Source organism: Orrella sp. JC864 (assembly GCF_037026685.1).
GTDB lineage: Bacteria > Pseudomonadota > Gammaproteobacteria > Burkholderiales > Burkholderiaceae_B > Orrella.
The window spans coordinates 1-107,228 of the sequence record NZ_JBANET010000010.1 but is presented as its reverse complement, the minus strand read 5'-3'; the positions used below and the strand labels follow the sequence as shown (position 1 = coordinate 107,228).

Below are 107,228 nucleotides of genomic sequence, written 5' to 3'. Positions count from 1 at the left end.
GGAGCGGCGTCATCCAGCAGGTCGTCGGGCAAGGCAGCCTCCTGCAAGGCTGGGGAACTGGTGAACTCCCACCATTGCGTGGCCTCGCTGTAGCTCTGACGCATGTACCCAGCCAGTTGCTGCAAGTCCGCCGGCATCACTTCATCGGGGTCAGGCGCTGGCAGTGGCATCCGGACCTTCCAGAGCTGACCACCCTGCAGCAGCGCGAAGCATTGGCCTTTGGGCAGGCCGACGACGTGGGATGGCTCGATCATCGGCACGCTCGACATGCTGATGCGGTCTTGCGTGTTGCTGGTGAAGTCCGTCGTCCCGCGGATGTCCGAGGCATCGGTCGCGCCGGAGACGATGGTGGTGGTATAGACCTCCACCTTGGGCAATTGACGGGTCAACAATTCCGCGGTGGCGGTTTCCCGAACCCGCAGCATGAACAGGTTGTTGAAGTTGCCGATCACCTGGCCGGCCTTCGCGCGGTTGCCGATGCGGGCCTCGATGTCCGAGATCGTCTGCGTATACGCGGTCACCTGCAGCCCGGCACCGCCGCCCTTGTTGATAAGGGGGATGAACTCGTCGCCCATCAGTTCGTTGAACTCGTCGGCATGGACGTTGATGGGAATGCGCGTGCCAGCCGAGGCACCCGGCAGGCCGTCGTCGATCCCGTGCTTGTAGATGTGCCCGGCTACCGACACCAGGTCGGAGAACATGGAGTTGCCGACCGCCGCGGCGACTTCAGCATCCGACAGCGCATCCAGGCCGACATAGACCACGGCGCGCTTCCTGATGACTTGCATCCAGTCGAAGATCGGGCGCGCGTCAGACAGGTCGGAGTAATTCGGCGCCAGGAGTTGGGCGATCTTGCCGCTGGTGAGCTTTTCCAGCAGCGGCAGCAGCGATGCAACGATCTTGTCGAAGTAGGTCTTGTCGTAGCGCACCGCCGAGCGCAGGCCATCGAGCACAGGGTCGTAGTTGCGCGCCTGGGAGAGGTATTGCTCCAGCGCCACCACACGCTTCTCGCGCCCGATCATGTTCCTTGGGATGTTCTTCTCGTTGAGCTTGGCCTCGATCTGGACGATCACCTCCCAGGTCTTGGGCTCGGTCTTGGCGAAGTAGTGTTGGGCGTACTCCATGAACAGCGCGTCGATGTTGATTACGTGCCGCTGGATCAGCATGTAGTCCGGGCGCTGCCCCAGTTCCACCAATGCGCGCGCAATGATGTTGACGAAGCGCCATGCGAACTCGCGGAACGCTGCACTGTTGCCCTCGCCGGAGAGTTGCCCGGCAATGCGCGTGGCGACTTCACTGATGCGTCCGAAGCGCCCCACCGCGTTGTAGCGTGCAGAGAACTCGGGCCAGCCGAGGTGAAAGACGTAGAACTCGCCCTCGCGACCCGCTCGCTTGGCTTCGACGTACATGCGTTTCAAGAGATCCGCGTCGCCCTTGGGGTCGATGACGATCACGACCTCATGCTCACCGTCTGCATTCGTGCGACGGATGTCCTGGGTGACGAACAACTCGGCCAGCCGCGTCTTCCCCACGCGCGTGGTGCCCAGCACCAGCGAATGGCCGACGCGCTCACCCAGTGGCAGGCTGACGTCGACCTCGTCGGGTTCGATGCCGTGCAATCGCGGCAGGCCGCCTACCGGTGGCAGTGGCCGCACGGGGTTGAATGACACATCCCAGCCCGTGAGCCGTACGAGGCGAGACAGTGGAAACGGTGCGAACTCCAGCCGCTCCTCCAGGCGTCGCGCCAGCCGGTATGCCGGTGTTGGCTCGACGTAGCGGCGAAATTCCGGCCGGTACGTCTGCATCAGCCTGTGGGTGTGCTTCTGTTCCCACAGGAAACCGCGCCCCACGAACAGGCGCTGCTGGCTGACCGGCACGTCCCTGCTCGTCATCACGTAGCGCGGCAGGCGCCGGATGTTGCGGCGGTAGCGCAGGATCACCCGCGCATCGCGGTAGCGGATCGCGCCATAGGCGCCGAACGCCAGTGCGGCACCGACGCCCATGGCTGGGCTCAGCGCGAGCGACCACGGGGCCACCAGGGACAGAAACGCGGCGCCCGCACATGCCGCGACGGTGTATAGCTCCACCGCTGGGCGCAACAGGACTTCGACGGGCTGTTTCCCCGACATGGCCTCATTGCTCGATGCCGGTCGCCGTGATCAGCGCCGGGTAGTGCCGCAGGCCCAGGCGTTCGGCCAGATCATCGCCGGCCACGGGGGCCATCGGCACGCCAGGCGCCAGTGCGCGCAACCGCGCCAAAGCCTGCGCGGTCTCGACATTGACCACCAGGCCGACCGCGCCGCGGTCGTGCAGCGACGCCGCGTGACGGCGCAGCCAGGCTTGCGAGGTCTCATCGTCGCCGATGACCACGAAAGGCCGCAGGCCCGGTGCCTCGATCACGCGCCGCGCGACGAAGCCGGGCATCAGCTTCGCGCTGCGTACCGGCAGCATCGCTGCCTCGTCAGCGGGGGTGGCGGGAATCTGCGGCGTCGGAATGGGAGGCCGCAACGCGCTGTTGGCGCGTGGCTGCAGGTTAAGCGCTTCGTAGTACGGCAGCGCCGACGCGCCGCCGCGGTCCTCGACCACGATCAGCGGTTCGGCGGCATGCGCGACCAACGGCAGCGCCGCCAGCAGCGCGAGCAGGCCCCGCAGGGTCCAGAGCGGTTTCGTCATGGGGTCGACTCCTGACGCACGGCTCGCGCCGTGGCGATTGAGTGCGTGCCCTGCACGCGGGCGAGGTGTCGGGATACGCTGCGTCGATAGCGGGCGGCAGGCTCACCGCCCGCGGGCCGGTGGTAGCGGCCCATGGCCAGCAGCCAGTCTTCACCGGGGGTGTACTGCTCCTTGAGGATCTCGGCGGCGCTGGCGAGATTGCGGTACGGGTCCAACAAGTCGCAGGCATGGGTGTAGCGGTGCGGGTGGTAGCCCAGGTTGATCTGGCCCAGGCCCGCGTCGATGCGCGTGGGTGGCGTAGATCGCATCGCCTGCTGCAAACCGGCGCAGGCATCGGCACGGGTGGCGAAGCGCCGCGACTGGCCGGCGACATTCAGGGTCCACGGCCATGGGACGATGCGTCCATTGCGTCGCATGCCGCTCTCCTGCAAGGCCACGGCGTAGAGCACCGTCGAGGGAATGCCCGCGCGCTGTGCGGCAAGCTGGTAGGCCGGTGGCGGAACCTCCTGGGCATGGGCGGCGCAGGCGAACAGGCCCGCAGTGAGCGCCAGTGCGCGCAGCAGCGCCGTTACGGCTGGCGTTGCCATTGGCCGTTCACTTCGCGCACAACCGCAGGCAAATCGCCGGGCAGGCTCAGCGACAGCCAGCGGCCGCCGTCGTGGTTGAGCGTGATGCCGCCGCTGCGCACCCGGGCCGGGTCGATCTGGGCGCGCTTGGCCCAGTCGCGGATGCGCGCATCGTCCTGGCGGCTGCCGACCATGTAAAGGTCGAACTCGGCACCCGAGGATTGCAGGCGTTGGACGAGTTGCCCGCAAGCCGCGCAGCCGTCCTTGATGAACACTGCCGTGCGACCGCTGCCCCGCGCAGCGGCGGCGCCTGGCCTCTCGTCAGACAGGTTCACCCGCTGCATGCCGGGGTTCAGGCGCTGCCAGGCCTCGTCGTAGGCGCGCTGGTACGCGAGCAGCTTCTCCACGCGGCGCGCTTCGACTTGCACCTGCAGCTCTGCGTAGCGCCGCCGTTCTTCGTCGGTGCGCGCCTCGATGCCCAGGGCGGACAGCGGGTCCAGATTTGGCGAGTAGATGCCCAGCGGCCCATCCATCAAGTCGCGATAGCGCGCCCATTCCTGCGGTTGCAGGCCCCATTCGCCTGCCACCCGGTCGTCCAGGATGCGGGCGGCCAGCGGGCGCTCCTGGCTCTGCGCATTGCGGGCGGGGGTCGTGGCGGGCTGCTGCGCCCAGGCGGGCAACTGCATGGAGCCCAGCAGGAACGCGTACAGGATGATCGACGGCTTCATGTGGTGGGCTCCGGTCAAGGAATCGCCACGCGACGGGTCTGGTCGTCGGCCTGGAACACCGCGGCATTGCCCTCGATCGCCTGCAGGCGCCACGGACCCAGCGCATCACCCGGCAGCAGCACCTGGAGCTGATCGGGCGTGAAATCTCCGGCACTCGGGGCGACGGACACGCTGCGCTGACCCGCGCGCAGCTCAGCGCCGACGACACGAAATGGCAGCGGCGGCGGTTCGGACTTGGCGGTGGCCGGTTGGCTCGGGGTGCGCCGCTGGGTAGGCGCCGCTGCACGCGCAGTCGCTTGGCGCACCTTGATCTGCTCGACTTCGGTACGCAGCGCCTGAACGTCCTCGGCGGTGGCATAGCCACCCAGCGCCTGTTCGGCTTGAACGATGCGCGCCTCCATTGCCTGCCGAGCGTCTTGCAGGCCTGCGGCGGTGGCGGCTGCGGGCTGCTGCTGCAAGGCCCGCGTGGTCTCGGCCAGCCCGGTCACCTGGGCTTCGAGGCGCTGCAACCGGACATCGAGCTGCTGCTGGTCGGCCTGATCGGTCATCGTCTGGTGGCCCAGGATCGCGAAGACACTGAGACCCAGCAGCCAAAGCCAGAGCAGGCTTTGCAACACCACGGCGGCGGTCGGGCGCCGGAGCGGCTGTGCCGCGTTCATGGCTGGCCTCCCGCAAAGGGGAACGTCTGCACGGCCTCGGCAGCAGGCGGCTCGGACACCGGCTCGGCACCGGTGTCGCGACCAGGCCGCTCGAAGCAGACCTGCCGCGTCCGGTCATCGGCGTGCAGTTCCCAAGCCGGACCGGCCAGGGTGAGCAGTGCATCGCGCAAGGTCATGGGGCCGAGATGCAAGTGCGCCGCCGGCAGCGGCAGCGCGTACAGCTCGATCACCGCATGCGGGGTCTCGCAAAGCTGGTAGCCGCTGCGTTTGAGCACATGCCGCAGCCCGTCGCCGACCGTGGCGCGGACCTCCTCGGGCATGGACACGTCGATGGTCTGCACCAGCAGATCGCGCTGCGCCGCCATCGGCGCCAGCTCCACCAGGGTGTAGCGGCCATAGCGCACGACGGGAATGAACTCGGGCGGTGCAGCCTCGGGCGCGGGTGGGACGTCCTCGACGGTGCTGGCGGCCAGCGGCGGTGGCGTGGTCGCGCAGCCGCTGGCCAAGGCTGCGGCCAGGAGGCTGGTACCGACCAGACACCGGGATACATGGATTGCAGGCATGGCATCGGCTCTTCTGTTGCGATGCCGATACCTTGGCTGCGCGCGGCTGCGCGGTCAGTCAGAAATGCGAACTGGGGGGTGCCCGCTTTTGCAGTCCAACACATAGCGCAACCCGCAAATCCAACTGTGGTTTGCACATTAATTCTATAAATGTTGTATTATCGAATCATGAAAGAGGATCAAGCCATTTCCGCCTTAAACGCCCTGGCTCACACCCAGCGCCTGCGCGTGTTCCGCGCCTTGGTCGTTGCTGGCCCGGGCGGACTGACGCCGAGCACGCTAGCTGACCAGCTCGACGTGGCCCGCAACACCTTGTCCTTCCACTTGAAGGAACTGGCCCATGCTGGCCTCGTCAGCATCGAGCAGCAGGGCCGCAACCTGATTTATCGCGCCGAGTACGGCCGCATGGACGGTCTGATCGGTTACCTGACCGAGCATTGCTGCCAAGGTGGCGTATGCGAGGTTTCTCCATCCAAGACCTGCTGCTGACCATGACCGATACCACTTACAACGCCTTGTTCATCTGTACGGGCAATTCGGCCCGCTCCATCCTCGCCGAAGGCATCCTCAACGACATGGGCCAAGGGCGGTTTCACGCCTGGTCGGCAGGTAGCCATCCGAAAGGCGAAGTTCACCCGCTGGCACTCGCCACGCTGGAGCGGCTGCACCTTCCGACAACGGGCTACCGCAGCAAGAGCTGGGACGAGTTCGTGAAGCCCGATGCGCCGGTGTTCGATTTCATCTTCACCGTCTGCGACAACGCAGCCGGCGAGGCGTGTCCGCTGTGGCCGGGCAAGCCGGTGTCGGCGCATTGGGGCGTGCCTGACCCGGCAGCCGTGGAAGGCACCCTGGAACGACAAAGCAAGGCGTTCTTCGATACCGCCATGACGCTGCGCCGACGTATCGAGTTGTTCCTGTCGCTTCCGATCAAGAGTCTCGATGCCATGTCGTTGCAGCGTGAACTGCGCGACATCGGCCGCCAGTGAGGCCCGCCCGATGAGCGCAACCGATACTGCCGGCCCCGCGCCAGCAAACTCCGCCATGAGCGGCTTTGAGCGTTACCTGACGCTATGGGTGGCGGTGTGCATCATCGCGGGGATCGCTCTGGGCCAGTTCGCGCCCGCCGCATTCCAGGCCATCGGCCGCATGGAGATTGCCAAGGTCAACCTGCCGGTCGGCCTGCTGATCTGGGTAATGATCATCCCCATGCTGCTGAAGGTGGACTTCGCCGCGCTTGGCCAGGTGCGCCAGCATTGGCGGGGCATGGGGGTCACGCTGTTCATCAATTGGGCCGTCAAGCCGTTCTCAATGGCGTTGCTGGCGTGGATCTTCATCCGCCACGTCTTTGCCGACTGGCTGCCCGCCGATCAGCTCGACAGCTATATCGCCGGCCTGATCCTGCTGGCTGCTGCACCGTGTACCGCAATGGTTTTCGTTTGGAGTCGGCTGACTGGCGGTGATCCGGTATTTACGCTGTCGCAAGTGGCCTTGAACGACACCATCATGGTGTTCGCCTTCGCACCCATCGTCGGCCTGCTGCTGGGCCTGTCGTCGATCACGGTGCCGTGGGACACCTTGCTGGTGTCGGTGGGTTTGTACATCGTCATTCCGGTCATCCTGGCCCAGCTCTGGCGCCGGGCGCTGCTGCGCAAGGGGCAGGCCGTGTTCGACAGGGCACTGGAACGCATCGGCCCATTGTCCATCGCCGCGCTGTTGCTGACGCTGGTGCTGCTGTTCGCCTTCCAGGGCGAGGCCATCATCCGGCAGCCGCTGGTGATCGCCATGCTGGCGGTGCCGATCCTGATCCAGGTGTTCTTCAATTCCGGTCTGGCGTACTGGCTCAACCGCCAGGTGGGCGAAAAGCACTGCGTCGCTGGGCCATCCGCGTTGATTGGTGCCAGCAACTTCTTCGAGCTGGCCGTGGCCGCCGCCATCAGCCTGTTCGGCTTCCATTCCGGCGCAGCACTCGCAACAGTGGTCGGCGTGCTCATCGAGGTGCCGGTCATGCTGCTGGTGGTGCGCGTGGTCAATCGCTCACGCGGCTGGTACGAACGCCGCGCGACCACTTCGTAACCTCCAAGAGGCATCCATGAGCACCATCACGATCTACCACAACCCAGCCTGCGGCACCTCGCGCAACGTGCTGGGCCTGATCCGCAACAGCGGCGAGGAACCGACCATCATCGAGTACCTGAAAACGCCGCCCGACCGCGACACGCTCCAGGCGCTGATCGCGGCGATGGGCGTGCCGGTGCGAGACGTGCTGCGCGAGAAAGGCACGCCCTATGCCGACCTCGACCTGGGCAACCCGAAGTGGAGCGACGACGACCTGATCGGCTTCATGCTCCAGCATCCCATCCTCATCAACCGGCCTATCGTGGTCACGCCGCTAGGCACGCGCCTGTGCCGGCCTTCGGAAGCCGTGCTCGACCTGCTGCCGCAGCCGCAGCGCGGCGCGTTCAACAAGGAAGACGGCGAGCCGGTGGTCGATCAGGACGGCCGCCGTGTCTGAATCTCGTCTCGACCTGCCGAACATCGACACGGCGCTGTTCCAGCAACCGGACACCGAACATCTGTTCGCGCCGGCACGGGCCACGCACGCGCCGCGCTTCCTGCTGCTCTATGGTTCGCTGCGCGAACGCTCGTTCAGCCGCCTCGCAGCCGAAGAAGCCGCACGCATCTTGCGGGCGCTGGGCGGCGAGACCCGATTGTTCAATCCGTCCGGGCTGCCTCTGGTGGACGATGCGCCGGCCGATCACCCGAAGGTCAAGGAACTGCACGAACTGGTGCAATGGGCCGAGGGCATGGTGTGGAGTTCGCCGGAGCGCCACGGCGCGATGACCGGCCTGATGAAGACCCAAATCGACTGGATTCCGCTGTCGGTCGGCGCGGTGCGCCCGACCCAGGGCAAGACGCTGGCGGTGATGCAGGTATCGGGCGGCTCGCAGTCGTTCAACGCCGTCAACCAGATGCGCGTGCTGGGCCGCTGGATGCGGATGCTGACCATCCCGAACCAGTCCTCGGTCGCCAAGGCGTACCAGGAGTTCGACGAGGCCGGACGCATGAAGCCCTCGGCCTACTACGACCGCGTGGTGGACGTGATGGAAGAACTGATGAAGTTCACGCTGCTCACGCGCGACGTGGCGCCGTATCTGGTGGATCGTTACAGCGAGCGCAAGGAAAGCGCTGAATCACTGTCCAGGCGTGTACGGCAAGGTGCAATTTGACGCTGCGAGGCGCTGAAAAAAGAGCCGACGACCTCTCGGTCGTCGGCATTGCGTGAAGTTCAGGCGGCGACCAGTTGCCGGGCCAGTGCGACCTCGACGGAATCACCATCCTGGTTCAGGACATCCAGCCCCGATTCGGGCACGTCGCCCGAGGTGGACTGCGAGACCATGATCTTCTTGGCCATCAGTTCCAGGCAGGTCATCTGCGAAGAACCGGCGTAGCCGAGGTAGATCACGCGCACCGGCAACTTCTGCCCGATGCGCCAGGAGCGGCGTGCCGCCTGCTGGAGCGAGTACACGTTGTAGCCCGACTGCATGAACACGATCGTCGGAAACTCCAGCAAGTCCAATCCCGTCTTGACCAGCTCGGGATTGGTGATGAGCACGTCGATGCCACGATCCAGTTGCTCAGCGATCCAGTCTTCGCGGCGGCTGGCATCCACGCTTGCGCGCAGCACCGCCACCTTGAAGCCTTCTTGCTCCAGCAGCACCTTCAGGCGCGACGTGGTGTCCCGCGTGCCGGTATAGACCGTGTAGGCCAGAACCTTGCGGCCCTGCGCCTTCTCCGCTTTGCAGATGTCGATCAGCTCACGCTCCTTGGGGCTGATCTCGAACTCGTTGAACTGAGCCGGGACAAACGCCAAGGTGTTGCGCGTGCGCGGATGCACCACGGTCTCCGACCGGAAGCAGCAATCCGGCCAGGCCAGCAGCACGTTGAGGACCACACCCAGCAAGGTCGTATCGCGTCGCGCCAGAGCCTGTTTCAGCTCCGCGGTCAGCCGACCCGCCAGATCGCGGTAGGCCGCGGCTTGCGCCGTGTCCATCGCGACTTCACGGAACTCCTCGTCATACGGCGGCAGGACGTTGCCACCGATGTCCTTGAGCTTGAGAAAGATCGTGAACGGCAGGATGCAGCGCAGCACGCCCTTGGGGCCAAACCCCGGGGCCTTGACCGTGCGCACCGATACCTTGGTGCCCTTGGCCGTCTTGTGCGCCGTGCCGGTGCTCTCGGAGTAGATGTCCTTCAACACCCCGTGATCGCGCATGAACGCCATCGCAGCCGAGGTCATGCTGCCGCTCGTGGTCGGGCGGTAGCCGTCTTCGATCATCCGCCCCGGAAGGGCTCGGAACAGCAGGTGGAACAGGTCGTCCCCGTAGCCGCCCATCAACGTGCCGGTCAGCAGCAAGGTCTTGCGAGCCTTCGCCGCCAGCACGCCCATGGCCTGGCCCTGGGCACTGCCCCCGTTCTTGTACTCATGTGCCTCATCGGCGATGAGCAGGTCGAACGTGCCTTGCGGCAGGTAGCGTTTGATGAACTCGGACGGCTGATAGCCGCCCTCGCCAAAGCCGAACTCCATGTTGGCCATCGCACGTTCCATGCGCGTGGCCTGACGGTCGGAAAACACCAGCTCGCCGTTGCCATCCATGAGGTTGATGAACTCATGGATGTTGTCGCCGAGCATCGACGCCAGGAACCCGTCACCGAACTTTTGCATCAGCTTCTGCGCGGTGACCTCTCCGATGGTCGGTATGCGCTTTAAGGCTTTGAGCACGGCCGAGGACTGGTCGCTGCCGGACAGACTGCGCGGGCGGATCAGTGTCCACAGGGGCGCGGCGCAGTGGCCGCACTTCCTGCGGCACTCCTCGGCTTGGAGCGCGATCGGGTTGACCGGCTCGCCGTCGAGGTCGGTGATGACCGTGCCGCAGTCCGGGCAGGCCGCCACGTCGCCGTGGCGGGTGCGCCGCGTGGTGAAGACAGGCTTCCAGTGAAAGCCCATCCGCATCCTGACGCGCCCCAGGACGAAGAACTCCTGGCCCGTGGGCTGCACGCCCAACTGCTCGCGCAGCTTGATGAGCTTGACGAGCGTATCCGGCCCGTTGAGTACCCACACCTTGGCACCGGCCACCGTCTCCTGGATCTCGCGCCGCCACTTGTAAACCAGGTGGGGCGGCGACAGCACCAGAGTGCGGCGATAGCCTTCGGCGTTGAGCACGGCGGCCGTGGCAATGCCGACGGTCGTCTTGCCGCAGCCCATCTCGCCATTGACGATCGCAGCACGTTCGCCACGGTCGATCAGCAGCTCGGCGGCGGCGTGGACGACTTCGGCCTGGGCTGGGAACAGCTTGCGCTTGAGGCTGGCGACCACCAGTTGCCGGTGCGCCTGCGGTTGGCCGGTATAGACCGGCGGATTAGCGCTGTTGAGGGCGTCGAGTAGTTCGTCGCCGAACTCGCCGACAAAATCCTGAAGGCTCAGGGTCAGAGGGGAAGATTCCGCGTCGAGCAGTTCGCCCTGTACGGGCGCGGATTCAGCGGCAGTGGTTTCGAGATCGAGGGACATGGTGATGCTCCAAAGAAAAATGGGGCATGCACCACCCCCAGCGGGGCAATGGCATGCCCCGTGGTGGGAAGAGAATCGACGCGTGGCTGAGGGTGGTTGAAGGTGCTGGCCTGGGCGGCCCGCAGGTGAACCGTGCTCAGTCTTCGGACGGAAGCACGATGACGGTTGCGCAGCGCTGCGAATCGGTGACGATGCGAATGGCGAGCCCCGGATGGATCACGTAGTGCGATTCCAGCGACGCGCCCGATTGAAGCGCGCTGCTGTTCGTCTGCCATTGCTGGATGTTGACGTCGCCCCAGTCGCCACGGGTGTGGCGCCTGAAGTACGGGATCGGGTCCAGGCGACCCGCGCGGACCAGGCGGTCTACACCTCTGCTGAAGATGAGCGCCCCGATGGGGAACGCCAGCCGCTGGCAGTAGGTTTCGATGCGATGCGATGCCATGGGCTCCTCCTTGATGAGTCATTGAGCCACGACACCCCTGCCGGAGTGAAGTGGCTCCGTCAGGTGGATGAGGATGACGATGTGGGGCCTCAGATCAGGTCCCGCTCTTCGGGAAGCTGGACCACCGTGGTCTGGTGGTCCTCGCTGGTCTTGACGATCAGCGCCAGGTCCGGCGTGATCCTGAACTGCGAGATCATTAGGTTGTCCTGTTGGATCGCCACGTCGTTGGCTTGGCGTGTGGCCTCATCGATCTCGCCCCAGTCCCCGCGCACATGGCGCTGGACATAGGCCAAGGGGTCGATCAGGCCTCGCCGGGCCAGCCAATGCACCTTCTCGCTCAACTTCAACGTACTCGGTGCGAACAACGGTTGCTTGTGCGGCGCAGGCCGCTTGAACGGATTGGGGATCATGGTGTTTCTCCTTCGAGTTGGTACAGCAGGACGGCAGCGCGTCCGGTGGATCAGCGAATGGTCAACACCTCGCCCCGTGTCGCGGAGCCAGGTGTCATGTCCCACGCGCGGATGACGGGAACGAACTTGTCGGTGAGGATGCGGGTCTCGGCGATGGAGCCGTCTTCGCGTTCGGTGAACTCCCGCTGGAGCGTCTTGTCCTTGTGGGTGTCACCTTTGACGACGAGCACGCGCCCGGTCTTGGAGCGCACAACCCCCGAGATCGCACCCGCGGCCAGAGCCAGGGCGAGATGCCAGCGGGACAAGGCCCGCGCCGGTGGACGCAGCGATTGCTGCGCAGCCCCCAGGTGCGTGTCCTGCGATGGCCACAAGCCTTGCAGCCTGCCAACCTCATCGGCGAACTGCTCGGGCTCCATCGTCACGCGGAAGAAATGCTCTGGCTCGGCCGGGCTGGCGGGGACGATGTACGGCAGGAACGGCCACTCGCTCGGCAGTTCCTCGGCTTCGACTTCGCCTTGCCCTACCTGCAACAGCAGATTGCGCACGGCCTTGACGCCATCGGGCACCTGCTCGCGCTGGCGCACCCGGCGTCCGAAGATCACCACCTGCTTGAACTGCGTCTCCACCGCTCGGTAGATGCGCAGGTCCGTGTAGTGGCGCGTCAGCCAGCCGACCAACTCCGCGTCGAGCACGTAGCCGGGGACGATGAAAACCAGCACGCCGCCGTATTGCAGCAGCGAGAGCGTGCGCTGGTAGAACAGCTTTTCAAGGCGGGCACGGCCCTGGCCCTGATAGCCGATGTTGCCGTTGACGTCCTTGGACAGGTCCCCATACGGCGGGTTGAGCCAGAGCAGCCCGAAGGACTGCTTGGAGACCATCGTGTCCATCAGGTCCGCGTGCAGGCAGTGATCGACCAGGCCGCGGGCATGGCGCGCCCGCTCCGCGTCGAACTCGACGGCGAACGCCTTTGCCTGCTCGCGCCCGAGGGCATGGGCGGCTTCGGCGATCGCCACGCCTTCGCCGGCGCAGGGATCGAGGATGCACATCGGCCCGTCGCTGGGCATCAGTGCGTTGAGCGCTCTTTCGAGCGTGGGTTCGTCGGTCGGGAAATATCCGTTCTTGACGAAATTGCGGGCGAGCCGCGGGAACATGAGGGCCATGGAAGTCTCCTGGTTGGCGGGGATGAAACACGGAAGTACGCCAAGGCGTGCCTCCGAGGGTGGGTCAAGCCGCTACCGCTTCCGGCGTCCAAATCTTGGCCGGATACGGATAGGCGGTGAGCGCGTCGCTGCGGATCAGGGAGCCGAGCGCCAGGGTCAGCGCCGGCACGTCGATGGCGAGCCGATGGCCTTCCAGCGGCCCGAGGGCGAACGGAAGGCGGGCCAGCATCTCGCGGGTTTGCAGCAGTTCCAGCACGGTCTCGCGCCAGTGATCGAGCAGCGGCAACGGGCAGGTGTCCCGCACCAGCATCCACAGGCGGTCAAGCCTGTGGGCGCTGTCGCGTGGCAGCAGTGCCAATGCGCTGGCGTTGGCCTTGTCGGGCTTGACGCAGCGCCGGTCGAACAGCCACACGTTGGACAGCGAGCCGAACAGCGTCCGCCGGTACGCGCGCGTGATGCGCTTTTCCAGGCGATCGACGTTGCCGATGAATACCGGGACGCTGCCGCCCTGGTCGGTGATGACGTGGAACTGGTCCAGTCCCTGCTCGTCGCGCCCGAGGGTCAGGCGAGCGAGGAACTGCTGGACGGCGGTGTCCCGCGCCCAGATGGACAGGAAGATCAGGTTGCCCTGGTCATCGCCGACGCAGGCGTCGGCCATCACGTCCGGGCATTCGTCGATGCGGTACAGCGTGGAAGAAGTGTTTGCGGGCATGGTGGTGTCCTCGGATGAACGGGAACAGCACCGCCCGCTGGGGCAAGTACTGCCCCAGGGGGTGGAAGAAAACCGCTCAGTCCGGCTCGAACTGCCGGGTGTGCGGGTTGAAGTGAAGCGGCTCGTCCGCCGAAGTGATCGGCGTGAAGCCTTCCAGGTAGATGTTGTTGAGGTACTGGTCGCGGTAGGTCAGTGCCTGCCGTGCCTGGTCCTCGGTGAGGCCGTTGTCGATGAAGTACGCCAGCATTTCCTCGTCGGAGGACACTTCGTCGTTGGACAAACTCCCTTCAACGAGTGCCAGCAACGAGGGCGGAAGCGTTGCCAGGATCGGGTCCATGTCGGTTCCTCCTGGCTCAGGCCATCGACGCCGCGGCGGATGCCGCGGATGCCGTGGGTGTGCGCCGCCGGGCGTGGTAGGCGCGAACGCCTGCACGCCAGTCGGCGGACTGCTCCGGTGCGAGGTCCAGATAGGACAGCGGGCACGTGTAGTAGTACGGGTGCATGGACTCGTCCAAGGACTTGTAGCCCCACTGGCCGCCGCTTCGTTCAAGCAGATCGCAGCGGATGTAGCGCAGGGACTGGCCCGGTGCGAGATCACGATGCACGCCTTCGACCTTGGCGGTCACTTCGGCGACGGACCACAGCACGTTGCCGCGCAGGGTGTGAGCGATGACCTTGACGCTGGCGCGCTCGGTCTCTTGCGGTGCGATCAGTTCCGCGATCAGTTCGGACCGCGATTGGTTTGAGAAATACCAGCCCATGAGAGGCCTCCTCGAAAAGTTGAGCTGAAGGCCTCCCCGTGGGGAAGAACCCCCAGCGGGTGATGGAATGCCGCATCTGCGGCGAAGGAACCTATGCGTCGCCCTCAATCCCAGTCGTCATCGTCTCGATCACAACCGGCCGGGCAGTAGCCGAACTCGATCCCGTGCGAGCAATAGCCATGCTCCGCATTCCAGTCCTGGGTTTCCTGCCGTTCGGCAGGTGTTGCGTAGTCCCATTCCTGGGCCGCGATTTCGAGAGCCTGAGCACGTTGCTCATCCGGCAAACGATTGGCCTGTGCGTCGATCGCCGAACTGAAGAGCGTCACGTAGTGGTCGTAGGACAAGCCGCAACCGCGCTGGGCGTGTGCGGCGGCCGCTTTGCAAAGGTCCCGCCACGCGGGTTCATCCAGCGTTGAACGCGGGGTATCGCAAGCGATGGTGGACATGATGGAGACCTCCAGAAAATGGCCAGGGCCTCCCCCGCATGGGAAAGGAACCCCGGCGGGTGGATGAAGAACACCGCGCATGCGGCGTCTGCGATCACGCAGGTTTTGGTTCGGCCTGGCGGCTCCACTCCTGCGTCTTGAAGTCCAGCGCGTAGCCCAGCTCGCCCAGGCGGGCGATCTGCGCGCGCAGGGTGCGGCGGTCGATGGTCGAATCCAGTTTCACGGACTCGCCCAGCGGCCACAGCAGGCCGAAGAGCGCGGCGTCACCGTCTTCGGTGCTGCCGGGGGCAGCGGCCGTAGCAGGCGGTGGCGCATCCACGCCGAAGGGCGTGGTATCGACCAGCGGGTCCGCGGACGCCTGCACGGGTGCGGGCTTGGCGGGCCTGGACGCTTTGGTGGGCTTGGCCGGCGTTGCCGCAGGCTGCGCCCCTTGCTCTTCATCGAGCGGATCGACGTCCTGGGTGGCGAAGCTGCGGGCTTCGTCGCGGCTGAGTTTGTCGATGCCGTTGAGCGTCATGCCGTCGAGGCTGGCACGGATCTCGAACCGCATGCCGCCGCCGACCGGATAGGACTTCGGGAAGATGTACCTGATGATGAATTCCCCGTCGTACTTGCCTTCGGGGTACTGCTCCAGCTCCGGGTCTTTGACCTCGAAAGTACCGAGGTGCGTCGCGAGGCGGCCAACCGTGAACGGGCCGTTCTTGCCGCGGATGGTACGCAGCGTGAGCTGGCCGGGGACGACGATGGGCGCAACAGATTTCTCGGAAGCCGATGGGGTTGCCATGATGGTTCTCCTGATGATGAATGACGGGCCGCCGACGGCACCCGGTGGATGAGAGGAAATGGCCTCGCCCGAGGTGGGCGAGGTCCGCGTGGCATCACGCCTTGAGCTGGCGCATGCCTTCGGCCAGCAGCCACAACGCCCGGTTCAGGCGCAGGTTCTGGTCGATGCCTTGCACCGGACGGGTGCGCTGATTGCGGCCGTTGGCCGTGCGTCCGTTCAGGCCCCCTTTGACTAGGTTCTCCTGGACGCGGTTGAAGACGGCCCACAGGTCGTTCTTGCGGTCGTCCCATCGCCGAGGGGCCAGCAGTTGGCTCTCGGTGACAGGCGTGGACTTGGCCGGATCGTCGTACTTGAGTGCGAGCGCAGAGTTCGCAAAGACCTCCGCTTCGCCCTCATCGAGGGTGATGGTGCGCATCGCATCGCGCGCGTTCTGCACGCGCTCGAAACCTTCGAGGACTCCGTAGGCACCTTCGATCACCTGGCTGGCCACGTCGCCCTTGTGGGGAACGCGGATGTCTGCGGTGGTGTCACCGCAAACCAGGCCGTTGTGGCAGACGAACCGGAACATGCCGGCGAGCATCTGATAGCTGCTCGTGCCGTCATGGCTGTTGAGCAGGATGATCTCGTTCGCCTCGTCGCCGTTGATCTGGCTTGCATGGCGAAGTCGGATGAGGTGCTTCGTGTACTCGCGCCGGTCTTCGTTGCGCACGCGCGTCTGACACACCATGAAGGGCTCGAAGCCCTCCTGGCGCAGCTTGGTCAGCACGGTCGAGGTCGGTATGTAGGCATACCGATCGGACCGGCTCCCATGTGGAGCGTCGGCGAAGATCGACGGAACGACGGCACGAATGCGGTCGTCCGAGAGTGGGCGATCAGAGCGCAGGATCGGGGATTGCGGAGCAAAGCGGGATACCAGAGACATGGCTGATCTCCTTTGAGAAATTCGACAACCGCGTGGCCGTGAGACCACGCGGAACTCGGGGGATGAAATGCGCAAGCACGCGTCCTGGGGACGCGGCGTACGTGGGGAGGAAAAGCGACAAGGCCCCGTGAGAGGCCGTGCCGGATCAGAACGAAGCAGCCAATGCCGGCTCCTGCTCCTGGACTTGCGCCTCGGGCTCGCGCTCGGCGGGCTCGGTGGCCGTGTCGATGGCATCGTCGGCTTCGGACGCGGATGCGTCTTCGGCCGGCGGCGCCTCGGCTTGCGCCTGGCTCGTCGGATAGACCTGGGTGCCGTCGATCTTGATGAGACCGATGTGGACCAGCGTCGATTCCAGGCTGGCGGCCGGTTCCCCGGCGTGCTCACCCTTGGTGCGGATGTACGGATCGATCTTCATGTCGTTCAGACGGAAGGCGATCAGCACCTTGCGGTCACCCTCGACGGCCTGAACGCACCGGCGAACCAGGTGCTCGGCTTCCGGGGTGGCGACGATGGTGTCGAAGTACCGATACTCCGGTTCATCGACAGGCCCGGCCAGTGCCGCGACGGTGCAAGAGAGGAACGAGTCGCCAGCTTTTGGGGTGACGTCCTTCACACGATTGAGATAGCCGATGCCGCGGGTGATCAACTCGTGCTGCTCGATCGAAGCCAGTTCGGCCCGGTCGATCAGTTCGGCCTTGAGCAGTCGCGCCTTGAGGGACGCGGCGGCCTGACCCTTCTGCTCACCCTTGTCGCGGATGTACACATCGCCCCACAGGTCACCGAGGCGAAAGCGCACCAGCGGGCGCTGCTTGGGATCGTCAACGCCGATGTAGCGCTGAACGAGCTTCTTGGCCTCGGCACCCGAGACCTTGACGTCGAAGTAGCGGTAGCTGGGGTCCCGGGCGGGGCCGACCAGCGCGGCGATGGTGCATGCCAGGAAAGGCTGCGCACGGCGGCCGCCCCGGACGGGCACTTCACGGACACGCTGGATGTAGCCGATGCCCGAGGTGTGGAGGTCGAAATACGATTTCTCGTTGGACGTGGTGTTCATGGTGAATCTCCATTGGGATGAAGCGGAGACACACCGGCCCACGCATGCGGGGAAGGTGCGTGACCCCGCGGTGGGTTGATAAGGCGAAAGCATCCGCCACCAGAGGCTGGTGGCCGCTCGCGGAAGGATGCGGTGCGAGCTGGCTCGGTCACGCAGTGGGAACTGCGCCGCAACCTCGAAGACCGATGGTTGCCTGGCATGTCGCTGACGACGTCAGCAGGCATGGGGCCAGCATGGCGGGGCCTCGCGCGCGCGGCAGCAATCAATCGGCACCCGGGCGCTTCCCTTTGTCCGCGCCACCCGGCGCCTGTCACAGGCACTTGGCGCCGCGCAGGTGCTCGGGGGTATCGGCGCGCGGACGGCCGGGACGGCTCCAGGCGCCGCCACCGCGCGCGCCGATCAGCCGCCAGCCGGCGGCGCGCAGGCTGGCGCCACCTTCGTCGGGCATGGTGTAGGTGAGCAGGCGTATGTAGCCCAGCGCCCTTGCCGCCTGCCAGGCCGCGCCGTAGAGCTTGCTGCAGGCGCTGGGTGTGCCGTCGGTGCACAGCCGCGTGACTTCCAGCGTCCAGGTGCCGCGCGACCGGGCGGCCGACAATGGCCACGCCGTGGATCAGGTCGCTGTCGCTCAGCGTGACGGCCAGGGCGAACTTCGCGCCCTGGACCGGGCGGTGGTGGCGATGGTGCGACAGAACGAATGCATTGGCCGTGCGCAGCGACACCGGTAGGAGGTGCAGCCTCGGCGAGGTCGATGGCGTGTTCATGCGGTTGTCTCCGGTGGCATGCCGGCGTTGTGGCCGGCGGGGCGTGCCTCGGCGGCTGGAGACAAACGCGCACGCGCGGCGATGGCGGCGGTGCGAACAAAAGAAGGCCCCCGATGCGGGGGCTGCGAGGCGGTTGCCGCGTCAGGCGGGAGGCACCACTGCTAAGGACAGGTGCGTGGCGGTGGCGGAAAGCACGAGATCGTCCGCCGAGTGCTGGAGGCGCGTGAACAGGCCGTCCTTCGGGTCGAAATACTCCGCGAAGTCATCGCCGCCCAGCTCGCGGCCGGCGAGGTGCCACCAGTCATCGAACGGGTCGGTGTCCGGGTTGCATCCGACGGCGTAGGCGAGCAGTGCCTGGCGCCCATCCGGGCGACGCTCCCCACGCTCGGCGAGGAAGTACACGCCCTGATCCTTGACCAGGACAATGCGGCACTGATTGGGGACGTCTCAGAAAACGGAAAAAATCGTACGCTAAGCCGGTTGCAGCGGTCGTAGCGGCCTGAACTTGCCCGCGCCGATCTTGGCGCTGCTGCGCCAGAGGTAATCGCCGGTCAGGTTGATGTGCTCCCAGCCCAGCGGCGACAGGTACTGCAACAGGGCGTCATCGACAGTCTGGCCGTGACCGCGTAAGGCGTTTGAGGCCCGTTCCAGATAGACCGTGTTCCACAACACTATGGCCGCCGTCACCAGGTTGAGGCCGCTGGCCCGGTAGCGCTGCTGCTCGAAACTGCGGTCGCGGATTTCGCCCAGCCGGTTGAAGAACACGGCGCGGGCTAGCGCGTTGCGGGCTTCGCCCTTGTTCAGTCCGGCATGCACGCGGCGGCGCAGCTCGACGCTTTGCAGCCAGTCCAGGATGAACAGCGTTCGCTCGATGCGGCCCAGCTCGCGCAGCGCCACGGCCAGGCCGTTCTGGCGCGGGTAGCTGCCGAGTTTCCTGAGCATCAGCGAGGCCGTCACCGTGCCCTGCTTGATCGAGGTGGCCAGCCGCACCTTGGCGTTGATCGCCTTGCCGGACGCCTGGAACTGCTGCTGATGCTTGTGCTTGGCAGCGTTGAACAGCTTGCCCAGGATGCGGTCGTGCAGGTCGATGATTTCGTCGGTGACGGTGGCCATGCCCTCGATGGCGAGCGCACCAGGGTCGCGTAGCGGCGCTGTGCCTCGAACTTGGCCAGATCGGCGGGCGTCATCTGGCCGCCTTCGCGGGCGATCTTGAGCAGGCGGTTCTGGTGCACCGACCGCTCGATGCCGGAAGGCAGGTCGAGCGCCTGCCAGGCTTTGAGGCGCTCGATGTGTTCGAGTATGTGGCGCGAGTTCGGCTTGACGGGCGACTGGCGCAGCCAGGCCAGCCAGGTCGTCTTGCCGTTGTCGTGGCGCTTGAGCAGATCGTCGAGGCGGTGCCGGTGGGTGGCCGACAGGGGATCGGACAAGGCCGCGTAGATGCGGCGGTTGGCGCGGCTGTAGGCGTTCATCGAACACCTCCCTTTTCCTCATCCGGCGCAACAGGACAGTTGCTTCACGTCCTTGTTGAAGGTCTGCGCCGCGAGCTTCAGTCCCTCGACCATGGTCAGGTAGGGGAACAACTGGTCGGCCAGCTCCTGCACGGTCATCCGGTGGCGGATCGCCAGCGCGGCCGTCTGGATCAGTTCGCCCGCTTCCGGCGCGACCGCCTGTACGCCGATCAGCCGCCCTGAGCCAGCTTCCGCCACCAGCTTGATGAAGCCGCGCGTGTCGAAGTTGGCGAGCGCCCTCGGCACGTTGTCGAGCGTCAGCAGCCGGCTGTCGGTCTCGATGCCGTCGTGGTGCGCTTCCGCCTCGCTGTAGCCCACGGTCGCCACCTGCGGATCGGTGAACACCACCGCCGGCATCGCCGTCAGGTCCAGCGCCGCGTCGCCGCCGGTCATGTTGATCGCGGCGCGCGTGCCGGCCGCCGCCGCCACATAGACGAACTGCGGCTGGTCGGTGCAGTCGCCGGCAGCAAAGATGTGCGGTGCGCTCGTGCGCATGGCGCGGTCGATGACGATGGCTCCCTGCGCATTGACTTCGACGCCTGCCGCTTCAAGGTTCAGGCTGCGCGTGTTCGGCGCGCGACCGGTGGCGACCAGCAGCTTGTCGGCGCGCACTTCCCCCTGCCCGGTGGTGAGCACGAATTCCCCGCCCGCATAGGCAACGTGGCTCGCCTGGGTGTGGTCCAGCACCTCGATGCCCTCGGCGCGGAAGGCGTCTGTTACGGCTTCCCCGATGGCCGGGTCTTCTCGGAAGAACAGCGTGCTGCGCGCCAGGATCGTGACCTGGCTGCCCAGCCGGGCGAAGGCTTGCGCCAACTCGACCGCCACCACGGAGGAACCAATCACGGCCAGCCGCTCGGGGAGCGAGCTGCTTTCCAGCGCCTCGGTGGAGGTCCAGTGGGGTGTGTCCGCAAGGCCCGGGATTGGCGGAAGCGCCGGGCTCGCGCCGGTGGCAATCAGGCAGCGGTCGAAGTTCACCTCGTGCGTGCCGCCGTCAGCGGTCGCCACGGTCAGCGTGCGCGTGTCCCTGAACCGGGCCTCGCCGCGCAGCACGGTGATGGCCGGAGTGCTTGCCAGGATGCCTTCGTACTTGGCATGGCGCAGCTCCTCGACGCGGCCTTGTTGCTGGGCCAGCAGCCGCTCGCGCAGTACAGCGGGCGCTGCGGCCGGCAGGCCAGCATCGAACGGGCTTTCGCGGCGCAGGTGGACGATGTGCGCGGCGCGGATCATGATCTTGGACGGCACGCAGCCGACATTGACGCAGGTGCCGCCGATGGTGCCGCGCTCGATCAGCGTGACGCGGGCGCCTTGCTCCACGGCCTTCAAGGCAGCCGCCATCGCCGCGCCGCCGCTGCCTATCACAGCCACGTGCAGCGCTTGTTCACCGCCAACATGCTTCGTTTCGCCACCGAGCCAGCCCAGCGCCTTGTCTAGCAGGCCGGCAGGCTTGTTCGGCGTGTCGGTAAGCCGTGCGCGATAGCCGAGCGTGGCCACTGCGGCAACCAGCGGGGCCACGCTCACGCCTGCATCCGCCTCGATTTCGGCCTGCCGCTGCGGATAGGACACCGAGGCCGCGCGCACGCCGGGCACGTTCGTCAAAGCCTGCTGGACGTGCTCGGCGCACGACGTGCAGGTCATGCCTTCGATGTGGAGGGTGATCGCCTCGGCCATGATTACGCCCTCACTGCTTGACGCTGGACGGGTAACCCGCGTTTGCGGTGGCCTTGGTCAAGGCGTCGGCATTGGTCTTGGCCTCGTCGAAGGTGACGACGGCCTCCCGCTTCTCGAAGCTGACTTCGGCCTTCTCGACGCCGGCGACCTTGGACAGAGCCGTCTTGACCGTGATCGGGCACGCGGCGCAGGTCATGCCGGGCACCGACAGGGTGACGGTCTTGGTGGCAGCCCAGGCGGGCGCGCTTAGAGCGGCGGCCAGGGCGATGAGGGTGGTGAGGGTGGTGAGTTTCTTCATGGTGATCTCCTTTCAGTAGAACAGCGGCAGGACGTAGGGAAACGCGAGGGCAACCAGAACCAGGGCGGCCACGATCCAGAAGATCACCTTGTAGGCAGTCCGCACTTGGGGCACGGCGCAAACGTCGCCGGGCTTGCAGGCATGGGCTGGTCGGAAGATGCTGCGCCAGGCGAAGAACAGCGCGATGAGCGCTGCGCCGATGAAGATCGGCCGATACGGCTCCAGCACGGTCAGGTTGCCGATCCACGCGCCAGAGAAGCCGAGCGCGACCAGGACAAGGGGGCCGAGGCAGCAGGCCGAGGCGAGGACGGCCGCGACGCCGCCGGTCGCCAGTGCGCCGCAGCCGTTCTTGGGTTCCGACATAAGGTTCTCCTTCCGGGACTTCGCTTGATGCTGTAACGTTACTTCCGTAGTCAACTACGGAGTCAAGCGCCATGGAGAACGCTCAAGAGAATCTGACCATCGGGGCCTTCGCCAAGGCAGCCCGGGTCAACGTGGAGACGATCCGCTTCTATCAGCTCAAGGGCTTGCTACCCCAGCCGGAGCGGCCCTACGGTCGCATCCGCCGCTACGGGCAGGCGGACGTGGCGCGGGTGAAGTTCGTGAAGTCAGCCCAGCGCCTGGGATTCAGCCTGGATGAAGTCGGCCAGCTCCTGAAACTGGAGGACGGCACCCATTGCAGCGAGGCGGCCGAACTGGCTGCTCACCGGCTGGCCGATGTGCGCGCACGCATGGCGGACCTCACGCGGATGGAAGAGGCCCTGTCGACGCTAGTGAGAGAGTGCAACGCGCACCATGGCAATGTTTCCTGCCCGTTGATCGCAGCTTTGCATTGCTGCTAAAGGGCCCACTTCGGCTCTTAGCGTACGATTTTTTTCCGTTTTCTGAGACGACCCCTGATTGGCGATGGCTTCGGTCAGCACGGGGCGCAGGTCAGCGCCTTTGAATCGCAGTGACATGGATGAAATCTCCTGTGTGGAAGAATGAGAAAGGCCTCCATCCGATGGGATGAAGGGCCTGTAGTGCACGCGGCCGGAACGGCTGGAACGCCGTGGCGGATGCCTCGGGTCAGCCGCAGGACCGCCCGGTTTCGCTGCGGGGCGTCATGCCGGGACGGCCTGGCGCTTGCGGGCCGCTTTCGCGTCGAGGATGCTCACGTCGATCTGGCGCCAGCGCCCGTCGTCGATGAGCCTCTCCAGCACTTCGCCGAGCATGTCGAAATACACCTCGTCGTGCCGATCGACCAGTTCGACCGATTCACCGTTCTGACGGTGCAGTTCCACCACGTAGGTGTCTCCGCCGCGGTCGTAGAGGATCGTCACCCGGCCCTCGAACTTCGCGGTCGAGACCGTGAAGCTGATCGCCGGCGGGGTCTCGATGATCTTGGAGGGCGTGGGATCGACCCAGGTGAAGTCGCGGGCACCGGCATCCACCAGCATGTGGGTGATGCGCCGGAAGCGATCGGGGGCCGGCATCTCCTCCAACTGCTCGATGAGCTGGCCCAACTCCATGCACTGCGGCGTGGGAATGGGCAGCTTGGCCGGCGCCGAGCCGAGGATGTGCCTCGTGATGGTGTACGGCGTGCCGTCCGAAGTCTCCTCGGTGATGACCTCCGGCGTGTCCGCGCGCAGTCCGTCGAAGCGACGACGGGCATAGGGTTGGACATGCACCTTGGCGCCTTCGGCAGGAACCGTGGTCACCAGGCTGGGATCGAGCACCGCGAACTCGGAAGGCTTGAGCTTGACGACGATGGCATCGTCGGTCGCGGCGACCACCTTGCCGTCGAAGGGTTGGGGGTCGATGGCGAAGCCCAGCGTTGAGGACAGCGGCTGATCATCGAACACGCGGTACTTGAACGACCGCACGTTGCGGGGCACATGGCCTGCGACCAGCGAAGGCATCATGGATTTGATGAGGGAACGATCCATGGGGAAACTCCTTGAGGAAAAACAAGGGATTCCCCGCCCGCAAGGGAGAGGTCCCTTGTGGGTGGCGTGGATGGACGCGGTAGGTCCGTAGGAAGAAACGACCAGCACGGTTTCCCGCGCTTGCAGCCTCGAAGGTCTCGACTGCCTGGGCATGTGCCGGCAACGCCGACGAACATGGGGCAAGCATGGCCCTGGGGCGGTCTGCCTGCCCGCAGGAAACGGCACCGCACCACAACCGTTTTCCTGTGCTGCGGGCAAGAAAAAGCCCCTCGAAAGGGGCTGGAGGAATCAGGCTTGGTACACGAAGTAGTGCTCGCGCTGACGCGGAAAGAACACGTGTTTCCACGTGTCGCCGCTTGTGTTGCCACCGTCGAAGACGACCATTTCGTAGTCGTCCACGTCGGTGTCCACCAGGTCGGCGCTGGCGATATGGCGCATGTGCAGCGTGCCGCTCATGCGCTCGAATACCAGGATCTGGCCGATGGCATCTTCCTGGCTCATGGCGTTGACGCAGGCTCCGAGTTGGTGCTCGAAGTCGGATGCGGGTGTGATGAGGTCGGGGAACATGGGATCGCTCCTGTGAAAGTGCGCCGGCCCGGCTCTCTGGCGGGAGACCGGGCCGGCATGCGGTGAGGACAAGGAAGGCCGGGGATGTGTGTGGCAGCTATTCGCCGGCCAGCGATAGGCCCGGCAACACGGGTGCGTCGGCATCGAGGATGAGGATGCGCACGTCGGCCTGGCCGGCCAGTTCAAGGATCTGTGCCAGCTCGTCCGGCATGCCCTTGCTGCGGTGCTCCTGCCGAAGCTGCTCGGCGGCGATCCCCTCGACGTCCTGCAGGTGCTGGTCCGTCCAGGGCGTGGAGATCAGCTTGACGCCGATCGCCGGGCTGTAGGGAATCCGGAACGCGATGAACAAAAAGGCCTCCGGCGTCGCGAGGTCAGCCAGGTTGGCCAGGTACTGGCCGGTTTCGCGGCTGATGTGCGCGCTGCTGATTTCCCAGCACCGGCTGTAGTAGCCGGTCTCGAAGCTCAACCGCTGCACGACTTCCCGTGCGGCCTCGGCCGAATAGGTGTCGCCAATGTGGACGGGGCGGCCGTCGAAGTCGTCGCCGTGGATCGCGTACACCACGGCACCCACCATGCCTTCGCCGCTGCCCCCTTCAGCCGCGTCGCATTCGGCGATCAGTGCGGCGCCGACAGGTTCGGTGCCAGTCCTGACCACCGCGAAGTCGCTGGTGATGATGCAAGGAGAAGAAACCAGCGCCGCGTCGCAGAGGTGCTGCTGGCTCGGGTGGATGTTTCGCCAAACATGCGGGCTTCCGTCCTCGTAGCTGATGGACAGCGTGCGGACGATTTTCAGATTCCAGTAGCCGCGTAGAAAGGGATTGGGATTCTGGGACATGGGATTTCTCCAACAGAATAATGATGGAGCAAATCCCCGCCACCGGGAATTGACCCCGGTGGGTGGAAAGAAAGGAAACAGCGTCAGGTGACGCTGATCGTTGGCGTTTGGGCCAATCGCTCGGCGACGCGCCGGCGCAAATTCATGCGGAATGGCTCGTCGCTGACGCCCGCCAGCAGATTGATGGTCTCCAGCGCGATCAGGGCCGAAGCCTCTTCGATGTCGGCGGCCACAATGGTCTTGCGCAATTGGTCGCCGAGCTGGAGGGCCTGGGAGGAGGAGCTGATGAAGCGGACCTCGCGGCTCAGGTAGCAGCCGTTGCCGCCGAACTCGAACAGCCGCGGCTTGCTGCAGTACCAGCAGCCCTCGAACTGGATGGCGGTCAGGTGGTGCCCGTCATCGAACCGGGTGGCGATCAGAAACAATGCGTCGAGATCGGCGGTGTCCTCGAACGAATGACGGTCGATCAAGTTCCCCAGCTCTTCGTCCTCATCGGCACGGAAGTGCACGGCGAGCAGTTCGAGCAGCGGCGGGATCGACAGCCCTTCGTCGTCCGGCATCGGAATACCGAGTTGCGTGGCCAGGTCTTCCAGGCCATCGAGCACGTCCGGCCATTGCGGATTGGTGGTCTCGGCGATCTGGGCGATGTAGGCCTGCCCGTTGCCGGGGTGGCTCTCGTCCAGCGCGAAGGCGCCGAACAGCGCCTGGATGACGGGCGTCACACGGTCGAGCACGAGAACGCCGGTGGCTTCGTAGTAGTTGTTGGCCATGAAGGCTCCTTTCGATGAATGAACGGAGCCAGCCCTTGCGGACGATGGCATCCGCAGGGGAAACCGCCTGATGCCGGATGGCGCTGGGCGGGGAGAAAACGCGAGGGACATGGCCTCGAACGAGGCGCATGTCCCTCATGGGGTCCCGTGAACGCAGTGATGAAGGTGTGCCAGGGACCGGCTCACCAACCGCTGTAGTTCAGCAGCAGGTCGGCGATCACCTGGCGACGTGGCAGATCGAGGCCGTCGAAGTCCGACAACCCGTTGAAGTGGCAGCGCTTGAGCATGGCACCGCCCTCGCGCGCGTTGTAGAAGCTGAACATGGCGGACAGGAACATGCGTTCCCCGCTGCTCAGGACGCCGAGTGCGTCGTTGGCACGCAGCATGTCGGGACGCAGATCCCACTTGCTCTTTGCCTGGTTCAGGCCTTCGCGCGTGCCGTCGCCAAACCATTGCGGGCCTGCGATCTCGACGCCGCGCTTCCAGACCTCGAAGAAGGCTTGGGGCGCGGCGGCGAAATGCTGCTCTTCCCGCATGATCTGATCGACGACTTCCTGGGGCAAAAGCTGGTTCATGACGTGGTTCCTCCAGTTGGATCAGGGTGTGGCGAGCTGGGACCCGCCGCCTCTTTCGAGGGCACGTTGAGCCGCGGCATAGCTGCGGAAGTACTGGCAGGATTCCCGCGAAACGGGACCTTCTGTATCGCGCGTGCCGATGTAGTGGCCGGCGGCGCTATGCAGGATTTCGAGCGGCAGGAACTTGCCGCAATGGATCAAGGCCAACTGGCCGAAAGAGGCTTGCTGGGACATGGACGGGCTCCTTGGAAAAAGCGGGGCCTCGTCCCTCACGGGATGGCAGCTCCCGCACGCGGTTGAGAAAAAAGCATCGGCGTCACGGGTGACGCGCGTCCGCAGACTCGATGCGATGGCGGACTGGCGGGTAGCGCGGAAAGAATCCGCGGCAGCCTGGAAACTCTGGCTGCTGGCATGGTGCTGACGAATCAGCGACACATGCGGGCAGCTTCATGCGCGAGGCGAGCCGCGTCAGCCGGAAATCGGCATTTGCAACAGCCCCGATTGGCGAACGCGGAAAAAAGAAAGCCCCGCAATAAGTGCGGGGCTGTCAGGAGGATGAGGCGAAACTGGGTCAGCGAGGCCTGTCGCCCAGTACATGCTGCTTCCACAGGGCGAATGCCTCGTCCGGTCCCAGCTCTGCGAGGATGACGATGGGCTGGCCCCGACGGGCACGCAGCGATGCGAAATACGCTGGCCGGTCGGCGATGGCGTTGAGCTTGATGCCCTTTAGGAACAGCAACTGGCGGGGGCGAACTTTGGTGGTAACGCAGGCATGATTGCGCTTGTTTGGGGCAAAAGGGCCAGCGAAGCGGGCGGACACGGCCAGAAAACCGCGACGAACTACTTGTACTTGCCAGGCGAGGCGAACGGGTGACATCAGCATATCGCTATGCGGTAAAGAAGACCGTCCTAAAGCTTGCAGGATCCCGGCATAGCTTCATCATCACCTCTCCGTGACGGCTCATTGGAACGAAAAAGGCCAGCATCGCCGTGATGGACTTTCATAATTGCCAGGTCAACTGGCTTGCGTGCTGTTTATTCACAGCAAGGCATTGCGACGTCGTTGCAGCAATCGCCGCCATCGCAACAGGGCGTTGCAGCAAAAGCGGCGGTGGGCGCTAGCATGAGGGCCAAGCCGCGGCCGCTCATGCTGGGGGCCGTTCTCTTCAGATTGGTGTCCTGCACCGTGTGCATTGCGAATTTCCGGATCGTCCCAATGTCACTGGGACTCCTTTGTGGCGGCCGGGTTCTCCACGCTCATGAACGACTGGGCCACCAGCGCGATCGCCCCGCCCACGATGGCCATGTCAGCGATGTTGAAGGCGGGCCAGTGCCAGCCGTGCAGGTGAAAGTCGATGTAGTCGATAACGTGCCCGCGCGTGGCGCGGTCGAACGCGTTGCCCAATGCGCCGCCCAGAATGAGGCTGTACGAAAGGCCTTCCGTTTTGCGCAGCGGCCGGGAGAGCAGCCATGCGAGCCATGCCGATATTGCGAACGCGATCGCCAGAAAAAACCACCGCTGCCAGCCGCCCGCGCCAGCAAGGAAGCTGAACGCCGCGCCGGGATTGAGAGCGTGAACTAGGTTGAAGAATGACGCCACCTCGTGCGACCAACCCAAGGGAGTTGTCGCGTCAATGTAGCTCTTAGCTGCCTGATCGCCGGCGAATATAACGATCGCGAGTGAGTACCACTGCGTCTTGCGAAGAGATGGTTCATCCATTGTTCATGCCGCCTTGAACTTCAGGAGGCGCAGCCCATTGACGACAACCAAAAGACTTGCCCCCATGTCAGCGAACACAGCCATCCACATGGTGGCATGCCCTGTGAACGTCAACGCAAGGAACACCGCCTTGATGCCAAGGGCCAGAACGATGTTCTGCGTGAGGATCGCCGCAGTGCTACGCGACAGCCGGATGAAGGCGGGGATCTTGCGCAGGTCGTCGTCCATCAGGGCGACGTCGGCTGTTTCGATCGCGGTGTCGGTGCCGGCCGCGCCCATGGCGAAGCCGATGTCGGCACGGGCGAGCGCGGGCGAATCGTTGATGCCGTCGCCCACCATGCCCACCTGGCCCTCGCCGCCGACCAGGCTTTCGATGGTCTTGAGCTTGTCTTCGGGCAGTTGGTCACCACGGGCTTCAGAGATTCCGACCTGGGCAGCGATGGCCGCGGCCGTGTGCTGGTTGTCCCCCGTCAGCATCAGCGTGCGCACACCCAGCGCCTGCAGGTCGGCCACCGCCTCACGGCTGGTTTCCTTCACGGTGTCGGCCACTGCAAAAATGCCGAGCACGGTCGCATCGTCCATCAGCAGGATCGCTGTCTTGCCTTGGCGCTCCAGGGTCTCCAGCCGAGCCTGGAGCGTCGCTTCGCTCAGGCCCAGCTCCTGGGCGAGCCTGTGGTTGCCCATGTGCAACATGCGCCCGGCGACGCGGCCGCGCACGCCGCGGCCAGGCAGCGCCGCGAAGTCGTCGACCTCGTGCAGCGCGATGCCGTCACGGTTCGCCTTGCGGGCGATGGCCTGAGACACAGGATGGTCCGAGCGTGCCGCGAGGCTTGCGGCCCAGGCGGCAACTTCCTGCGCCTCGCCGATCAGCGGCACGAAGTCGGTCTGCTCGGGCTTGCCATGTGTGAGTGTGCCGGTCTTGTCCAGGGCCAACGCCTTGAGCTTGCGCCCGCCCTCCAGGTAGACGCCACCCTTGATCAGGATGCCGCGTCGGGCGGCAGCGGCCAAGCCGCTGACGATGGTGACCGGCGTGGAGATGACCAGAGCGCAGGGGCAGGCGATCACCAGCAGTACCAGGGCCTTGTAGACCCAGTCAAACCATGCGCCGCCGAAGGCGAGCGGCGGCACGACGGCAACCAGCACGGACACCGCGAACACCGCCGGCGTGTAGACGCGGGCGAACTGGTCGACGAAGCGCTGCGTGGGCGCACGGCTGCCCTGCGCGGACTCCACGGCATGGATGATGCGCGCGAGCGTCGAGTCGCTGGCGCCTGCGGTCACCTTGTATTCGAAAGAGCCGGTCTCATTGATGGTTCCGGCGAAGACCTGGTCACCTTCGGCCTTCTCGACGGGCAGGCTCTCGCCGGTGATGGGCGCCTGGTTGATGGCCGATCGACCCGAGGTGATCAGGCCGTCCAGTGCGATGCGCTCGCCAGGACGCACGCGGACCACCGCGCCCTTTGCGACCTCCTTGGCCGGCAGCTCTGTCCATGAGCCATCGGCCTGCCGCACGGTCGCGGTCTCGGGCGCCAAGTCCATCAGCCCCCGAATGGCGTTGCGGGCGCGGTCCAGCGACTTCGCCTCGATCACTTCCGCCAACGCGAACAGGAACATGACCATGGCGGCCTCCGGCCAGTGGCCGATCGCCATGCCGCCGGTGACCGCGATGGCCATCAGGGCGTTCATGTTCAGGTTGAGGTGGGCTTGCCCCGTCTCGCCGGACAGGTTGGTTAACCTAACAAGTTGCCGCCTCGAACTGCATGGGGCTGACGTATCCCAGCGTTGAGTGCTGGCGTCGTGCGTTGTAGAACCGCTCGATGTAGTCGAACACGTCGGCGCGGCACTCATCTCGGGATCGGTGAATGCGTCGGTTCAGCCGTTCGGTTTTCAGCGTGGAGAAGAAGCTCTCCATGGCGGCATTATCCCAGCAGTCCCCGCGCTTGCTCATGCTGCACACGATCCCGGCGTCGGCCAGCAGCATCTGGAACGGCTCGCTGGTGTACTGGCTACCCTGGTCGGAGTGATGCAGGACTTCGCGCGGCCGGCCTCGCCGGTGCAACGCCATCATCAGGGCGTCGGTCACCAACTGCGACGTCATGCTGGTCTGCATGGACCAACCGACGATACGACGCGAGTACAGGTCCATGACGGCCGCCACGTAAAGCCAGCCCTCCGCAGTCCAGACATAGGTGAAGTCAGCCACCCATTTTTGGTTGGGCGCGCGAGCCGTAAAGTCTCGATTCAGCACGTTGGCGGCGATCGCATGAGCCGATCTTGGCCCTGTATCTGACGGATGGCGACGGCGCCTGGTTCGTGCCACGAGGTTTGCCAGGCGCATCAGACGTGCCACTCGATGCCTACCGCAGCGCTCGCCCCACGCGCGCAAATCCCGCCATACCCGAGGGCTGCCGTATGTCCGGTCACTGGCCTGGAAGCTCTCTCGGATACGGCCCGTCAACCGCTCGTTGGCCTGCACCCGAGCGCTGGGCGAGCGGCCATGCCACTCGTAAAAGCCGCTGCGCGACACACCCAAGGTTCGGCATAACTCGCTGACCGACCAGACGACCCGATGTCGGGCAATGAACGGATACTTCATGTCTGGTCCTTGGCAAAGTATCCGACCGCTTTTTTTAATATGTCCCGTTCGGTCTTGACCTTGGCCAACTCTCGGCGCAGTTGCTCGATCTCCTGCTGCTGGGCGCTCTTGAGCGGCTTGCCTGCCATCGGCTCCCAGGTGCCGCCGCGCATCTGCCCGACCCAGCGCCTCAGAACGCTGGGGTCCAAGCCCAGGTCCTGCGCCACGCGCGATATGTTGCTGTCAGGCTGCTCGGCCAGCCGCACCGCCTCGCGCTTGAACTCGTCCGTGAAATGTCTTCTGTTTCGTGCCATTGATTCCCTCTCCAGGCATGATCATGCCATCTGATCCGTCCGGAGAGGTGGGGCAAGCCCAGAGGTTCTTCAGCGCGATCCAGCCCTTCTTGTAGGTGCTGAGGCCGCCGGTGAAGATCGAAACCAGTGCCAGCACGATCACGGCCCAATGATTGCCGTCGTTGACCCAGTACACGCCTTCGGCGGCCACCGCCGCAACGCCCGAAACCGCCATCGGCCACCAATTGGTCTTGTGCGCGGCCACCGGGGCATCGCGCGGCTCATCAGTCCTCTGGACCTCGGCTTCCATGCCCAGCGATTCGATGGCTTCGACTGCCGGCTTGATCGCGTCGGGTGTGTGCCGAACCGTGAGCGTGCGCTGCATCAGGTTGAAATCCATTCCCTGCACGCCCGGCATGCCTTGCAGCTTGCCGCGGATCAGACTTTCCTCGGTCGGACAGTCCATCTTCGCGATGCGAAGTACCGTGGTGGCTGTCTGCATGTCCTGCCGCGCAGCCTGCATTCCAATGGAAGCAAGCGCCTTCTCGATCGGCGCTGAGGTCGCCAGCGTGTGCTGGACTCCCAGCACACGCTGCATCAGATTGAAGTCGAGCGCGGTCACACCCGGCAGCTTGCCCAGCCGGTCGCGGATCAGCGCTTCTTCCGTCGGGCAATCCATGTTCTCGATCCGGTACGTCACCCGCTCGCCGATCGGCGGCGCGGAAACGGCAGCGGTTGGTTGCTGCTGCAGGGCCGAGGATGGGATCACAGCCGCGGCTTCGATCGGCCCCGTGTGGCCGAAGGTCTGCTCCTTGGCGCGCATGCCGATCGAGGCCAGGACCTGCTCCATCTGCGCGCGTGCCTGAGCGAGGTGTTTCACCGACAGGGTGCGCTCAGCGAGGTCGAAGTCGAGGTCCTGAATTCCCTCGACTGCCCCGAGGTGCGAGCGGATGAGTTTCTCCTCGCTCGGGCAGTCCATGTTCTCGATGCGGTAGGTGGTCGACACGGCGGCGTCTCGGACAGCCTGAGCCTTCATGCCCACCGAATTCAGCGCTTGCTCCAAGGCATCGGCCGAGACTTCGCGGTGCGAAATGGTCAACAAACGCTGCGGAAGATCGAACAGGAGCCGCTCGACACCGGGCATGCCCTCCAGCGTTCGCCGCACCAGTGCTTCCTCATTGCGGCAATCCATGTTGCTCACGTGGAAAACGGTGGTTTCAGTGCTGGCCTGCTCACTGGCGCACGCCGTCTGTTGGCCATTGCCGCCGGAGCAGGCGCATGGGCTGGAAGGTTCTTTGTTCATAGATCGCTCTTCATTGACAAGGTTTTCCCCGGATGCCATCATTAGAAAACCTCTAGTAGATATAGAGTCAAGTTTTTTATAGGAAGCAACCATGATGCGGATCGGTGAACTGGGCAAGAAGGCAGATTGCTTGGTGCAGACCGTGCGCTTTTACGAGTCAGAAGGCTTGCTGCCCGAGCCTGCACGTAGCGAGGGCAACTTCAGGCTCTATGACGAAGTCCATTTGCAGCGCTTGCTGTTCATCCGCCGCTGCCGGGCGAAGGACATGACGCTGGATGAGATCCGTCAACTGCTGAACTTACGGGATCGGCCAGAGTTGGGCTGCGGCGAGGTGAACGCGCTGGTCGACGCTCATATCGCGCAAGTGCGGACCAAGATGAAGGAATTGCGCGCCTTGGAGCGCGAGTTAATGGATCTGCGACGCTCCTGCGATAGCGCCCGAACCTCGCGCGAGTGCGGCATTCTCAACAGCTTGGCCGAGCCCGCCTGAAGCTCGAGCGTGTCATCGGTGCTGGAAGTGATCGGGTCCAGTTCTGAGAGCCACGTGCCGCGCTCCATCATGCGAAAGCGCGCGGTTCTGACGTTTTGAGACGGCGTGCGACCGAGGGCGTGGCCCACAGGAGCCAGCGCGAGCCGGACGACCTGCGCGCCGCAATCTCCGCCACCTTACGGGTTCTCCAGGCCAGACCGAGCATCGCGGCGTGGCTGCGCAGGTGCAGGTGCAGGCCAAGGTAGCAGTGCGCCACGACGCGGCCCGACTCATGGGCACGCCACGCAACTCGCGATCGCTTCGCAAGAAGCCGCAAGGCCCGACTCGCGCAAGAATGCGACGTGGGCAAGATCGTATAGCCAGCAGCGCAAGCGTTTGCCGCTGCTGGCCGGCTCCGGAAGGGATAGACAAGCTGCGGGCCGTAGTCCATTGGAAAGTCCATCTTTCTTGAGTGTCACTCTTTGGCGCCCAGCGTGTGCTTTTGCGACCGGAAAGCGCTGAACAAGTGGCCCCCGGGCATCCAGAAATCGCCGTAGTTGACTTGGGCGTCTTCGTGCTCACGCTTGTGATGCCAGCGATGGGCTTCAGCCACCCCGATCAACAATCCCAACGGCCCGACCCGGTATCCCAGATTGGAGTGCTGGAAGGCCAGATGCACGACCAAGAAGCCGAGCCATGCGCCGACGGCCAACCACAGCTTGGAACGCCGCTACTGGCTCAACGGGGAGTGGAAAGGCCGCCCGCCCTCTAGCAAGGCGGCACAAGCGAGCGCGACGATCACTGTGAGTAGCTCCGTCGGAAAAGACGGCCGGCCGGTCGCGAGCTCGCCGAAGAGCACAACCGCAGTGGCGCCACGGATCAGTGGATAGCAGCCATACCGGATGACAGTCGCAATGAAGGGGGCGCATTGGTGCTCATCTGTTCTGTCCTAAAGCTCTGACTGGATTGGAAAACCTTCTAGCTACGGTAGAGTCAAGGGCGTCCGGGAAGACCCTGTGGCAAGTTCGTTGCATCTGCGCCTTGACTCTCCAGCCGCTACAGGCTTCAGCATCCATCGATTTGGAAGGAACAATGCATGGCTGAAAACCACAGAAATCACGAAAACGACGAGTTGGGCCGCCTAGATGCGAGCGATGCGAAGGACCGAAAGATTCTTCTGACTGTGTTGCTGATCAACCTGACGCAGTCCGCCGCCGGCATTGCCCTTGGCATCTGGGCTGGCTCTACGGCGCTGATGGGCGCCGGGTTGGACAACCTCGCCGATGCGTCGGTCTATGCGGTTAGCCTGTATGCCGTCGGTCGTGCGGCAACGGTCAAGGTGGGCGCGGCCCGCTTGTCGGGTTTCTTGCTAATCGGCCTGGCCGCGCTGCTGCTGTTGGAAGTCCTACGCCGCTTCGCTGGAGGGGAAGAGCCTGTCGGCCCAGCCATGATGGCCATGGCCGCGCTGAACGCGGCTTTGAACCTAGTGTGCCTCAGACTACTGCGCCGCCATCGCGGGGAAGATGTGAACTTCAAGGCGTCAGCGATCTTTACCAGCAACGACTCCATCGTCAATGGTGCGATTGTGCTGTCCGGGGTGCTGGTGATGGGGTTCGGGTCGAACATCCCGGATCTGGTGCTGGGCGTCATCGTGGCCGCAATCGCAGCGAATGGGGGGCGGGAAATCCTGCGCGAAGCATCGGAAACAGCTCGCCGTAAGGCGGGCACATAAGGCATGTTTTCGCCCAGTTCATCCCGAGGTTTACCTCTGCAAAAGAGGTAGTCCAGCCTTTGGGCTACGGCCTCGGCTGCAGCCGAGCGTACCATTGGCGATGGCCGCGCGATAGGCGGGCATGCCGTTCTCGACCTCCGTCTGCCGTACAGCAGCGGTGCGCAAGGTTGAGGGTGCATGTCGTCTCTCCTGTTCGTGTGGCCCAGGCCAATGGCCGGGCCGGGACGTTGATGGGCAGGAGAATGGCGCCGAAGGCCCAACGGCCTTCGGCTCGGGAGGAAAGAAGAACCACCCGTGGGCTGATTGGCAGGCCCGGTCGTCGCTAGAACCGTCTGCTCATCAAGCAATCACACCCGGCCCATGTCGTGGCTGGGGCCGGCATCGTCTGGCGCACATCCGCGCACAAAGGGAGCCCGTTTTTGCGCCGGCGGGCACCGGCACCGAATACCGCTGACCGCGAAGGGTCTCCGGATGGCTCGCACAGGCAAGCCATCGGGGGACCCTTCGCAGCGGCGGAAGGAATGCAGACGAGGAGAACGCGCGGGGTGCGGTTCGCGGAGAAGCCACCTTCAGGTCCCGCGGCCGGGGACGGCCGGACGGGACGCGCACACGGAGCAAGAAGGCGTTGCGCGCTGGGGCGTCCCGCAGGGCATGCGGGACACGGGCCACGCCGCCGATGGCGGGCATGGCTCACGGGGAACGGGGGCGGTCAGGCGCCTTTGCAGCCACCGCCACTGGTACGGCGTGGACGCGAGGCACCACGCCTGGACGTGCCGGTTGCCACCGGCAGCGTGCCTTTGCAGGCGGGGTAGCGACTGCACGACCAGAACGGGCCGCTCTTGCCGGTGCGCTGGCGCGTGGGTGCGCCGCACTGCGGACAAGCCGGTCCTTGGGGAACCTTGATGGACAGGGACGTGCTGCCGTACTGCGCGATCAACTGCGAAATCCATGCAGCCTGCTTGCCGATGAACACATCCAGGGTGAGTTGTCCGGCCTCGATCATGTCCAGCGCCTGTTCCCAGACGGCGGTGGTGCCGGGGTCGGCAATCGCCGCGGGCACGGCGTCTATCAGCGTGAGCGCCGCATCCGATGCGCGGATGGAGCGTCCCTTCTTCACGATGTAGCCGCGGGCGATCAGCCCGCTGATGATGTTGGCCCGCGTCGCCTCGGTGCCGATGCCCGTCGTGTCCTTGAGCTTCTGCTTCAGGCGCGGGTCGGTCACGAAACGCGCAACGCCCTTCATCGCCTTGACCAGTTCGCCCTGGGTATAGGGCTTGGGCGGCATCGTCTTGAGGGCCTTGATGTCGGCCCCGGCGACCTGACATGCCATCCCGTCGCGCAATGCGGGCAGCACCTGGCTGCGCGGGGCATCGCCGTCCTCGTCGGCGCTGCCTTCACGTTCTGGCTCGGCCAGCACCAGGCGCCAGCCCTTGACGACGACCTGCTTGCCCGTGGCCACCAGCTTCTGCTGGCCGCAGGAGAGGTCCGCCACGGTGCGGTCGAACTCGTGGTGCGGGAGGAACTGGGCCAGGTAATGCGCCCGGATCAGCCGGTACACCGCCTGCTCCTTCTCGCTCATGGCGGAGAGGTTCGCGGGTTCGAGCGTCGGGATGATGCCGTGGTGCGCCGTCACCTTGCTGTCGTTCCAGGCGCGCGAGCGCTGGGTGCGGTCGAGCTGGCCCATGATCGGGGCCAGCGTGGGATCGGTCTTTAGCAGGCTGTCCAGGACCGTGGGCACCTCGGCGAACATGCTTTCGGGGAGGTAGCCCGAATCCGAGCGCGGGTACGTCGTGGCCTTGTGCGTCTCGTACAGGGCCTGGGCAATTTCCAGTGTCTCCTGCACGTCCAGCCCAAGCTGCTTGGAACAGACTTCCTGCAAGGTGCCCAGGTCGAACAGCAGCGGCGGGCCTTCGCGCACGCGCTCGGTTTCGACCGACACCACCTGGGCACTGCCCGCGGCGCGGATCTGCTGCGCGGCCTGCTGTGCGATGGGCTGCTGCAGGCAGCGGCCGGCGTCGTCGGCGCTGGCATCGGGTGCCACCCACTGCGCGGTGAACGTCTGACCGCCTGCGGACAAGGACACGTCGATGGCCCAGTACGGCACGGACACGAAGGCCGCGATCTCTCGGTCACGGTCCACCACGAGTTTGAGCGTCGGGGTCTGTACACGCCCGACCGACAGCACGCCGTCGTAGCCGGCTTGCCGCCCGAGCACGGTGAACAGCCGGCTGAGGTTCATGCCCACAAGCCAGTCGGCGCGCGAGCGCGCCAGCGCCGAGTAATACATCGGCAGTGTCTCGGCCGAGGGCCGCAGCTTGGCGAGCGCGGTGCGGATGGACGCATCGTTGAGCGCCGACAGCCACAGGCGTTCGATGGGACCGCGGTAGCCGCACAGGTCGATGATCTCGCGGGCGATCAGCTCGCCCTCGCGGTCGGCGTCGGTGGCAATGACAAGGTGGGTCGCCTTCGCCAGAAGCGCCTTGACGACCTTGAACTGCGTGGCGGTCTTCGGCTTGACCTCGACCCGCCACTGCTGGGGAATGATGGGCAACTGCTCCAGCGACCAGCGCTTGAGCGCCGCGTCATAGACCTCGGGTGCTGCTGCTTCGACGAGATGGCCGATGCACCAGGTGACCGTGACGCCGGAGCCATTGAGGCAGCCTTCACCGCGCTGGGTGGCGCCGAGAATCCGGCCGATGTCTTTGCCCTGGGAGGGCTTCTCGCACAGAAACAGCCGCATGTCCGTCCATCCGCTTCCCGTTGTTCATGGAGTTGCCGGGATCGAGGATGCCGAGCGCCTGCGGAAGCAGCAGCAAACAAGCCGCATGCGGTGGCGACCGCTTTCACGAGATGGGATGGCTGCGGCGGGGATGGCGTGCAGCCGGTGGTGTGCTGGCCGGGAGCCGCGATGTTCGGGAGCGCGTGGAAGCCGGTGGACGTCGGTGGAGCTATCCCCAGGGGATAGCTCGCGAGGACATGGGGGGCGGCGAAGAGCCGCGGCCGCCCCCATGCTGGGTCACTTCCTGCTCTTGGTCTCCTTCGGCGCAGCCGGTTCCTGGGCGGGCTGGGGCTTGGGCTGCGCGTCCTGCGCGGTCTCCTGCGGTTTGGGGCTGAGGACGACGGACTCGATGCGGAACGGCAGGATGCCGACGCTGCGCGCGTTGATCTGCCAGGTCTCGCGCGGCTGCTCCTCGTTGTCGGTCCAGGGTTCGCGCTCCATGCGGCCGACGACCAGCACGCGCATGCCCTTCTGGTAGAGGTCCTTCCAATGCGCGGCGTCGCGGTGCCAGATTTCCACCGGCGCCCAGAAGCCGCCGCGATCCTCATAGTCGCCGCCCTTGGTGGGAACGGGGTTGTCGAAATAGACGTTCAGCCGCAGCAAGCGCCGCGGTTCGTCGTTGCCGTTGGGGAACTCCCGGTACTCGGGGGGCGAGCCGATGTTGCCTTCGCCGGAAAAATGCGTGCTCATGGTGTGATCTCCGTGGTGGTTGAAATACCCGCGCCTCACTGCCGCCGGGCGCGTGCTGGGGTGCCCGACGCGATCACCGATCGCGCACTGCGGGGGGTATGGACGCGAGCCGGCGCAGGTAGGCGTCTTCCGCCTCGGCGGCCTTGCTGGCGCACTCCTGGGCCTGCCTGCCCAGGGTGTGCAACAGGCTGATCTGCATGTTCAGCGTGATGCGCTGCAGCTCGATCGCGTGCAGGTCGGCCAGCAGGTTGACCGGCGTGCTGGTGCTCGCCATCAGCTCCTGCCACAGGGCCACGCCCATGGCCGAGCGGTCGTGCCTGCGCCAGCGCAGGAACGTCGTTCCCGCGCCAGTGGTCTGCTGGGCCAGTTCCACGGGCAGCAGGTGGAAGGGATGCCCACTGGCCTGTTGCAGCACTTGTCGCTGCGCCAGGCCGATCAACTCGTCGCGCATGGCGAAGCACTGGCTGGCCCAGGCCTCCAAGTCCCCTTTACCTTTAAAAGGCTTTAAAAGGCCTTTTAGAGAGGCCGCGTGCTCCAGGCGCATGAAGGCTCCCTGTTGCAGGCCCCGGAAGTAGCGGGTCGGCTGGTACAGATCGCTCATGCGGATTCGTCCTCGCCGGCAGTGGCTGCGCCTTCGGACGGGTCGGCAGCAGCGGCCGCATCACCATCGGCGCTGGTAGCGGCTGCGGCAGGACTCTCACCGCGCTGTTGTAGACCACGGCGCACGATGGGTGGCGCAAACTTCGAGCGGTGCGTGCCTTCGAGGACGTCCTGCGGCAACTCGCCGAACTTCTCCAGCGCGGCCCGCGCTGCGGCATTCTTCGCCGCGAAGTCGTCGCGCGTGCAGCCCGAGTAGCGGTACTGCTGGGCCAGCGAGAACAGGCTGCGCAGCGCGTGCGCGCCCTCGTTGAGCCAGCGCTCCAAAGTGCTGCGGTCGATCAGCGCGGTGTGGTGGGCGAGGATCAGCTTGCGCGCGATGTCGTCGTAGTCGGCCAGGAGATAGACGGCGGCAAAGCCCAACTGCGCATTGACGAACAGCGGCAGCTTGACGGGCTGCACGTTGAGATTCTCGCCCAGGGTCAACGCGGCGGGCACGCCGGCCAGGGCCTGGTCCACCTGTTCACGCAGCGTCTGCAGCGTGGTCTTGGTCTGGTCGAGCTTGTCTTCAATGCGCAGCATCCACCAGTCGCTGTACGGGTCGTCCTGCTCCGAGCCGCGCTTCATCTTGTTCATGACGGCGATGTAGCCGTTCAGGCCGACGATGCCAGGTCGCCCCTCAGCGGCGGCGCGGCCATGCCAGATGCGCGAGGCGTGGTGGGTGTGCAGCGTCAGCGACATCGCGCTGCGCAGGGAGCCGAGGTTGAGTTGCAATGGTTCGTTGCTGGTTGCCATGGTGATCGCTCGCTGGTGGACAGGGAGCCGCCAGCATCCGCATGCGGCGGAAGGCAGTCAGTCAACAAACCGAAATGAGCCGGCCCCGGTTCTGTGCGCGCTGGCGGTGCAGCGCGCAACGGTCCCCTGGGGACCGCTCCGCAGATAGGCACTCACGTCGGCGTTCCCGTCCTCGGTTGTTGACGGTATGCGTGCTGCACCGCACGTCGCGCTGCCGTTCGACACGATCCTTCGCCGCGCAGCCGTCCCCAGGGGACCGTTCCGTTGAGCGCCATGGAGGTCTGCTTCATGGCCTTGCCAAGGCGCTTTGCCCAGGTTTCGCGCAGCGGGTCGCGCCGTCGCCCGGCGCTTCACCGCACAGCCGTCCCCTGGGGACCGTTCTGTTGACCGCCATAGACGTCTACTTCACGGCTTTGCCAAGCCCTGCGCTCAGGTCTTGCGCAGCAGGTCGCGCAGGCGCTCGATGTGCTGCCGGGCCACCTCGGGCGGCACGACGTTGCGCGGCGGCTCGGATGGTGGCGCTCGCGTCGCCGATGGTGTTGGCGGTGCCGGGCCGGTCTGCTTGGCCCAGGCATTGAACTCGCCGCGCATGGCGCGCTGGATGATGCCGAACAGATATCCGGCGGGGTTGCGGATGCCATGCTTGCCGCACCGTGCGGCCCATTCGTCCAGCACGGCCTGCCGCAGGGCAGCGTCCACTTGCTGCAACGCCATCCTGACGCCGGCCTGCTGTTCCGCTTTCAGATCCGTGAAGCGTTTGGGCCATTGCAGGTCGCCCAGCGCGCGCGCCTGCGCGGTAGTACGTACTTCATCAATACGACTACTACGTACTGTACGGTCCTGCTTCGGATTCCGAAGAGCGCCGTCTGGCGCGGGTTTCGGCCCTGCTTCGGATTCCGAAGAGGGGCGTTCGCCATTCCGAAGAAGGCTTGTGAGCCCTTCTTCGGAATCGTGGATCGCATCCTCCTGTGGATAACTTTCGGAGGCGGTGATGCCCTGGTCGGCCAGGCGCTCGGCGAGCACTTGCAGCCGCGACGGCAAGGTGCGTCCGGACAACATCGGGTCGTCCGCGATCTCCTGGAGGGTATTGAGTCCCACCACCTGAACGGCCTTGGCCGAATGCCCCAGCGACTGGCTGACCAGGGCCAGGTAGTCGGCGTCGAGTTGCATGGCCTCGAACGGTGTCAGGGGTTCGTCGTGCAGGACGTAGAGGTTGCCGAGGATGCGGCCGGTCTTGGGGTCGCGCCGTCGCCGCACGAGGCTCAGCCAGCGCGTCAGGCGCAGCAGCGTCAGCGCCCGCGCGACGGTCTCGTGGGAGGCTTGTCCCGCGCAGGGCATGGACGCCAGCCAGGGGCGCAACTGCTCATAGGTCGGGAACGCCGTGACGCCGTCGTCGTTGAGCATCAGCCGGAACACCTGCCAGGCGTTGCGCTCCAGCGGTGTCAGGCGGCGGTCGAGGAACAGCCGCCGCGGCACGCTCTCATGCCGATTGCCACTGAACAGGAAGGCGTCGCCGGACGCCGCAGGCGTGGGCACTGCCATGGGCGCTGGCGCGCTGGGATTTGGCTTGGGCGTGAGGTCCTTCAGCGCAGCGTCGAACAGGTCGGCGAGGGCGATGGGGCCAGGGCGCTGGGCTCGTGGGGCGGTGTCGTCCACGGCCATGGCCTAGCCCAATCCCTGATCGACCCAGTTCCTGATCGCGGCCCAGACCACCGAGAGCGGCAGTGACATGCCCTCGGCCAGGTCCATGGCCGCATCGAGAACTGAGGTCTCGTCCTCCAGATCGACGTTCCTGCTGCTGGTCATGGCTTTCCATTGCCGCCACAGTTCGGTGTCCTGAGTCTCGTCCAGGACGGGGTGGCGCCCCTTGCGCTTGGGCAGGCCGAGGATCTCCCGCCTCAAGGCGACTTCCTGATGGGTCAGGCCATAGAAGCGGCTGACCATCTCCGTGCTGCCCCCCAACCGCAGCATGCGATCGACCGTGGCGATTTCCTTCTCCACGTCCTGTGCCTGGTTGAGCAGGCGCTGCAGCACTTCGCGGTTGACCGTGACCGAGCACCACGAGACGCTGGCGTTGGCCAGCACGCTGATCAGCGCGGGATGCTTGAGCGCATCCAGCTCGGCCTCGCCGAAGCCCATGGCCTTGCAGCGGCGCAGCTGGCCGTTGCGAAGGTCATACAGCGCCTGGGCAATCACGGCCTGGTTGAGCGGATGCGATGTGGACATGCGGCCTCCCTCGCTCACGTCCCGGGCGCCGAGGAGCCGGCTTCCAGGTCCAGCAGACGCCGCGCCAGACGGAGCAGCCGAAATAGCTTGACCAAAGCCGTGTCGCTCAAGCGGCTTGCGCCGCTGCCATGGCCTTGGCTCTGGCCATGCAACAGGGTCGGCAGGTCGGTGGCAAGCTGCGCGCCGTCCACGCCCGCTTCGGCGACGGGCTGACCCGTCAGGGAAGCGAGCAGCGTCAGCACCGCGCGGCCGAGCGGCGACGGGGCTTGGCCGTGGGCGCGGCACGCAAACCCGATGCCGTCGGCGCGGTCCTCGATGCACTCGTCCAGGCCAGCCTCGCCGGCAATTTCACGCGCGAACTGCGCGATGTGGATGCGCAGCCGATCGGGCGTGTCCAGGCCGGCGTCGATGTACCAGACGTCGGAGATCGGATAGAGCCCGCCGGCTTGCACCGGGATGGACTGCAGCACGCTCGCCGAGAAGTCGGGCGGCAGCGCATCGCCCAACTGGTCGGCGACCATGCGCTGGATCGACTGCAGCCGCTCGGTCGTCGGTGCCGGCGAGACGATGTGCTCGCGAAGCAGATCGCCCGGTGCGGCCGCCTGGCTTCCCGTGGCCGCTGCGCCAGCCGCCGTGTCGTCGTGGCGCAAAGTGGGCTCGGACACCGCTGGGCTGGCGGGTGATGGACTGGCCGCTGGTGCAGGCGTGGCAATGGACGATGCTGCGCCCGGGGGAGTCGGCGTGCTGGCGGTGGGCGAAGGCAACGCCGGCGGCGCCGCAGGTGGCGTCGGATCGCTGACCAGCGCCCGGTGGCGGCTTTCCGATTCGGTCAGATCCAGCGCCAACACGTCGTAGCCGACGCCCAGCAGCTCGGACATCTGGCCGATCAGCTCGTCCTGCACGCGCTGCGGCGCGAACTCGTCGCCCTGCGTGTCGAACTGCGCCAGCACCTCCTGAAAGAAGCTGTCAAAGTCCAGCGGCAGCGTGCGGTCCTTGGCATAGTGCTCCCAGGTGCGCTTGCAGGCCGTGCGCATGACCGACAGCCGCTCGACCTGGTGGCGCCCCAGGCCGCCATAGAGCACAGTGGGAATGGCGGGCAGCAGGTAGCGCACCGCGTCGGCCATGCGGGTGATGTGTGACCGCTGGACGGGAAACCCATCGGCCGCCAGGCGGCGGGCCAGCTCTGACTGGCTCAGGGCGGCGCCGCTCTCCTGCTCGTAGAACTCGCGTGCTTTCTCGACGCCGAGCGCGCGCTCGATGAATGTGAGGCCGCCGCGCAGTTCGTTCTCGGCAAGATGCCCGGTCAGCGCGACGATTTCACCGCGCTCCGGCCATGGCCGGAACAGACACGATATGCGGAAGAAGCGTTCTTCCTTGGTCTCCGACCAGAGTTCGCGCAGGATCGCCAGCCGCGTGTTGCCGCCGTTGCGGATGATGTAGTGGTCCTCGCCGGGCCGGCGCGTGATGGTCGGCGCCGCGTCCAGGCCGCGCTCGCGGATGGACGCCTTGATTTCCTCGTAGGCGGGGTTGCGCTTCATGCGCGGGTCATGGTCGTAGGGCCGCAACTGGTCCAGCGTCACGACCATGGGTGTGTCGGCGATCGGATCGGTCAAGGCCGTAGCCGCTGGGCCACTGCGCTCGAAGCCGGCCGCGAGCAGCTTGCCGGCCATGTCCTGCGAGGTCATGTCAGCCATGGCCGTACCCCTCGCAGTCCCCGCGACCGCCGACCGGCGCCAAGCGGGCTTCTCGCTCGGCGCGGCGGATCTGGGCACGGGCGTTCAATTCGGCCCGGTGGTCGCTCGCGGTCGAGCTGGTGTAGATTGCCGCGCAGCCGGCCTTGGTGAACTTGAGGTGCCCGCCCGGCGTGCGCTTGACGTGCCAGCCTTCACCGACCGCGAACTCGATCAGGGCGCGCAGCCGCTTATGCCCGCGGGCCAGCTCATGTGCGTTCGCCATGGGGCCTCCCAGGATCAAGAGGTCGCTGCGGGCGGCCGGATACTTGAGCCAGTCGGTCCTGCCATTGTGGGAGCAACTCGCTCGCGAGTGCGCGCATCGTATCGAGCGCGGCCGGGGCGACTCTGCCGGCCGGCTGGCGGTTTTCGACCCGATGCACCGGCAGGCCGCGCGTTGCGGCGCGCGGATAGGCTTCGATGGCCGGTACGTCCGTGGTCAGCACGCGGATGCCGGCATGGTTTTGAAAGAGGTCGCGCAGAGCCTGCTGGATCAGCCGTGCATTGGCGGACACCGGATGGACGCGGTTGATGAGCAGATGCAGCGGCGGCGGCTCGATGCCCAGGTGCCGGTACGGCGCAATGTCTTCGAGCAACTGCATGGTGCCGCGCCGCAGCTCGCGGGCCGCGAGGATTTCCGGCGTGACGGGCGACAGCGCAAGGTTGGAAGCGAGCACCGCCATTTCCAGCAACACCGAGCGCGCGCCCTGGGTGTCGATCAGCACCAGGTCGTAGAGGGGAACAAGCACCGGCAACAGATGCCGCAGCCGCAGGCGCCCGTCCGGCGCGTGCAGCAGCAAGGTGTTCAGCTCGCCCCGATGGTCGTTGGACAGCACCAGGTCCAGGCCCGCGACGACCGTGCGGGACACGAGCTGGCCGAGGTCGCGCTCGTTGAAGGCCAACAGCTCATAGATGCCGCCGGGTGCGCGATGCGCCAACTCGTAATAGGAGGACAAGGTGGGTTGCACGTCGAGATCGAGCAGCAGCACGCGCAGGCCCGCGTCCGCGGCGAGCCCGCCCAGGTTGGCGGCCGTCGTGGTCTTGCCGACGCCGCCCTTCGTTGAAATGATGGATACGACCTGCATGGCGCTCTCCGGCTGGGAATGGGAAGTCCGCGGGAGAGCGGGTCAGGTCCGGTGGTTGAGGCGCTCGGCGATCCACTGGTCGATTTCGATCGAATCCCAGCCGACAGCGCGCACGCCCAGGCGCAGCGCCTGGGGGAACTCGCGCTTCTTCATCAGGTTGTAGATGTGGGCACGTTTGAAGCCGGACTTGGCTTCGACTTCATCGAGCCGCAGGATGCGGCGCTCGATCGGCGGGAGTACAGGGGTCTGCGACATGGCGGTCACTCCTGAACGCTCGGTGGCGTTTGTTGGCGTGACCTCTATTCAATAGACCTGGCTGCGGAAAGACATTGCAAATGCAATCTCCGCGATTGCACATACAAGCTGGATAACCTCATGCGCTTGCGCTACGGACGTACCTCTTAGCGTTGGCGAACTTTCCGTTTAAGGTGCGCTCAGTGATGCCCATGGTGCCGCCGTAGTGGGCGACCAATGCAGAGACAAGGGCCTCCTGCGTTTTGAAGCTGGAATAGGGCACGCCTGAAGGCGACTGGCTCAGCATCAGCGTCAACATCCCACCAATGATGTTGAGATAGGTCGTTTCCGCCCGTTCGCTGATCTCGCATTGCTTGGATGCCAACAGCACCGAGGATTGCTTGAGTAGCGTGTCGTGCTGCTCCTGCAGTTCTCGCATCTCACGTCGGGCTTGTTCAAGCGCGGCCTGAAGGGCCAGCCGCTCCACGAGGATCGCCTGTCCTGTTTCCATGGTGATGAAAGGATGCGCCATGCGTTCGCCACGGCTGAACAGAAATCCTGGCCGGTGCTCGGGGTAGTGGGTGCGCATCCAGCGTTTCAGATCGACATGGCGAACAGTCAGATCTAGAGAATTGAGCAGCTTCGGATCATTGAGCGTGATCCCGTTCTTGCCGTAGGGCAGCTCTCCGTTGAGGATGCCGTCATAGATACGTTCCGAGTGCAGCCGGCACTCATTCCATCGAGGGCAGTTCAGCGACCGAGGCAGGACACGCGGTGACGCGATCGTGGCCAGGATCATCGGCAGATACCGCAGCAACCCAGCCCATCGGATGGCCGCCTCGATGGGACGATAGAACACCTTTGATGTTGAAATGTCCTTGTGCATGTCTTCGTCTCCTTTCGGGTGCGCTACATCACCGGCTCCTTTCTTGCCCAAGGGCTGTTGTGTCGTTATGGCCTGCGACGGACGCTTGAGGCGATGCCCTAAGCGAAGGCGGAGGAGGCCATTGGCGTCCGCCGCAGGTGGCCTTGTCTTGCTTGATATGCAAGAATCGATCAGTTGCCGGCCCATCGAGCGATGAGGACGCAAGCTCGATATTGGCGCTCACGGTACCAGCGTCATAGGTGGCGCAAAGCCCATCAAGACCGATTTGGTATGGTCTGATATCCAGACGGTTCAAGACCCGCGAGTTGAAGCGTTCGACGCCCCTACGTCCAGTTGGGGACTGGAAATCAGCGGTTAGTGATGCATCGCTCCACATGCTGATATATCGACAAAGTATCTGCCGCAGTACCAGTGACCCTGCCAGGTTGCCCCAGCAAATAGGAGACGGAGATGGCTGAACATTCCCATGAACATCAACATCACACATCCGGTCAGATGGGTAAGCACGGCCGACCATACGCCAAGTTCTGGGTGAACATGGTGTTGGGACTCGTCGTCATGTACTTCGTAATGTTCAGCATGATCGACGGCGCTAGGGACTTCAGAAACAATCTCAACATGCTCTACATGGCGGTCACTATGTGGGCGCCAATGGGCATCTTCATGCTAGCGACAATGCACGGCATGTTTCCAAACCGGCGGCTCAATCTCGTGCTGTACGGCTTGTTTGCCGTTCTCACACTCGGTTCTTTTGCCGCTACCCGTGCTCAAACCGGAATCGGCGATCGACAGTTCATCGCGTCTATGGTCCCGCACCATTCGGGAGCTATCCTCATGTGCCGCGAGGCGCAGCTCTCAGATCCGGAACTCGTCAACCTATGCCAAGCGATTTCCGATGGCCAGCGCGCGGAGATCGAGCAGATGAACCGGATTGCTGCACGCCTTCGTTGAGGCTGGCTGCCACTACACTGGCGCCGCGTTGCGCTCCGGCGAAGTTAGCCGCAGCGATGTAAAGATGAGTACTTGCGGTGTTCCGATGCCGGCGGTCGTGTCCTACAGCCGTCCAGGTGCCAGGCAGTCCACGCGACACCACCCCGCGCTGCCTGCGGAGCGAGCGCAAGTCATGATCGTCGCAAGTTGGAGTTCGATAGCGAACCTGAACCGCCCCGGGTTTCCCGGAGACTCCTTGGGTTGAGTCACGCCGACATGACGGACTCGTTGGGTTGCGAATAGTAGTTGGCTTCGGCTTCGGCCGGCGGGATATTACCGATCGGTTCAAGCAATCGGCGGTTGTTGAACCAGTCGACCCAATGGAGCGTGGCCCACTCGACTTCGTCGCGCGTGCGCCAGGATGACTTCCGATGGATCACCTCGGCCTTGTAGAGGCCGTTGATGGTCTCGGCCAGTGCGTTGTCGAACGAGTCGCCCACGCTGCCCACAGAGGGCTCCAGGCCCGCCTCGGCCAGCCGCTCGGTGTATCGGATCGACACGTACTGGACGCCTCGGTCGCTGTGGTGGATCAGGCGATCCGGGCCGACCGGCTTCCTCGCGTACAACGCCTGCTCGAGCGCGTCGAGCACGAAGTCCGTCTGCATCGAGCAGGAGGCCTTCCAGCCCACGATGCGACGGGCGAACACGTCGATGACGAAAGCGACGTAGACCCATCCTTGCCAAGTCGAGACGTACGTGAAGTCGCTGACCCACAGCGCGTTCGGCCGATCGGCCTTGAATTGCCGCTTCACGTGATCGAGCGGGCACGGCGCCTTCGGATCGCTCACCGTCGTGCGCACGGCCTTGCCTCGAACAACGCCCCTCAGCCCAAGCCGCTTCATCAGCCGCTGCACGGTACAGCGCGCAACGTCGACTCGCTCGCGCCGCAGCTGCCGCCAGACCTTGCGTACCCCGTAGACCTGGTAGTTGTCGTCCCACACGCGCTGCACCTCGGGTATCAGTATCTCGTCGGTCTTCACCCGCTGCGATCGCAGCTCCGGATCGGCCTGCCTGGCCGCATGCGCGTAGTACGTCGACGGGGCGATCTGCAGCACCTTGCAGATCGGCTCGACCCCGTGAACGTCTCGCTGCTCATCGACGAATCGCTTCATCGTTTGAAGGGGCGGTCGAGCTCCGCCTGGGCAAAATACGCCGACGCCTTGCGTAGGATCTCGTTGGCCTGGCGCAGCTCGCGCACCTCGCGTTCGAGCGCCCTGATGCGCTCCTTCTCGGCCGTCGTTACGCCGTCACGCTTGCCCGTGTCGCGCTCGTGCTGGCGAAGCCAGCCTCGCAGCGTCTCGGCCGTGCAGCCAACCTTGGCCGCCACCGACACGATCGCCGCCCACTGCGACTCGTACTCGTCTTGGTGCTCCAGCACCATCTTCACCGACCGTTCCCGGACTTCCGGGGAGAACTTGCTTGCTCTGCTCATAGCTCCATCTTCTCAAGGAATGGAGCCTCCAGATTTTCCGGGGCGGTTCAAACCCGCTGAGCAGCTCGACGCATCAGGCGTAACGACGGGTGGATGGACCATCCTTGGACGCTGGTGGAAGTGGTTGGATGAACTTTGTTGCCGAGGGCGAAAAACAAGGCTATAATTGAGTTCTTCACTAATCACCACAGTGGAGAAAGTGATTGGGAAACAGAGACTTAGCGCTCTAATGCATGACTCGTTTCCCGCTCCAGATTCTGGTCCATGAACACCCACCTAGGTTCATGGGCGATTAAAAAAAGGCCGGACACCGCGTGTTTCGGCCTTTTTTTTCGTCCAGCGACGCCTGCTGGCGTGCGGCTTTGCCTACACCTTGCCGATATCCACCCACTGCGCGTTGACCAGCTGCGCCAGCTGGTCCGGAGAAAGCCGTACCGCGCTATTGGGCGAGCCGGCCGCCGGGTAGATCTCTTCATGGGCCTGCAGGGAGACATCGCAGTAGATTTTCACCTCATCGCCCACGGCGAACGGGCAGACGCCGCCAACAGGGTGGCCGGTCAATGCCAGGGTCTGATCGGGCGGCAGCATCCGGGGCTTGGCGCCGAATGCCGCCTTGAATTTCTGGTTATCCAGCCGGACGTTTCCGGCCAGCACGAACAACGCGAGGCCATCGGCAAGACCGAGCGCCAGCGTCTTGGCGATCTGCGCCTGGGCCACTCCCAATACCGCAGCGGCCTGCGCGACCGTGGCCGTGCTCTGCTGGTGTTCGATAACCTGGATGCCGGGCGCTTTCTCCTCGAAGAATCTTCGTACCGCTTCAATCGACACGCTGCGTCTTCCTCATGGTTACCTCAAGAAAGCAGGAAAGATGGAGACGATGAACCGCCGCGGCGGCACAACGCCTCCTATCTTAGCTGTGGGCTGAACGCACCGTAAATCTTCGCGCGGCCGGGCTCAAGCCGACAGCTCGCCGGCCAGTGCGCCAACCAGTTGCGCCGCCGGCATTTCCCGCGCCAGCGGGGCGCCCTGGCCTGCCCACTGGGCGGCGAACTCGTCGTTTCCAAGCTTGGCCGCCGCCGCGTTCAGCTGCTTGGCCAGGTCGTACGCGACGGGGTAGTCCGCCGGCGGCGGGCTGCCGGGGGACTGCGCGAACGTGATAAAGCGGTTGACCATGCCCCGTGCCGGCCGGCCGGACAGCACGCGCGTCACCCGGGTTGCCCAGGCCCGCTCGCTCTTGAGATTGGCGCGATAGCCCTCGTTGGCGGCGGATTCCGGGCACAGCACGAAAGCCGTTCCCAGCTGGGCGGCGGCCGCGCCCAGGTCCAGCGCGGCCTTGATGCCGCGGCCGTCCATGATGCCGCCGGCTGCGATGATAGGCAGCGAAGTGCGCTGCACGAGCAGGCGCACCAGCACCGACGTGCTCAGGCATTCGTCGCCGGCGTCGGGGTCGAAGACGCCTCGGTGCCCGCCCGCCTCGATGCCCTGGGCCACGATGGCGTCGACACCGGCCTGCTCGATGCGCCGGGCCTCCTGCAGGCTGGTCGCCGTGGCGAGCGTATAGATGCCGGCCTGGCGCAGCGCCAGGATCCGATCGGCCGGCGGCAGCCCGAAATGAAAGCTCACCACGGCCGGCCTGTGCTCGAGCAACAGCGCGAACGCCGCGTCGTCGCCGAGGAAGGTCTTGTATATCTCGCCAAGGCTCTCCGGGGGCGTCGCGCCGACTTCGGCAAACAGCGGGGCGTGGTGGGCGATCCATGCCGCCTCGCGCGCGCCATCGCGGCGGGCCGGGGCATGGCAAAACACGTTGACGTTGAAAGACTTCGAGGTCAGCGAGCGGGTTTGCTCGATGGCCTGTCGAGCCTGGGCGAGCGTGCTTGCGCCGATGCCCAGCGAACCCAGCGCACCGGCATTGGAGACGGCCGCCGCCAGGCTGGGCGTGGAGACACCGGCCATCGGAGCCTGGATGATGGGATGCTGGAGGCCGAGCCGGCCCAGAAACTCGCGGCTTGCGTTCATATCGTTTCCTTTGGAGCGCGTGATCACCGGCAGATATTCCCATAATAAGAATAAAATAATCAAATCATTTCAATCTAGAGAACAACATGGACTCGGAATCGCTCAGGATCTTCCGCTCGGTCGCATCCGAACTGAGCATCACCCATGCGGCGGCCCGACTGGGACGGGCCGCGTCCAACGTCACGACACGCATCCAGCAACTGGAAGCGGAACTGGGCTGCCAGTTGTTCGTGCGCACCGGCAAGCGCATGGCGCTGTCCACGGCCGGCGAGCGCTTCCTGGACTACGCGGCGCGCCTGCTGGCATTGGAAGACGAAGCCCGGCACGTCGTAAGCGGGGGACGCCAGGGCGGCGCGCTGCGCATCGGCAGCATGGAAAGCACCGCGGCCAGCCGGCTGCCCGCCTTGTTGACGACCTACCACGCGCGCCATCCGTCCACGCGCCTGGAGCTGGCCACGGGCCCGTCGCGGCCCCTGATCGAACAGGTCCGCACAGGCCGGCTGGACTGTGCATTCGTCGCCCTGCCACCCTCGTTCCAGGACGCTTCCGTCTTGGCCGATATGGGGCTGGCCTCGGTGCGGGCGTGGCGCGAGGACCTGAAGCTGCTGTTGCCCGCCAGCCAGGCCGGCGTGCGCCGGGCCGCCGACCTGCGCACGCGCGCGCTGGCCGCGTTTCCCCAGGGATGCAGCTACCGCAGCATCGCCGAGGACCTGCTGGGTGTGGCCGGCTCCACGGAATGGACGGTGCTGGAAATGGCTTCCTACCACGCCATGATCGCCTGCGTGGCGGCAGGCGCTTGCGTGGCCTTGCTGCCTGCAAGCGTCCTCAGGATGAACGATGTCCCCGCGGCCATGAAGACCTTGCCGGTCGGTTCCGTCGACACGCTGCTGGTCTGGCGCCAGGGATACGACGTGCCCGCGTTCCGCAACCTGATCGAGGCGCTGGGCGGCAACGGGAAATAAGGGCTGGGCGGCCGCGCGCCCGGCCCGGAAAGCTGCTGGCCATTGTTTACACTAGGCCCCCCAGGAATCCAACCGGTTTTCACGCAAGCCCAGGCCCCGGCCCGGGCCTTTGTTTTTGTGCCGCCCGCAAGGCGGGATGCTTAAGAGGACGCGCAGCAGTGGATATCGCCTTACTTCTGTTGATGCTTATCGTGGCCTGGCAGGCGCTGCGGGTGCGCTACCAGCGCATGCGCATCGCCTTGCTGGGACGCCATCTGGCCACGCTGCAGCTCGAACGCCATATGGAAACGCTCACGCAAGGCTACACCCGCGCCATCCACGAGCAGTCGGAATCACGCCAGCTGCAGGTGCTGGAGACCTTTGCGCAGACCGAACGCGCGGCGGCCGCGCAGGTTCGATCGCTGGCCAACGCCATGCAGAAGGAAGACGCGCAAGCCACGCTCATGGGCACTTTCCCGTTCTGCGTGCCTTATGCCGAGCGCTTCCTTCCCGCGGCGGCGCTGCGGGATTTCCGCGCGCTGCTGCAAATCCATGCGGCCGGCCTGCGCCATGCCGTGGACAACGAAGCCCAGTGGGATGCCAAGACGCGCGCCTACCATCTTTCGGCCGAGCTGTACCTGTTCCAGCACAGCTGCCACTGGTTCTGCAAATCGCGCGCGGTGGCCGATGCGCGCCTGATGCTGCGCCACCAGGTCGATCACCGGAAAGTGCTGGAATCGGTGTCCGACACGACCCGCTCGGCTTATCAGAGGTGGCTGCAAGGCAATTGAGCCGGGGATGGCAAGGCGGCGGGCCGGTGGCGGGCGCACGGCAAAACTGCTGTAATCGGGTTCCCCCGTCGTCGTCTTTCCTGCCATGAAACGTGCGTTTTCCCTTCTGCTTGCCGCCCTGATGACGCTGTCGCTCTCGGGTTGCGGCTACAACGCCATCCAGTCGGCCGACGAGCAGGTCACGGCGGCCTGGTCCGAGGTGCTCAACCAGTACCAGCGGCGCGCCGACCTGATCCCCAACCTGGTGGCCTCCGTCAAGGGCTATGCCAGCCACGAGCAGCAGGTGCTGACCGACGTCACCAACGCCCGGGCCCGGGTAGGCTCGATCAACCTCACCGCCGACCAGCTCGACGATCCCCAGCAGGTGCAGCGCTTCCAGCAAGCCCAGGGCGAACTGGGCTCGGCCCTCTCGCGCCTGCTGGCGGTCAGCGAAAACTATCCGCAGCTCAAGGCCGACGCCCTGTTCCGCGACCTGCTGGCGCAGCTCGAAGGCACCGAGAACCGCATCGCCGTGGCGCGCAACCGCTATGTGCAGTCGGTGCAGCAGTACAACGTGCTGGTGCGCCAGTTTCCCGGCGTGATCACGGCCAAGCTGTTCGGCTATTCGCCCAAGGCGAATTTCTCGGTCGAAAACGAAGCCGAGGTGTCCCGCCCGCCCGCCGTGGACTTTGGCACCAGCGCCCCCGCGCCCGCCCCGGCCCGATGACCGGCTTGCGCCAGACCCGTCCGGGCCGCCGCCCCGCGTGGCGGTCAGCGGGACAGGCTTTGCTGCTGGCCCTGGTCCTGGCCGTGGCCGGCCTGCCCGGGCAGGCCGCCGCCGCGCCCGCCGCGCCCACCCCGCCCGCGGCAACACCCGAGCAGGCTTCCCCGCCGTCCCAGGCCGCCAGCCCGGCGCCGGCCGCTGCCCAGGCGGCGCCGGTCCCCGTGCTGGCCGGGCGCGTCACCGACCTGACCGGCACCCTGGACGCCGCGTTCAAGCAAACGCTGGAAAGCCGGCTTGCCGCCCTGGAATCGGAAAAAGGCGCGCAGATCGCCGTGCTGATGGTGCCCACCACCGGCACCGACAGCATCGAGCAATATGCCGTGCGCGTGTTCGAGCAATGGCGGCTCGGCCGCAAGGGCGTGGACGACGGCATCCTGCTGGTGCTGGCCAGCCAGGACCGCACGCTGCGCATCGAAGTGGGATACGGCCTGGAAGGCGCGGTCACCGACGTGCAGGCCAGCCGCATCATCCGCGAGCGCATCGTGCCGCATCTGCAGCAGGGCGATTTCCCCGGCGGCATCGCGGCGGGCGTGGACGCGCTGGAGGCGCTGGTGCGCGGCGAAGCCCTGCCCGCGCCAGCCCGCGCCGCACGGCAGGATGCGGCGCGCGCCGCGCGCGAACTGCCTGGCGATCTCTACATGCTCGGCGCCTTTCTGCTGCTGGCGATGCCCCCCTGGCTGGCCGCGCTGGGGGCGGCGCTGCTGGCGTACCTGTTCAGCGGCTCGCTCCTGCTGGCGCTGGCGGGGGCCGGCGCGGGATTCATGCTGGCGCTGCTGGCGGCGCAGCACCGCAAGAAGGAAAACAGCCGCGCGCGTGCCTCGCGCCGCGGCCACATGGGCGGGGCCTGGCCCAGCACCGGCGGCTGGTCCTCCCGAAGAGGCGGTGGATTCGGCGGCGGCTTTGGCGGGGGCTTTGGCGGCGGCGGCGGACGTAGCGGAGGCGGCGGTGCATCCGGTCGTTGGTAGGGCCATCGCCGCCAGCGGCTGGACGGCCTGCCGGGGCGCCTGGCTGCGGCGGCGCCACTTCGGCCCGGCGGCCATGGCGCGGCTGGCCGAGGCCATCCGTGCGGCGGAAACCGGCCATGAGGGCGAACTGCTGCTGGTGGTCGAGACCTGCCTGCCCCACACGCCGGAAGACGGCCGCGTCCGCGCCCTGGAAGTCTTCGGCCGCGAAGGCGTCTGGGACACCGAGCGCGGCACCGGCGTGCTGCTCTATCTTGCCCTGGGCGATCACTGCATCGAACTGATCCCGGACCGCGGCGTGCCGGTGCCGGCCCAAAGATGGCAGGCGATCTGCCAGGCGCTGCAGCAGGACATGGCCCGACACCGCTACGAAGCCGGCCTGCTCAAGGCCATCTCGGCCATCGAACAGGCGCTGCGCGAGAGCCTGCCGGCCGAAGCGGCCGACGCACGCAACCGGCTGCCGGATACGCCGGTGCTGCGCTGAAACGGAAAGCAGAAATAGCCAGGCCGCCCGGGAACGGGCCGGCCGCTGCACTACGCGCCTGGCATCGGGCGCGCGTGCGCACCGGCCAGATAGCGGGCATAGGGACGAGGGTCCGCGAGCGGGCGCACCCGCATGCGGCCAGCCTGCGCCGATGCGCGCAAGGCGCTCGGCGACAGGCCGTACTCGCGCCGGAAAGCGCGGCCGAAATCCGAAAGGCTGCTAAAGCCGCAGCCATAGGCCACTTGCGCGATGGAAGCGTTGGGCTGTTGCACGAGCTCGGTCCGGGCGGCGGCAAGACGGCGGCGCCGTATCAACGTGGCCGGCCCTTCTTTGCAGGGCTCGAAGGCCGCGTAGAGCTGGCGCCGCGACAGGCCGAACCGCTCGCGCAGGGTTTCGGGCGTGATGTCGGGATCGTCCCAGTGGCTGTCGACAAAGGCCAGCAACTGTCCCAGCAGCCCGTGATGCGCGGCGCCCGGGGCCGGGCCGCTGCTTGCGGGGCTGCCGGCATAGCACTCGGAGAGCAGCGGCAGCAAGGCGACCAGCGCCCTATGCGCTTCGGCTGCCGTAAGCCGCGGCAGCTCGCGCAGGTACTGGCCCATCCACGCCGTGGCAAGCGCGGCCATGCCCTGGCCGCCACGCAATACGCGGGCATGGATCTGCGCGCCGACCAGCAACGGGGCCATCAGGGCCCTGGGAACGAACAGCGCCAAGGCCTCGTAGGCGGGCCGCTCCATCTCGATGGGCTCATCGAAATCGATCGCCAGGATGTCGCCGCGGCGAACGATCGTATCCTGCCCGTATGCGCGCACCATGCCCGGCTTGCCGGACAGGATGAACTGAAAGACATAATCGCGGTGCCCGTCGCGCGAGATGCGCGCCAGCGACCGCTTCAGCCGCATGGCTTCGCTGCGGCAGAGCGACAGCGTGATCTCGCCCACCGCATGCAGCTCCAGGCGCCCTTGGTAAGGCCGCACGGGCATGCGGCGCGCCGGCAGGACATCGATCATGTCGTCCATCCATTCCTGCCATTGCGAAAACCGCAAATCCGGGCGCACTTCGTCCAGGTTCAGGACACGGTGCCGGACGGCAGGGCAGCTGGGAGCAACGATGAGCGGCATGATGGGCAGAACGCGATAGCTGGCGAATCTTAGCAGGCCGCCCTGTTCCTGGCCGGCTTTGTGGACGCAGAACGACGGACCGGCTCGTTCCGGAACACGATGTGGAAAGCGCGAAACGCTTTGTGGATGTCCCGTATCGGAGGGCACCTACACTCCGGCTGCTCCCTCTTCCCACGGCAGATCCATCATGGTCTCTTCTCTTGCTTTCTCCCCGCGCTTCGGTGCGCGGCAGTTCCGGCGCGCACGCGCATTCCTGGCGCTTGCCTGCATTTCAGGCGCACTGACAGCGTGCGGCAGCAGCGACGGCGACGCGGGCGAAGACGCGTTCTTCCAGCGCGTGGGCGCCACGCTCGACAATATCATGGTCGAAGCGCCGGTCTCGCAGCGCGCGGCCGGGCAGGTCTACCTGGACGCGCCCGTGGCAGGCGCCACGGTGGAACTGCGCTTGCCCAGCGGGGACCTGCTCGCGCAGGCGCGCTCGGACGACAGCGGCTTTTTCGTCCTCCCGCTGCCTGGCGCATTGCCGCGGGATTTCTTCGTGGTGGCGACCGGCGGCATGGCGTCCGGCCAGCCCGTCGAAGGCCCGCTGCTGATGGTGCAGGACGATTTCGACCGCCTGGACGGGGTCCTGCACGTCACCGTGCTGACGACGCTGGCGGCCCATGTCCTGGATGCCGGGCTGCGGCAGCGCCCCGGCTACACGCCCGCCGACGCGGCGGCGGACGTCCGCCGCTACCTGGGGCTGCTGGACAGCCACGACTTGCGGGACAACGACGTCCGGGAGTTCGACGTCGAAGCGTTCTTGCGGGCTCAGGGCGGCGTCCCGCTCGACATCGCCCTGCCTCGCCTGGCCGAGGATATCCTCGCCGACCCGTCGCTGACCCAGCCTTATCGCGGCATCCTGCTTGGCGCCTCGTTCGAGGAAGAAATGGCGATCAGCATCGGCGCCAGCCTGGCGCGCCGCGGCTTGAACTACCTGGCCCGGTTCGACCATCCGGTGACCGAACGGATCAGCGGCTGGGGCCTTGCCGCGCTGAACTGGGCCAAGCCGGACTATGCGGGCCGCCTGGACCAGATCGACGGAAAGCTCAGGGAGATATCCGGGGACCTGACCATCATCCAGAACCAGGTGCGTGCGCTGGACCGCAAGATGGAGACCGGTTTCCAGCAGGTGCAGCAGGCCATCCAGGCGCTGAGCGACCAGCAATACGTGCAAGGCCTGTACAACAGCTACGCGAATATGCAAACCGCAACGTCCCAGTCGCGCGCGACGGTCACGTCCCTGCATCGGCGCTACATGATGCTCCTGGCCGCTGGCGGCTCGCCGGAGCTTCCCGCCCTGCTTGCCGACCTGTCGACCGACATCATCAGGCAAGCGTCCGAGGCCATCGTGCACCTGCGGCTCATACAGGAGGGTTCCGGCACCCCCCTGGACTCGGCGGCGGCGGTCTGGTATCGGCTGCAAGCCATTACCAACCCCGACTATCCGCTGACCGTGAACAGCGACTTCTTCGACGTCGTGAACCAGCAGCAGGACCAGGTGGCCGGCCTGCAACTGTTAGCGCTCAACCTGCTGCTGGAGGCGTACAACTACGAAGCGACCAAGCATAGCGAAGCCGCAACCATGGAGGAGCTGCGCACAGACGCCTCGCCCCTGGCCCGCGCGGTCTTCGCGAACCACTCCGAGGATATCGAAGCCACCCAGAAGCTCGTGGCCTACCCCCGGATCGATCCGGGCCTGCTGGCAAACCTGTACACCGGCCGGCTGCACGTACGCTATGGGGCGGCGATGAGGCTGGAAAACGGCTGCGCGCGGCTGCACCTGTCGTGGCGCGAGCTAGGCACGGAAAACGCCCGGGATTTTCACTCGCCCGGCAACGACTGCGATTTCAACTTCTTGCACGCCACCCCCGCCTTCAATGCCATGAAGCCGTTCGGGTTCGACGACTGGGCCATATCGGAAATGCCGACATTCCGCTGGCAGCGTGGCAATACCAATCTGGCCGTGGCGCAGGACCTGGGCTACGACTTTTCCGCCATCCTGAGCTACGGACCCATGGCGACTTCGGGCCACGTCATCGGCGTGCACGGCGATCTGGCCGCCACCCGCTTTGGCTTGACGACGGTGGGCATCTTCAGCTATTTCAATCCGCCGCTTAGCACCCTGCAACAGCTGCAGCAGGCCCATAGCTCGCCGTACCAAACGGTATTCTTTTCCCGTCCGATCGATCCCGATCCGCTGGCGCTACGGTGCAGCGGCCCGGATGGCTGGACGATACGCTGCCGCTTCGATTGACCGCAACCGGCGCCGGGGCGCCGGTTGCGGCGAGCCCCGCCGCCCCGTTTCAGAACCCCACCGCGGCCCCGTCCCTGCGCGCATCGCTGGCCGCCACGTAGCCGCGTTCGTTGTCCTGCTCGTGCAGGCGCCAGATGAACTGGCCGGCGCCGAAGTCCATGTAGGGATCGTCGATGGACTGCAGGACGTGGCCCCGCTGGGCCAGCGCCTGCACCAGCCGGGGATCCATGCTGGCCTCGACATCCAGCGTGAAGTCGCGGTTGACCTTCCAGCGCGGCGCGCAGCACGCGGCCTGGGGCTGCTGGCGGTAGTCCAGCATGCGGATGAGCGTTTGCAGGTGGCCTTGCGGCTGCATGTCGCCGCCCATGACGCCAAAGCTCATCACCGGCTTGCCCTCGCGGGTCAGAAAGCCAGGGATGATGGTATGGAAAGGCCGCTTGCCCGGCTCGACCACGTTGGCCGACTTGGGATCGAGCGAAAAGCCCATGCCGCGGTTCTGCAGGCTGATGCCGGTGCCCGGCACCACGACGCCCGAGCCAAAGCCCATGTAGTTGGACTGGATGAAGGAGATCATCATCCCGCTTTCGTCGGCGGCGGTCAGGTAGATGGTGCCCCCGGCGTGGGGCCGGCCCGCGGCCGGGCGGGCCGCGCGGTCCAGGTCGATGAGCCGGGCGCGCTCGTCCAGGTAGGCGTCGTCCAGCATCTGCTCGGGCGTGACCTCCATGGCACGCGGATCGGCGACATAGCGGTAGACGTCGGCGAAGGCCAGCTTCATCGCCTCGATCTGGATATGCTGCGAGATCGGGCTGTCCACCTCGTGGGCGGCCAGGTCGAAACGCTCGCAGATGCCCAGGGCGATGAGCGCGGCGATGCCCTGGCCGTTGGGCGGGATCTCGTGCAGCGCGTAGCCGCGATACGAGCGCGACAGGGGCTGCACCCATTCGGGCGCGTAGCGGCGCAGGTCGTCCAGCTGCAGGGCGCCGCCGCATTCCTTGCTGAAGGCCGCCATGCGCTCGGCCAGCTCGCCTTCGTAGAAGTCGCGCCCGCAGGTTTCGGCGATGCGGCGCAGCGAGCGGGCCGCCTCGGGCAAGCGGAAATGCTCGCCCGTGGCCGGCGCGCGCCCCTGGGGCAGGAAGGCCTGGGCAAAACCGGGCTGCTCGCGCAGTTCGTCCTGCGCGGCCGCCCATTTGTGGGCGGTGATGGGCGGCACGCCGTAGCCGCGTTCGGCCAGCTCGATGGCCGGCTCGAACAGCTGCTCGAAGGGCAGCTTGCCGAAACGCTCGGACAGGCTGGCCCAGCCGGCCACCGCGCCCGGCACGGTGACGGTGTCCCAGCCGCGCTGGGGCCGCGCGGCCAGGCCGTCGGGGCCGGTGCCGTACTTGCGGGCGAAGTAGTCCACGCTCCAGGCGGCCGGGGCCGTGCCCGAGGCGTTGAGCCCATGCAGGCCCTTGCCGTCCCACAGGATGGCGAAACAATCGCTGCCCAGCCCGTTGGAGACCGGCTCGACGATGGTCATGGCCGCCGCGCAGGCGATGGCCGCATCGACCGCATTGCCTCCCTTGAGCAGCATGCGCACGCCGGCCTGCGAGGCCAGCGGATTGGAAGTCGAGACGACGTTGCGGGCAAACAGCGGGATGCGGACGGACGGATAGGGGTTGGACCAGTTGAATGCGTGCACGATGGGCCTATCGGGTGGCGGACGGAAAGGCCCAAGGGTACGGCGCAAGACCTGACAGATCAACCGGCATCGCATGCCCCCGGGCGCGCCGGCGGGAGGCGGCCGGCCGGCGGGGCCGGCGACATGGCCCAGTCGCAAACACCTTTCTTGGCCCTGGGCCGGCGGTCAAGGCAAGGCCAGAATGCGGGCTGGGACATCGATCCGGCGCTGCCGGACATGCCCGCCGCCTTTCGATCTGGAGCAAGACCCGCCATGAGCCCCCGCCTGGACTACTTCAAGGCCTCGCCCGAGGCCGCCAAGCAATACATCGCCTTTAACCAGCTGCTGCACAAAAAGCCCTGGCTGGCCGAGATCGGCCACCTGGTCACCCTGCGCGCCTCGCAACTGAACGGCTGCGCCTTTTGCGTGGACATGCACGTGAAAGAAGCCAAGCTGCGCGGCGAGCGCGAACTGCGCCTGCACCACGTGGCCGTCTGGCGCGAATCGCCGCTGTTCTCGCCGCGCGAGCGCGCCGCCCTGGAATGGACCGAGGCGCTGACCCGCCTGTCCCCGCAAGGCGTGCCCGACGAGGTATTCGCCGGCGTGCGCGAGCAATTGTCGGAGGAAGACCTGGCCGACCTGTCCTTCCTGGTCGTCGCCATCAACGGCTGGAACCGCCTGAGCGTGGCCTTTCTGCCCGTGCCGGGCTCGGCCGACAAGCTGTACGGGCTGGACAAGGCGCCCCTGGGCTAGCGCCCTGCCCCGCGGCCTTGCCCGCGCGCGGCGCGTCTTCGCCCCGGGGCGGGCAGCCCCGGCAGCGCGGGCCGCCCGGCTACAGCCATTGCGCGAGCAGCCGCCCCAGCCGCTCGGCCGGCGCCGGATCGGCGCAATGCGTGAAGCTGAGCATCAGGCCCGGGTCGCGCCGCCCGGATGCCCACCAGGGCGACAAGGGCTGCACCGCCATGCCATGCTCGAGCAGCCGCGCCGCCAATGCCTGGTCGTCGCTGCCCTCGGGCAGGCGCAGCACCAGGTGCATGCCGCCGGGCTGGGGCTCGACCTGCAGCCGCCCGTCCAGGCCCTGCTCGAGCGCGGCCGCCGTGGCGGCGCGGCGCGCGGCGTAAAGCCGGCGCATGCGCTGGATATGCCGGGTGAAGTGTCCTTCGGCCATGAAATCGGCCAGTATGGCCTGGGTCATGGCCGGCGCGCCGGATGCGCACAGCAAGCGGCCGACCCGTTCGAAAGCCGCCACCTGCGCCTCGGGCACGACCAGGTAGCCCAGCCGTATGCCCGGAAACAGCACCTTGCTGAACGAACCGGCATACAGCACGCGGCCCTGGCGGTCCAGGCTGGCCAGCGCCGGCAGCGGCCGGCTGGCATAGCGGTACTCGCCGTCATAATCGTCCTCGACGATCCAGGCCTGGCTGGCCTGGGCCCAGTCCAGCAGCGCCTGGCGGCGCGGCAGCGAGAGCGTCATGGCCAGCGGGCTCTGGTGGGCGGGCGTGACGGCGGCCAGCCGGGCATCGGCGGCCAGCGCGATGCCCCGGGCCACGTCCAGGCCCTCGCCGTCCACCGGCACCGCCACGGTCGCCACGCCCAGATGCCGCAGCAGCTGCCGCGTGGGCGGATAGCCCGGATCCTCCACCCAGGCGCGCTGGCCTGCGCGCAGCACGGCATGGACCACCCATTGCAGGCTGGCGCGCCAGCCCGGCGTCAGGAACACCTGCTGCGCGGCGCACTCGATGCCGCGGGCCACGCGCAGGTACGAGGCGATGGCGCTGCGCAGGGACGGCAAGCCATAGGGCGGCGGATAGTCCAGGTCGGCGGCCTGCAGGCCTCGCAGATGGCGCGCGCCCAGCCGCGCCCATATCTTGCGCGGAAAGGCATCGACGGCCGGCACGCCCATCTGGAAAGCCATCAACTGGGCCGGCCGGCGCAGCACATCGTGCGGATCGGGCGCCGGCGGCCCGGCGGGCGGCTCGGGCGCCGAAGGCGCACGCGCCGCCTGGGCACGCAAGCCGGGATGGACCACGGTGCCGGCCGGCCCGCGCGCCAGCAGAAAGCCTTCGGTGGACAGCAAGGCATACGCCAGCTCGATGGTGCCGCGCGCCACGCCCAGCTCCTTGGACAGCGCGCGCACGGAAGGCACCCGGTCGCCCGGCCGGAGCACGCCGGCGGCGATGGCCCCGCGCACCCGGTCGTAGACCTGCCGGTAGATCGGCCCGGCCTGCCGGTGGCCCGGGGACACTGCAGGATCCGCGATGGAAGGTGTCATGGCCGGCTCGCAATGGCGTTTCAGGGATCGGACGGGGCGCTACGCGCAGGAGGCAATCATACCGGCGGCGCAGGCGCCCATGCCGGCCGGTGTACAAGCCGACGGGCAAGGGCTAGAATCCCCGGCCATGAACCCTTGCCAGACCTGCCTGCGCGCATCCCCGCGCGCCCTGCCCGCCTCCCGGCGGGCCGTCTGGCCTGGCGCCGGCCCGGCCGCGGCTCTCGCCGCACATGACTGAGCCCGGCGACCGCCCCGATACTTTTCTGCGCAATTCCTAGGTCGTCGGGCACACCTGCCGCGCGACCGGGCGGCCTTCGCGTCAACGCAAAGGCCGCCTGCCACGCCTGGGAGCGCCAGCCCCGGGCGGCAAGGAACACGCATGGACATCACCAAGGCATTCATCAAGGCCAAGCAGCCTTGCGCGGACGGCTTTCGCTGGTATGTGCGCAACGCCCGCCAGGACAGCAGCTACCAGGAGCTGCTGGACGCGCTGGTGGCGGCCGGGCGCGTGCAGGACGCCTGCTGGCTGCTGGATCAGTTCGGCCCCACTGACGCCGTGCTCGAGCTCGATACGCTCGATTGCGGCGATCTCGTCTTTGCCGGCACGCTGCGGGTGCGCCACGGCATAGACGTGGACGGCACGCTGCGCACGGGCCGCGGCATCCAGGCCGGCGCCGGCATCCGGGCGGGGACGGCGCTGGCCGCCGGCGGCGACGTGGCCTGCGAGGCCGCGCTGGCCTGCGACGGGCCGGTCAGCGTTCGCGGCCTGCTGCGGGCCGGCTGGAACATCCAGGTCCGCGACACGCTGGAGTGCGAGGAACTGAAGGCCGGCTGGGACCTGGACTGCACCGGCCCGGTACGCGTGCGCGGGCAGGCCCGGGTCGGCCAGCACCTGCACGCGGGCGCAGGCATGCACTGCGACAAGGGCCTGCGCGCCGGCGGCGACATCCTGTGCGAGGCGGACCTGAGCACGCGGCACGGCGTGGAATGCGGCGCGCTGCTGCGCTGCGCCGGCCACGTGACGGCGGGCTGGGGCATCCGCGCCCGCGCCGGGCTGCACGCCGCCGGAGCCATCCGGGCCGGCGAAAGCCTGTGGACCGAAGGCCGGATCGTGGCCGGGGAAGGCTACGGCATTTTTGCCGGGCTGAACGTACCGGCGCACGCCTGGGAAAGCAGCGCCCGGGTGCAGGCGCGCAGCCGCCCGGCGGGCCTGCGCAGCGGATGGTGGGCCGGGCCGGCGGGCGGTCCGGCTTGCGAGCCTTGCGAGCTGGCCTGCCATGCGGATTGACTACGATGCCGGCACGCAGCGGGTGCAGGCCGAGCTGGACGCGCTGCAAGCCCGGCTGCAGGCGCGCACGCCGCGCTTGCGCGCGCGCGGGCTGCCCCTGGCGGGCCTGACCCATTTGCGCGTGCACCAGCGCAGCGCCGACGGCGAGCACTACTTCTATATCGAGGACGTACGCGCGCGCCTGCTGGCCGGCTACGTGGTGTTCAACCGGCTGGTGGATATCGACCGCGCGCTCGATCCCTACGTGCGCTCGCCGCACGCGCGCTTTCGGCCGGCCTACCAGCGCCAGGGCGTGGCCACCTGGCTATACCGCCAGATGCTCGATGCGGGCGTGAGCCTGCTCAGCGGCGCGCGCCAATCGGCCGCGGCCCACGCATTGTGGCGCGCCTTGGGGCGGCGCTACCCCATGGGCTTCGTGCGCCTGCAAGGGCGCGAATTGACCGCCCTGGGCCCGGCCATCAGCCTGGATGTATTCGACGACCTGCACACCCGGCTGCTGCTGTGCGGCGCCGGCTGGGACATCGCGCAGCTGCTGCGCCAGGCGCGGCGGCGGCGTCAGGCCTGAGGCACGTGCACCCAGCCGTCCATCAGGATGCGGGCGCTGCGGCTCATGATGGCCTTGGTGACCGTCCATTCGCCATCGACCTGCCGGGCCACCGCGCCCACGCGCAAGGTGCCCGAGGGATGGCCGAAGCGCACGCTTTCGCGCGCGCCGCCGCCGGCCGCCAGGTTGACCAGCGTGCCGGGCACCGAGGCGGCCGTGGCGATGGCCACCGATGCCGTGCCCATCATGGCGTGGTGCAGCTTGCCCATGGACAGGGCCCGCACCAGCACGTCCACGTCCTGCGCGGCGATGCGCTTGCCGCTGGAGGCGGTGTAGTCGCTGGGCGGGGCCACGAAGGCGATCTTGGGCGTGTGCTGGCGGGTGGCGGCCTCCTCGAGCGTGCGGATCAGCCCCATGCGCAGCGCGCCGTGGGCACGCAGGGTTTCGAAACGCGCCAGCGCCTGCGCGTCGCCGTTGATGTCGTCCTGCAACTCGGTGCCGGTGTAGCCCAGCGCCCGCGCCTGCAGGAAGATGGTGGGGATGCCGGAATTGATGAAGGTGGCCTGGAAGCTGCCCACGCCCGGCACCTGCAGCTCGTCCACCACGTTGCCGGTGGGAAACATCGAGCCGCCCTCGCCTTCCTCGGCCGGGTTCATGAATTCCAGCACGACCTCGGCGGCCGGGAAGGTCACCCCGTCCAGCTCGAAGTCGCCGGTCTCCTGCACCTGGCCGCCGCGCATGGGCACGTGGGCCACGATGGTCTTGCCGATGTTGGCCTGCCAGATGCGCACCACGGCGATGCCGTCGGCGGGCACGCGCGCCGCCTCGACCAGGCCGTTGCGGATGGCGTAGGGCCCCACGGCCGCGGACAGGTTGCCGCAGTTGCCGCTCCAGTCGATGAAGGGCTGGTCGATGGAGACCTGGCCGAAGAGATAATCGACGTCGTGGCCGGGCCGGCTGCTCTTGTCCAGGATGACCGTCTTGCTGGTGCTGGAGGTGGCCCCGCCCATGCCGTCGATCTGCTTGCCGTAGGGGTCGGGGCTGCCGATCACGCGAAGCAGCAGCGCATCGCGCGCCGGCCCGGGCGAGCGGGCGGCCTCGGGCAGGTCGGCGAGCTTGAAGAACACGCCTTTGCTGGTGCCCCCGCGCATGTAGGTGGCGGGAACGCGAATCTGGGGAGCGTGAGCCATGGTTCTGTCCTGGAATCCTTCGGAAATGGAAGATCGCCCCTTATGCCTGGGCCGCACGGGCGCTGCCGCCGGCCGCCTCGGCCTCCAGGAAGTCCTGCGCGAAACGCTGCAGCACGCCGCCAGCCTCGTAGATGGATACCTCCTCGGCCGTGTCCAGCCGGCAGGTGACCGGCACCTCGATCGTCTCGCCGCTGCGGCGATGCACGCGCAGCACCAGGTCGGCGCGCGGCGTGCGCTGGCCCACCACGTCGTAGGTTTCCTCGCCGGTCAGGCCCAGCGTCTTGCGATCGGTGCCCGGCTTGAATTCCAGCGGCAGCACGCCCATGCCGATCAGGTTGGTGCGGTGGATGCGCTCGAAGCCCTCGGCCACGATGGCCTGGACGCCGGCCAGCCGCACGCCCTTGGCGGCCCAGTCGCGCGAGGAGCCCTGGCCGTAGTCCGCGCCGGCCACGATGATCAGCGGCTGCTTGCGCTGCATGTAGGTCTCGATGGCCTCCCACATGCGCATTACCTTGCCTTCGGGCTCCACGCGCGCCAGCGAACCCTGGCGCACGCTGCCGTCCTCGTTGCGCACCATCTCGTTGTAGAGCTTGGGGTTGGCAAAGGTGGCGCGCTGGGCCGTCAGGTGATCGCCCCGGTGCGTGGCGTAGCTGTTGAAGTCTTCCTCGGGCAGGCCCATGCGGGCCAGGTATTCGCCGGCCGCGCTGTCGGGCAGGATGGCGTTGGACGGCGACAGGTGGTCGGTGGTGATGTTGTCGCCCAGCACCGCCAGCGCGCGCATGCCGCGCAGCGTGCGCTCGCCGGCCAGCGCGCCTTCCCAATAGGGCGGGCGGCGGATGTAGGTGCTTTGCGGGCGCCACGGATACAAGGGGCTGACCGCGTCCTCGCTGCGGGCGCGGATGCCGAACATGGGCTCGTAGACCTTGCGGAAATGCTCGGGCTTGACCGCCGACTTGACCACGGCGTCGATCTCCTGCTCGCTGGGCCAGATGTCGGCCAGGCGGATCGGCCTGCCCTGCGCATCGGTGCCCAGCGCGTCGCGCTCGATGTCGAAGCGGATGGTCCCCGCGATGGCATAGGCCACCACCAGCGGCGGCGAGGCCAGGAAGGCCTGCTTGGCATAGGGATGGATGCGGCCGTCGAAGTTGCGGTTGCCCGAAAGCACCGCCGTGGCATAGAGGTCGCGGTCGATGATCTCTTGCTGGATGCGCGGATCGAGCGCGCCGGACATGCCGTTGCAGGTGGTACAGGCGAAGGCCACCACGCCAAAGCCCAGCTGCTCCAGTTCGCGCGTCAGGCCGGCCTCGTCCAGGTACAGCGCCACCGCCTTGGAGCCGGGCGCCAGCGAGCTCTTGACCCAGGGCTTGCGCGCCAGGCCGGCGCGGTTGGCGTTGCGCGCCAGCAGGCCCGCGGCGATCACGTTGCGGGGATTGCTGGTATTGGTGCAGCTGGTGATGGCCGCGATGATCACCGCGCCGTCGGGCATCAGCCCTTCCTGCTGCGCCACCGGGCCGGCGATGCCGCGCGCGGCCAGCTCCGAGACCGGCAGGCGGCGGTGCGGGTTGGACGGACCGGCCAGCGTGCGCACCACGGTGGACAGGTCAAAGCGCAGCACGCGCTCGTATTGCGCCGTGCGCAGGCTGTCGGCCCACAAGCCGGCGGCCTTGGCGTAGGTCTCGACCAGCCGCACCTGCTCGTCCTCGCGTCCGGTCAGGCGCAGGTACTCCAGCGTCTGCGCGTCGATGAAGAACATCGCCGCGGTCGCGCCGTACTCGGGCGCCATGTTCGAGATGGTGGCGCGATCGCCCAGCGTCAGGCTGGCCGCGCCCTCGCCGTAGAACTCCAGATAGGCCCCCACCACCTTTTCCTTGCGCAGGAACTCGGTCAAGGTCAGCACGATGTCGGTGGCGGTGATGCCCGGCCCGGGCTTGCCGCCGAGCTCCACGCCCACGATGTCCGGCAGGCGCATCCACGAGGCCCGGCCGAGCATGACGTTCTCGGCCTCCAGGCCGCCCACGCCGATGGCGATCACGCCCAGCGCGTCCACGTGCGGCGTGTGGCTGTCGGTGCCCACCAGCGTGTCGGGATAGGCCACGCCGTCCTGCACCTGCACCACCGGCGACATGCGCTCCAGGTTGATCTGGTGCATGATGCCGTTGCCCGGCGGCACCACGTCGATGTTGCGAAAGGCCTTGCGCGTCCAGTCGATGAAGTGGAAGCGGTCCTCGTTGCGGCGGTCTTCCACCGCGCGGTTCTTGGCGAAGGCCTGCGGGTCGTCGCCCGCATGCTCGACCGCCAGCGAATGATCGACGATCAGCTGCACCGGCACCACGGGATTGACCTTGGCCGGATCGCCGCCTTTCTCGGCGATGGCGTCGCGCAGGCCCGCCAGGTCCACCAGCGCCGTCTGCCCCAGGATGTCGTGGCACACCACGCGCGCCGGATACCAGGGAAAGTCCAGGTCGCGGCGGCGCTCGGCCAGCTGGCGCAGCGCCTCGGGCAGCAGCGCCGGCTCGCAGCGGCGCACCAGGTTCTCGGCCAGCACCCGCGAGGTATAGGGCAGCGTGTCGTAGGCGCCGGGCGCGATGGCCTCGACGGCGGCGCGGGCATCGAAATAGGCCAGGTCGGTGCCCGGCAGGGGCTTGCGGTATTGGAGGTTCATGCTTCGGTGCGCTGCAGGTTGCCCTGCGCGATCTGACGTTCGATGTTAAGGCGGGAAGCGCGGATGTGGCGGCGCATGAGCAGTTCGGCCAGTTCGCCGTCGCCCTCGGCGATGGCGTCCAGGATGCGGTGGTGCTCGGCGAAGGACTGGCGCGGCCGGTTCGGCGTGGCCGAATACTGGATGCGGTACATGCGCGCCAGCTGGTAAAGCTCGTCGCACAGCAGGCGGATCAGCATGCCGTTGCCGCTGCCCTGCACGATGCGGTAGTGAAAGTCGTAGTCGCCTTCCTGCTGGTAATAGCCGATGCCGGCCTGGAAGGCTTCGTCGCGCTCGTGGGCATCGAGCACCCGCCGCAGCTCGTCCACCGCCTGCGGGCCCATGCGTTCGGCCGCCAGGCGGCAGGCCATGCCTTCGAGCGACTCGCGGATCTGGTAGAGCTCGGCCAGCTCCTGCTGGCTGAGCGAGACCACGCGCGCGCCCACGTGCGGCACGCGCACCAGCAGCTTCTGGCCTTCCAGCCGGTGGATGGCCTCGCGCAGCGGCCCGCGGCTGATGCCGTAGACGCGGGCCAGCTCGGGTTCGGAGATCTTGCTGCCGGGCGGGATCTCGCCCTTGACGATGGCCGACTGGATCTGCCGGAACACCTGTTCCGACAGCGTTTCGGTCTCGCCCGCGGCAAGGGTGGGCAGGGAGAGCACCTTGCTCATGTGTCGACAATATCAAAACGATATGGCGGCAAGCATAACAAACTCGCCGCCATCACTTCAATATTGTCGACAACTTGCTGCGCCGCGGCACGCCAGGCCTGCCGCGGCCGGCGATGCCCGCCGGCCTACTCCTGGGTGATATTGGCGGCCTTGATGACCTTGCCCCAGCGGTCCAGTTCTTCCTGGGTGTAGGCGCCCAGCGCCTTGGGATCCATGTAGCGCGCCTCGGCGCCCAGGGCTTCGGCCTTCTGGCGGAACTCGTCGGTTTCCATGATCTTGCGGATCTCCTCGGACAGCCTGTCGACGATCTCGTCGGGCGTGCCGGCCGGCGCGTACATGGCGAACCACGAGGACACCAGCAGCTCGGGATAGCCGGCCTCGGCGGCGGTCGGCACGTCCGGCAGCGAGGCCAGGCGCTGCTCGCCGGTCACCACCAGCGGACGCAGCTTGCCGGCGGCGATGTGCGGCAGCAGCGGCGGCGGCGTCGTGATGGTCAGGTCCACCGAGCCGCCCAGCAGGTCGTTCATGGCCGGGCCGGTGCCGTTGTAGGGGATGTGCATCAGCTTGGTGCCCGCCATCTGGTTGAGCAGCTCGGTGGAAACCTGCTGCAGCGAACCCACGCCCGAGGAGGCGTAGTTCAGCTTGCCCGGCGCGGCCTTGTCGGCCTCGACCAGTTCGCGCAGGCTCTTGAACGGCAGGCCTTCGCGCACCACCAGCACCTGCGGCGCGGACAGCACGTTGGCCACGGGCTTGAAGTCCTTGATCGGATCCCAGGGCAGCTTGGGCGTGATGTGCGGGGTGATCACGTGAAAGCCCGAATACTGCAGCAGCAGGGTATAGCCGTCGGGCTTGGCGCGCGCCACGGCCTGGCCGGCGATGGCGCCCGCGCCGCCCGGGCGGTTCTCGACCACCACGCTCTGGCCCAGCGCGCGGCCCAGCGGCTCGGCGATCATGCGCGCCGAGATATCAGTGGTGCCGCCGGGCGCGGCCGAGACCAGCAGGCTGATGGGACGGTTGGGATAGGACGACTGCGCCTGGGCCAGGCCGGTCACGCCCAGGGCGCAGGCCAGTACGGTCAAGGAGCGCAGGCCACGGCGCAGCAGGGTAGTTTTTTGCACGGTTTGTCTCCGGGTTGTTGTGGAGGAACTAGGGTGAAAAGGGACGGGCGATCATCCAGGGGCGAAGTGCTCGGCCAGCCAGGCCGGCGCGGCGTGGCGCCGCTCGCGCGGCCCGGCGGCCAGCAGCGGCGAGACCGGCGTGCGGCCGACCACCGCCGGCAGGGCCGAGACCACCTGCAGCACGCGATCGAGCGACACGCCGGTGGCCACGCCCATGGACTCGAACATGTGGACCAGCTCTTCGGTATTGACGTTGCCGCTGGCGCCCGGCGCATAGGGGCAGCCGCCCAGCCCGCCGACGGCCGCGTCGTAGCGCGTCACGCCCGTCTGCCAGGCCGCGGCCGCATTGGCCAGCGCCATGCCGCGGGTGTTGTGGGTATGCAGGGTCAGCCCCAGTTCGGGATGGGCCTGGCGCACGCGCTCGCAAAGCCGGGCCACCTGCGTGGGATAGGCCATGCCCGTGGTGTCGCACAGCGTCACGCCCGCCGCGCCGGCGCGGGCCACGGCCTGCACCAGGCGCAGCACCTGGGCCGCGTCGACCTCGCCTTCGAACGGGCAGCCGAACGCCGTCGAGAGCGAGACGTTGCTGGGCTTGCCGGCCTGCGCGCCGCGTTCGATCACCGCCAGCAGCTGTGCCAGCGATTGTTCGCGCGTCATGCGCAGGTTGGCGCGGTTGTGCGTTTCGCTGGCGGACATCACCAGGTTCAGCTCGTCGATACCGACTTCCAGCGCCCGCTCCAGGCCCCGAACATTGGGGATCAGCGCGGTATAGACCACGCCGGGCACGCGCGTGATGCGGGCCATGACTTCCTGGGCGTCGGCCAGCGCCGGGATGGCGCGCGGCGAGGTGAAGCTGGTCACCTCGATGCGCGCAAAGCCGCAGGCCGACAGGGCGTCCACGAAACGCACCTTCTCGTCGGTGGGCACGAATACCGGCTCGATCTGCAGCCCGTCGCGCGGACCGACCTCGTTGACCTCGATGGCGGCGGGACCGTGCTTCATGCGATGACTCCTTGCTCGCGCAGCGCGCGGATCTGCTCGTCCGACAGCCCGGCCTCGCGCAGCAGGGCGTCGGTGTGCTCGCCCAGCCGGGGCGCGCGCTGGCGCACGGCGCCCGGATTGGCGGAAAGCACGGGCATGACGCCGGGCATGGCGACCTCGGCGCCGCGTGCGCTGCGCACCTTGACGATGGCGCCGCGCGCATGGAAATGCGGGTCTTCGGCGATGTCGCGCGCGGTGTAGTTGCGGCCCGCCGGCACGTCGGCCTGGCGCATCACCGCCAGCACCGTGTCGATGTCCTGCGTGGCGGTCCAGGCCCCGATGGCCCCGTCGATGCGTTCGACCTGCGCCACCCGCCCGTCGTTGTGCGCCAGCGCCGGGTCGTCGGCCAGGTCGTCGCGGCCGATGGCGCGCATCAGGCGCTGGAAGATCGCGTCGCCATTGCCGGCGATCAGCGCGTAGTTGCCGTCGCGGCACAGATAGGCATTGGAAGGCGCGATGCCCGGCAGGCTGGCGCCGGCCGGCTGGCGCACGGCGCCGAACACCGAATATTCGGGCAGCAGGCTTTCGGTGAGGTTGAAGATGCTTTCGTACAGCGCGGTATCGATGACCTGGCCCTGCCCGCCGCGCGCATCGCGCTCGTACAGCGCCAGCAGCACGCCCAGCGCGCCGTGCAGGCCGGCGATGGTATCGCCCAGCGACAGGCCGGCGCGCACCGGCGCGCGGCCAGGCTCGCCGTTCAGGTAACGCAGCCCGGCCATGGCCTCGGCGATGGCGGCAAAGCCCGGCTCCAGGCGCTTGGGACCCGTCTGCCCGTAGCCCGAGACGCGCAGCATGATCAGCCTGGGGTTGTCCGCATGCAGCGTCTCCCAGGACAGGCCCCACTTTTCCATGGTGCCCGGACGGAAATTCTCGATCAGCACGTCGGCCGTGGCCGCCAGCTGGCGCACCATCTGCTGGCCTTCGGGCCGGCGCAGGTCGATGCAGATCGACTCCTTGTTGCGCGACTGCGCTTCCCACCACACCGAGGTGTCGCCATCGAGCATGCGCCATTTGCGCAAGGGATCGCCCTGCCCCGGCGGTTCGACCTTGATGATGCGTGCGCCGAAATCGGCCAGCGTCTTGGCGGCGAAGGGACCGGCGATCAGTTGGCCCAGCTCCAGCACGCGGATGCCGGACAGGATCTGCACAGGGCTCATGGGGCGTTTCCAGCTCGTGGGAAGTTGCGAGAGCCGCAGTATGGAGCGTGCGCCCGGCCCGCCGGAATCGTTAAAAGGGGAAAAGGGTTATCGCAAAATACGAAATCCGGGCAAACCCCAGGGGTGGCGCCCCACCCTCAGGCGCGGCGCCCTGTGGCCCGCCCCGCAGGCCCCTTATTGCAACCCCGATTGCCTTATTGCAGCCCCGACTGCCTTATTGCAGCCCCGATTGCCCCGCCGCCTGCAGGTGCGACAGCAATTGCCGCGCCGCGCTGCTTAGCGACTCGGTCTCGCGCGCGCCGATGATCAGCTCGCGGCGCGCCCAGCCGTCGACCAGCGGGATCAGCGTCAGCTGCATCGATTGCGCATGCGGCGCGGCCGCCAGCCGGGGCAGGATGCCGATAAAGCCGGTGGACACCGCCATGCGGCAGATGGAATCGAAGCCGCGCACCTGGATGCGCAGCTTGAGCTCGCGGCCCAGGCGCTCGCACTCCTCCTGCAGCCGCATGGCCAGCGAGGTGCTTTGCGACAGGCCGACATAGTCGTAGTCCAGGGTCTGCGCAAAATTGAGCTGCCGGGCCTGCGCCAGCGGATGGCGCGGCGGCGCCACCACCACCAGCTGGTCGCCGCGATAGGGATAGACCGCCAGCTCGCCGCTGGGCGTGCGGTCGGCGAAGATGCCCAGGTCGGCCTGGTTCTCGGCCAGGGCGCGCACGATGGTGGTGCTGTTTTCTTCCTTCATGTGTATCTGCACCGCAGGATGCGCGCGCATGAAGGCAGCCAGGTCATCGGCCAGGAACTGCGTGATGGCCGAGGTGTTGGCATATAGCCGCACCGTGCCCTTGACCCCGTGGGCATAGTCCGAGAGCGCGCCCGCCATCTGCTCGACCTCGCCCAGCACGCGCAGGGCGTGGCGCAGGCAGGCCTGCCCGGCCTCGGTGGGCTGCACGCCGCTGGCATGGCGATACAGCAGCGCCGTGCCCAGCGCCGCCTCCAGGTCGGCGATGCGCTTGCTGGCCGCGCCCACGGCCAGGTGCGCCTGCCGCGCGCCGGCCGAGATGCTGCCCAGGCGCACCACGGAGACGAACAGGGACAACGTGACCAGGTCGATACGGGCAGGATTCATGGAAAAGGCCGAAGAAAGGGGCCCCCGCGGGGCGGGCGTCTGGCGCTTACGCAACGAGCTCAGGTACGGTATACTAGCTGGCTTAACCCATTTTGCGGCGCAATGGCAGAGTGGTTATGCAGCGGATTGCAAATCCGTGTACGTCGGTTCGATTCCGGCTTGCGCCTCCAAGACAGAAGCGGCTCCCAGCGATGGGGGCCGTTTTGTTTTTGGGGCCTGTGTGGGGAATTCCTGACATTGCCACACACCAGCACCGACCGCCGCCGATTCCTCCTGGCATGCACTGCATAAACATACAGTTCATGCTAGGACTTGCGGTCTGCCCCCCCCCCCCCGCATTAACCCACGACCAGCTACGCAAAATCCAGGCTACCCGCCGGAGCGTTCCGGACGTGCGCCCGCTACCCTGGGAGACTGCCCGGTTTCGCAAGATCTGCGGCGGGCCGAGTACGTGTACCGGGTCCGGATTGTCGAGCGTAAGGCAGGCGCTCTCATGCGCCGAGACATCTCTGGTCGCCTTACGCCTGGAGCCATGGGTCATGGAAGCCAAGGCCGAAACGAGCCGCACAAGCTGCTTGCCGGCCCGCTTGCAATCCGTAAGAGATACTTTAGTGTCAAGCTGCGTGATCTCCGCCGTAACACTGCTATTGGCGCAGATGCACCCACCACAGCACTGAAACTAGAAATTTTTTACGCTGATGCTGGCCTTACCCGACTCAAAATTATCACCAGGAATACCGCCGCGGAGCCAGCGCGCGAACCTTGACGTTCCCTGCCTAATAAAACGATTATGGAGATAATGATAGGGAAGTCATTTGAATACCGAGCCAGGCATCCACTCAGGTTGAGCGGACTTTGGGCTAATCCTCACCCAATCCTTATGCCTTGCATGCACCCGCACAACGGTTCCAACCGGAACAGAACGAACAACGGGCGCGTCTAAATCGGGCCACTCGAACACTGCCGCACTCACTGCTGTTCGGAGCGTCTCGGCTGGAGCAGCCGACGTCCCGGTGATAGGAGCTGCAACCGCGGCCGCGGGCGCCACAACACGGGCCGCCCCAGTGGAAGCACGGTAGCCTGAAGAACTCGCGCTACCAGATCCAATCCTGCAAGTTTTACTCCACGAAATGCAGGAATTTCCACAAGGCTGCCCCTTGCGGCACTGCTTCGCATCAGACCCAGGCGGGACAAGAACAAGCAGCAATGCAACGAAGACTGCCCAAGAAGTTTTCATGATCCGCCCCCTTCCCTGCTTTTCCAACCAGATAGCGCGACCGTTTGCTGTTTTTGGAGCAACCCATTCCGTCACAGTTTTCCGGCAAAGAATCTTCTAGTGTCCTGCTTCTGTAGCCCAGTTTACTTAAATACTTAAGAACGATCTCTGGGCCAGAAAGATTCGACATCAAGTCCTGATTCGTTTGGCAAGGCCGGTTCACGTACCTAGTTGCAACCTTGCCCGCGGGTTTGAGGCATTGAGAATCGCCTTGCTTTGATTGGCAAAAGCCCGCGATTCCATAGCCGAAAACACTTTGCCGCCATCCACTTTGATGGCGATAGAACTGCGCGGGTTCCACACCTCCATTTCGCATCCTGATAGTATAGTTCACTTAAAATCGCTGGGTTCTTCCTGGATAAAGCGCCAGCGCCCTTCATCCCTAGAGTGCGGCTTAAAGAAAACGGCACCGATAGAAATTAGCTCGGAAAGGGCCTTCACCGTCCCTTCACTCAACCAATCTAGATTTCAACTATGCCCATCGAACTTGGAGTCTGGCGCATGGACCAGGCCATCGAGCCAATCAGTCCAAAAGCCCTTGATGACGAACGCAAACTCGAAGACCTGATTCAGAGAAACATCGACATTATCGGCCCTCACCTTATGGTGATCGGCCGGCAAGTCAAGACAAGTTTTGACAAGGTGGTCGACCTTCTTGCCATTTCTTCGGATGGCGACCTCGCTGTAATCGAAATCAAGCGTGATCGCACGCCGCGGGAAATCATTGCCCAGACGCTGGACTACGGCTCCTGGGTACATACCCTCGATGATGCTGATGTAGCGCATATTTGGGCCCGATATATCGAACGTGAAGACTCTGGCGTCTCAAAGGGACAGTCGCTAGACGATGCATTCTGCAAGCATTTCGGCTTGGACGAAATGCCTGACGAAATCAACTCCGAGCACGAACTGATCATCGTTGCAAGCGAACTAGATGCTTGCACGGAGCGGATCGTCAACTACCTCGCCGATTACCATGGCGTGAACATCAACGCTGTCTTCTTTCGCTCCTTCCGTGACGGAGACCGCCAATACTTGACCCGCGCCTGGTTACGCGACCCCACCACCATCCCGGCCGAGACCCGCGAAACTGTCGCCGGAAACGAGCTAAGCAACGAATACTACGTTTCCTTTGGAGGCAACCGCAATTGGGAGGACGCCGTAAAGTACGGCTACATCAGCGGCGGCGGCAAGAGCTGGTACAGCAACAGTCTGCTGATGCTCTCTCCTGGCAATCGTGTATGGGTCAACATCCCGGGCTCTGGCTACGTAGGCGTGGGCATTGTTGAAGAAGCCCGTCTGCCGATTGATGATTTCAAAGTTATGGTCAATGGACAAAGCTTGCCGATCCTTCAGTCTGGCGCCGACATTGCCAACAAGGTATTGTGCTCTGAAGATCCAGATCGCTGCGAATACTTCGTGCGCGTCAAGTGGCTCAAGTCCGTGCCCAAGTCCCAAGCAATCAAGGAAAAGGGATTCTTCGGCAACCAAAACACCGTAGCGCGTCCGAAGAAACCCAAGTGGGTGCATACAGTAGCGCGCCTGAAGGAACGCTTTAGCATCAGCGACTAATGCTCCGATCGCGATGGGAGGGAAGCACTTCGGCACTTTAGTAAGTAAGCCGCCGAAATGGCGGTCTCCCTACTTAGGGCTGGTTTTCTCTGGGAAATCTTACTTGCTGAATCTCCCGACATCGTCTCCGCCAATAAGCGCATCCAACTGGATGCGCTCGTCTCAAAATGCCAGTTGCTCAACCAACAGCATCCATGCAATAAGACGAGACCGCTGAAGCACGAAATCACCAAGCCCTCGACTGCACCGTAACAACCAAAATCGGTTGCACCTTATCCCTGTGCCCCCCCTACGGCCAAGGCAGCAGCCGCAGCCCCGTGCGCCGCACGAACTCGGCGTAGCCGATCGGCGGCCCGGGCTGCGCGCTGGCGTGGTTGGCCTGCCAATGGACCCAGGAGCGTCCGGTCGTATCGTCGTAGACCAGCTTGAACAGGTGGCTGGGCACGGCCACGCCCGCTCCGATCGCCAACGGCGTGCCGGCATAGACCGGCCCGGTAAATACATAGACGTCGCCCGCGGCCCGCATCACGTACTTGCGTGTGTCCTGCTCGATGCGGTTCCAGGCCCCGGCGTTGTGCGCCTGGTCCTGGGGCACCATGTTGGCCAGGGAAAAGCTCTGCGCCATCGCCTCGTCCGTATGCATGTCGCCGGCCGGCGCCATGTGCCCGCGCGAGTAGCCCGAGCCCCGGTAGTCGGCCAATTCGGCCCGCTCGGCCTTGGGCAGGCGCGCTTCGGCATAGAACCTGTCCTGGCGCTGGACCTGCGGCGCCCGGGCCAGCATCTGCCGGTTCAGGCGCGTGGCCGCAAACACCGGGGTCTTCGTCTGGCCGCTGTGCAGCACCGCGAAAGACGAAAAACACAGCTCCCTCAGGCCGGGGGCGGCGGGGACGGCAGGCGGCTGGCCCTGGGGGAAGAACTGCCTGCATTGCGAAAAATCGGTTTGCGCCAGCGGCCCGGAGGCGGCCACGAGCGGCGCGAACGGCTCTTGCGGTGGCCAACCCAGCCATGCCAGGACCTGGCCGGGCGGGAAGTCCGCCCGCCATTGCGGGTGCATCAGGTAGGATGCCGCCCCGAACGAGGCGGCCGCGGACAGCAGCATGGCGCGCAGGAACCGCCATGCGCGCCCGGTGCGGGGGCCTTTTTTTCGGGTGCTCGTGCGTCTTCTCGTGGCGGGTGCGGATCTCTTGGCGCGGGTCATGCTACCGGGGGACTGCTGCTGCGGCGGCAGAGTCTATCACCCCGGTTCGCCGCGCCGCACGGCCCGGCGGCGGTCCGTTCCGGCCGGCGGCGCCCTGCGCCGGCCGATCCGTCCCCCGGCCGTTTGGCAGGCGGGCCGATATTTGGCAAACTGAACCCATCATGACCCAGACTACGCATACCTCTTCTTCCCCTGCCGTGCAGTGGGGCTACCAGCATCCGGAGTGCCGCGGCGAAAACGCCCTGGTCTTCTTTACCTGGGACCTGGGCCGCGTGGTGGAATCGGCCCTGCAGGGCCGCGACAACCTGGACGAGGCGCTGCCTGACGCCCAGGCCGCGGTCGACGGGCTGCTGCGCGAATACGTGGCGCGCCGGGCCGCGCCCGACGCCTTCGAGGGCCAGTCCATCGTGCTGCGCATCGAGACCGACACCGACGAGGACGGCGATGCGGCGCCCTACGTGGCCTTGCAGACCACGCCGCACCTGGAGCAGCTGATCCTCGAATCGCAGGCCCGCTTGCAGAACAGCCAGCCCGGCGCGGCCAATACCCACTAGCCGTGGCCGGCCCGGGGCGCGCCGCCGCTCAGGCGCCTGCCGCGTCCTGGCCCACGGGCGGCGGCTCGATCCAGAAAAAACGTTCGCCGCGCTGCACCATGGCCGCGACGTCGGCCGCGCTCATCTTGAAATCCGTGCCCATCAGGGTGGCGGTGCCGTTGGCATGGATATGGATGACCGAGGGCGGATCGCCATCGACCGTGTACCAGTAGTAGCCGGGCGCGAGCTCGTGAGGCAGCTTGTCCATGAGGGTCTTGCTCCAGGAAGTTGGGAAAGCCTTGGGGCAAGGTACCAGAAACGCGGCCCGGCGCGGCCTTTCTACAATAAGGGACCCGCAGCTGGAGCTTCCGATGGACGAGAACGTACTTGCCGCCATGGCCCGCTGGCCCGACGTGCCGGCCGCCTACGGCTGGCTTTCGCTGGACCCTCGGGGCCAGTGGCGCCTGCACCCGGATGGGGACAGCGCCGCGGGCGGTCCCGGCACGCCGATCACCCACCCCGGCATCGCCCGGTTCATGCAGCGCAACTATACCGGCGACGCCCACGGCAATTGGTACGTGCAGAACGGGCCCCAGCGCGTCTACGTGCGGCTGGACGCCGCGCCTTTCATCCTGCGCCGGGCCGACCGGGGACCCGGCCTGCAGACCCACACGGGGCTGGCGGTGCGGCACGTGGCGCAGTGGTGGCTCGACCCGGGGCAAGGCCAGCTGTACGCCTTGACCGATGCGGGGCCGGCGCGCGTGGACGACCGCGAGCTGCCCGGCATCCTTCAGATGCTGCGCACCGCCGAAGGCCAGCCCTTGATCGACCGCCTGGAAGCGCCCCTGCCCGAGGCGGGCCAGGCGCTGGCCGCGCCGGCCGGGCAGGGCCCCGGAGCCCTGCTGCGGTCCCTGGGCGAGCGGGATGCCGCCGAGGTCCTGGGATTCGTGCGCCAGCCAGCCGCCGGCAAGCCGCTTCGGTAGAATCGCTGCATGACCCCGCGCGCGCCCGACTTCTACTTCCCCGCTCCCCGCAGCCAACGCTATTGCAGCCAATGCGGCGCCACGCTCAGCCGCGAGGTTCCACCCGGCGACAACCGGCTGCGCGACCTGTGCCACCACTGCGGCGCCGTGCACTACCAGAACCCGCGCATGGTGGTGGGCACCGTCCCGGTCTGGGAAGGCCGCATCCTGCTGTGCCGCCGCGCCATCGAGCCGCGCTACGACACCTGGACGCTGCCGGCCGGCTTCATGGAGCTGGGCGAGACCACCGAACAAGGCGCGGCGCGCGAAACGCAGGAGGAATCCGGCGCGCGCATCGAGCTGGGCGCGCTCTACACCGTGATCGACGTGCCGCAGGTCGAGCAGGTGCACCTGTATTTCCTGGCCCGCGCGCTGGGGCCCGAGCTGGATCCGGGCCCCGAAAGCCTGTATGCGCGCTGGTTCGAGCCGGCCGAGATACCCTGGGACGAGCTTTCCTTCCGCACCGTGGCCAGCACCTTGCGCCACTACGTGCAGGACCGGGAAAACGGCCACTGGGGGCCGCACCACTACAGCCTGGGCAAGGAATGACCGCTGGCCACCGCCTTGCGCCCGCCGTGCGCCGGGGGCCGCGTGCCTAGCCTGCCCTGGCTGCACGCCGGCGCGCCCTTCCCGCCGCCGCAGTCGGCGCTGACCGAGCCGGACGGCCTGCTGGCGGCCGGCGCGGACCTCTCGGTCGAACGGCTGCGCAGCGCCTACCGGCAAGGCATCTTCCCGTGGTTCGGCGAGGGCGATCCCATTCTCTGGTGGAGCCCTTCGCCGCGCATGGTCCTGCGCTGCCAGGACTTCGCCCCGCCGCACGCCCTGCGCAAGCGCCTGCGCCAGCTGGCGCGCGCCCAGGCGCAGGGGGACACGGCCCTGCAGGTGCGGGTGGACCACGATTGCGCGGCAGTGCTGCGGGCCTGCGCCGCCCCGCGCGAACCGGGCGGCGGCACCTGGATCACGCCGGCCATGCGCCAGGCCTACCTGGCCTGGCACCGGGCCGGCGAGGTGCACAGCATCGAGACCTGGCAGGACGGCGAACTGGCAGGCGGCCTGTACGGCGTGAGCCTGGGCCGCATGTTCTTCGGCGAATCCATGTTCACCCGCGTCAGCAATGCCTCGAAGATCGCGCTGGCCCATCTGGTGGCCTACCTGAAGGCCCAGGGCGTGGCCTGGATAGATTGCCAGCAGCAGACCGCCCACCTGGCCAGCCTGGGCGCGCGCCCGGTGCCGCGCGACGCCTTCCTGGCCCACGTGGCCCGCGCCGTCGCCCAGCCGCCCATCGCCTGGACGCGCGGCGTGCTGGACCTGCAGGGACGGCTGCACCCGGCCGCCTAGGCGGCCCGCCGCGGCCCTCTTCAGAAGCCCGCCTGCCCGCGTGTATAGTGAAGCATGCCCGCCCGACCGAATCGATGAGCCAACTCAAGGAGCTTCCGTTCGCCGCGCTGCAGTTCTACGCGACGGCGCCCTACCCCTGCAGCTACCTGCCCGAGCAGCAGGCGCGCTCGCAGGTGGCCGCCCCTGGGCACCTCATCAACGCCGGCACCTATTCCCACCTGGTCGAACAAGGGTTTCGCCGCAGCGGGCTGTTCACCTACCGCCCGCATTGCGACCATTGCCGCGCCTGCATCCCGGTGCGGGTGGACACCGCCCGCTTCGCGCCCAACCGCAGCCAGCGCCGCGCCTGGGCCCGGCACCGCGACCTGGTGCCGCTGGTGGCCGAGCTGGCCTGGTCGGCCGAGCACTACGCGCTGTATTCACGCTACCAGCAAGGCCGCCACCCCGGCGGCGGCATGGACGAGGACAGCCGCACGCAATACGCCCAGTTCCTGCTCGCCAGCCGGGTCAACACCCGCCTGGTCGAGTTCCGCAGCCCGCAAGGCGCGCTGCGCATGGTGTCGATCATCGACGTGCTGGACGACGGCCTGTCCTCCGTCTATACCTTCTACGACCCGGACCTGCGCGCCAGCTTCGGCACCTACAGCATCCTGTGGCAGATCGAGCAGTGCCGCACCCTGGGCCTGCCCTGGCTGTACCTGGGCTACTGGATCGCCGGCAGCGCCAAGATGGCCTACAAGTCCAACTTCCAGCCGGTGCAGATGCGCATCGACGGCAAATGGACCTCGCCGCCCGAGCCCGCACCCGGACGCTGAACCGCCTTTCCCCTTTCCTTTTCCCACCCGACGATACGGCATGTCCTTTCTTTTCAACGCTTATGCGCTGGCCCGCCCCGCCCTGTTCGCACTGGACGCGGAAACCGCCCACGAACTGACCCTGCGCAAGCTGCAGCAGGCCTACGATTGCACCCTGACGCGCGGGCTGATCGCCGGCGATCCGCCGCGCGTGCCGGCCACCATCATGGGGCTGGCGCTGCGCAATCCGGTGGGCCTGGCCGCGGGGCTGGACAAGAACGGCGCGCACATCGATGCGCTGGGCAGCCTGGGCTTTGGCTTCGTCGAGGTCGGGACCGTCACGCCGCGTCCGCAACCGGGCAACCCCAAGCCGCGCATGTTCCGCCTGCCGCGCTCGCAGGCGCTGATCAACCGGCTGGGCTTCAACAACCAGGGCCTGGCGGCCTTCGTGGCCAACGTGCAGCGCAGCCAGTGGCGCGCCGGCGGCGGCATCCTGGGCCTGAACATCGGCAAGAACGCCGATACGCCCATCGAACAGGCCGCCAGCGACTACCTGCTGGGCCTGGAGGGCGTCTATCCCCATGCCGATTACGTAACCGTCAACATTTCTTCGCCCAATACCGCCAACCTGCGCAGCCTGCAAGGCGGCGACGAGCTCGACGGCCTGCTGGCGCAGCTGCGCGACAAGCGCCGCGAACTGGAAGACCGCCACGACCGGCGCGTGCCGCTGGCCGTCAAGATCGCGCCTGACCTGCAGCCAGGACAGGTCGACCATATCGCCCAGGCGCTGGCGCGCTGGGACGTCGACGGCGTCATCGCCACCAACACCACGCTGTCGCGCCAGGCGGTGCAGGGCCAGCCGCACGCGCAGGAACAAGGCGGCTTGTCCGGCCCGCCCGTGCACGAACTGTCGCTGGCCGTGATCGCCCGCCTGCGCCAGCAGCTTGGCGCCGGTTTTTCCATCATCGGCGTGGGCGGCATCGTGTCGGGCCGGCAGGCGCGCGAGAAGATCGAGGCCGGCGCCGATGCGGTACAGCTGTACACCGGCCTGATCTATCGCGGGCCGGCGCTGGTCCAGGAGTGCGTGCGGGCGCTGGGATAGGCCGGCCCTGCCGGGGCGGCCCCACGCAAAAAAACCGGCCGCGCAAGGCGGCCGGTGGGACGACAAGGCACGCAGCCCGCAGGCTGCGTGCGGCCCGCAAGGGGCCGGCGGCCGTCAGGCGGCGCGGCGGCTGCGGGGCGCGGCCTTGGCAGCCACGTCGGCGGCATCCGACGCAGCCTTGAAGGTCGCATTGGCGGCAACGTTCATGTTGGTCTCGGCCACTTCGGCGGCCTGCTTGGCGGCCTTGCTGAGCGATTCGTAGGCGCTGTTGGCGGTCGCCAGCGAGGACTTGAACAGGGCCAGGGCGCTTTCCGAGCCCGCCGGCGCGTTGCGCGACAGCTGCTCGACGGCTTCGCTCAGGTTCTTCTGGCCGGCGGCGATGCGCTCTTCGGTCAGTTGGGCCAGTTCGCTTTGCACGCCCGAGACGATGTCGTAGACGTGCTTGCTGTAGGCCAGGGCCTTTTCCGCGCTGGGCTGCAGCAGGCTGGCCGAGAAAGCGGCGGCGTCCTGCCCGTCCCGCAGTTCGGCGGCTTGCTGGGATTTCTGGGCGACTTCGTCCAGCGAGGCGCGCACGACCTTCAGGTTCAGGTCGACCAGCTTCTCGAAGCCGGAAAACAGGGTGTTCTGGTAGGCAACCAGCGTGTCGATCGCAGCTTTCTGGTTGGTGAAGACTTGTTGGGGGATGGCGCTCATCGATATCTCCTGGGTCGTTGGGTCGTGGGCCCCGGGGCGGCAGGCCTGGCGAATACGAGGAATTCTGCTGCACTGGCCCACGCGCGCTGGCGCGTGGGCGTAAGGATCGCGCTGAGCCAGCGATGTTTTGCTGCGCTGCACAACACCATTTTAGGGCAGCAGGCTGTCATGTCAAGAACCTTTTGTGCAACGCAGCAGCTTTTTTGCACCATCGTGGCGCCCGCCACCCGTCCCGCACGGCGCAAAAATCCCGCAAACCCCTGAAAAATTGAAAGTTTCGCGTCAGCTTTTGTTCGGGAAAACCTATGGTGACGGGCTCGGGGACTTTACTTAGACTGCTTTCCTCGATGATTTCATCGGGGGCCTTTCCCTGTCGAAAGCCCTTCTTCAACGATTCCCGCATAGCGAGGAGACCCCTTATGCAACATCCTATCCGCGCCTTGCCGGCACGGCTTGCCAGCGCCGCACTGCTGGTCTGCGGCGTGCTGGCCGGCGCAGCCCATGCCGCCGAATATCCGGCCAAGCCCATCAACATGGTCGTGCCTTTCGCCGCGGGCGGCCCCACCGACAACGTGGCGCGCTCGCTGGCCGAGGCCATGCGCCCGGCGCTGGGCCAGACCGTCGTGGTCGAGAACAAGGCCGGCGCCGGCGGCACCATCGGCACGGCCACCGTGGCGCGCGCCCAGCCCGACGGCTACCAGGTGCTGCTGATGCACATCGGCTTCTCGACGGCGCCCTCGCTGTACAAGAACCCCAACTACGATCCCTTCGAGAGCTTCGAGCCCATCGGCCTGGTGGTGGACGTGCCCATGACGGTGATCGCCCGCTCGGATTTCCCGCCCAACAACATCCAGGAGCTGGTCTCCTACGTCAAGGACAACAAGGACAAGGTCTCGCTGGCCAACGCCGGCATCGGCGCGGCCAGCCACCTGTGCGGCACCATGCTGACCAGCGCCCTGGGCGTGGACCTGCTGACGGTGCCCTACGGCGGCACGGCGCCGGCCATGAACGACCTGCTGGGCAGGCAGGTGGACATGCTGTGCGACCAGACCACCAACACCACCCAGCACATCAACGGCGGCAAGGTCAAGGCTTATGCGGTCACCAGCAAGGAGCGCGTGCCCACCCTGCCCGACCTGCCCACGATGGACGAGTCGGGCTTCAAGGACTTCGAAGTCGGCATCTGGCACGGCATGTGGGTGCCCAAGGGCACGCCCAAGCCCGTGGTGGACAAGCTGGTGGATGCCTTGCAAAAGGGCCTGGCCGATCCGAAGTTCCAGGAGCGCATGAAGGGCCTGGGCGCCACGGTACTGACCGACCGCGCCAACCCCGACGCCCTGACCGCCCAGGTCAAGCAGCAGGTGCCGCAATGGGCCGAGCTGTTCAAGAAGGCGGGTATCGAGCCGCAGTAAGCTGACCGCCGCCCCGGCCGCCGCCCGCCTCGCTGCGGCGGCCGGGGCCTTTTTACGGCGGTTCTTGTCAATCGCCGAATCGGTAGAGCGCCGCGGGGTTATCCACCAGGATGCGCCGCGCGCCGGCCTTGCCGCCGGCCCACTCGTGCAGCAAGGCCAGCAGGCCGGCCTCGTCCGGGCGCCGCGCCTGGCCGGGATGAGGCCAATTGCTCGCCCAGAGACACCGCTGCGGATAGCGGCGCGCCAATTCGGCGGCCAGGCTGCCCACGTCGCGATAGTGCGGCGGCCCCGAACGGGAAGTCTCGTATGGCGCCGAGAGCTTGACCCACACCCGTCCGCTGTCCAACAGCCTGCACAAGCTATGCCAGCCTGGATGGCTGGTCTGCACCGGTTCGAGGAACTTGCCGGTGTGATCGATGACCACGCCGCAGGGCAATGCGCGCAGCATGGCCTCGTACGCCGGCAGGCTGCGTCCGTCCAGCTGCAGATTGATGTTCCATTGCAATGGCGCAATACGCGCCGCCAGGCGCGGCAGGTCGTCCCAGCCCAGCCAGGATTGCGCGCCCGGGACCATCATGAAGCGCACCCCGCGCACGCCCAGCGCCTCCCAAGCCTGCAATTGCGCTGCCGGGATGTCGGGCGCGCAAGCCACCACGGCGCGCGCCGCCCCCCCTGCCCTCGCCAAGGCGTCCAGGGTACAGCGGTTGTCCGGGCCATATCCCACGGGCTGCACGATCACCGCGCGCGACAGGCCCAAGCGGGCCTGCAGCGCAAGATAGTCGGACCAGCCGGCCTGCGACGGCGGCGTGCCCGGACCTGCCATGGGAAAACGGGCCGGCTCGTAGATGTGCAAGTGGGTGTCGCAAGCGCCCGCAGGCAACGCCGGGGCGAAGGGCGTCATGGACATCGGGAAACCGGCGCATTGGCGCACGGCCCGGCCCGAGACAGCCGGTGGAACCTGTACGCATCCTGGGCGTTAAGCGCCTCGTGCGGCACCTTGCCTTGCAATATGGCCCTGACCTGCTCGACCGTGTCCAGCGCCTGGTGCTCGACCGCCTGCGGCGTGAGTCCGCCGATATGCGGCGAAGCGATCACCTTCGGATGCATGGCCAGCGCCAGGCTGGGCATCTGGTCGGCCGCCCGCCCGACATCCAGCGCGCAGGCGGCCAGCCGGCCTTCGTCCAGCGCCTGCAAAAGCGCCGGCTCGTCCACCAGCTCGCCGCGCGCGGCGTTGACGAAACAGGCCCCCGGCTTCATGGCAGCGAAAGCCGCCGCATCGAACAGGCCCGCCGTTTCGGGCACGGAGGCTGCCAGGCAAATCACGTAGTCGGCTTCGGCCAGCACGGCGGCAAGCGTATCGGCGCGGCGGCATGGCCCCACGTCGGGCTGGTAGGGATCATGCACGAGCACGTCCATGCCCAATGCCTGGCCGAGCTTGGCCAGGTAGCGGCCTATGGTGCCGTAGCCCACGATGCCCAGCACGGCTCCAGCCAGCTGCCTGCCCATGCGCACCGACGGGACGCGACCTTGCCTGTACTGGCCGACGGCGCACGAAATGCCCCGGCTCATATCCACCATGACGCCGACAATCCATTCGGCGACCGAAGGCCCGAAGCCGGGCGTTGCCCGTGTCACCAGCACACCATGGCGGCTGGCTGCCGACAGGTCGATGTTGTTGACGTCGACCGCGACGCGGCAGAAGGCGAGCAACTCGGGCAGCTGCTCGAAGACGTCGGCAGGCACCGCGGGCACGCGCGCGCCGACGATCACCTGGCACCCCTGGGCGGCCTGCACCATCTGCGCCGCGGACAAGGGCTCCTGCTGCGTATTGAGGCGCACCTCGGCCAACTGCTCCAGCCGTCTCAATGCCCGCTCGCCATAGTAATGTTCGCGCGCCTGGGGCGTGTGATTGAGAAAGACACGCATCATGGACTGTCCCCGTGTCCCGTGCGGGCCGGCGCACGAACCGATCCGCGCACCACCAGGGTAGGTTCGAACCGAAGCTGCTCGGCCTGCGCCTGGGGAGCGGTGATGCGCTGCACGGCGCGATCGACCATGGCCTGGGCCATCGCCGCCACCGGCATCGCGATGGACGTGAGCGGCGGATGGGTGAATGCCGCCAGCACCATGTTATCCATCCCGACCACCGAGACGTCCTGCGGGACGCTTTTGCCCGCCGCCCGCAAACCGGCCATCAGGCCCAGCGCCAGCGTGTCGTTGACGGCCACCACACCGGTAGGAGGCGAAGGCTCGCCCGCCAGCCGCTGGCCAAGTTCATAGCCTATGTCGGCCAGTTCCGAATCGCCGTAGGCCGTGATGGCGCGACCCTCGTAGACCTGCGCCGACACCGGCTCGGCGGCCTGCGCGCCAGCACGCAAAAAGCCCTCGATCTTGCGGTCGCGGCTATTGGTACGCCCGGCCGGCATGACGAAGGCCAGACGGCGATGCCCGTGCTCGATCAAATGCTGCGCGGCCAGCCGCCCGGCCTCGACATTGTCGGCATAGACGTGGTCGATGCCTTGACCGCGATCCTGCCCGGGAGCCCGGTCGTAGCTGACCACGGCAAGCCCGCGGGCTATGGCTTGCTCGATATGGCGCTCGTCGTCGAAGGACGAAACCAGGATGGCGGCGGCCACGCCAAAACTGCTCAGATCCTCGAGCATGCGAGCCTCCAGCTCGCGGTCGCGATGGGTATTGCACAACATGACGCGATAGCCATGCTTGCGCTGGGCATAGGACTCCAGCGCGGCGGCGATTTGTCCATAGAAGGGGTTGGCCGTCGAAGGCACCAGCAGGCCGATCACGGGATTCCTGCCCGTCTTGAGCTGCCGGGCGGCCTGGTTGGGCCGGTAGCCGAGCAGGCGTATGGCCTGCTGCACCCGCGCGGTGGTCTCGGGTCGCAGCCGCTCGGTGCGGCCATTGAGCACATTGGAAACCGAGCTGATGGACACCTTGGCGAGCTTTGCTACGTCTTGCATCGTGGCCATGCCGGCCTCCCTGCCTGTCGGTCCGTGGCCTGCGTAGAAAAGCGAGGCTGATTCATGAATCGTTTTAGTAAATCGTTATAGCTTTTTGACTTTAGCATACCGGAAACCGATTCCTCAATCCACGGGTTATCCCCTGTAAAAGCCGGTTGTATGACCTCATCAGAGCATGCTAAGTTTCAACTACAACGTTTTACTAAAACGTTATACAAACTATCAAGCCAGCTTGCCCGGCAGTGGCAAGACCGCGCCGACAAATCCAAGGAGACACCCATGCGCCGCAGCCCGTCCTTCAAATCCCTTGCCTTGGGCGCCGTGCTGTCCGCCCTCGCCCTGGCCCACCCCGGCGTACATGCCCAGAAAAAACGCGAGATCAAGGTCTCGCATGCGCAGGCCGCTTCGCTGGAATCGGAACTGCAGATCGCGGCGTGGATCTTTCGCACCTACGTCAACGAAAATTCGGACACGCTCAGCGTGCGCATCTTCCCGAACAACGCGCTGGGCGACGAGCGTTCGGTCTATGAAGGCATGCAATTGGGAGGCGGCGCGACCTGCGCGCTGGGAGGCACCGCCATCCTCAATACCTTTTCCCCGCGGCTGGGGGTCATCGACCTTCCCTTTCTCTGGAAGGACTACGAGCACATGAACCAGGCGCTGGACGGCGCCGTCGGCCAGCAGCTGGCCCAGGACCTGGAACGCTCGGGCTTCAAGGTTGTCGGCTGGCTGACCAACTGGGGCTTTCGCAACGTGGTGACCGCGAACAAGCCGGTCACCCGGCCCGAAGACCTCAAGGGCCTGAAGATACGCACCATCCAGAGCCCGGTGTACATCGACGCCCTGAACGCGATGGGCGCCAACGCGACGCCGATGGCCTTCGGCGAAGTCTATTCGGCCATGCAGACCGGCGTGCTGGATGGGTTCGAGCATGGGCCGGCGGTGGTGCTCACGGGCAAATACCATGAAGTGACCAAGCACATCGCGCTGACGCGGCACTTCCTGGGCCCGGCCGTATTCGCCTGCTCGCTCAACGAGTGGAAGCAGCTTTCCGACCAGGAACGCGAGGTGCTGACCCAGGCCGTCAGGCTGGCTTCCGACGTCAACCGCTCGCTCGCGCCCGTGCGCGAGGCGCAAGCCCTGGAAAAACTGCGCGGACTCGGCATGCAAATCAGCGAAATCGATACCGGCGCCTTCGAGGAACGCGCCGTCCAGATTCAAGACAAGTTCGCCGCCGACCGCAATGCGGCGGATCTGCTCAAGCAGATTCGCGAAAGCCGCTAAAGCGCCGCCGCAGCCGGAGTCCGCAATGCGATACGTACACACGGCGGCGCAGGCGATGCTGGCCCTGCTGTTCACGCTCATGGTCATCGTGGGGGGCATGCAGGTCTTTAACCGCTTCCTGCTGAACAGCTCGCTTAGCTGGAGCGAAGAACTGCAGAAATTCAGCTTCATCTGGCTGGTGTTCTTCGCCATCCCGGTGGCCTATCAGCGGGGCTCGCACCTTTGCGTGGACGCCCTCGTCGAGCGCTTGCCCTTGCGGCTGCGCAAGGGCCTGGCCGTGGCCATAGACGCGTTATGGCTGGCGCTTGGGCTAGCTTTCGTGCTGCTGACCTGCAGGCTCATGGGTGTGGCGCGCTTTCAGCAAAGCGCTGGACTGGGCATCAGCATGGCCTGGGCCTACAGCGGCATGCTGGCGGGCGGCGCCTATCTGGCCCTGTGCGCAGCCGTCAAGCTGCTGTCGCCGCGCCCCGCGCAGGAGCGCGCGCCATGACATTGCTGCTCATCTTCGGTGCCCTGCTGCTGATGGTGCTGCTGGGCGTGCCGATCCTGCTGGCGATCGCCTCGGTCAGCCTGGCCGGCGTGAGCCTGATCGACGGGCTGGTGCCGGCCTTGATGCCGCAAAAGACCTTTGCCATGCTGGATTCGTTCAGCCTGCTGGCGCTGCCCTATTTCATTCTGGCCGGCGCCATCATGGCACGCGGCGGGCTGAGCGAAGGCTTGATCGGCTTTTCCCAGAAGATCGTCGGACATATCCGCGGCAGCCTGGGCCACACCGCGGTGCTTTCCTGCACGGCCATGGCCAATGTGTCCGGCTCGTCCACGGCCGAGGCCGCGGCCGTGGGCTCGATCGTCATTCCCGCCATGCGCAGGCAAGGCTATCCGCCCGGCCGCGCCGCCTCCATCGTGGCCGCCGCCGCCACCATCGGGCCCATCATCCCGCCCAGCATGACCATGATCATCTATGGCTCGATGACGGGCGTGTCCATCGGCGGCCTGTTCCTGGCCGGCGTCGTACCCGGCCTGCTCATCGCCCTTACCCTGATGGCGGTGATCTACGGCCTGTCGTACCTGCCCGCCTATCCCGAGTTGCGCGCCGTGCTGCCGCGCGCCTCGCTCTCGCAGATCCTGCGTGCGACAGTCGAGGTCTGGCCCGCCTTGCTCGCCCCGTTCGTCATCATGGGCGGAATACTCAGCGGCATCTTCACGGCAACCGAGGCGGGGGTAATTGCCTGCCTCTACAGCCTGGCCGTAAGCGTCTTCTGGTACAGGGGCATCGGCTTCAAGCAGCTGGTCGCCATCCTGGTCGATGCGGCCGTCACCACCGCCATGGTGGCCGGCGTCATAGGCATGGCCGGCGCACTGGGCTGGATGCTGAGCTACCTGAATTTCAACGACCTGATGCTCGAAGCACTGCGCGGGCTGACCAGCAGCCCGCTGGCCATGCTGCTGATCCTGCTGGGACTGATGCTGCTGCTGACCATGCTGCTGGACGGGCTGGCCGTGGTCGTGGTGCTGGTGCCGACCATCGTCTACGTCGGCCAGGCCTTCCAGCTCGATCCGATGCAGCTGGGCATCCTCATGATCATGGTCACGCAAGTGGCGGGCCTGACGCCCCCGGTGGCGATACTGCTGTTCATCACCACCAGCATCGCCCAGACCCGTTTCACGGATACCGTACGCGCCAGCGGCCCCTTTCTGGGCGCATTGCTGTTCGTGCTGGCCCTGGTGATATGGATTCCCGAGCTGGCGACATGGCTGCCAACACGGGTCTTCGGACCCGCGAACTAGACGATCGCCGCAGCCTCGTAGCCCAGCGCCGCGGATATGCCCGCCGCCGTCTCCACCAGCCGCTGGATCCATTCGTCCTGCATGCGGTCGGCCGGCGCCGAGATGGACAGGCCCGCGACCAGCTTGCCCGCGTCGTCGTAGATGCCGGCGGCGATGCAGCGCACGCCCAGCTCCAGTTCCTCGTTGTCGCGCGCATAGCCGTGGCGGCGCACCAGCGCCAGCTCGCGCTCCAGGCGGTCCAGTTCGGTCAGGCTGTTGCGCGTGTGTCCGGCCAGGCCGGTGCGCAGCGCATAGGCGCGCACCTGCCGCTCGTCCAGCGAGGACAGGAACAGCTTGCCGGTGGAAGTCAGGTGCAGGGGCGCCCGCCCGCCGATGGCGCGCACCACCTGCATGCCCGAGCGCTCGCTCCAGGCCCTTTCGATATAGAGGATTTCGTCGCCCTGCTGCACCGACAGGTTGACCGTCTGGCCGGTCAGGCGGTGCAGCGCCCGCATGGCGCCCAGCGCGGCCTCGCGCACGTCCAGGCGCCCCTTGACCAGCGAGCCGAGCTCGAGCAGCCGCATGCCCAATTGGTAAAGGCCGTTGTCCACCCGCTCGACGAAGCGGCCCAGCACCAGGTCGTTGAGGATACGGTGCGCGGTGGACGGATGCAGGCCGGTGCTTTGCGAGAGCTCCTTGAGCGTGACCGGATCGGACTGCGCGGCCAGCGCATCGAGCAGCCGCATGGCGCGTTCGAGCACCTGGATGGCGATGGCGGGGGTGGCCGGCTGGCCGTCGCCCAGCGGCGCCGCGGAAGAAAGCAAGGATGCACGGGACATTGCGGTTGGCCTGAAATGAGCGGAACGCGGCCCGGCCACGGGTAGCCACCGGTTTGCCGCGTTGCAGCAAAACGATTCTATCCCATATGGTGAAAAAATAGCTAGCCGGCGGCCGCCGCGGCGGGCGGCGGCGCCAGCTGCCCGCCCAGCTTGATGACTTCCTTGCGCAGGAACTCCAGGGCCTGTGCGGCGGCCTCGGGCGGGCCCTTGACCCCCAGCTCGATGTGGGCGCGTCCGCCCTCGCCCACGCTGGGCAGGCTGAAGGCGCGAATGCCCTGCCACTGCTCCTGCACGGCCAGCATGGCCGGGGTGATGCGCGATTCGGGCAGCTCGAACACCAGGAAGGAATGCTCGGCCTGCACGTTGCGGTGGTGCAGGTCCTTGTAGCGGGTGTCCAGCACCCATTCGATCATGGGCCAGGCCATGACGGGAAAGCCCGGCACGAAGGTGTGGTCGCGAAGATGAAAGCCCGGGATCTTGTTGTAGCGGTTGGGCACGATCTCGCAGCCCTGCGGGAACACGCCCATCTGCAGGCGCTGCTGGTTCTCGGGCAGGGACATGTCGGCCGAACCGCGCCCTTCGGCGGCCATCTCGGCGCAACGCTCGGCGATCAGCGCGGCCGCCTCCGGATGCAGGACCAGCGGCAGGTCCAGGGCCTGCGCCACGGCCTGCCGGGTATGGTCGTCGGGCGTTGCGCCGATGCCGCCGCAGGAAAAAACGATGTCGCCGCTGGCGAAGCTGCGCCGATACGCGGCCTGCAGCGCCTGCCGGTCATCGCCCAGGAACTGCGCCCACGCCAGTTGCAGGCCGCGCGCGCCCATCAGCTCGATGACCTTGGAAAAGTGCTTGTCCTGGCGGCGGCCCGAAAGGATTTCATCGCCCACGACGATCAGACCGAAGCGGCGGGTGGCGCAAGACGCAGTGCTCATGGCGGGGGCTTCCAAGAAGAAGGGCTCAGGCCGGCAGCTCGGTTTCCTGGCGCAGGCGCGTCAGCGCGTCCAGGCCGAAATGGGCATACACCAGCGAGGAGAAAACCGGCAGCACGATCCAGGCCGGCGGCAGCAGGTTGATCAGCGAGCAGATCAGGCCCAGCATCCAGAAGCCCCAGCGGTGGCGCTGGTAGAGCACGCGCCGCTCCTGCGGCGAAGCGTGGTCGGCCAGCGCGTCCACGCGCAGCATGTAGTGAAAGGCGAACGCCCACCAGAAGATGGACAGGGCCAGGCCCAGCGGCGGGAACAGCCACAGCGGCAGGGTCAGCAGCCAGCCGGCGGCAAAGGCCGCCAGCACCCAGACGGCGTTCCAGGCCCCCACGGCCATGCTCCAGCGGCCCTGCCGGCGCAGCCCGGTGTATTCGCGCCGCTCGATGTGGCCGAGCACCATGGGCATGACGCACACCGCCGCCACCGCCAGGCCCACCACGCCGGCCGAGGGCAGCAGGATGGCCGCGGCGATCAGCGGCACCAGCCATACCTTGAGCGAGAACAGGCCGATGGCCACCAGCCAGTCGTCCACGCGGTTGACCGTCTCCCACTGGCCTGCCTCGGCGGTCAGCCAGCCGGTCAACGGATCCCAGAACAGCCAGATCAGCGCCACCGCGCCCAGGAACATCACCAGGAAAGGCAGCAGGATGGCCAGCAGCATGCGCGGGTGGCATTGCGAGACGATGGCGCGCTGGAAGGCCCGGGCCACCCCGGACAAGCCTGCCGAGGGCTGCGGCGCGCGGTCGGGGTCCAGGCGGATGAGGTCGGAACGGGAGTCGGCCATGCGTATCCTGTGGGCGTCGGACGTGCGGGTATGATAGTCGCACCCGAACCCGTTTGCCGGACATGCCCGTCTATTTTCCGGATACCGCCCGCCTGCCCGCCACGCAACTGCCCGAAGCGCCCTCGCTGGTGGTTTGTTATTGCGCCGAATGGTGCGGCACCTGCCGCCAGTATCAGCCCCTGTTCGAAGCCCTGGCCCATCGCCGCGGCGATTACGTGTTCGCCTGGGTGGACATCGAGGACCATCCCGAACTGCTGGGCGAACAAGACGTGGAGAACTTTCCCACCGTGCTGGTGATGCGCGAGGGCCGGACCGTGTTCTACGGCACCTTGCTGCCGCATATCGGGCACCTGGAGCGGCTGCTCGATGCCCCGGCCGCGCACGCGCCCCAGGGCCTGCCCGATGTGCCGGCGCTGCTCAGCCGGCTGCCGGCCGCGGCGGGCGGATCCCAGGCTTAGGCACGCGCGGGCCCGCCAGGCCCAGGCGCGGGCTCAGTCCTGCTTGCGCGGGCCGCCGCCCAGCAGCACGCCCAGCGCGCGCTTGGGCGCCTGGCGCGCCGCCGCCTTGCGTTCGGCTTCCTGCGGCTCGCCGGCCTGGCCGGCTTGCGGCGAAGGCTCGTAGGGCTTGAAGAAAAAATCGTCCGCCGGCTGGCGGGCCGCCGGCGCGCCGTGGCGCACGCCGGCGCGCGGACCGCGTTCGCGCCCGCCACGCTCGCCGCGGCCCTCGGGGCGGCCATGCGCGCGCGCGCGCAGTTCGGCCGGGATATCGAGCGTGCCGCGCGGCACCGGCCGCTTGATCAGCTTCTCGATCTCGAGCAGCAGCTTTTCTTCCTGGGGCGTGAAAAGCGCGATGGCCTCGCCCGAGGCGCCGGCCCGGCCGGTGCGGCCGATGCGGTGCACGTAGTCCTCGGCGCTGTAGGGCAGGTCGTAGTTGATGACGCAAGGCACGCCGGCAATATCCAGGCCGCGCGCGGCCACGTCGGTGGCCACCAGGACCTCGAGCTCGCCGGCCTTGAAGGCCTCGAGCGCCTTCATGCGGTCGAGCTGGCTTTTATCGCCGTGGATGGATTCGGCCCGCACGCCGTCGCGTTCGAGCTCGCGCGCCAGCCGGCCGGTGCCGATCTTGGTGTTGGAGAAGACGATGACCTGCTTGAGCCCGCGCGACTTGACCAGGTGCACCACCGCCGCGCGCTTGGCCTCGCTGGCCAGCGGATAGGCGATCTGCGTGACGGTATCGGCGGTGGCATTGCGCCCGGCCACGGCGATCTCGATGGGGTCCTTGAGATAGGAGCGGCCCAGCTTGCGGATCTCGTTGCTGAAGGTGGCCGAGAACAGCAAGGTCTGGCGCTGCTGGGGCAGCAGGCGGATGATGCGTTCCAGGTCGGGCAGAAAGCCCATGTCCAGCATGCGGTCGGCCTCGTCCAGCACCAGGATGTTGACCTGGCCCAGGTTGACGTTGCGCTGCTCGACGTGATCGAGCAGGCGCCCGGGCGTGGCGATCAGCACCTCGCAGCCGGCGCGCAGCGCGGCCTTCTGCGGCGCGATGTCCACGCCGCCGAACACCACGGCGGTGCGCAACGGCGTGTGCAGGCTGTAGCGCCGGGCGTTCTCGGCGACCTGGTCGGCCAGCTCGCGCGTGGGCGCCAGGATGAGCGCCCGCACCGGATGGCGCGCCGGCGACATGCTGTTGTTGGCCAGCGGCATGAGCCGGTGCAGGATGGGCAGCGTGAAGGCCGCCGTCTTGCCGGTGCCGGTCTGGGCCGCGCCCATGACGTCGCGCCCGTTCATGACCACCGGCATCGCCTGGGCTTGAATGGGCGTAGGCGTGGTATAGCCCGTTTCGGCTACCGCCCGGAGCAGGTCGGGATGCAGGCCGAAATCGGCGAACGTAAGCGAGGTCGCGTCGCTGGACGCGGCAGGAGTGTTGGAATCGTGGGTCATCAAGGTGGTGGTTGCACGCACCCGTCACCGGCAGCGCGAATCATGGGCCGGATCGCAGGAGATGCGGCATTTTAACGCAGGTGCGCGAATTCGCCCCGGCGGCCAGGCAAGGCCCCCCGGCGCCGGCTAGCCGAAGGCCCAGCGCAGCAGCCACAAGGCGGCCATGCCCGAGACGATCACCAGCACCGCGTTGCGGGTGCGCAGGTAGACGGCGACGGCCACCAGGGCGGCAACCAGCTTCAGGTCGAACACCGGCCCCACGCCGGCGCGCCAGGGCAGCAGGTCGGGCACCACGATGGCCGTCAGCGCGGCGGCCGGCGCGTAGCGCAGCGCGCGGCGCAGGCCATCGGGCAGGGGCAGGTAATCGCCAAAGACCATGTAGCCGGCGCGCGTGATCAGGCTGCACAGGGCCAGCAGCCCGATGGCGGCGTAGACGTACCAATCGTCGGCCTGCATCACGGGCGGCTCCAGTAGCGTTCGGCGCTCATGCCGGCGACGATGCCGGCGGCCACGGCCGCCGCCAGGCCCAGCCGCAGCGGCAGGGGCTGGCCCACCCAGGCCACCACGCCGGCGGCCAGCATGGCGACGATCATGGGGCGCGAGCTGGCCAGCGGCACGGTGATGGCCAGCAGCGCCAGCACGGCGGCGAAATCGAGCGACCAGGCCGTGGGAACGAACGAGGCCAGCAGCACGCCCGCGATCGACGAGGACTGCCAGACGAACCAGCCCGGCACGATGGCGCCCAGGAAGAACCACAGCTGCTCGCGGGTGCCGCGCGCAGCCGCGTCGCCAAAGCGCGGCATGAACAGCACGAAGGCCATGTCGGTGGTGAAATATCCCAGCAGGAAGCGGCGCTTCCAGGACAAATGGCGGAAAAAGGGATGCAGGGCGGCGCCGAAGATGATGAAGCGCACGTTGACCACCAGTCCGGCGGCAAAGACCAGCCACAGCGGCGCGCCGGTGGCGATCAGCGGCAGCGAGGTCAGCTGCGCCGAGCCGGCGTAGACCAGCAGCGTCATGGCCAGGGCCATGGATTCGGTCAGGCCCGACTTGACCATGGCCACCCCGGTGACCAGCCCCCACGTGCCGGTGGCGACCAGGGCCGGCATGGCGGCGCGCAGGCCGGCGCGCCAGCCGTCTCGGCGTTCGGCACGGCGGCGCGCCTCGATGTCGGGGATGTCGGACTGCGCAGGATCAGGAGCCAAGGGTGCTCCTGCGGGAAAACGGCAAGGACATGCGTGAAGGCAGAAGGGCGGGGGACCGCGGGCGCGCGCGCCAGGCGTTTCGCGCCGTTGCGGCACCACATTGTAATGCGCTGCTTGATACAATGAAGTATGTCATAAAACCCGGATGCATCCGGAACGGACACCCCTTTCGTTCGCCGGGCGGCAGCCGCACCGGCCCTCCTTGCAGGTACCACCATGACCGTAGACGCCAAACCGGGCGCCTCTTCCAAGCAAGCCATCGAAGTCGGCGCCGAATCCCTGCCGGTCTACTGTCCCGGCCCCGACGCGCCGGTCTGGAGCATGCACCCGCGCGTGTTCCTGGACGTCACCAAGACCGGCAGCGCCAGCTGCCCCTATTGCGGCGCCACCTATACGCTCAAGCCCGGCACCGTGGTGCACGGCCACTGATCCGCGACCGCCCGCCCCGCCCCCCATGTTCGCCACTCCCGACGAAGCCGAGCACGCGTTCTACGAAGCCCTGGAGCAGGGCGACCTGAACCGCCTGATGCAGGTCTGGGCCGACGACGAGGAAATCGTCTGCGTGCACCCGGGCGGCGCGCGCATGGTCGGCCATGCCGCGGTGCTCGACTCCTGGCAGGAAATCCTGGGCAACGGCCCGCTGCTCATCCGGCCCATGCGCACGGTGGTGATGCAAAGCATGATGTGCTCGGTGCACACCCTGGTCGAACAGGTCAGCGCGCAGACGCCCGAGGGCCTGCAGATCGCCCACTGCTACGCCACGCACGTCTACCACAAGGGCCCCACGGGCTGGCGGCTGGTGCTGCACCATGCCTCCCCGGCGCCGCAGGACGCCGGCATGCTCGACCTGCACGACATGCCCGACACCCTGCACTGATGGCTGCCGTATCGACCAGGAACGCCGCGTGACCGCCCGCCTCGACACCAGCCCCTGCCCGGTGCCGAAGTGGCTGCCAGACCGCCATAGCCAGACGCTGTACGCCGCGCTGGCGGCCTCGCACCACCGTATCGCCTTCGTGCGCGAGCGCGTGCAGACGCCCGACGGCGACTTCCTCGATTTCGATTGGGCCGGTCCCGGGCTCTCGCCCAACCGCGTGCCGCCCGACGCCTCGCCGGCGGCCGTGGCCATCCCCGAGAAGGTCGCCGCCACCCGCTGGATGACCGCGCACGACTGGCAGAGCCTGCCGACCCTTTCCGAGACGCCGGCCCTGATCCTCTTTCACGGGCTGGAAGGCGGCAGCAGCAGCCGATACGCCCAATCCATCGGGCAGTATTTCCGGGCGCGCGGCTGGGTCGTGGTGATCGGCCACTTCCGTGGCTGCTCGGGCCACCCCAACCGCCTGGCGCGGGCCTACTACTCGGGCGACTCCGAGGAAATCGGCTTCATGCTGCAAACCGTGCGCGCACGGCTGCCGCATGCGCGCTGGCACGCCGTGGGCGTGTCGCTGGGCGGCAATGCGCTGCTCAAGTACCTGGGCGAACAGGGCGCGGCGGCAGGCTGGCTGCAGGCCTGCGCCGGCGTCTCGGTGCCGCTGGACCTGGTGGCCGCGGGCATATGCCTGTCGCAGGGGGTGATCAACCGCCAGCTCTACAGCCGGTATTTCCTGCGCACCATGAAAAAAAAGGTGCTGGAAAAGGCCAGCCGCTACCCCGGCGCGCTGGATGTGGGACGCATCGCCCATGCGCGCGACCTGCGCGAATTCGACGATGCCTACACCGCGCCGCTGCACGGCTTTCGCAATGCGCTGGACTACTGGAACCGCGCCGCCTGCAAACCCTGGCTGGCGCACATCGCCGTGCCGACCCTGGTGCTGAACGCGCGCAACGATCCTTTCCTGCCCGAGCCGGCCCTGCCCGGGCCCAACGAATGCTCGGACAGCGTGCTGCTGCACCAGCCGGCCGAAGGCGGGCACGCGGGCTTTCCGACCGGCCCCTTCCCCGGACACCTGGGCTGGCTGCCGCAGCGGCTGGCCCGCTACTTCGAGACGCAGCGCTAGGGCCCGGACCGCGTCAGGACCGGAACCGCTCGAGCAGCTCGCGCTCCTGGGCCAGGCGCTCCTTGGCCTGGCGGATTTCCACGTCGATCTGCGATTGCTCGTAGAAGTCCGAGGACATCGAACGGGCCTGCTGTAGCTGCGCGACGGCCGCCGGCAAGGCGCCGGTGGCCACGTAGTAGCGGGCCATCTCGCGCCGCGCGGCCACGGGCTGGCCCAGCTTTTCGGCGCTTTGCGCCATGAGCTGGTACAGGCGCGGATCGTCCTGCGCCCATTCGGCCTGGCGATCGCGCAAAAAGGCGACGGTCTCCTGGTGCCGGCCGGCATTCTGCAGGCCCTGCGCATAGGCAAAGCCCAGCGAACGGCGCTGCGGCCAGCGCTTGTAGGCCGCCTCGGCCAGCTGCAGCGCGCGCTGGTTGTCCTTGCGGGCCCAGTGCATTTCGATCTCGAGGCGGGCCACGTAGGGATTCTCGCCCACCGACGCGCGGATCTGCTCGATCAGCCGGGCGGTCTCGTCGTCGTTGCCGCGCGCCAGCGCGTGCACGGCCATGCCGTAGCGCGCCGCCGCCTGGCGCGAACCGGACAGGGACTGCGCCTCGTTCGCCAATTGCTGCACGGCATTGCGCTGGCCCTGGGTGTCGCGCGCCTGCAGCAAGCGCAGCCGCGCGCGCAGGAACCAGTAGTCGTCGCTGTCCACATGCGAGGAAGGCGGCGCCATGCGCACGCGGTTCTGCACGTCGGACATGCGTTCGATGGACAGCGGGTGGGTGCTCGCATAGCTGCCCCCGCCCACGCCCTCGTTCAGGCGCGAGGCGCTCATCAGGCGGCCGAACATCCGCGCCATGCCGGCCGGATCGTAATTGGCGCGGCTGAGCATCTCCAGGCCCGCCCGGTCGGCCTCGCGCTCGGCATCGCGCGAGAAGCCCAGCTGCTGGTTGATCGCAGCCGCCTGGCCGAATGCTGCCATGCCGGTGGCCAGGTCGGCGCTGCCGCCGGCCAGCGCGGCCAGCAGCGAAGCGGCCACCGTGGCCATCATCATGGTGCTGGTGCGCGACTGCTGCGTGAAGCCGCGGGCGATGTGGCGCTGCGCGACGTGGCCGATTTCGTGCGCCAGCACGCCGGCCAGCTCGGATTCGGACTCGGAAGAGACCACCAGGCCGCTGTTGATGCCGATGTAGCCGCCGGGCAGCGCAAAGGCGTTGATGCTGGGGTCGCGCACGCCGAACACCTGGATCTGCGGCGCGCCGCCCGGGGCATGGACCGCCAGCTTGCGGCCCATGGTGGTGAGGTACTGGGAGAGGTCGACGTCGTCGATATAGGTGGGATCGCGCCGGCCCTGCACCATGATGGCATCGCCCAGGCGCTGCTCCAGCGCGGGCGACAGATCGCTGCTGGAAGCCGCACCCATGCTGGGCAATCCCGTGGGCTGCGCGCATGCGGGAGCCGCCGCACCCATCGCCATGGCGCCTGCCAGCGCGATGCGCGCGGTAACATTCCGCGATGCCGTGAGGTAGCCTTTCGAACGCATTTGTCTATGATAGCGACTCGGGCGCGGGGTTCCGCAAGCCGCGCCCACCTCCACCCTCTCCTGCAGCCCCCAAAAAGGTAAGAAAGCCCCATGCGCCCCATCCGGAAAGCCGTATTCCCCGTTGCTGGCCTGGGTACGCGTTTCCTGCCCGCCACCAAGGCGATGCCCAAGGAAATGCTGCCCGTCGTGGACAAGCCCTTGATCCAGTACGCCGTCGAAGAGGCCGTCGCCGCCGGTATCACCGATTTGATTTTCGTGACCGGCCGCAACAAGCGCGCCATCGAGGACCACTTCGATTCGGCACCGGAACTCGAGGCCGAACTGGCCAAGAAGAACAAGCAGGAGCTGCTGGCCGCCGTGCGCGGCGTGCTGCCGGCCAAGGTCAATTGCCTGTACATCCGCCAGTCGGCCCCCCTGGGGCTGGGCCACGCGGTGCTTTCAGCCGCGCCGGCCGTGGGCAACGAACCCTTTGCCGTGCTGCTGGCCGACGACCTGATCGATGCCGAGCGCCCGGCGCTGGCTCAGCTGATCGACGCGGCGCTGGCCCACCAGGGCAGCGTGCTGGGCGTGCAGGACGTGCCGCGCAGCGAAACCGGCAAATACGGCATCGTGGCCACCGAAGCCATCGACGAGCGCACCGAACGCGTCTCGGCCATCGTCGAGAAGCCCTCGCCCGACCAGACCCCTTCGACGCTGGCGGTGGTGGGACGCTACGTGCTGGACGGCGAGATCTTCGAGCACCTGCGCGCCACCCAGCCCGGCGCCGGCAACGAGATCCAGCTTACCGACGGCATCGCCTCGCTGATGCAGCAACTGCCTGTCTTTGCCCACCGCTACGAAGGCAAGCGCTACGACTGCGGCAACAAGACCGGGATGTTCGAGGCCACCGTGGCGCTGGGCCGCAAGTATCACGGGCTGGTGACCTGACCGCCCACGGGCGCGGGGGGCACGCGCCCCTTGCCCCAGCGGCCCGTGGCCGACAGGCGCATGAGCGTGCGCAGCGCCACCAGCAGTCCGATGACCTCGGTCATCGCCGCCGGTATCCACATGGTCAGCCCGCCGATGCTCTGGTCGGTCTGCGCGCTCATGGCCAGCGCCCGGCCGCATAGCTCGAAAAGCGGATAGAGGTCGCGCTCGGTGAAAGCGATGACCGCGCCGGCCACCATTTGCGGCGCCATGGTCAGGATGGGCGAGATCACCCGGCCGCCCGGCGACATGGCCGCCGGCGGACTGGGCCGGCGGTCCAGGATGAGGTTCCAGTACATGAAGCCGCTGATGACCACCGACCAGTTCATCAGGCGGTACAGGCGCCAATCCAGCATGGAATAGAACTGGACCGAGGGCAGCAGCCAGATCAGCACCAGGAAGACGAACAGGGCCGGCACGAAGATGGGGTTGGTCAGCACGGCCTGGAGCGCGCGCCCGGCCAGGGTGCGGCGCCAGCGCGCCAGCCGGGTGCGCCAGGCCAGCGGCAGGCCGGCGCGCATGACCGAACCCGGGTAGGCCGCCATCAGCACCAGCGGGCCCAGGTGATGCAGCACCAGGTGCTGCACCCGGTGGATGAAGAACATGCGCTCGGCGTAGTAGTCGAGCCGGGTATGCAGCGAAAGATAGAGCAGGATCATGCCCGCCCAGAACAGCGCCTGGCGGGCGCCGTTGACGTGATGCACGCGCTGGCCGCGCACGAACAGCAGCGCGGCCAGCACAAAGGCGACGATCAGGGTGGGAGAGAATTCCCAGGGGACGAGCCAGCGTATCCAGTCCATGCCTGCGAGTGTCTATGCCCCGGGAAACGGAGGCGGTGCAGCCATTGTAGAGGAGCGGGGCCGGCGCCCGGCGCGGGCCCCCGGGCGCCTCAGGCCTGCTTGCGCGCGTCGCCCCACCGCACCCGCGTGATCTCGGGATTCTGGTTGAGCAGACGGGCCTGGGACATCAGGTCGCGGCGCTTGTCGGCCGGGCAGCTGACGGTCAGGCACGCCGCGGCCATGCCGCCTTCGGCGCGATCGACCTCCATGTGCGAGACGTCCAGGCCAGCGGCCTGGAAATCGGTGTAGATGCGCTTGCGCACCTGGCCCACCGACTCTTGCGGACACTCGATCGTCAACCGGGACACGGCGCGGCGCTGGCGCTGCGCGGCCGCATGCGCGACTCCGGCGCGGCGCAGGAACAGTTCGAATAGACGCATGACGATCTCCTTGTGCTGCTGGAGCCCCCGGCGGCGGCCGAGCACGTGCGCACGACGCCCGGCGCGCCCGCCGTGCGCGGGGCGCGCACAGGGCAGGCACGAGGCGACGCCGGCGGCCTGTCGGCCGCAAGCGGAATGAAGGTGGTCAGTGCGGGAGGCCTGGGGCGAGAAAAACGCCTGGCCGGATGCCACACCCTGCTGGACAGGATGCGGCAGAAGGGAGTTCTGCTGGGCTTATCCTGTCAGGCAGCCAAGCCGATGCGGGATCGGCGACTACTACCACCCTCGCTGCTGTCGGCACCCGGATCCAGCCGTTCGGCCTGGACGGTGGTGCTGGCTACAGCGATGATTCCGGCACGATTTCCGGTAACCACAGAGGAAAACTCCAATGATGTAAAGACTGGCTATCTTAAGGTAATTTCTCTGAAATTACAAGCCCTTGCGGCTAAAAACCGTCATTTTTCCGGTGGGCGCCCCAAGGGAAAAGCCCCCCTGGGGGGCGGCAAGCCGCAGGCGCCGCCTACAGCACGTAGCCGTCCAGCCACCCCAGCTGCTGCCAGGTATAGAGCACCGCCACCGCGATGGTCGTGAGCACCACGATGGCAGCCACCAGCACGGTGGCGATGACCACCGCGATGGTGCCAAAGCCGGTGTGCGTCACGCGCCCCAGGCCCGGGTTGTAGCGGGCATCGAAGCGCTCGTCGGCCGTCAAGCCGTAGACGGCGGCGCGCACGTAGCCGTCCACGGCCGGAACCAGCAGCAGGAAGGCCGCCGGGTTCTCCCACCAGATCTCGAAGCACGAGAAGGCCAGCACGATGCACAGCAGCGCCCAGGCGCTCGGCAGCCAGGCGTGGCGCCGGCCCATGTACCACCAATGCGCGCCGGCCCAGCCCAGCAGCAGCGCCAGCAGGGCGGCGACAGTCTTGTTGCGGGGGCGGCGGGGCGAATCGGCAGGCATGGGCATGGCAAGGCGAAAGACATCGAAGCGGAAGCGGCGCACCCGGCGCACGGCCCGGCAAGCGGGGGCGCGTGATCGCGCCGCCGCGCCTGCCGGCAGCACCGCAGGTTCCCGGGGTAGCGGCAGTGTAACGGCTGGCGCGGCGCAAGGCGCGGGCGGCGGCACTGCGCGCGGCGACGGTAGAATGCGGCCATGAGCCTGCCCGACTACGATGTCGCCATCCTGGGCGGCGGGCCGGCGGGCAGTGCCCTGGCGCTGCTGCTGGCGCGCGCCGCCCCCCGGCCCGAACGGATCGCCCTGTTCGCCGCCCCGCCCCGCGCGGGCGTGGCCGCCGCGGCCGCCGCAGGCGATCCGCGCGTGCTGGCCATGAACCACGGCAGCCGCGTGCTGCTCGAATCGCTGGGCGCCTGGCCGCAGCAGGCCGCCGACATCCGTACCGTGCACGTTTCCCAGCGCGGGCGGCTGGGCCGCACGCTGATCCGCCACGAAGACTTCGCCGTGCCCCGCCTGGGCAGCGTCGCGCCCTACGACGCGGTGCAGGCCGCGCTGCAGGCCGCGGTGGCGGCCAGCGGCGTGACCCGCATCGAACAGCCGCAGGCGCGCATCGCCGCGCACGACGGCCCGGGCGCCACCATCAGCGCGGGCCAGCGCAGTTGGTCCTGCGCGCTTGCCGTGCAGGCCGATGGCAGCCCCGGCCCAGACCACCTGCGCGACTACGGCCAGCATGCGGTGCTGGCCACCGCGCGGGCCAGCCTGCCGCGCGCGGGCTGGGCCTGGGAACGCTTCACCCGCGAAGGCCCGCTGGCCCTGCTGCCGCATCCGCAAGGCGATGGGGCCTACTCGGTAGTCTGGTGCTGCAGCCCGGAACGGGCCGCCCGGCTCAAGCAGATGGATGCCCAGGCCTTTTCGCAGGCGCTGAACGAAGCCTTTGGCGCCCGCCTGGGCCGGCTTTGTGCGCAGCCTGCCCACGCGGCGGTGGCCCTGGCCACCGGCTTGCGGCCCCGGCCGGTGCAGGGCCGCAGCGTCGCCATCGGCAATGCCGCCCAGACCCTGCACCCGGTGGCCGGGCAGGGCCTGAACCTGGGCCTGCGCGACGCCGCCCGCCTGGCCCTGGCGCTGCAGTCCTGGCTGCCCCAGCCCGACGCCGATCCGTCGGCGGTGCTGCGCCGCTACGCCCAGGTCCGCGAACCGGACCGGCGCCTGACCGCCGGCCTGACCGACCTGCTGCCCCGCCTGTTCGCCACTGGCCAGCCGCTGGTCGAGCATGCCTGCGGGCTGGCGCTGCTGGGCCTGGACCTGGCCGCGCCCGTGCGCGCGCCGCTGGCGCGCCTGCTGCTGCACGGCCTGCGGGCCTGAGCTTGCGGCGCGCAGGCCGCGCGGCAAGAGTAAAATCCGCCGATGCGCATCGGCCCCTGGTTGCTTCCCAACAACGTGTTCGTCGCCCCCATGGCGGGCGTGACGGACCGCCCTTTCCGCCAGCTTTGCAAAAAACTGGGGGCGGGCTATGCCGTGTCCGAGATGGCCGCCAGCAACCCGCAGCTTTGGGAAAGCGTCAAGACCTCCCGGCGGCTGGACCACCGGGGCGAGATCGATCCCATCGCCGTGCAGATCGCCGGCGCCGACCCGGCCATGATGGCCGAAGCCGCCGTCTTCAACGTGCGGCGCGGCGCCCAGATCATCGACATCAACATGGGCTGCCCGGCCAAGAAGGTCTGCAAGGTGGCCTCGGGCTCGGCCCTGCTGCGCGACGAGCCGCTGCTGGCGCGCATCGTGCAGGCCGTGGTCGACGCCTGCCGTCCGCTGGGCGTGCCCGTCACGCTCAAGACGCGCACCGGCTGGGACCGCGAGCACCGCAATGCCCTGCGGGTGGCGCGCATGGCCGAGGACATCGGCATCTCGGCGCTGATCCTGCACGGCCGCACGCGCGCCGACCTCTATACCGGCCAGGCCGAGTACGACACCATCCGCGAAGTCAAGGCCGCCCTGTCCATTCCCGTGGTGGCCAACGGCGACATCGACAGCCCGCAAAAAGCGCGCGCCGTCCTGGACTACACTGGCGCCGATGCCGTCATGCTGGGCCGGGCGGCGCAGGGACGCCCCTGGCTGTTCCGCGAGGTGGACCACTACCTGCGCACCGGCCGCATCCTGCCCCCGCCCAGCTACGACGAGATGCGCACCCTGCTGCTCGAACACCTGGACGACCACTACCGTTTCTACGGCGAGACCACCGGCGTGCGCACCGCGCGCAAGCACATCGGCTGGTACGTCGCCGACCTGCCCGGCGCCCAGGCGTTCTGCGCACACATGAACCAGCTGCAGACCACGCGCGAGCAATGGCAGGCCGTGGCCGACTGGTTCGCCCGGCTTTCCGACCAGGCCCCGGCGCGCTTGCACGAACTGGCAGCCTGAGGCCCTCCATCAAGACCGAATGCTTATATCCGAAATGAACAAGAAAGACGTCCTCGAAGACTGCGTGCGCGAGAGCCTGGCGCGCTATCTGGAAGACCTGGGCGATGCCGAGCCCCGCGACATGTGGGACATGGTGATGCGCTGCGTCGAGCGCCCGGTGCTGGAGGTCGCGATGGCGCGCGCCGGCCAGAACCAGTCGCGCGCCGCCGAAATGCTGGGCATCACCCGCAACACCTTGCGCAAGAAACTGCAAGCCCACCACCTGCTGGGCTGACGCCTGGCCGCCCGCCGAATCCCGATTCCGATTGACTTTCCAACCGACGATGAAACCTGAAACCGCCCTGCTGTCCGTCTCCGACAAGACCGGCGTCGTGGAGTTCGCCCGCGCCCTGGCCGCGCGCGGCGTGCGCCTGCTGTCGACCGGCGGCACCGCCAAGCTGCTGGCCCAGGCCGGCCTGCCGGTCACCGAAGTGGCCGCCCACACGGGCTCGCCCGAGATCCTGGACGGCCGCGTCAAGACCCTGCACCCGAAGATCCACGGCGGCCTGCTGGCGCGCCGCGACAGCGCCGAGCACCTGCGGACCCTGGACGAGCACGGCATCGACCGCATCGACCTGCTGGTGGTCAATCTTTACCCGTTTCGCGAAACCATCGCGCGCGCGGACTGCACCTTCGCCGATGCCGTGGAGAACATCGACATCGGCGGGCCGGCCATGCTGCGCGCGGCGGCCAAGAACCACGGCACCGAGGCCGGCGGCGTGACGGTGGTGATCGACCCGGCCGACTACAGCCGCGTGCTGGCCGACATGGACGGCCCGGCTGGCGCGCCCTCGTATGCGCTGCGCCTGGAACTGGCCGCCAAGGTCTACGCCCACACCGCGGCCTACGACGGCGCCATCGCCGCCTACCTGAGCAGCCTGGCCGATCCGGCGCCCGCGCAGGACGAGGTTCCCACGCGCAACCCCTGGCCGCGGACCCTGACGCTGCAGATGAACCAGGAACAGGCCCTGCGCTATGGCGAGAACCCGCACCAGAGCGCGGCGTTCTATACCGACGCCCACCGTGCGGCCGGCCTGCTGGGCAACTACCGCCAGATCCAGGGCAAGGAGCTGTCCTACAACAACATCGCCGATGCCGACGCCGCCTGGGAATGCGCGCGCAGCTTCGATGCGCCGGCCTGCGTCATCGTCAAGCACGCCAACCCCTGCGGCGTGGCCGTGGCCGAAGGCCCGCTGGCGGCCTACCAGAAGGCCTTCAAGACCGATCCCACCTCGGCCTTCGGCGGCATCATCGCCTTTAACCGGCCGGTGGACGCGGCCACCGCCGAAGCGGTCAGCGCGCAGTTCCTGGAAGTGCTGCTGGCGCCGGGCTACGACGGCGCGGCGCTGGCCGTGCTGGCCAACAAGAAGAACGTGCGCGTGCTCGAGGTGCCGGCCGGCGCCGGCCAGAACGCGCTGGACGTCAAGCGCGTGGGCGGCGGCTGGCTGGTGCAGAGCCCGGACGCCTTCAACGTGCCCGACGAGGCGCTCAAGGTCGTCACGCGCAAGGCGCCCACCGCGCAGCAGATGCTGGACCTGAAGTTCGCCTGGAAGGTGGCCAAGTACGTCAAGTCCAACGCCATCGTCTTTGCCGCCGGCGGCATGACGCTGGGCGTGGGCGCCGGGCAGATGAGCCGCATCGACTCGGCCCGCATCGCCTCGATCAAGGCCGAGAACGCGGGCCTGACGCTGCAGGGTTCGGCCGTGGCCTCGGACGCCTTCTTTCCCTTCCGCGACGGCCTGGACGTGGTGGCCGACGCGGGCGCGACCTGCGTGATCCAGCCCGGCGGCAGCGTGCGCGACGACGAGGTGATCGCCGCGGCCGACGAGCGCGGCATCGCGATGGTGCTGACCGGCACGCGCCACTTCCGCCACTGAAGGCAGGCGGCCATGCGCATCCTCGGCATCGACCCCGGCCTGCGCCGCACCGGCTTCGGCGTGGTCGATACCGACGGCACGCGCCTGCGCTACGTGGCCAGCGGCACCATCGTCGTGCCGGCGGCCGACTCGCTGGCGCAGCGGCTCAAGGTCATCCTGGACAACCTGCGCGAGGTCGTGCGCGAGACCGGGCCCGGCGTGGCCGCCATGGAAAAGGTGTTCCTGAACACCAACCCGGCCAGCACCCTGCTGCTGGGCCAGGCGCGCGGCGCGGCGCTGTGCGCACTGGCCGACACCGGCCTGGCGGTGCATGAATACACGGCGCTGCAGATCAAGAAATCGGTGGTGGGCACCGGCCGCGCCGCCAAGGAGCAGGTCCAGGCCATGGTGCGCCAGCTGCTGGCGCTGGACGGCTCGCCCGCGCCGGACTCGGCCGACGCGCTGGCCTGCGCCATCTGCCATGCCCACGTCGCGCCGCTGGCCGAACGCCTGGCCGGCCTGGGCGCACCACAAACCCAGGCCGGACGGCGCATGCGCCGCGGCCGCCTCGTTTCCTTGACATGATTGGACGACTGACCGGCACCCTGATCGAGAAGACCCCGCCCACGATCTGCGTGGACGTGAACGGGGTGGGCTACGAAATCGACGTGCCCATGAGCACGCTCTACGCCTTGCCCGAGAACGGCGCGCGCGTCACGCTGCACACCCACCTGGCGATCCGCGAGGACGCCCACGTGCTCTACGGCTTTGGCAGCGCGCAGGAGCGCGCGGCCTTTCGCCAGCTGATCAAGGTGAGCGGCATCGGCGCACGCACGGCGCTGGCCGTGCTCAGCGGCCTGAGCGTCGATGAGCTGGCCCAGGCGGTCACGCTGCAGGAAACCGGCCGGCTCACGCGCGTGCCCGGCATCGGCAAGAAGACCGCCGAGCGCCTGCTGCTCGAGCTGCGCGGCAAGATCGGGGCCGAACTGCCCGGCGGCGGCGCCGCGCCGGCAGCCGACGGACAGGCCGACATCCTGAACGCCCTGCTGGCCCTGGGCTACTCGGACCGCGAATCGGCCGCCGCGCTCAAGGGGTTGCCAGCGGGCGTGGAGGTGTCCGAGGGGATACGGTTGGCTTTGAAGGCGTTGGTGCGGTGAGGTTTTTTTGGCCAAGCGGTTTTTTGGGTTAGGCCGCTTTCTTGACGGCCGGCTTGGCTCTTCTTGCCTGCTTGCCCAACGCCGGGTGAAGAGAGAAAGATTTTGCAGGGCCGTTCGCCAGGGGTTGCGCAGGCAACCCCTGGCGAACATTCGACCGCTGATTTTGAGAGGGAGGGGCAGCGGGGCAGGCCCGAAGATTTCAGGGCTTAGCGCATACGTTGGGTGTGGAGCCGCTTGCAAGCCTCAGGGCGGAAGGGACACTGGCGGCCTGGCCGCTACGCTGGATAACACCGTAGGTCCCAGCTTCAGCAAGCGGACGGCCTGCAAGCACGGCACGACCTCCCTGCCTGCGCAGGCCCGCTC

113 protein-coding genes, 1 tRNA gene, 5 pseudogenes and 1 other annotated feature (1 of these 120 running past the window's edge) are annotated in these 107,228 nt (G+C 67.1%); of the genes and pseudogenes, 41 read left to right on the top strand and 78 right to left on the bottom strand.

Features of this window, described 5'->3' with window-relative positions; translation table 11 throughout:
- The 6 genes in view from traD to pilL2 are tightly spaced (at most 14 nt apart) and all read right to left on the bottom strand, a layout consistent with a single transcriptional unit that may run on beyond the window.
- Positions 1 to 2,129: the 5' portion of a type IV conjugative transfer system coupling protein TraD gene (gene traD / locus V8Z80_RS11375; protein WP_336062055.1), read on the bottom strand. Its footprint begins 61 nt before the window's first position; the window shows 2,129 of its 2,190 coding nt (coding positions 1–2,129); the start codon lies at positions 2,127 to 2,129; its stop codon lies beyond the left edge, outside the window.
- A 4-nt stretch (positions 2,130 to 2,133) separates the two neighbouring features.
- The gene (locus V8Z80_RS11370; protein ID WP_013391803.1) at positions 2,134 to 2,673 is read right to left on the bottom strand and encodes an integrating conjugative element protein; all 540 of its coding nucleotides are present in this window, start codon (positions 2,671 to 2,673) and stop codon (positions 2,134 to 2,136) included.
- Positions 2,670 to 3,260 (bottom strand): transglycosylase SLT domain-containing protein, encoded by a 591-nt coding sequence (locus tag V8Z80_RS11365; RefSeq protein WP_013391802.1) that lies wholly within the window; start codon positions 3,258 to 3,260, stop codon positions 2,670 to 2,672. Before V8Z80_RS11365 ends, V8Z80_RS11370 begins: the two co-directional genes overlap by 4 nt.
- Positions 3,242 to 3,967, bottom strand: a complete 726-nt coding sequence (locus V8Z80_RS11360; protein WP_013391801.1) for a TIGR03759 family integrating conjugative element protein — start codon at positions 3,965 to 3,967, stop codon at positions 3,242 to 3,244. Before V8Z80_RS11360 ends, V8Z80_RS11365 begins: the two co-directional genes overlap by 19 nt.
- Before the next feature lie 14 nt (positions 3,968 to 3,981).
- Entirely contained in the window at positions 3,982 to 4,626 is a 645-nt protein-coding gene (locus tag V8Z80_RS11355; RefSeq protein ID WP_336062054.1) for a hypothetical protein, read from the bottom strand.
- Positions 4,623 to 5,189: a PFGI-1 class ICE element type IV pilus protein PilL2 gene (gene pilL2 / locus V8Z80_RS11350; protein ID WP_013391799.1), complete on the bottom strand. Its 567-nt coding sequence runs from the start codon at positions 5,187 to 5,189 to the stop codon at positions 4,623 to 4,625. Before pilL2 ends, V8Z80_RS11355 begins: the two co-directional genes overlap by 4 nt.
- Positions 5,190 to 5,357: 168 nt before the next feature.
- Between pilL2 and V8Z80_RS11345 the strand changes: the two genes are divergently transcribed.
- From V8Z80_RS11345 to arsH, 5 genes are read left to right on the top strand one after another with little or no spacing between them, the layout of a single operon-like run.
- Positions 5,358 to 5,678, top strand: a complete 321-nt coding sequence (locus tag V8Z80_RS11345; RefSeq protein ID WP_016445103.1) for an ArsR/SmtB family transcription factor — start codon at positions 5,358 to 5,360, stop codon at positions 5,676 to 5,678.
- Between the two features lie 2 nt (positions 5,679 to 5,680).
- Entirely contained in the window at positions 5,681 to 6,175 is a 495-nt protein-coding gene (locus V8Z80_RS11340) for an arsenate reductase ArsC (RefSeq protein ID WP_013391797.1), read from the top strand.
- Positions 6,176 to 6,185: 10 nt separating this feature from the next.
- Entirely contained in the window at positions 6,186 to 7,262 is a 1,077-nt protein-coding gene (arsB, locus tag V8Z80_RS11335; protein WP_013391796.1) for an ACR3 family arsenite efflux transporter, read from the top strand.
- Positions 7,263 to 7,278: 16 nt separating this feature from the next.
- Entirely contained in the window at positions 7,279 to 7,701 is a 423-nt protein-coding gene (gene arsC, locus V8Z80_RS11330) for an arsenate reductase (glutaredoxin) (protein ID WP_013391795.1), read from the top strand.
- Entirely contained in the window at positions 7,694 to 8,416 is a 723-nt protein-coding gene (gene arsH / locus V8Z80_RS11325) for an arsenical resistance protein ArsH (protein ID WP_013391794.1), read from the top strand. Before arsC ends, arsH begins: the two co-directional genes overlap by 8 nt.
- Positions 8,417 to 8,475: 59 nt before the next feature.
- On the opposite strand, the gene V8Z80_RS11320 is transcribed toward arsH, so the two are convergent.
- The 18 genes and pseudogenes from V8Z80_RS11320 to merT form a co-directional block, all read right to left on the bottom strand.
- Positions 8,476 to 10,755 carry a helicase-related protein gene (locus V8Z80_RS11320; protein ID WP_013391793.1) on the bottom strand — a complete coding sequence of 760 codons (2,280 nt, stop codon included), beginning with the start codon at positions 10,753 to 10,755 and terminating at the stop codon, positions 8,476 to 8,478.
- Between the two features lie 136 nt (positions 10,756 to 10,891).
- Complete coding sequence (locus V8Z80_RS11315; RefSeq protein ID WP_003116817.1) at positions 10,892 to 11,197, bottom strand: hypothetical protein; 306 nt, start codon at positions 11,195 to 11,197, stop codon at positions 10,892 to 10,894.
- Between the two features lie 89 nt (positions 11,198 to 11,286).
- Entirely contained in the window at positions 11,287 to 11,607 is a 321-nt protein-coding gene (locus tag V8Z80_RS11310) for a hypothetical protein (protein WP_003116818.1), read from the bottom strand.
- 50 nt (positions 11,608 to 11,657) lie between these two features.
- A complete protein-coding gene (locus tag V8Z80_RS11305; RefSeq protein ID WP_223224654.1) occupies positions 11,658 to 12,791 on the bottom strand; it encodes a DUF6094 domain-containing protein in 1,134 nt (377 codons plus the stop codon).
- A 40-nt stretch (positions 12,792 to 12,831) separates the two neighbouring features.
- Positions 12,832 to 13,479 carry a hypothetical protein gene (locus V8Z80_RS11300; RefSeq protein ID WP_003116820.1) on the bottom strand — a complete coding sequence of 216 codons (648 nt, stop codon included), beginning with the start codon at positions 13,477 to 13,479 and terminating at the stop codon, positions 12,832 to 12,834.
- Positions 13,480 to 13,555: 76 nt separating this feature from the next.
- A complete protein-coding gene (locus V8Z80_RS11295; RefSeq protein WP_003090124.1) occupies positions 13,556 to 13,816 on the bottom strand; it encodes a hypothetical protein in 261 nt (86 codons plus the stop codon).
- Positions 13,817 to 13,832: 16 nt separating this feature from the next.
- Positions 13,833 to 14,240 carry a hypothetical protein gene (locus tag V8Z80_RS11290; RefSeq protein ID WP_003116821.1) on the bottom strand — a complete coding sequence of 136 codons (408 nt, stop codon included), beginning with the start codon at positions 14,238 to 14,240 and terminating at the stop codon, positions 13,833 to 13,835.
- Between the two features lie 104 nt (positions 14,241 to 14,344).
- Complete coding sequence (locus tag V8Z80_RS11285; protein ID WP_003116822.1) at positions 14,345 to 14,686, bottom strand: hypothetical protein; 342 nt, start codon at positions 14,684 to 14,686, stop codon at positions 14,345 to 14,347.
- A gap of 94 nt (positions 14,687 to 14,780) precedes the next feature.
- Complete coding sequence (locus V8Z80_RS11280; RefSeq protein WP_003116823.1) at positions 14,781 to 15,470, bottom strand: DUF3275 family protein; 690 nt, start codon at positions 15,468 to 15,470, stop codon at positions 14,781 to 14,783.
- Positions 15,471 to 15,564: 94 nt separating this feature from the next.
- Positions 15,565 to 16,392, bottom strand: coding sequence for a DUF932 domain-containing protein (locus V8Z80_RS11275; protein WP_013391792.1), 828 nt, complete (start codon positions 16,390 to 16,392; stop codon positions 15,565 to 15,567).
- Positions 16,393 to 16,537: 145 nt separating this feature from the next.
- Positions 16,538 to 17,443 carry a DUF3577 domain-containing protein gene (locus tag V8Z80_RS11270; protein WP_003116825.1) on the bottom strand — a complete coding sequence of 302 codons (906 nt, stop codon included), beginning with the start codon at positions 17,441 to 17,443 and terminating at the stop codon, positions 16,538 to 16,540.
- 310 nt (positions 17,444 to 17,753) lie between these two features.
- A pseudogene (locus V8Z80_RS11265) lies at positions 17,754 to 18,204 on the bottom strand (XF1762 family protein).
- Between the two features lie 141 nt (positions 18,205 to 18,345).
- Positions 18,346 to 18,642, bottom strand: a pseudogene (locus V8Z80_RS11260) (DUF3085 domain-containing protein); the annotation flags it as partial.
- A gap of 33 nt (positions 18,643 to 18,675) precedes the next feature.
- Positions 18,676 to 19,194 (bottom strand): annotated as a pseudogene (locus V8Z80_RS20900) (Tn3 family transposase); the annotation flags it as partial.
- On the bottom strand, positions 19,158 to 19,673 hold the full coding sequence (locus tag V8Z80_RS20895; RefSeq protein ID WP_003098931.1) for a Tn3 family transposase: 516 nt from the start codon (positions 19,671 to 19,673) through the stop codon (positions 19,158 to 19,160). The gene V8Z80_RS20895 and the pseudogene V8Z80_RS20900, both read right to left, overlap by 37 nt.
- Positions 19,674 to 19,691: 18 nt before the next feature.
- Positions 19,692 to 21,380: a mercury(II) reductase gene (gene merA, locus V8Z80_RS11250; RefSeq protein ID WP_003098932.1), complete on the bottom strand. Its 1,689-nt coding sequence runs from the start codon at positions 21,378 to 21,380 to the stop codon at positions 19,692 to 19,694.
- Positions 21,381 to 21,390: 10 nt separating this feature from the next.
- On the bottom strand, positions 21,391 to 21,678 hold the full coding sequence (gene merP, locus V8Z80_RS11245) for a mercury resistance system periplasmic binding protein MerP (protein WP_003116826.1): 288 nt from the start codon (positions 21,676 to 21,678) through the stop codon (positions 21,391 to 21,393).
- Positions 21,679 to 21,690: 12 nt separating this feature from the next.
- Positions 21,691 to 22,041, bottom strand: coding sequence for a mercuric ion transporter MerT (gene merT, locus V8Z80_RS11240; RefSeq protein ID WP_003116827.1), 351 nt, complete (start codon positions 22,039 to 22,041; stop codon positions 21,691 to 21,693).
- A gap of 71 nt (positions 22,042 to 22,112) precedes the next feature.
- On the opposite strand from merT, the gene merR reads away from it, so the two are divergent.
- Complete coding sequence (gene merR / locus V8Z80_RS11235; RefSeq protein WP_003098939.1) at positions 22,113 to 22,520, top strand: Hg(II)-responsive transcriptional regulator; 408 nt, start codon at positions 22,113 to 22,115, stop codon at positions 22,518 to 22,520.
- A gap of 261 nt (positions 22,521 to 22,781) precedes the next feature.
- On the opposite strand, the gene V8Z80_RS11230 is transcribed toward merR, so the two are convergent.
- The 11 genes and pseudogenes from V8Z80_RS11230 to V8Z80_RS11180 form a co-directional block, all read right to left on the bottom strand.
- A complete protein-coding gene (locus tag V8Z80_RS11230; RefSeq protein WP_003098941.1) occupies positions 22,782 to 23,606 on the bottom strand; it encodes a hypothetical protein in 825 nt (274 codons plus the stop codon).
- A 288-nt stretch (positions 23,607 to 23,894) separates the two neighbouring features.
- Positions 23,895 to 24,173 carry a hypothetical protein gene (locus V8Z80_RS11225; protein ID WP_003116828.1) on the bottom strand — a complete coding sequence of 93 codons (279 nt, stop codon included), beginning with the start codon at positions 24,171 to 24,173 and terminating at the stop codon, positions 23,895 to 23,897.
- A gap of 97 nt (positions 24,174 to 24,270) precedes the next feature.
- Positions 24,271 to 25,008, bottom strand: a complete 738-nt coding sequence (locus V8Z80_RS11220) for a DUF5983 family protein (protein ID WP_003116829.1) — start codon at positions 25,006 to 25,008, stop codon at positions 24,271 to 24,273.
- 83 nt (positions 25,009 to 25,091) lie between these two features.
- Positions 25,092 to 25,778 (bottom strand): hypothetical protein, encoded by a 687-nt coding sequence (locus V8Z80_RS11215; RefSeq protein ID WP_003116830.1) that lies wholly within the window; start codon positions 25,776 to 25,778, stop codon positions 25,092 to 25,094.
- 182 nt (positions 25,779 to 25,960) lie between these two features.
- Positions 25,961 to 26,353 carry a hypothetical protein gene (locus tag V8Z80_RS11210; protein ID WP_336062053.1) on the bottom strand — a complete coding sequence of 131 codons (393 nt, stop codon included), beginning with the start codon at positions 26,351 to 26,353 and terminating at the stop codon, positions 25,961 to 25,963.
- A gap of 21 nt (positions 26,354 to 26,374) precedes the next feature.
- Positions 26,375 to 26,587 (bottom strand): hypothetical protein, encoded by a 213-nt coding sequence (locus V8Z80_RS11205; RefSeq protein ID WP_073667573.1) that lies wholly within the window; start codon positions 26,585 to 26,587, stop codon positions 26,375 to 26,377.
- Positions 26,588 to 26,924: 337 nt separating this feature from the next.
- Positions 26,925 to 27,236, bottom strand: a complete 312-nt coding sequence (locus V8Z80_RS11200) for a hypothetical protein (protein WP_003108988.1) — start codon at positions 27,234 to 27,236, stop codon at positions 26,925 to 26,927.
- Between the two features lie 336 nt (positions 27,237 to 27,572).
- Positions 27,573 to 28,073 (bottom strand): signal peptidase II, encoded by a 501-nt coding sequence (gene lspA, locus V8Z80_RS11195; RefSeq protein ID WP_003098955.1) that lies wholly within the window; start codon positions 28,071 to 28,073, stop codon positions 27,573 to 27,575.
- 3 nt (positions 28,074 to 28,076) lie between these two features.
- Positions 28,077 to 29,768: pseudogene (locus V8Z80_RS11190) on the bottom strand (heavy metal translocating P-type ATPase); the annotation flags it as partial.
- A gap of 40 nt (positions 29,769 to 29,808) precedes the next feature.
- Positions 29,809 to 30,962 (bottom strand): IS3 family transposase gene (locus V8Z80_RS11185; protein WP_336062052.1). Its coding sequence is split into 2 segments (ribosomal slippage): positions 29,809 to 30,695 and positions 30,695 to 30,962, totalling 1,155 coding nucleotides; the frame shifts between segments, so codons are not numbered across the junction.
- A 64-nt stretch (positions 30,963 to 31,026) separates the two neighbouring features.
- Positions 31,027 to 32,244: pseudogene (locus tag V8Z80_RS11180) on the bottom strand (cation transporter); the annotation flags it as partial.
- A 91-nt stretch (positions 32,245 to 32,335) separates the two neighbouring features.
- Here V8Z80_RS11180 and cadR point away from each other — a divergent pair.
- The gene (cadR, locus tag V8Z80_RS11175; protein ID WP_003098965.1) at positions 32,336 to 32,734 is read left to right on the top strand and encodes a Cd(II)/Pb(II)-responsive transcriptional regulator; all 399 of its coding nucleotides are present in this window, start codon (positions 32,336 to 32,338) and stop codon (positions 32,732 to 32,734) included.
- A 67-nt stretch (positions 32,735 to 32,801) separates the two neighbouring features.
- Here the strand turns inward: cadR and V8Z80_RS11170 are convergent, their stop codons facing one another.
- Entirely contained in the window at positions 32,802 to 33,164 is a 363-nt protein-coding gene (locus V8Z80_RS11170; RefSeq protein ID WP_196588568.1) for a DUF3703 domain-containing protein, read from the bottom strand.
- Between the two features lie 24 nt (positions 33,165 to 33,188).
- Positions 33,189 to 33,398: a hypothetical protein gene (locus V8Z80_RS11165; protein ID WP_014747696.1), complete on the bottom strand. Its 210-nt coding sequence runs from the start codon at positions 33,396 to 33,398 to the stop codon at positions 33,189 to 33,191.
- A gap of 411 nt (positions 33,399 to 33,809) precedes the next feature.
- Here V8Z80_RS11165 and V8Z80_RS11160 point away from each other — a divergent pair, with 411 nt between their 5' ends.
- Positions 33,810 to 34,445, top strand: coding sequence for a cation transporter (locus tag V8Z80_RS11160; RefSeq protein WP_003098972.1), 636 nt, complete (start codon positions 33,810 to 33,812; stop codon positions 34,443 to 34,445).
- A 709-nt stretch (positions 34,446 to 35,154) separates the two neighbouring features.
- On the opposite strand, the gene V8Z80_RS11155 is transcribed toward V8Z80_RS11160, so the two are convergent.
- The 11 genes from V8Z80_RS11155 to V8Z80_RS11105 form a co-directional block, all read right to left on the bottom strand.
- Positions 35,155 to 37,185, bottom strand: coding sequence for a DNA topoisomerase III (locus V8Z80_RS11155; protein ID WP_013391789.1), 2,031 nt, complete (start codon positions 37,183 to 37,185; stop codon positions 35,155 to 35,157).
- 276 nt (positions 37,186 to 37,461) lie between these two features.
- Positions 37,462 to 37,914, bottom strand: a complete 453-nt coding sequence (locus V8Z80_RS11150; protein WP_013391788.1) for a single-stranded DNA-binding protein — start codon at positions 37,912 to 37,914, stop codon at positions 37,462 to 37,464.
- A gap of 73 nt (positions 37,915 to 37,987) precedes the next feature.
- On the bottom strand, positions 37,988 to 38,515 hold the full coding sequence (locus tag V8Z80_RS11145) for a DUF3158 family protein (protein ID WP_023087321.1): 528 nt from the start codon (positions 38,513 to 38,515) through the stop codon (positions 37,988 to 37,990).
- The gene (locus V8Z80_RS11140) at positions 38,512 to 39,306 is read right to left on the bottom strand and encodes a PFL_4669 family integrating conjugative element protein (RefSeq protein ID WP_023087322.1); all 795 of its coding nucleotides are present in this window, start codon (positions 39,304 to 39,306) and stop codon (positions 38,512 to 38,514) included. Before V8Z80_RS11140 ends, V8Z80_RS11145 begins: the two co-directional genes overlap by 4 nt.
- 429 nt (positions 39,307 to 39,735) lie before the next feature.
- Positions 39,736 to 40,968 carry an STY4528 family pathogenicity island replication protein gene (locus V8Z80_RS11135; protein ID WP_023087323.1) on the bottom strand — a complete coding sequence of 411 codons (1,233 nt, stop codon included), beginning with the start codon at positions 40,966 to 40,968 and terminating at the stop codon, positions 39,736 to 39,738.
- Between the two features lie 3 nt (positions 40,969 to 40,971).
- Complete coding sequence (locus V8Z80_RS11130; protein WP_023087324.1) at positions 40,972 to 41,532, bottom strand: DUF2857 domain-containing protein; 561 nt, start codon at positions 41,530 to 41,532, stop codon at positions 40,972 to 40,974.
- A gap of 14 nt (positions 41,533 to 41,546) precedes the next feature.
- Positions 41,547 to 43,226: a ParB family protein gene (locus V8Z80_RS11125; protein WP_042992895.1), complete on the bottom strand. Its 1,680-nt coding sequence runs from the start codon at positions 43,224 to 43,226 to the stop codon at positions 41,547 to 41,549.
- Positions 43,219 to 43,488: a hypothetical protein gene (locus V8Z80_RS11120; RefSeq protein ID WP_042992896.1), complete on the bottom strand. Its 270-nt coding sequence runs from the start codon at positions 43,486 to 43,488 to the stop codon at positions 43,219 to 43,221. The genes V8Z80_RS11125 and V8Z80_RS11120 overlap by 8 nt, the downstream gene beginning before the upstream one ends.
- The gene (locus V8Z80_RS11115) at positions 43,472 to 44,347 is read right to left on the bottom strand and encodes a ParA family protein (protein ID WP_042992897.1); all 876 of its coding nucleotides are present in this window, start codon (positions 44,345 to 44,347) and stop codon (positions 43,472 to 43,474) included. The genes V8Z80_RS11120 and V8Z80_RS11115 overlap by 17 nt, the downstream gene beginning before the upstream one ends.
- A 42-nt stretch (positions 44,348 to 44,389) precedes the next feature.
- Positions 44,390 to 44,602 carry an AlpA family transcriptional regulator gene (locus V8Z80_RS11110; RefSeq protein WP_042992898.1) on the bottom strand — a complete coding sequence of 71 codons (213 nt, stop codon included), beginning with the start codon at positions 44,600 to 44,602 and terminating at the stop codon, positions 44,390 to 44,392.
- Positions 44,603 to 44,720: 118 nt separating this feature from the next.
- Entirely contained in the window at positions 44,721 to 45,467 is a 747-nt protein-coding gene (locus V8Z80_RS11105; protein WP_003120040.1) for a hypothetical protein, read from the bottom strand.
- 450 nt (positions 45,468 to 45,917) lie between these two features.
- Between V8Z80_RS11105 and V8Z80_RS11100 the strand changes: the two genes are divergently transcribed.
- Positions 45,918 to 46,418: a DUF305 domain-containing protein gene (locus V8Z80_RS11100; protein ID WP_175216813.1), complete on the top strand. Its 501-nt coding sequence runs from the start codon at positions 45,918 to 45,920 to the stop codon at positions 46,416 to 46,418.
- A gap of 245 nt (positions 46,419 to 46,663) precedes the next feature.
- Here V8Z80_RS11100 and V8Z80_RS11095 read toward each other — a convergent pair.
- From V8Z80_RS11095 to V8Z80_RS11085, 3 genes are all read right to left on the bottom strand, one after another.
- Positions 46,664 to 47,889, bottom strand: a protein-coding gene (locus V8Z80_RS11095) for an IS3 family transposase (RefSeq protein ID WP_109842673.1) whose coding sequence is annotated in 2 segments (ribosomal slippage) — positions 46,664 to 47,604 and positions 47,604 to 47,889 — 1,227 coding nt in all. Because the reading frame shifts where the segments join, the coding sequence is not laid out codon by codon here.
- Positions 47,495 to 47,611, bottom strand: a sequence feature (AL1L pseudoknot). Its footprint overlaps the gene before it by 117 nt.
- A gap of 366 nt (positions 47,890 to 48,255) precedes the next feature.
- Positions 48,256 to 48,717: a YbaK/EbsC family protein gene (locus tag V8Z80_RS11090; RefSeq protein ID WP_336062051.1), complete on the bottom strand. Its 462-nt coding sequence runs from the start codon at positions 48,715 to 48,717 to the stop codon at positions 48,256 to 48,258.
- A gap of 126 nt (positions 48,718 to 48,843) precedes the next feature.
- Positions 48,844 to 49,905, bottom strand: coding sequence for an NAD(P)H-dependent flavin oxidoreductase (locus V8Z80_RS11085; RefSeq protein WP_155197167.1), 1,062 nt, complete (start codon positions 49,903 to 49,905; stop codon positions 48,844 to 48,846).
- 86 nt (positions 49,906 to 49,991) lie between these two features.
- Here V8Z80_RS11085 and V8Z80_RS11080 point away from each other — a divergent pair, with 86 nt between their 5' ends.
- From V8Z80_RS11080 to V8Z80_RS11060, 5 genes are all read left to right on the top strand, one after another.
- Positions 49,992 to 50,867: a LysR family transcriptional regulator gene (locus V8Z80_RS11080; RefSeq protein ID WP_155197166.1), complete on the top strand. Its 876-nt coding sequence runs from the start codon at positions 49,992 to 49,994 to the stop codon at positions 50,865 to 50,867.
- Between the two features lie 182 nt (positions 50,868 to 51,049).
- Complete coding sequence (locus V8Z80_RS11075) at positions 51,050 to 51,637, top strand: hypothetical protein (protein WP_336062065.1); 588 nt, start codon at positions 51,050 to 51,052, stop codon at positions 51,635 to 51,637.
- 85 nt (positions 51,638 to 51,722) lie between these two features.
- On the top strand, positions 51,723 to 52,343 hold the full coding sequence (locus V8Z80_RS11070; RefSeq protein ID WP_155197165.1) for a LemA family protein: 621 nt from the start codon (positions 51,723 to 51,725) through the stop codon (positions 52,341 to 52,343).
- 59 nt (positions 52,344 to 52,402) lie between these two features.
- Entirely contained in the window at positions 52,403 to 53,365 is a 963-nt protein-coding gene (locus tag V8Z80_RS11065; RefSeq protein WP_336062050.1) for a TPM domain-containing protein, read from the top strand.
- On the top strand, positions 53,346 to 53,846 hold the full coding sequence (locus tag V8Z80_RS11060) for a TPM domain-containing protein (RefSeq protein WP_336062049.1): 501 nt from the start codon (positions 53,346 to 53,348) through the stop codon (positions 53,844 to 53,846). Before V8Z80_RS11065 ends, V8Z80_RS11060 begins: the two co-directional genes overlap by 20 nt.
- 50 nt (positions 53,847 to 53,896) lie before the next feature.
- On the opposite strand, the gene V8Z80_RS11055 is transcribed toward V8Z80_RS11060, so the two are convergent.
- The gene (locus V8Z80_RS11055; protein WP_336062048.1) at positions 53,897 to 54,964 is read right to left on the bottom strand and encodes a helix-turn-helix domain-containing protein; all 1,068 of its coding nucleotides are present in this window, start codon (positions 54,962 to 54,964) and stop codon (positions 53,897 to 53,899) included.
- Between the two features lie 187 nt (positions 54,965 to 55,151).
- Here V8Z80_RS11055 and V8Z80_RS11050 point away from each other — a divergent pair, with 187 nt between their 5' ends.
- Positions 55,152 to 57,260: a hypothetical protein gene (locus V8Z80_RS11050; RefSeq protein ID WP_336062047.1), complete on the top strand. Its 2,109-nt coding sequence runs from the start codon at positions 55,152 to 55,154 to the stop codon at positions 57,258 to 57,260.
- Positions 57,261 to 57,309: 49 nt separating this feature from the next.
- Here the strand turns inward: V8Z80_RS11050 and V8Z80_RS11045 are convergent, their stop codons facing one another.
- Positions 57,310 to 58,938: a gamma-glutamyltransferase family protein gene (locus tag V8Z80_RS11045; RefSeq protein WP_336062046.1), complete on the bottom strand. Its 1,629-nt coding sequence runs from the start codon at positions 58,936 to 58,938 to the stop codon at positions 57,310 to 57,312.
- Between the two features lie 252 nt (positions 58,939 to 59,190).
- On the opposite strand from V8Z80_RS11045, the gene V8Z80_RS11040 reads away from it, so the two are divergent.
- Positions 59,191 to 59,670 (top strand): carboxymuconolactone decarboxylase family protein, encoded by a 480-nt coding sequence (locus V8Z80_RS11040; protein WP_155197159.1) that lies wholly within the window; start codon positions 59,191 to 59,193, stop codon positions 59,668 to 59,670.
- A 79-nt stretch (positions 59,671 to 59,749) separates the two neighbouring features.
- On the opposite strand, the gene pdxR is transcribed toward V8Z80_RS11040, so the two are convergent.
- A complete protein-coding gene (gene pdxR, locus V8Z80_RS11035; protein WP_442951966.1) occupies positions 59,750 to 61,189 on the bottom strand; it encodes a MocR-like pyridoxine biosynthesis transcription factor PdxR in 1,440 nt (479 codons plus the stop codon).
- A 379-nt stretch (positions 61,190 to 61,568) separates the two neighbouring features.
- Here pdxR and V8Z80_RS11030 point away from each other — a divergent pair, with 379 nt between their 5' ends.
- Entirely contained in the window at positions 61,569 to 62,477 is a 909-nt protein-coding gene (locus V8Z80_RS11030; protein WP_155197102.1) for a hypothetical protein, read from the top strand.
- Positions 62,467 to 63,042 carry an N-acetyltransferase gene (locus V8Z80_RS11025; protein WP_336062044.1) on the top strand — a complete coding sequence of 192 codons (576 nt, stop codon included), beginning with the start codon at positions 62,467 to 62,469 and terminating at the stop codon, positions 63,040 to 63,042. Before V8Z80_RS11030 ends, V8Z80_RS11025 begins: the two co-directional genes overlap by 11 nt.
- Here V8Z80_RS11025 and prpF read toward each other — a convergent pair.
- The 7 genes from prpF to V8Z80_RS10990 all read right to left on the bottom strand — a co-directional run bounded on the left by prpF (position 63,033) and on the right by V8Z80_RS10990 (position 72,022).
- Positions 63,033 to 64,211 (bottom strand): 2-methylaconitate cis-trans isomerase PrpF, encoded by a 1,179-nt coding sequence (gene prpF, locus V8Z80_RS11020; RefSeq protein WP_155197104.1) that lies wholly within the window; start codon positions 64,209 to 64,211, stop codon positions 63,033 to 63,035. The genes V8Z80_RS11025 and prpF overlap by 10 nt on opposite strands.
- A 40-nt stretch (positions 64,212 to 64,251) precedes the next feature.
- A complete protein-coding gene (acnD, locus tag V8Z80_RS11015; protein ID WP_336062043.1) occupies positions 64,252 to 66,873 on the bottom strand; it encodes a Fe/S-dependent 2-methylisocitrate dehydratase AcnD in 2,622 nt (873 codons plus the stop codon).
- Positions 66,870 to 67,580, bottom strand: coding sequence for a GntR family transcriptional regulator (locus V8Z80_RS11010; protein ID WP_155197106.1), 711 nt, complete (start codon positions 67,578 to 67,580; stop codon positions 66,870 to 66,872). Before V8Z80_RS11010 ends, acnD begins: the two co-directional genes overlap by 4 nt.
- A gap of 125 nt (positions 67,581 to 67,705) precedes the next feature.
- A complete protein-coding gene (locus tag V8Z80_RS11005) occupies positions 67,706 to 68,659 on the bottom strand; it encodes a Bug family tripartite tricarboxylate transporter substrate binding protein (protein WP_336062064.1) in 954 nt (317 codons plus the stop codon).
- Between the two features lie 90 nt (positions 68,660 to 68,749).
- Positions 68,750 to 69,700 (bottom strand): hydroxymethylglutaryl-CoA lyase, encoded by a 951-nt coding sequence (locus tag V8Z80_RS11000; RefSeq protein ID WP_336062042.1) that lies wholly within the window; start codon positions 69,698 to 69,700, stop codon positions 68,750 to 68,752.
- The gene (locus V8Z80_RS10995) at positions 69,697 to 70,896 is read right to left on the bottom strand and encodes a CaiB/BaiF CoA transferase family protein (protein WP_336062041.1); all 1,200 of its coding nucleotides are present in this window, start codon (positions 70,894 to 70,896) and stop codon (positions 69,697 to 69,699) included. Before V8Z80_RS10995 ends, V8Z80_RS11000 begins: the two co-directional genes overlap by 4 nt.
- A gap of 214 nt (positions 70,897 to 71,110) precedes the next feature.
- Positions 71,111 to 72,022, bottom strand: a complete 912-nt coding sequence (locus tag V8Z80_RS10990; protein ID WP_336062040.1) for a LysR family transcriptional regulator — start codon at positions 72,020 to 72,022, stop codon at positions 71,111 to 71,113.
- Positions 72,023 to 72,118: 96 nt separating this feature from the next.
- On the opposite strand from V8Z80_RS10990, the gene V8Z80_RS10985 reads away from it, so the two are divergent.
- Positions 72,119 to 72,192 (top strand) — tRNA-Cys (locus V8Z80_RS10985).
- A gap of 1,265 nt (positions 72,193 to 73,457) precedes the next feature.
- Here V8Z80_RS10985 and V8Z80_RS10980 read toward each other — a convergent pair.
- Positions 73,458 to 73,607, bottom strand: a complete 150-nt coding sequence (locus V8Z80_RS10980) for a hypothetical protein (protein WP_336062039.1) — start codon at positions 73,605 to 73,607, stop codon at positions 73,458 to 73,460.
- Between the two features lie 192 nt (positions 73,608 to 73,799).
- On the opposite strand from V8Z80_RS10980, the gene V8Z80_RS10975 reads away from it, so the two are divergent.
- Positions 73,800 to 74,870 (top strand): hypothetical protein, encoded by a 1,071-nt coding sequence (locus V8Z80_RS10975; RefSeq protein ID WP_336062038.1) that lies wholly within the window; start codon positions 73,800 to 73,802, stop codon positions 74,868 to 74,870.
- A 289-nt stretch (positions 74,871 to 75,159) separates the two neighbouring features.
- Here V8Z80_RS10975 and V8Z80_RS10970 read toward each other — a convergent pair whose 3' ends face one another.
- A complete protein-coding gene (locus tag V8Z80_RS10970; protein WP_442951965.1) occupies positions 75,160 to 75,969 on the bottom strand; it encodes a DNA/RNA non-specific endonuclease in 810 nt (269 codons plus the stop codon).
- Positions 75,970 to 76,229: 260 nt separating this feature from the next.
- Here V8Z80_RS10970 and V8Z80_RS10965 point away from each other — a divergent pair, with 260 nt between their 5' ends.
- The gene (locus V8Z80_RS10965; protein ID WP_155197389.1) at positions 76,230 to 76,622 is read left to right on the top strand and encodes a hypothetical protein; all 393 of its coding nucleotides are present in this window, start codon (positions 76,230 to 76,232) and stop codon (positions 76,620 to 76,622) included.
- A 28-nt stretch (positions 76,623 to 76,650) separates the two neighbouring features.
- Here V8Z80_RS10965 and V8Z80_RS10960 read toward each other — a convergent pair whose 3' ends face one another.
- The gene (locus V8Z80_RS10960; protein ID WP_155197387.1) at positions 76,651 to 76,869 is read right to left on the bottom strand and encodes a hypothetical protein; all 219 of its coding nucleotides are present in this window, start codon (positions 76,867 to 76,869) and stop codon (positions 76,651 to 76,653) included.
- A 103-nt stretch (positions 76,870 to 76,972) separates the two neighbouring features.
- Between V8Z80_RS10960 and V8Z80_RS10955 the strand changes: the two genes are divergently transcribed.
- From V8Z80_RS10955 to V8Z80_RS10935, 5 genes are all read left to right on the top strand, one after another.
- Positions 76,973 to 77,584 carry a DUF2946 family protein gene (locus V8Z80_RS10955; protein WP_336062036.1) on the top strand — a complete coding sequence of 204 codons (612 nt, stop codon included), beginning with the start codon at positions 76,973 to 76,975 and terminating at the stop codon, positions 77,582 to 77,584.
- Between the two features lie 9 nt (positions 77,585 to 77,593).
- A complete protein-coding gene (locus V8Z80_RS10950; protein ID WP_155197383.1) occupies positions 77,594 to 78,172 on the top strand; it encodes an NUDIX hydrolase in 579 nt (192 codons plus the stop codon).
- Between the two features lie 42 nt (positions 78,173 to 78,214).
- A complete protein-coding gene (gene aat, locus V8Z80_RS10945; protein ID WP_336062035.1) occupies positions 78,215 to 78,961 on the top strand; it encodes a leucyl/phenylalanyl-tRNA--protein transferase in 747 nt (248 codons plus the stop codon).
- A 74-nt stretch (positions 78,962 to 79,035) separates the two neighbouring features.
- On the top strand, positions 79,036 to 79,776 hold the full coding sequence (locus tag V8Z80_RS10940; RefSeq protein WP_155196865.1) for an arginyltransferase: 741 nt from the start codon (positions 79,036 to 79,038) through the stop codon (positions 79,774 to 79,776).
- Between the two features lie 40 nt (positions 79,777 to 79,816).
- Positions 79,817 to 80,857 (top strand): quinone-dependent dihydroorotate dehydrogenase, encoded by a 1,041-nt coding sequence (locus tag V8Z80_RS10935; RefSeq protein ID WP_155196864.1) that lies wholly within the window; start codon positions 79,817 to 79,819, stop codon positions 80,855 to 80,857.
- Between the two features lie 114 nt (positions 80,858 to 80,971).
- Here V8Z80_RS10935 and phaP read toward each other — a convergent pair whose 3' ends face one another.
- Positions 80,972 to 81,550: a TIGR01841 family phasin gene (gene phaP, locus V8Z80_RS10930; RefSeq protein WP_155196863.1), complete on the bottom strand. Its 579-nt coding sequence runs from the start codon at positions 81,548 to 81,550 to the stop codon at positions 80,972 to 80,974.
- 419 nt (positions 81,551 to 81,969) lie between these two features.
- On the opposite strand from phaP, the gene V8Z80_RS10925 reads away from it, so the two are divergent.
- On the top strand, positions 81,970 to 82,962 hold the full coding sequence (locus V8Z80_RS10925; protein ID WP_155196862.1) for a tripartite tricarboxylate transporter substrate binding protein BugD: 993 nt from the start codon (positions 81,970 to 81,972) through the stop codon (positions 82,960 to 82,962).
- 67 nt (positions 82,963 to 83,029) lie between these two features.
- On the opposite strand, the gene V8Z80_RS10920 is transcribed toward V8Z80_RS10925, so the two are convergent.
- The 3 genes from V8Z80_RS10920 to V8Z80_RS10910 are packed head-to-tail and all read right to left on the bottom strand — an operon-like array spanning position 83,030 to position 85,949.
- Complete coding sequence (locus V8Z80_RS10920; protein WP_336062034.1) at positions 83,030 to 83,869, bottom strand: amidohydrolase family protein; 840 nt, start codon at positions 83,867 to 83,869, stop codon at positions 83,030 to 83,032.
- The gene (locus V8Z80_RS10915; RefSeq protein ID WP_336062033.1) at positions 83,860 to 84,891 is read right to left on the bottom strand and encodes an NAD(P)-dependent oxidoreductase; all 1,032 of its coding nucleotides are present in this window, start codon (positions 84,889 to 84,891) and stop codon (positions 83,860 to 83,862) included. The genes V8Z80_RS10920 and V8Z80_RS10915 overlap by 10 nt, the downstream gene beginning before the upstream one ends.
- Complete coding sequence (locus tag V8Z80_RS10910) at positions 84,888 to 85,949, bottom strand: LacI family DNA-binding transcriptional regulator (protein WP_336062032.1); 1,062 nt, start codon at positions 85,947 to 85,949, stop codon at positions 84,888 to 84,890. Before V8Z80_RS10910 ends, V8Z80_RS10915 begins: the two co-directional genes overlap by 4 nt.
- A 270-nt stretch (positions 85,950 to 86,219) precedes the next feature.
- On the opposite strand from V8Z80_RS10910, the gene V8Z80_RS10905 reads away from it, so the two are divergent.
- The 3 genes from V8Z80_RS10905 to V8Z80_RS10895 are packed head-to-tail and all read left to right on the top strand — an operon-like array spanning position 86,220 to position 89,012.
- Positions 86,220 to 87,224: a TRAP transporter substrate-binding protein gene (locus tag V8Z80_RS10905; RefSeq protein WP_336062031.1), complete on the top strand. Its 1,005-nt coding sequence runs from the start codon at positions 86,220 to 86,222 to the stop codon at positions 87,222 to 87,224.
- Positions 87,225 to 87,249: 25 nt separating this feature from the next.
- Positions 87,250 to 87,714, top strand: coding sequence for a TRAP transporter small permease (locus V8Z80_RS10900; protein ID WP_336062030.1), 465 nt, complete (start codon positions 87,250 to 87,252; stop codon positions 87,712 to 87,714).
- Positions 87,711 to 89,012, top strand: a complete 1,302-nt coding sequence (locus V8Z80_RS10895; RefSeq protein ID WP_336062029.1) for a TRAP transporter large permease — start codon at positions 87,711 to 87,713, stop codon at positions 89,010 to 89,012. The genes V8Z80_RS10900 and V8Z80_RS10895 overlap by 4 nt, the downstream gene beginning before the upstream one ends.
- On the opposite strand, the gene V8Z80_RS10890 is transcribed toward V8Z80_RS10895, so the two are convergent.
- The 3 genes from V8Z80_RS10890 to V8Z80_RS10880 form a co-directional block, all read right to left on the bottom strand.
- A complete protein-coding gene (locus V8Z80_RS10890) occupies positions 89,009 to 89,830 on the bottom strand; it encodes an IclR family transcriptional regulator (protein WP_336062028.1) in 822 nt (273 codons plus the stop codon). The genes V8Z80_RS10895 and V8Z80_RS10890 overlap by 4 nt on opposite strands.
- 101 nt (positions 89,831 to 89,931) lie before the next feature.
- Positions 89,932 to 90,759 carry a competence/damage-inducible protein A gene (locus tag V8Z80_RS10885; protein WP_336062027.1) on the bottom strand — a complete coding sequence of 276 codons (828 nt, stop codon included), beginning with the start codon at positions 90,757 to 90,759 and terminating at the stop codon, positions 89,932 to 89,934.
- 25 nt (positions 90,760 to 90,784) lie between these two features.
- On the bottom strand, positions 90,785 to 91,594 hold the full coding sequence (locus V8Z80_RS10880; RefSeq protein WP_336062026.1) for an EI24 domain-containing protein: 810 nt from the start codon (positions 91,592 to 91,594) through the stop codon (positions 90,785 to 90,787).
- A gap of 62 nt (positions 91,595 to 91,656) precedes the next feature.
- On the opposite strand from V8Z80_RS10880, the gene V8Z80_RS10875 reads away from it, so the two are divergent.
- A complete protein-coding gene (locus tag V8Z80_RS10875) occupies positions 91,657 to 92,052 on the top strand; it encodes a thioredoxin family protein (RefSeq protein ID WP_336062025.1) in 396 nt (131 codons plus the stop codon).
- A 33-nt stretch (positions 92,053 to 92,085) separates the two neighbouring features.
- Here V8Z80_RS10875 and V8Z80_RS10870 read toward each other — a convergent pair whose 3' ends face one another.
- The 3 genes from V8Z80_RS10870 to V8Z80_RS10860 form a co-directional block, all read right to left on the bottom strand.
- The gene (locus V8Z80_RS10870; protein WP_336062024.1) at positions 92,086 to 93,534 is read right to left on the bottom strand and encodes a DEAD/DEAH box helicase; all 1,449 of its coding nucleotides are present in this window, start codon (positions 93,532 to 93,534) and stop codon (positions 92,086 to 92,088) included.
- Between the two features lie 126 nt (positions 93,535 to 93,660).
- Complete coding sequence (locus tag V8Z80_RS10865; protein ID WP_155196867.1) at positions 93,661 to 93,990, bottom strand: AzlD domain-containing protein; 330 nt, start codon at positions 93,988 to 93,990, stop codon at positions 93,661 to 93,663.
- Positions 93,990 to 94,739, bottom strand: coding sequence for an AzlC family ABC transporter permease (locus V8Z80_RS10860; RefSeq protein ID WP_336062023.1), 750 nt, complete (start codon positions 94,737 to 94,739; stop codon positions 93,990 to 93,992). The genes V8Z80_RS10865 and V8Z80_RS10860 overlap by 1 nt, the downstream gene beginning before the upstream one ends.
- 216 nt (positions 94,740 to 94,955) lie before the next feature.
- Between V8Z80_RS10860 and V8Z80_RS10855 the strand changes: the two genes are divergently transcribed.
- From V8Z80_RS10855 to V8Z80_RS10845, 3 genes are read left to right on the top strand one after another with little or no spacing between them, the layout of a single operon-like run.
- Positions 94,956 to 95,168, top strand: coding sequence for a zinc-finger domain-containing protein (locus V8Z80_RS10855; protein WP_155196856.1), 213 nt, complete (start codon positions 94,956 to 94,958; stop codon positions 95,166 to 95,168).
- A gap of 25 nt (positions 95,169 to 95,193) precedes the next feature.
- On the top strand, positions 95,194 to 95,616 hold the full coding sequence (locus V8Z80_RS10850; protein WP_155196855.1) for a YybH family protein: 423 nt from the start codon (positions 95,194 to 95,196) through the stop codon (positions 95,614 to 95,616).
- Between the two features lie 28 nt (positions 95,617 to 95,644).
- A complete protein-coding gene (locus tag V8Z80_RS10845; RefSeq protein ID WP_336062022.1) occupies positions 95,645 to 96,736 on the top strand; it encodes a YheT family hydrolase in 1,092 nt (363 codons plus the stop codon).
- 13 nt (positions 96,737 to 96,749) lie between these two features.
- Here V8Z80_RS10845 and V8Z80_RS10840 read toward each other — a convergent pair whose 3' ends face one another.
- Entirely contained in the window at positions 96,750 to 98,261 is a 1,512-nt protein-coding gene (locus tag V8Z80_RS10840; RefSeq protein WP_155196853.1) for a M48 family metalloprotease, read from the bottom strand.
- A 90-nt stretch (positions 98,262 to 98,351) separates the two neighbouring features.
- On the opposite strand from V8Z80_RS10840, the gene galU reads away from it, so the two are divergent.
- The gene (galU, locus tag V8Z80_RS10835) at positions 98,352 to 99,188 is read left to right on the top strand and encodes a UTP--glucose-1-phosphate uridylyltransferase GalU (RefSeq protein WP_336062020.1); all 837 of its coding nucleotides are present in this window, start codon (positions 98,352 to 98,354) and stop codon (positions 99,186 to 99,188) included.
- Here galU and V8Z80_RS10830 read toward each other — a convergent pair.
- The 3 genes from V8Z80_RS10830 to V8Z80_RS10820 all read right to left on the bottom strand — a co-directional run bounded on the left by V8Z80_RS10830 (position 99,170) and on the right by V8Z80_RS10820 (position 101,404).
- Positions 99,170 to 100,027, bottom strand: a complete 858-nt coding sequence (locus tag V8Z80_RS10830) for a cytochrome c oxidase assembly protein (protein ID WP_336062019.1) — start codon at positions 100,025 to 100,027, stop codon at positions 99,170 to 99,172. The two genes, galU and V8Z80_RS10830, sit on opposite strands and share 19 nt — an antisense overlap.
- Positions 100,028 to 100,116: 89 nt before the next feature.
- On the bottom strand, positions 100,117 to 100,446 hold the full coding sequence (locus V8Z80_RS10825) for a hypothetical protein (RefSeq protein ID WP_155196850.1): 330 nt from the start codon (positions 100,444 to 100,446) through the stop codon (positions 100,117 to 100,119).
- A 520-nt stretch (positions 100,447 to 100,966) separates the two neighbouring features.
- On the bottom strand, positions 100,967 to 101,404 hold the full coding sequence (locus tag V8Z80_RS10820; RefSeq protein ID WP_336062018.1) for a hypothetical protein: 438 nt from the start codon (positions 101,402 to 101,404) through the stop codon (positions 100,967 to 100,969).
- Between the two features lie 192 nt (positions 101,405 to 101,596).
- On the opposite strand from V8Z80_RS10820, the gene V8Z80_RS10815 reads away from it, so the two are divergent.
- The 6 genes from V8Z80_RS10815 to ruvA are packed head-to-tail and all read left to right on the top strand — an operon-like array spanning position 101,597 to position 106,865.
- Complete coding sequence (locus V8Z80_RS10815) at positions 101,597 to 102,760, top strand: FAD-dependent monooxygenase (RefSeq protein WP_336062017.1); 1,164 nt, start codon at positions 101,597 to 101,599, stop codon at positions 102,758 to 102,760.
- Between the two features lie 42 nt (positions 102,761 to 102,802).
- Entirely contained in the window at positions 102,803 to 103,813 is a 1,011-nt protein-coding gene (dusB, locus tag V8Z80_RS10810) for a tRNA dihydrouridine synthase DusB (RefSeq protein ID WP_336062016.1), read from the top strand.
- Between the two features lie 34 nt (positions 103,814 to 103,847).
- Positions 103,848 to 104,087: a helix-turn-helix domain-containing protein gene (locus V8Z80_RS10805; RefSeq protein WP_155196846.1), complete on the top strand. Its 240-nt coding sequence runs from the start codon at positions 103,848 to 103,850 to the stop codon at positions 104,085 to 104,087.
- Positions 104,088 to 104,136: 49 nt separating this feature from the next.
- Positions 104,137 to 105,729 (top strand): bifunctional phosphoribosylaminoimidazolecarboxamide formyltransferase/IMP cyclohydrolase, encoded by a 1,593-nt coding sequence (purH, locus tag V8Z80_RS10800; RefSeq protein ID WP_336062015.1) that lies wholly within the window; start codon positions 104,137 to 104,139, stop codon positions 105,727 to 105,729.
- A 12-nt stretch (positions 105,730 to 105,741) separates the two neighbouring features.
- On the top strand, positions 105,742 to 106,293 hold the full coding sequence (gene ruvC / locus V8Z80_RS10795; RefSeq protein WP_336062013.1) for a crossover junction endodeoxyribonuclease RuvC: 552 nt from the start codon (positions 105,742 to 105,744) through the stop codon (positions 106,291 to 106,293).
- Positions 106,290 to 106,865 (top strand): Holliday junction branch migration protein RuvA, encoded by a 576-nt coding sequence (gene ruvA, locus V8Z80_RS10790; RefSeq protein WP_155196843.1) that lies wholly within the window; start codon positions 106,290 to 106,292, stop codon positions 106,863 to 106,865. Before ruvC ends, ruvA begins: the two co-directional genes overlap by 4 nt.
- Positions 106,866 to 107,228 lie beyond the last annotated feature (363 nt).

What these genes read in the sequence shown, in the direction of transcription:
- V8Z80_RS11340 (WP_013391797.1), top strand. Translation starts at nt 5,681, where the DNA reads ATGACCGATACCACTTACAACGCCTTGTTCATCTGTACGGGCAATTCG.
- V8Z80_RS11000 (WP_336062042.1), bottom strand. Translation starts at nt 69,700, where the DNA reads ATGAAGCACGGTCCCGCCGCCATCGAGGTCAACGAGGTCGGTCCGCGC.
- prpF (WP_155197104.1), bottom strand. Translation starts at nt 64,211, where the DNA reads ATGGCTCACGCTCCCCAGATTCGCGTTCCCGCCACCTACATGCGCGGG.
- V8Z80_RS10870 (WP_336062024.1), bottom strand. Translation starts at nt 93,534, where the DNA reads ATGACCCACGATTCCAACACTCCTGCCGCGTCCAGCGACGCGACCTCG.
- V8Z80_RS10815 (WP_336062017.1), top strand. Translation starts at nt 101,597, where the DNA reads ATGAGCCTGCCCGACTACGATGTCGCCATCCTGGGCGGCGGGCCGGCG.
- V8Z80_RS11315 (WP_003116817.1), bottom strand. Translation starts at nt 11,197, where the DNA reads ATGGCATCGCATCGCATCGAAACCTACTGCCAGCGGCTGGCGTTCCCC.
- V8Z80_RS11130 (WP_023087324.1), bottom strand. Translation starts at nt 41,532, where the DNA reads ATGTCCACATCGCATCCGCTCAACCAGGCCGTGATTGCCCAGGCGCTG.
- ruvC (WP_336062013.1), top strand. Translation starts at nt 105,742, where the DNA reads ATGCGCATCCTCGGCATCGACCCCGGCCTGCGCCGCACCGGCTTCGGC.
- V8Z80_RS10885 (WP_336062027.1), bottom strand. Translation starts at nt 90,759, where the DNA reads ATGAGCACTGCGTCTTGCGCCACCCGCCGCTTCGGTCTGATCGTCGTG.
- V8Z80_RS10855 (WP_155196856.1), top strand. Translation starts at nt 94,956, where the DNA reads ATGACCGTAGACGCCAAACCGGGCGCCTCTTCCAAGCAAGCCATCGAA.
- V8Z80_RS11310 (WP_003116818.1), bottom strand. Translation starts at nt 11,607, where the DNA reads ATGATCCCCAATCCGTTCAAGCGGCCTGCGCCGCACAAGCAACCGTTG.
- V8Z80_RS10920 (WP_336062034.1), bottom strand. Translation starts at nt 83,869, where the DNA reads ATGTCCATGACGCCCTTCGCCCCGGCGTTGCCTGCGGGCGCTTGCGAC.
- V8Z80_RS11150 (WP_013391788.1), bottom strand. Translation starts at nt 37,914, where the DNA reads ATGAGCACGCATTTTTCCGGCGAAGGCAACATCGGCTCGCCCCCCGAG.
- V8Z80_RS11270 (WP_003116825.1), bottom strand. Translation starts at nt 17,443, where the DNA reads ATGAACACCACGTCCAACGAGAAATCGTATTTCGACCTCCACACCTCG.
- cadR (WP_003098965.1), top strand. Translation starts at nt 32,336, where the DNA reads ATGATGCGGATCGGTGAACTGGGCAAGAAGGCAGATTGCTTGGTGCAG.
- V8Z80_RS11145 (WP_023087321.1), bottom strand. Translation starts at nt 38,515, where the DNA reads ATGAGCGATCTGTACCAGCCGACCCGCTACTTCCGGGGCCTGCAACAG.
- V8Z80_RS11210 (WP_336062053.1), bottom strand. Translation starts at nt 26,353, where the DNA reads ATGAACCAGCTTTTGCCCCAGGAAGTCGTCGATCAGATCATGCGGGAA.
- V8Z80_RS10965 (WP_155197389.1), top strand. Translation starts at nt 76,230, where the DNA reads ATGACCCAGACTACGCATACCTCTTCTTCCCCTGCCGTGCAGTGGGGC.
- V8Z80_RS10900 (WP_336062030.1), top strand. Translation starts at nt 87,250, where the DNA reads ATGCGATACGTACACACGGCGGCGCAGGCGATGCTGGCCCTGCTGTTC.
- dusB (WP_336062016.1), top strand. Translation starts at nt 102,803, where the DNA reads ATGCGCATCGGCCCCTGGTTGCTTCCCAACAACGTGTTCGTCGCCCCC.
- V8Z80_RS10890 (WP_336062028.1), bottom strand. Translation starts at nt 89,830, where the DNA reads ATGTCCCGTGCATCCTTGCTTTCTTCCGCGGCGCCGCTGGGCGACGGC.
- V8Z80_RS10840 (WP_155196853.1), bottom strand. Translation starts at nt 98,261, where the DNA reads ATGCGTTCGAAAGGCTACCTCACGGCATCGCGGAATGTTACCGCGCGC.
- V8Z80_RS10805 (WP_155196846.1), top strand. Translation starts at nt 103,848, where the DNA reads ATGAACAAGAAAGACGTCCTCGAAGACTGCGTGCGCGAGAGCCTGGCG.
- V8Z80_RS11080 (WP_155197166.1), top strand. Translation starts at nt 49,992, where the DNA reads ATGGACTCGGAATCGCTCAGGATCTTCCGCTCGGTCGCATCCGAACTG.
- V8Z80_RS11075 (WP_336062065.1), top strand. Translation starts at nt 51,050, where the DNA reads ATGCTTATCGTGGCCTGGCAGGCGCTGCGGGTGCGCTACCAGCGCATG.
- V8Z80_RS10990 (WP_336062040.1), bottom strand. Translation starts at nt 72,022, where the DNA reads ATGAATCCTGCCCGTATCGACCTGGTCACGTTGTCCCTGTTCGTCTCC.
- V8Z80_RS10915 (WP_336062033.1), bottom strand. Translation starts at nt 84,891, where the DNA reads ATGATGCGTGTCTTTCTCAATCACACGCCCCAGGCGCGCGAACATTAC.
- V8Z80_RS11115 (WP_042992897.1), bottom strand. Translation starts at nt 44,347, where the DNA reads ATGCAGGTCGTATCCATCATTTCAACGAAGGGCGGCGTCGGCAAGACC.
- V8Z80_RS11290 (WP_003116821.1), bottom strand. Translation starts at nt 14,240, where the DNA reads ATGGGCTGGTATTTCTCAAACCAATCGCGGTCCGAACTGATCGCGGAA.
- V8Z80_RS10960 (WP_155197387.1), bottom strand. Translation starts at nt 76,869, where the DNA reads ATGGACAAGCTGCCTCACGAGCTCGCGCCCGGCTACTACTGGTACACG.
- pdxR (WP_442951966.1), bottom strand. Translation starts at nt 61,189, where the DNA reads ATGACACCTTCCATCGCGGATCCTGCAGTGTCCCCGGGCCACCGGCAG.
- V8Z80_RS11055 (WP_336062048.1), bottom strand. Translation starts at nt 54,964, where the DNA reads ATGCCGCTCATCGTTGCTCCCAGCTGCCCTGCCGTCCGGCACCGTGTC.
- V8Z80_RS10825 (WP_155196850.1), bottom strand. Translation starts at nt 100,446, where the DNA reads ATGCGTCTATTCGAACTGTTCCTGCGCCGCGCCGGAGTCGCGCATGCG.
- merA (WP_003098932.1), bottom strand. Translation starts at nt 21,380, where the DNA reads ATGGCCGAGGCGATCACCCTCCACATCGAAGGCATGACCTGCACGTCG.
- V8Z80_RS10850 (WP_155196855.1), top strand. Translation starts at nt 95,194, where the DNA reads ATGTTCGCCACTCCCGACGAAGCCGAGCACGCGTTCTACGAAGCCCTG.
- V8Z80_RS10820 (WP_336062018.1), bottom strand. Translation starts at nt 101,404, where the DNA reads ATGCCTGCCGATTCGCCCCGCCGCCCCCGCAACAAGACTGTCGCCGCC.
- V8Z80_RS10830 (WP_336062019.1), bottom strand. Translation starts at nt 100,027, where the DNA reads ATGGACTGGATACGCTGGCTCGTCCCCTGGGAATTCTCTCCCACCCTG.
- V8Z80_RS10995 (WP_336062041.1), bottom strand. Translation starts at nt 70,896, where the DNA reads ATGAGCCCTGTGCAGATCCTGTCCGGCATCCGCGTGCTGGAGCTGGGC.
- V8Z80_RS11135 (WP_023087323.1), bottom strand. Translation starts at nt 40,968, where the DNA reads ATGGCCGTGGACGACACCGCCCCACGAGCCCAGCGCCCTGGCCCCATC.
- V8Z80_RS10940 (WP_155196865.1), top strand. Translation starts at nt 79,036, where the DNA reads ATGAGCCAACTCAAGGAGCTTCCGTTCGCCGCGCTGCAGTTCTACGCG.
- V8Z80_RS11120 (WP_042992896.1), bottom strand. Translation starts at nt 43,488, where the DNA reads ATGGCGAACGCACATGAGCTGGCCCGCGGGCATAAGCGGCTGCGCGCC.
- V8Z80_RS11070 (WP_155197165.1), top strand. Translation starts at nt 51,723, where the DNA reads ATGAAACGTGCGTTTTCCCTTCTGCTTGCCGCCCTGATGACGCTGTCG.
- V8Z80_RS10955 (WP_336062036.1), top strand. Translation starts at nt 76,973, where the DNA reads ATGGACGAGAACGTACTTGCCGCCATGGCCCGCTGGCCCGACGTGCCG.
- V8Z80_RS10935 (WP_155196864.1), top strand. Translation starts at nt 79,817, where the DNA reads ATGTCCTTTCTTTTCAACGCTTATGCGCTGGCCCGCCCCGCCCTGTTC.
- arsC (WP_013391795.1), top strand. Translation starts at nt 7,279, where the DNA reads ATGAGCACCATCACGATCTACCACAACCCAGCCTGCGGCACCTCGCGC.
- galU (WP_336062020.1), top strand. Translation starts at nt 98,352, where the DNA reads ATGCGCCCCATCCGGAAAGCCGTATTCCCCGTTGCTGGCCTGGGTACG.
- V8Z80_RS11105 (WP_003120040.1), bottom strand. Translation starts at nt 45,467, where the DNA reads ATGCACAAGGACATTTCAACATCAAAGGTGTTCTATCGTCCCATCGAG.
- V8Z80_RS11160 (WP_003098972.1), top strand. Translation starts at nt 33,810, where the DNA reads ATGGCTGAAAACCACAGAAATCACGAAAACGACGAGTTGGGCCGCCTA.
- V8Z80_RS11275 (WP_013391792.1), bottom strand. Translation starts at nt 16,392, where the DNA reads ATGTCTCTGGTATCCCGCTTTGCTCCGCAATCCCCGATCCTGCGCTCT.
- V8Z80_RS10970 (WP_442951965.1), bottom strand. Translation starts at nt 75,969, where the DNA reads ATGCTGCTGTCCGCGGCCGCCTCGTTCGGGGCGGCATCCTACCTGATG.
- merR (WP_003098939.1), top strand. Translation starts at nt 22,113, where the DNA reads ATGGAGAACGCTCAAGAGAATCTGACCATCGGGGCCTTCGCCAAGGCA.
- V8Z80_RS20895 (WP_003098931.1), bottom strand. Translation starts at nt 19,673, where the DNA reads ATGAACGCCTACAGCCGCGCCAACCGCCGCATCTACGCGGCCTTGTCC.
- V8Z80_RS11220 (WP_003116829.1), bottom strand. Translation starts at nt 25,008, where the DNA reads ATGTCCCAGAATCCCAATCCCTTTCTACGCGGCTACTGGAATCTGAAA.
- V8Z80_RS10875 (WP_336062025.1), top strand. Translation starts at nt 91,657, where the DNA reads ATGCCCGTCTATTTTCCGGATACCGCCCGCCTGCCCGCCACGCAACTG.
- V8Z80_RS11225 (WP_003116828.1), bottom strand. Translation starts at nt 24,173, where the DNA reads ATGTTCCCCGACCTCATCACACCCGCATCCGACTTCGAGCACCAACTC.
- phaP (WP_155196863.1), bottom strand. Translation starts at nt 81,550, where the DNA reads ATGAGCGCCATCCCCCAACAAGTCTTCACCAACCAGAAAGCTGCGATC.
- V8Z80_RS10910 (WP_336062032.1), bottom strand. Translation starts at nt 85,949, where the DNA reads ATGGCCACGATGCAAGACGTAGCAAAGCTCGCCAAGGTGTCCATCAGC.
- V8Z80_RS11050 (WP_336062047.1), top strand. Translation starts at nt 55,152, where the DNA reads ATGGTCTCTTCTCTTGCTTTCTCCCCGCGCTTCGGTGCGCGGCAGTTC.
- V8Z80_RS11345 (WP_016445103.1), top strand. Translation starts at nt 5,358, where the DNA reads ATGAAAGAGGATCAAGCCATTTCCGCCTTAAACGCCCTGGCTCACACC.
- V8Z80_RS11010 (WP_155197106.1), bottom strand. Translation starts at nt 67,580, where the DNA reads ATGAGCAAGGTGCTCTCCCTGCCCACCCTTGCCGCGGGCGAGACCGAA.
- V8Z80_RS11085 (WP_155197167.1), bottom strand. Translation starts at nt 49,905, where the DNA reads ATGAACGCAAGCCGCGAGTTTCTGGGCCGGCTCGGCCTCCAGCATCCC.
- V8Z80_RS11200 (WP_003108988.1), bottom strand. Translation starts at nt 27,236, where the DNA reads ATGCTGATGTCACCCGTTCGCCTCGCCTGGCAAGTACAAGTAGTTCGT.
- V8Z80_RS11025 (WP_336062044.1), top strand. Translation starts at nt 62,467, where the DNA reads ATGCGGATTGACTACGATGCCGGCACGCAGCGGGTGCAGGCCGAGCTG.
- merT (WP_003116827.1), bottom strand. Translation starts at nt 22,041, where the DNA reads ATGTCGGAACCCAAGAACGGCTGCGGCGCACTGGCGACCGGCGGCGTC.
- V8Z80_RS11300 (WP_003116820.1), bottom strand. Translation starts at nt 13,479, where the DNA reads ATGCCCGCAAACACTTCTTCCACGCTGTACCGCATCGACGAATGCCCG.
- V8Z80_RS11365 (WP_013391802.1), bottom strand. Translation starts at nt 3,260, where the DNA reads ATGGCAACGCCAGCCGTAACGGCGCTGCTGCGCGCACTGGCGCTCACT.
- V8Z80_RS11360 (WP_013391801.1), bottom strand. Translation starts at nt 3,967, where the DNA reads ATGAAGCCGTCGATCATCCTGTACGCGTTCCTGCTGGGCTCCATGCAG.
- V8Z80_RS10950 (WP_155197383.1), top strand. Translation starts at nt 77,594, where the DNA reads ATGACCCCGCGCGCGCCCGACTTCTACTTCCCCGCTCCCCGCAGCCAA.
- acnD (WP_336062043.1), bottom strand. Translation starts at nt 66,873, where the DNA reads ATGAACCTCCAATACCGCAAGCCCCTGCCGGGCACCGACCTGGCCTAT.
- V8Z80_RS11040 (WP_155197159.1), top strand. Translation starts at nt 59,191, where the DNA reads ATGAGCCCCCGCCTGGACTACTTCAAGGCCTCGCCCGAGGCCGCCAAG.
- V8Z80_RS10865 (WP_155196867.1), bottom strand. Translation starts at nt 93,990, where the DNA reads ATGCAGGCCGACGATTGGTACGTCTACGCCGCCATCGGGCTGCTGGCC.
- V8Z80_RS10980 (WP_336062039.1), bottom strand. Translation starts at nt 73,607, where the DNA reads ATGGAGGTGTGGAACCCGCGCAGTTCTATCGCCATCAAAGTGGATGGC.
- V8Z80_RS11215 (WP_003116830.1), bottom strand. Translation starts at nt 25,778, where the DNA reads ATGGCCAACAACTACTACGAAGCCACCGGCGTTCTCGTGCTCGACCGT.
- V8Z80_RS11230 (WP_003098941.1), bottom strand. Translation starts at nt 23,606, where the DNA reads ATGGATCGTTCCCTCATCAAATCCATGATGCCTTCGCTGGTCGCAGGC.
- V8Z80_RS10895 (WP_336062029.1), top strand. Translation starts at nt 87,711, where the DNA reads ATGACATTGCTGCTCATCTTCGGTGCCCTGCTGCTGATGGTGCTGCTG.
- V8Z80_RS11320 (WP_013391793.1), bottom strand. Translation starts at nt 10,755, where the DNA reads ATGTCCCTCGATCTCGAAACCACTGCCGCTGAATCCGCGCCCGTACAG.
- V8Z80_RS11155 (WP_013391789.1), bottom strand. Translation starts at nt 37,185, where the DNA reads ATGCGGCTGTTTCTGTGCGAGAAGCCCTCCCAGGGCAAAGACATCGGC.
- purH (WP_336062015.1), top strand. Translation starts at nt 104,137, where the DNA reads ATGAAACCTGAAACCGCCCTGCTGTCCGTCTCCGACAAGACCGGCGTC.
- V8Z80_RS11295 (WP_003090124.1), bottom strand. Translation starts at nt 13,816, where the DNA reads ATGGACCCGATCCTGGCAACGCTTCCGCCCTCGTTGCTGGCACTCGTT.
- lspA (WP_003098955.1), bottom strand. Translation starts at nt 28,073, where the DNA reads ATGGATGAACCATCTCTTCGCAAGACGCAGTGGTACTCACTCGCGATC.
- V8Z80_RS11355 (WP_336062054.1), bottom strand. Translation starts at nt 4,626, where the DNA reads ATGAACGCGGCACAGCCGCTCCGGCGCCCGACCGCCGCCGTGGTGTTG.
- arsB (WP_013391796.1), top strand. Translation starts at nt 6,186, where the DNA reads ATGAGCGCAACCGATACTGCCGGCCCCGCGCCAGCAAACTCCGCCATG.
- pilL2 (WP_013391799.1), bottom strand. Translation starts at nt 5,189, where the DNA reads ATGCCTGCAATCCATGTATCCCGGTGTCTGGTCGGTACCAGCCTCCTG.
- V8Z80_RS11170 (WP_196588568.1), bottom strand. Translation starts at nt 33,164, where the DNA reads ATGGACTACGGCCCGCAGCTTGTCTATCCCTTCCGGAGCCGGCCAGCA.
- V8Z80_RS10880 (WP_336062026.1), bottom strand. Translation starts at nt 91,594, where the DNA reads ATGGCCGACTCCCGTTCCGACCTCATCCGCCTGGACCCCGACCGCGCG.
- V8Z80_RS11280 (WP_003116823.1), bottom strand. Translation starts at nt 15,470, where the DNA reads ATGGCAACCCCATCGGCTTCCGAGAAATCTGTTGCGCCCATCGTCGTC.
- V8Z80_RS10905 (WP_336062031.1), top strand. Translation starts at nt 86,220, where the DNA reads ATGCGCCGCAGCCCGTCCTTCAAATCCCTTGCCTTGGGCGCCGTGCTG.
- V8Z80_RS11205 (WP_073667573.1), bottom strand. Translation starts at nt 26,587, where the DNA reads ATGTCCCAGCAAGCCTCTTTCGGCCAGTTGGCCTTGATCCATTGCGGC.
- V8Z80_RS11140 (WP_023087322.1), bottom strand. Translation starts at nt 39,306, where the DNA reads ATGGCAACCAGCAACGAACCATTGCAACTCAACCTCGGCTCCCTGCGC.
- merP (WP_003116826.1), bottom strand. Translation starts at nt 21,678, where the DNA reads ATGAAGAAACTCACCACCCTCACCACCCTCATCGCCCTGGCCGCCGCT.
- V8Z80_RS11370 (WP_013391803.1), bottom strand. Translation starts at nt 2,673, where the DNA reads ATGACGAAACCGCTCTGGACCCTGCGGGGCCTGCTCGCGCTGCTGGCG.
- ruvA (WP_155196843.1), top strand. Translation starts at nt 106,290, where the DNA reads ATGATTGGACGACTGACCGGCACCCTGATCGAGAAGACCCCGCCCACG.
- V8Z80_RS10975 (WP_336062038.1), top strand. Translation starts at nt 73,800, where the DNA reads ATGGACCAGGCCATCGAGCCAATCAGTCCAAAAGCCCTTGATGACGAA.
- V8Z80_RS11030 (WP_155197102.1), top strand. Translation starts at nt 61,569, where the DNA reads ATGGACATCACCAAGGCATTCATCAAGGCCAAGCAGCCTTGCGCGGAC.
- V8Z80_RS11285 (WP_003116822.1), bottom strand. Translation starts at nt 14,686, where the DNA reads ATGTCCACCATCGCTTGCGATACCCCGCGTTCAACGCTGGATGAACCC.
- V8Z80_RS11100 (WP_175216813.1), top strand. Translation starts at nt 45,918, where the DNA reads ATGGCTGAACATTCCCATGAACATCAACATCACACATCCGGTCAGATG.
- V8Z80_RS10925 (WP_155196862.1), top strand. Translation starts at nt 81,970, where the DNA reads ATGCAACATCCTATCCGCGCCTTGCCGGCACGGCTTGCCAGCGCCGCA.
- V8Z80_RS11110 (WP_042992898.1), bottom strand. Translation starts at nt 44,602, where the DNA reads ATGTCGCAGACCCCTGTACTCCCGCCGATCGAGCGCCGCATCCTGCGG.
- V8Z80_RS11125 (WP_042992895.1), bottom strand. Translation starts at nt 43,226, where the DNA reads ATGGCTGACATGACCTCGCAGGACATGGCCGGCAAGCTGCTCGCGGCC.